119 protein-coding genes and 2 tRNA genes (2 of these 121 cut by a window edge) are annotated in these 109576 nt (G+C 61.7%); 56 read left to right on the top strand and 65 right to left on the bottom strand.

The genetic code is table 11. From position 1 onward, the window contains the following. From VW35_RS10715 to VW35_RS10695, 5 genes are all read right to left on the bottom strand, one after another. Nucleotides 1-226 carry the beginning of a F0F1 ATP synthase subunit gamma gene (locus tag VW35_RS10715; protein WP_046143005.1) on the bottom strand. Its footprint begins 659 nt before the window's first position, so only the first 226 of its 885 coding nucleotides appear in the window; it begins with the start codon at nucleotides 224-226; its stop codon lies beyond the left edge, outside the window. A gap of 22 nt (nucleotides 227-248) precedes the next feature. Beyond that, a complete protein-coding gene (gene atpA / locus VW35_RS10710; RefSeq protein WP_046143004.1) occupies nucleotides 249-1784 on the bottom strand; it encodes a F0F1 ATP synthase subunit alpha in 1536 nt (511 codons plus the stop codon). Further along, complete coding sequence (locus tag VW35_RS10705; RefSeq protein WP_046143086.1) at nucleotides 1785-2345, bottom strand: F0F1 ATP synthase subunit delta; 561 nt, start codon at nucleotides 2343-2345, stop codon at nucleotides 1785-1787. It lies immediately after the preceding gene. Nucleotides 2346-2660: 315 nt separating this feature from the next. Further along, on the bottom strand, nucleotides 2661-2978 hold the full coding sequence (locus VW35_RS10700) for a hypothetical protein (RefSeq protein WP_152662559.1): 318 nt from the start codon (nucleotides 2976-2978) through the stop codon (nucleotides 2661-2663). Nucleotides 2979-3121: 143 nt separating this feature from the next. After that, the gene (locus tag VW35_RS10695; RefSeq protein WP_046143085.1) at nucleotides 3122-5290 is read right to left on the bottom strand and encodes a primosomal protein N'; all 2169 of its coding nucleotides are present in this window, start codon (nucleotides 5288-5290) and stop codon (nucleotides 3122-3124) included. 236 nt (nucleotides 5291-5526) lie between these two features. Between VW35_RS10695 and VW35_RS10690 the strand changes: the two genes are divergently transcribed. The 3 genes from VW35_RS10690 to VW35_RS20605 all read left to right on the top strand — a co-directional run bounded on the left by VW35_RS10690 (nucleotide 5527) and on the right by VW35_RS20605 (nucleotide 9216). Further along, complete coding sequence (locus VW35_RS10690; RefSeq protein ID WP_046143002.1) at nucleotides 5527-6456, top strand: tyrosine recombinase XerC; 930 nt, start codon at nucleotides 5527-5529, stop codon at nucleotides 6454-6456. 222 nt (nucleotides 6457-6678) lie between these two features. Next, nucleotides 6679-7623 (top strand): DMT family transporter, encoded by a 945-nt coding sequence (locus tag VW35_RS10685; protein ID WP_046143001.1) that lies wholly within the window; start codon nucleotides 6679-6681, stop codon nucleotides 7621-7623. A gap of 84 nt (nucleotides 7624-7707) precedes the next feature. Continuing rightward, nucleotides 7708-9216 carry a hypothetical protein gene (locus VW35_RS20605; protein ID WP_052951649.1) on the top strand — a complete coding sequence of 503 codons (1509 nt, stop codon included), beginning with the start codon at nucleotides 7708-7710 and terminating at the stop codon, nucleotides 9214-9216. 168 nt (nucleotides 9217-9384) lie between these two features. Here VW35_RS20605 and VW35_RS10675 read toward each other — a convergent pair whose 3' ends face one another. The 8 genes from VW35_RS10675 to VW35_RS10650 all read right to left on the bottom strand — a co-directional run bounded on the left by VW35_RS10675 (nucleotide 9385) and on the right by VW35_RS10650 (nucleotide 14206). After that, on the bottom strand, nucleotides 9385-10167 hold the full coding sequence (locus tag VW35_RS10675; RefSeq protein ID WP_046143000.1) for a succinate dehydrogenase iron-sulfur subunit: 783 nt from the start codon (nucleotides 10165-10167) through the stop codon (nucleotides 9385-9387). Nucleotides 10168-10296: 129 nt separating this feature from the next. Further along, nucleotides 10297-10587: a hypothetical protein gene (locus VW35_RS10670; protein ID WP_152662558.1), complete on the bottom strand. Its 291-nt coding sequence runs from the start codon at nucleotides 10585-10587 to the stop codon at nucleotides 10297-10299. Beyond that, nucleotides 10580-10744 (bottom strand): hypothetical protein, encoded by a 165-nt coding sequence (locus VW35_RS21570; RefSeq protein WP_161796894.1) that lies wholly within the window; start codon nucleotides 10742-10744, stop codon nucleotides 10580-10582. Before VW35_RS21570 ends, VW35_RS10670 begins: the two co-directional genes overlap by 8 nt. A 10-nt stretch (nucleotides 10745-10754) precedes the next feature. After that, nucleotides 10755-12566, bottom strand: a complete 1812-nt coding sequence (gene sdhA, locus VW35_RS10665; RefSeq protein WP_046143083.1) for a succinate dehydrogenase flavoprotein subunit — start codon at nucleotides 12564-12566, stop codon at nucleotides 10755-10757. Between the two features lie 5 nt (nucleotides 12567-12571). After that, nucleotides 12572-12964 carry a succinate dehydrogenase, hydrophobic membrane anchor protein gene (gene sdhD / locus VW35_RS10660; RefSeq protein ID WP_046142998.1) on the bottom strand — a complete coding sequence of 131 codons (393 nt, stop codon included), beginning with the start codon at nucleotides 12962-12964 and terminating at the stop codon, nucleotides 12572-12574. A gap of 1 nt (nucleotide 12965) precedes the next feature. Then, nucleotides 12966-13352 carry a succinate dehydrogenase, cytochrome b556 subunit gene (gene sdhC, locus VW35_RS10655; RefSeq protein WP_046142997.1) on the bottom strand — a complete coding sequence of 129 codons (387 nt, stop codon included), beginning with the start codon at nucleotides 13350-13352 and terminating at the stop codon, nucleotides 12966-12968. Nucleotides 13353-13552: 200 nt separating this feature from the next. Continuing rightward, nucleotides 13553-13699: a hypothetical protein gene (locus VW35_RS21565; RefSeq protein WP_161796893.1), complete on the bottom strand. Its 147-nt coding sequence runs from the start codon at nucleotides 13697-13699 to the stop codon at nucleotides 13553-13555. Nucleotides 13700-13984: 285 nt separating this feature from the next. Further along, a complete protein-coding gene (locus VW35_RS10650) occupies nucleotides 13985-14206 on the bottom strand; it encodes a hypothetical protein (protein WP_046142996.1) in 222 nt (73 codons plus the stop codon). A gap of 60 nt (nucleotides 14207-14266) precedes the next feature. On the opposite strand from VW35_RS10650, the gene VW35_RS10645 reads away from it, so the two are divergent. Beyond that, the gene (locus tag VW35_RS10645) at nucleotides 14267-14851 is read left to right on the top strand and encodes an NUDIX domain-containing protein (protein WP_046142995.1); all 585 of its coding nucleotides are present in this window, start codon (nucleotides 14267-14269) and stop codon (nucleotides 14849-14851) included. Here the strand turns inward: VW35_RS10645 and VW35_RS10640 are convergent. Continuing rightward, nucleotides 14845-15051 carry a DUF1737 domain-containing protein gene (locus tag VW35_RS10640; protein WP_046142994.1) on the bottom strand — a complete coding sequence of 69 codons (207 nt, stop codon included), beginning with the start codon at nucleotides 15049-15051 and terminating at the stop codon, nucleotides 14845-14847. The genes VW35_RS10645 and VW35_RS10640 overlap by 7 nt on opposite strands. Before the next feature lie 71 nt (nucleotides 15052-15122). On the opposite strand from VW35_RS10640, the gene VW35_RS10635 reads away from it, so the two are divergent. The 3 genes from VW35_RS10635 to VW35_RS20600 all read left to right on the top strand — a co-directional run bounded on the left by VW35_RS10635 (nucleotide 15123) and on the right by VW35_RS20600 (nucleotide 16804). After that, nucleotides 15123-15761, top strand: coding sequence for a carbonic anhydrase (locus tag VW35_RS10635; protein ID WP_046142993.1), 639 nt, complete (start codon nucleotides 15123-15125; stop codon nucleotides 15759-15761). 362 nt (nucleotides 15762-16123) lie between these two features. Further along, the gene (locus VW35_RS10630; protein ID WP_046142992.1) at nucleotides 16124-16369 is read left to right on the top strand and encodes an EF-hand domain-containing protein; all 246 of its coding nucleotides are present in this window, start codon (nucleotides 16124-16126) and stop codon (nucleotides 16367-16369) included. 84 nt (nucleotides 16370-16453) lie between these two features. Continuing rightward, a complete protein-coding gene (locus tag VW35_RS20600) occupies nucleotides 16454-16804 on the top strand; it encodes an EF-hand domain-containing protein (RefSeq protein WP_052951648.1) in 351 nt (116 codons plus the stop codon). 40 nt (nucleotides 16805-16844) lie between these two features. Here VW35_RS20600 and VW35_RS10620 read toward each other — a convergent pair whose 3' ends face one another. The 3 genes from VW35_RS10620 to VW35_RS10610 form a co-directional block, all read right to left on the bottom strand. Beyond that, the gene (locus tag VW35_RS10620; protein ID WP_046142991.1) at nucleotides 16845-17726 is read right to left on the bottom strand and encodes an EamA family transporter; all 882 of its coding nucleotides are present in this window, start codon (nucleotides 17724-17726) and stop codon (nucleotides 16845-16847) included. Continuing rightward, entirely contained in the window at nucleotides 17726-18607 is an 882-nt protein-coding gene (locus VW35_RS10615; protein ID WP_046143081.1) for an EamA family transporter, read from the bottom strand. Before VW35_RS10615 ends, VW35_RS10620 begins: the two co-directional genes overlap by 1 nt. A gap of 159 nt (nucleotides 18608-18766) precedes the next feature. Continuing rightward, nucleotides 18767-19810 (bottom strand): aspartate-semialdehyde dehydrogenase, encoded by a 1044-nt coding sequence (locus VW35_RS10610; RefSeq protein WP_046142990.1) that lies wholly within the window; start codon nucleotides 19808-19810, stop codon nucleotides 18767-18769. Nucleotides 19811-20268: 458 nt separating this feature from the next. On the opposite strand from VW35_RS10610, the gene VW35_RS10605 reads away from it, so the two are divergent. Next, a complete protein-coding gene (locus VW35_RS10605; protein WP_046142989.1) occupies nucleotides 20269-21459 on the top strand; it encodes a BaiN/RdsA family NAD(P)/FAD-dependent oxidoreductase in 1191 nt (396 codons plus the stop codon). Here VW35_RS10605 and VW35_RS10600 read toward each other — a convergent pair. Together VW35_RS10600 and VW35_RS20595 are read right to left on the bottom strand one after the other, a co-directional pair. After that, on the bottom strand, nucleotides 21456-22022 hold the full coding sequence (locus tag VW35_RS10600) for an acyloxyacyl hydrolase (RefSeq protein ID WP_052951647.1): 567 nt from the start codon (nucleotides 22020-22022) through the stop codon (nucleotides 21456-21458). The two genes, VW35_RS10605 and VW35_RS10600, sit on opposite strands and share 4 nt — an antisense overlap. Before the next feature lie 86 nt (nucleotides 22023-22108). Further along, a complete protein-coding gene (locus VW35_RS20595; RefSeq protein WP_052951646.1) occupies nucleotides 22109-22663 on the bottom strand; it encodes an acyloxyacyl hydrolase in 555 nt (184 codons plus the stop codon). A gap of 189 nt (nucleotides 22664-22852) precedes the next feature. Between VW35_RS20595 and VW35_RS10590 the strand changes: the two genes are divergently transcribed. Then, complete coding sequence (locus tag VW35_RS10590; protein WP_046142988.1) at nucleotides 22853-23863, top strand: LLM class flavin-dependent oxidoreductase; 1011 nt, start codon at nucleotides 22853-22855, stop codon at nucleotides 23861-23863. A 71-nt stretch (nucleotides 23864-23934) separates the two neighbouring features. Beyond that, on the top strand, nucleotides 23935-25125 hold the full coding sequence (locus VW35_RS10585; protein ID WP_046142987.1) for a GGDEF domain-containing protein: 1191 nt from the start codon (nucleotides 23935-23937) through the stop codon (nucleotides 25123-25125). Here the strand turns inward: VW35_RS10585 and VW35_RS10580 are convergent. From VW35_RS10580 to VW35_RS10570, 3 genes are all read right to left on the bottom strand, one after another. After that, entirely contained in the window at nucleotides 25122-25400 is a 279-nt protein-coding gene (locus tag VW35_RS10580; RefSeq protein ID WP_046142986.1) for a hypothetical protein, read from the bottom strand. The genes VW35_RS10585 and VW35_RS10580 overlap by 4 nt on opposite strands. Before the next feature lie 83 nt (nucleotides 25401-25483). Next, the gene (locus tag VW35_RS10575; protein ID WP_152662557.1) at nucleotides 25484-26293 is read right to left on the bottom strand and encodes a COG3904 family protein; all 810 of its coding nucleotides are present in this window, start codon (nucleotides 26291-26293) and stop codon (nucleotides 25484-25486) included. After that, complete coding sequence (locus VW35_RS10570; protein ID WP_046142985.1) at nucleotides 26290-27639, bottom strand: hypothetical protein; 1350 nt, start codon at nucleotides 27637-27639, stop codon at nucleotides 26290-26292. Before VW35_RS10570 ends, VW35_RS10575 begins: the two co-directional genes overlap by 4 nt. A 173-nt stretch (nucleotides 27640-27812) precedes the next feature. Between VW35_RS10570 and VW35_RS10565 the strand changes: the two genes are divergently transcribed. The 4 genes from VW35_RS10565 (at nucleotide 27813) to VW35_RS10550 (ending at nucleotide 30354) form a co-directional block, all read left to right on the top strand. Further along, complete coding sequence (locus VW35_RS10565) at nucleotides 27813-28814, top strand: Gfo/Idh/MocA family protein (protein ID WP_200896886.1); 1002 nt, start codon at nucleotides 27813-27815, stop codon at nucleotides 28812-28814. A 50-nt stretch (nucleotides 28815-28864) separates the two neighbouring features. Then, nucleotides 28865-29878 (top strand): SDR family oxidoreductase, encoded by a 1014-nt coding sequence (locus tag VW35_RS10560; RefSeq protein ID WP_046142984.1) that lies wholly within the window; start codon nucleotides 28865-28867, stop codon nucleotides 29876-29878. A 72-nt stretch (nucleotides 29879-29950) separates the two neighbouring features. Then, nucleotides 29951-30026 (top strand) — tRNA-Ala (locus VW35_RS10555). Between the two features lie 118 nt (nucleotides 30027-30144). Beyond that, on the top strand, nucleotides 30145-30354 hold the full coding sequence (locus VW35_RS10550) for a PilZ domain-containing protein (RefSeq protein ID WP_152662556.1): 210 nt from the start codon (nucleotides 30145-30147) through the stop codon (nucleotides 30352-30354). Here the strand turns inward: VW35_RS10550 and VW35_RS10545 are convergent. From VW35_RS10545 to VW35_RS10535, 3 genes are read right to left on the bottom strand one after another with little or no spacing between them, the layout of a single operon-like run. After that, nucleotides 30351-30638 (bottom strand): GNAT family N-acetyltransferase, encoded by a 288-nt coding sequence (locus VW35_RS10545; protein ID WP_046142982.1) that lies wholly within the window; start codon nucleotides 30636-30638, stop codon nucleotides 30351-30353. The two genes, VW35_RS10550 and VW35_RS10545, sit on opposite strands and share 4 nt — an antisense overlap. Nucleotides 30639-30653: 15 nt before the next feature. Beyond that, nucleotides 30654-31607, bottom strand: a complete 954-nt coding sequence (argC, locus tag VW35_RS10540; protein ID WP_046143076.1) for an N-acetyl-gamma-glutamyl-phosphate reductase — start codon at nucleotides 31605-31607, stop codon at nucleotides 30654-30656. A gap of 59 nt (nucleotides 31608-31666) precedes the next feature. Continuing rightward, nucleotides 31667-32146, bottom strand: coding sequence for an SRPBCC family protein (locus VW35_RS10535; RefSeq protein ID WP_046142981.1), 480 nt, complete (start codon nucleotides 32144-32146; stop codon nucleotides 31667-31669). Nucleotides 32147-32268: 122 nt separating this feature from the next. On the opposite strand from VW35_RS10535, the gene deoD reads away from it, so the two are divergent. The 3 genes from deoD to VW35_RS10520 are packed head-to-tail and all read left to right on the top strand — an operon-like array spanning nucleotide 32269 to nucleotide 33987. Beyond that, nucleotides 32269-32979, top strand: coding sequence for a purine-nucleoside phosphorylase (gene deoD, locus VW35_RS10530; protein ID WP_046142980.1), 711 nt, complete (start codon nucleotides 32269-32271; stop codon nucleotides 32977-32979). After that, a complete protein-coding gene (locus VW35_RS10525) occupies nucleotides 32979-33614 on the top strand; it encodes a hypothetical protein (RefSeq protein WP_152662555.1) in 636 nt (211 codons plus the stop codon). The genes deoD and VW35_RS10525 overlap by 1 nt, the downstream gene beginning before the upstream one ends. Nucleotides 33615-33630: 16 nt before the next feature. Then, nucleotides 33631-33987, top strand: a complete 357-nt coding sequence (locus VW35_RS10520) for a DUF1304 domain-containing protein (RefSeq protein ID WP_046143075.1) — start codon at nucleotides 33631-33633, stop codon at nucleotides 33985-33987. A gap of 37 nt (nucleotides 33988-34024) precedes the next feature. On the opposite strand, the gene VW35_RS10515 is transcribed toward VW35_RS10520, so the two are convergent. Then, the gene (locus VW35_RS10515) at nucleotides 34025-34237 is read right to left on the bottom strand and encodes a DUF1674 domain-containing protein (RefSeq protein WP_046142978.1); all 213 of its coding nucleotides are present in this window, start codon (nucleotides 34235-34237) and stop codon (nucleotides 34025-34027) included. Between the two features lie 90 nt (nucleotides 34238-34327). Here VW35_RS10515 and htpX point away from each other — a divergent pair, with 90 nt between their 5' ends. The 8 genes from htpX to VW35_RS10475 all read left to right on the top strand — a co-directional run bounded on the left by htpX (nucleotide 34328) and on the right by VW35_RS10475 (nucleotide 44382). Further along, complete coding sequence (gene htpX / locus VW35_RS10510) at nucleotides 34328-35311, top strand: zinc metalloprotease HtpX (RefSeq protein WP_052951645.1); 984 nt, start codon at nucleotides 34328-34330, stop codon at nucleotides 35309-35311. Between the two features lie 81 nt (nucleotides 35312-35392). After that, nucleotides 35393-36694 carry an RsmB/NOP family class I SAM-dependent RNA methyltransferase gene (locus VW35_RS10505; RefSeq protein WP_046142977.1) on the top strand — a complete coding sequence of 434 codons (1302 nt, stop codon included), beginning with the start codon at nucleotides 35393-35395 and terminating at the stop codon, nucleotides 36692-36694. A gap of 181 nt (nucleotides 36695-36875) precedes the next feature. Continuing rightward, the gene (locus VW35_RS10500; protein ID WP_046142976.1) at nucleotides 36876-38501 is read left to right on the top strand and encodes a heparinase II/III family protein; all 1626 of its coding nucleotides are present in this window, start codon (nucleotides 36876-36878) and stop codon (nucleotides 38499-38501) included. Nucleotides 38502-38570: 69 nt separating this feature from the next. Then, on the top strand, nucleotides 38571-40154 hold the full coding sequence (purH, locus tag VW35_RS10495) for a bifunctional phosphoribosylaminoimidazolecarboxamide formyltransferase/IMP cyclohydrolase (protein WP_046142975.1): 1584 nt from the start codon (nucleotides 38571-38573) through the stop codon (nucleotides 40152-40154). Nucleotides 40155-40400: 246 nt separating this feature from the next. Continuing rightward, complete coding sequence (locus VW35_RS10490; RefSeq protein WP_046142974.1) at nucleotides 40401-41756, top strand: oligosaccharide flippase family protein; 1356 nt, start codon at nucleotides 40401-40403, stop codon at nucleotides 41754-41756. Between the two features lie 101 nt (nucleotides 41757-41857). Continuing rightward, entirely contained in the window at nucleotides 41858-43267 is a 1410-nt protein-coding gene (leuC, locus tag VW35_RS10485; RefSeq protein WP_046142973.1) for a 3-isopropylmalate dehydratase large subunit, read from the top strand. A 133-nt stretch (nucleotides 43268-43400) separates the two neighbouring features. After that, complete coding sequence (locus VW35_RS10480; protein ID WP_152662554.1) at nucleotides 43401-43826, top strand: metallopeptidase family protein; 426 nt, start codon at nucleotides 43401-43403, stop codon at nucleotides 43824-43826. 133 nt (nucleotides 43827-43959) lie between these two features. Next, nucleotides 43960-44382, top strand: a complete 423-nt coding sequence (locus tag VW35_RS10475) for a DUF1761 domain-containing protein (protein WP_046142971.1) — start codon at nucleotides 43960-43962, stop codon at nucleotides 44380-44382. 153 nt (nucleotides 44383-44535) lie between these two features. Here the strand turns inward: VW35_RS10475 and VW35_RS10470 are convergent, their stop codons facing one another. The 5 genes from VW35_RS10470 to VW35_RS20590 form a co-directional block, all read right to left on the bottom strand. Further along, complete coding sequence (locus VW35_RS10470) at nucleotides 44536-45165, bottom strand: septation protein A (protein WP_046142970.1); 630 nt, start codon at nucleotides 45163-45165, stop codon at nucleotides 44536-44538. An 83-nt stretch (nucleotides 45166-45248) separates the two neighbouring features. Beyond that, nucleotides 45249-46454 carry a signal recognition particle-docking protein FtsY gene (gene ftsY / locus VW35_RS10465; RefSeq protein WP_046142969.1) on the bottom strand — a complete coding sequence of 402 codons (1206 nt, stop codon included), beginning with the start codon at nucleotides 46452-46454 and terminating at the stop codon, nucleotides 45249-45251. A 21-nt stretch (nucleotides 46455-46475) separates the two neighbouring features. Next, nucleotides 46476-47738, bottom strand: a complete 1263-nt coding sequence (gene mtaB / locus VW35_RS10460) for a tRNA (N(6)-L-threonylcarbamoyladenosine(37)-C(2))-methylthiotransferase MtaB (protein ID WP_046142968.1) — start codon at nucleotides 47736-47738, stop codon at nucleotides 46476-46478. Beyond that, nucleotides 47738-48586, bottom strand: coding sequence for a diaminopimelate epimerase (gene dapF / locus VW35_RS10455; RefSeq protein ID WP_046142967.1), 849 nt, complete (start codon nucleotides 48584-48586; stop codon nucleotides 47738-47740). The genes mtaB and dapF overlap by 1 nt, the downstream gene beginning before the upstream one ends. A 96-nt stretch (nucleotides 48587-48682) precedes the next feature. Continuing rightward, nucleotides 48683-49270, bottom strand: a complete 588-nt coding sequence (locus VW35_RS20590; RefSeq protein WP_152662553.1) for a uridine kinase family protein — start codon at nucleotides 49268-49270, stop codon at nucleotides 48683-48685. Between the two features lie 188 nt (nucleotides 49271-49458). Between VW35_RS20590 and ffh the strand changes: the two genes are divergently transcribed. Both ffh and rpsP read left to right on the top strand, forming a co-directional pair. Next, nucleotides 49459-51042, top strand: a complete 1584-nt coding sequence (gene ffh / locus VW35_RS10445; RefSeq protein WP_046142966.1) for a signal recognition particle protein — start codon at nucleotides 49459-49461, stop codon at nucleotides 51040-51042. 36 nt (nucleotides 51043-51078) lie between these two features. Beyond that, nucleotides 51079-51441 (top strand): 30S ribosomal protein S16, encoded by a 363-nt coding sequence (rpsP, locus tag VW35_RS10440; RefSeq protein ID WP_046142965.1) that lies wholly within the window; start codon nucleotides 51079-51081, stop codon nucleotides 51439-51441. A 174-nt stretch (nucleotides 51442-51615) separates the two neighbouring features. Here the strand turns inward: rpsP and leuB are convergent, their stop codons facing one another. From leuB to leuD, 4 genes are all read right to left on the bottom strand, one after another. Beyond that, nucleotides 51616-52716 (bottom strand): 3-isopropylmalate dehydrogenase, encoded by a 1101-nt coding sequence (leuB, locus tag VW35_RS10435; RefSeq protein ID WP_046142964.1) that lies wholly within the window; start codon nucleotides 52714-52716, stop codon nucleotides 51616-51618. Nucleotides 52717-52864: 148 nt separating this feature from the next. Further along, complete coding sequence (locus tag VW35_RS10430; RefSeq protein WP_046142963.1) at nucleotides 52865-53260, bottom strand: RidA family protein; 396 nt, start codon at nucleotides 53258-53260, stop codon at nucleotides 52865-52867. Nucleotides 53261-53263: 3 nt separating this feature from the next. Further along, entirely contained in the window at nucleotides 53264-53692 is a 429-nt protein-coding gene (locus tag VW35_RS10425; protein ID WP_046142962.1) for a GNAT family N-acetyltransferase, read from the bottom strand. Between the two features lie 5 nt (nucleotides 53693-53697). Then, nucleotides 53698-54303 carry a 3-isopropylmalate dehydratase small subunit gene (gene leuD / locus VW35_RS10420; protein WP_046142961.1) on the bottom strand — a complete coding sequence of 202 codons (606 nt, stop codon included), beginning with the start codon at nucleotides 54301-54303 and terminating at the stop codon, nucleotides 53698-53700. Between the two features lie 184 nt (nucleotides 54304-54487). Here leuD and VW35_RS10415 point away from each other — a divergent pair, with 184 nt between their 5' ends. Next, on the top strand, nucleotides 54488-55525 hold the full coding sequence (locus VW35_RS10415) for a PAS domain-containing protein (protein WP_046142960.1): 1038 nt from the start codon (nucleotides 54488-54490) through the stop codon (nucleotides 55523-55525). An 11-nt stretch (nucleotides 55526-55536) separates the two neighbouring features. On the opposite strand, the gene VW35_RS10410 is transcribed toward VW35_RS10415, so the two are convergent. Next, complete coding sequence (locus VW35_RS10410) at nucleotides 55537-56301, bottom strand: FadR/GntR family transcriptional regulator (RefSeq protein ID WP_046142959.1); 765 nt, start codon at nucleotides 56299-56301, stop codon at nucleotides 55537-55539. A gap of 144 nt (nucleotides 56302-56445) precedes the next feature. Between VW35_RS10410 and VW35_RS10405 the strand changes: the two genes are divergently transcribed. Further along, entirely contained in the window at nucleotides 56446-57837 is a 1392-nt protein-coding gene (locus VW35_RS10405; protein WP_046142958.1) for a M20/M25/M40 family metallo-hydrolase, read from the top strand. Between the two features lie 45 nt (nucleotides 57838-57882). Here the strand turns inward: VW35_RS10405 and VW35_RS10400 are convergent, their stop codons facing one another. The 5 genes from VW35_RS10400 to ccmA are packed head-to-tail and all read right to left on the bottom strand — an operon-like array spanning nucleotide 57883 to nucleotide 60652. Next, entirely contained in the window at nucleotides 57883-58416 is a 534-nt protein-coding gene (locus VW35_RS10400) for a DsbE family thiol:disulfide interchange protein (RefSeq protein WP_046142957.1), read from the bottom strand. Then, nucleotides 58413-58574 (bottom strand): heme exporter protein CcmD, encoded by a 162-nt coding sequence (locus tag VW35_RS21325; protein ID WP_152662551.1) that lies wholly within the window; start codon nucleotides 58572-58574, stop codon nucleotides 58413-58415. Before VW35_RS21325 ends, VW35_RS10400 begins: the two co-directional genes overlap by 4 nt. Then, the gene (locus tag VW35_RS10395; protein ID WP_046142956.1) at nucleotides 58571-59332 is read right to left on the bottom strand and encodes a heme ABC transporter permease; all 762 of its coding nucleotides are present in this window, start codon (nucleotides 59330-59332) and stop codon (nucleotides 58571-58573) included. Before VW35_RS10395 ends, VW35_RS21325 begins: the two co-directional genes overlap by 4 nt. A 31-nt stretch (nucleotides 59333-59363) precedes the next feature. Further along, a complete protein-coding gene (gene ccmB, locus VW35_RS10390; protein ID WP_046142955.1) occupies nucleotides 59364-60029 on the bottom strand; it encodes a heme exporter protein CcmB in 666 nt (221 codons plus the stop codon). Continuing rightward, a complete protein-coding gene (gene ccmA / locus VW35_RS10385) occupies nucleotides 60026-60652 on the bottom strand; it encodes a heme ABC exporter ATP-binding protein CcmA (RefSeq protein ID WP_046142954.1) in 627 nt (208 codons plus the stop codon). The genes ccmB and ccmA overlap by 4 nt, the downstream gene beginning before the upstream one ends. Before the next feature lie 156 nt (nucleotides 60653-60808). Between ccmA and acnA the strand changes: the two genes are divergently transcribed. The 4 genes from acnA (at nucleotide 60809) to VW35_RS10365 (ending at nucleotide 65484) form a co-directional block, all read left to right on the top strand. Next, nucleotides 60809-63493 (top strand): aconitate hydratase AcnA, encoded by a 2685-nt coding sequence (gene acnA / locus VW35_RS10380; protein ID WP_046142953.1) that lies wholly within the window; start codon nucleotides 60809-60811, stop codon nucleotides 63491-63493. A gap of 128 nt (nucleotides 63494-63621) precedes the next feature. Next, nucleotides 63622-64359: a DUF1223 domain-containing protein gene (locus tag VW35_RS10375; protein WP_046142952.1), complete on the top strand. Its 738-nt coding sequence runs from the start codon at nucleotides 63622-63624 to the stop codon at nucleotides 64357-64359. Between the two features lie 264 nt (nucleotides 64360-64623). Then, a complete protein-coding gene (locus VW35_RS10370; protein WP_083982643.1) occupies nucleotides 64624-65010 on the top strand; it encodes a DUF2794 domain-containing protein in 387 nt (128 codons plus the stop codon). A gap of 114 nt (nucleotides 65011-65124) precedes the next feature. Beyond that, the gene (locus VW35_RS10365; RefSeq protein WP_083982641.1) at nucleotides 65125-65484 is read left to right on the top strand and encodes a GNAT family N-acetyltransferase; all 360 of its coding nucleotides are present in this window, start codon (nucleotides 65125-65127) and stop codon (nucleotides 65482-65484) included. A gap of 165 nt (nucleotides 65485-65649) precedes the next feature. Here VW35_RS10365 and VW35_RS10360 read toward each other — a convergent pair whose 3' ends face one another. Further along, nucleotides 65650-66147, bottom strand: a complete 498-nt coding sequence (locus tag VW35_RS10360; RefSeq protein WP_046142951.1) for a GNAT family N-acetyltransferase — start codon at nucleotides 66145-66147, stop codon at nucleotides 65650-65652. Nucleotides 66148-66244: 97 nt separating this feature from the next. After that, nucleotides 66245-67015 carry a Bax inhibitor-1/YccA family protein gene (locus VW35_RS10355; protein ID WP_046142950.1) on the bottom strand — a complete coding sequence of 257 codons (771 nt, stop codon included), beginning with the start codon at nucleotides 67013-67015 and terminating at the stop codon, nucleotides 66245-66247. A gap of 202 nt (nucleotides 67016-67217) precedes the next feature. Here VW35_RS10355 and thpR point away from each other — a divergent pair, with 202 nt between their 5' ends. The 5 genes from thpR (at nucleotide 67218) to VW35_RS10330 (ending at nucleotide 70797) form a co-directional block, all read left to right on the top strand. Further along, nucleotides 67218-67757 (top strand): RNA 2',3'-cyclic phosphodiesterase, encoded by a 540-nt coding sequence (gene thpR / locus VW35_RS10350; protein WP_046142949.1) that lies wholly within the window; start codon nucleotides 67218-67220, stop codon nucleotides 67755-67757. Between the two features lie 212 nt (nucleotides 67758-67969). Further along, a complete protein-coding gene (locus tag VW35_RS20585) occupies nucleotides 67970-68491 on the top strand; it encodes an invasion associated locus B family protein (RefSeq protein ID WP_052951641.1) in 522 nt (173 codons plus the stop codon). A gap of 85 nt (nucleotides 68492-68576) precedes the next feature. Continuing rightward, a complete protein-coding gene (locus VW35_RS10340) occupies nucleotides 68577-69077 on the top strand; it encodes an invasion associated locus B family protein (protein WP_046142948.1) in 501 nt (166 codons plus the stop codon). A 134-nt stretch (nucleotides 69078-69211) separates the two neighbouring features. Further along, the gene (rlmN, locus tag VW35_RS10335; protein WP_152662550.1) at nucleotides 69212-70420 is read left to right on the top strand and encodes a dual-specificity RNA methyltransferase RlmN; all 1209 of its coding nucleotides are present in this window, start codon (nucleotides 69212-69214) and stop codon (nucleotides 70418-70420) included. Beyond that, nucleotides 70420-70797 (top strand): HNH endonuclease family protein, encoded by a 378-nt coding sequence (locus tag VW35_RS10330; RefSeq protein ID WP_152662549.1) that lies wholly within the window; start codon nucleotides 70420-70422, stop codon nucleotides 70795-70797. Before rlmN ends, VW35_RS10330 begins: the two co-directional genes overlap by 1 nt. A gap of 1 nt (nucleotide 70798) precedes the next feature. Here the strand turns inward: VW35_RS10330 and VW35_RS21000 are convergent, their stop codons facing one another. The 4 genes from VW35_RS21000 to VW35_RS10310 form a co-directional block, all read right to left on the bottom strand. After that, nucleotides 70799-70957, bottom strand: a complete 159-nt coding sequence (locus VW35_RS21000) for a YqaE/Pmp3 family membrane protein (protein WP_046142947.1) — start codon at nucleotides 70955-70957, stop codon at nucleotides 70799-70801. A gap of 70 nt (nucleotides 70958-71027) precedes the next feature. After that, nucleotides 71028-71876: a 23S rRNA (adenine(2030)-N(6))-methyltransferase RlmJ gene (locus VW35_RS10320; protein ID WP_046142946.1), complete on the bottom strand. Its 849-nt coding sequence runs from the start codon at nucleotides 71874-71876 to the stop codon at nucleotides 71028-71030. Next, nucleotides 71873-72523: a LysE family translocator gene (locus VW35_RS10315; RefSeq protein WP_046142945.1), complete on the bottom strand. Its 651-nt coding sequence runs from the start codon at nucleotides 72521-72523 to the stop codon at nucleotides 71873-71875. The genes VW35_RS10320 and VW35_RS10315 overlap by 4 nt, the downstream gene beginning before the upstream one ends. A gap of 57 nt (nucleotides 72524-72580) precedes the next feature. Then, a complete protein-coding gene (locus tag VW35_RS10310) occupies nucleotides 72581-73045 on the bottom strand; it encodes an Lrp/AsnC family transcriptional regulator (RefSeq protein WP_046142944.1) in 465 nt (154 codons plus the stop codon). A gap of 125 nt (nucleotides 73046-73170) precedes the next feature. Between VW35_RS10310 and VW35_RS10305 the strand changes: the two genes are divergently transcribed. The 3 genes from VW35_RS10305 (at nucleotide 73171) to VW35_RS10295 (ending at nucleotide 77222) form a co-directional block, all read left to right on the top strand. After that, a complete protein-coding gene (locus VW35_RS10305) occupies nucleotides 73171-74394 on the top strand; it encodes an argininosuccinate synthase (protein WP_046142943.1) in 1224 nt (407 codons plus the stop codon). After that, entirely contained in the window at nucleotides 74394-75035 is a 642-nt protein-coding gene (locus tag VW35_RS10300; protein WP_046142942.1) for a phosphotransferase-like protein, read from the top strand. The genes VW35_RS10305 and VW35_RS10300 overlap by 1 nt, the downstream gene beginning before the upstream one ends. A gap of 72 nt (nucleotides 75036-75107) precedes the next feature. Next, entirely contained in the window at nucleotides 75108-77222 is a 2115-nt protein-coding gene (locus tag VW35_RS10295) for an EAL domain-containing protein (protein ID WP_052951640.1), read from the top strand. Between the two features lie 683 nt (nucleotides 77223-77905). Here VW35_RS10295 and VW35_RS10290 read toward each other — a convergent pair. The 6 genes from VW35_RS10290 to VW35_RS10265 all read right to left on the bottom strand — a co-directional run bounded on the left by VW35_RS10290 (nucleotide 77906) and on the right by VW35_RS10265 (nucleotide 84572). Further along, complete coding sequence (locus VW35_RS10290) at nucleotides 77906-80047, bottom strand: sodium-translocating pyrophosphatase (RefSeq protein ID WP_046142941.1); 2142 nt, start codon at nucleotides 80045-80047, stop codon at nucleotides 77906-77908. Nucleotides 80048-80168: 121 nt separating this feature from the next. Beyond that, nucleotides 80169-80669: a GNAT family N-acetyltransferase gene (locus tag VW35_RS10285; protein ID WP_046142940.1), complete on the bottom strand. Its 501-nt coding sequence runs from the start codon at nucleotides 80667-80669 to the stop codon at nucleotides 80169-80171. 6 nt (nucleotides 80670-80675) lie between these two features. Then, on the bottom strand, nucleotides 80676-80978 hold the full coding sequence (locus VW35_RS10280) for a YggT family protein (protein ID WP_046142939.1): 303 nt from the start codon (nucleotides 80976-80978) through the stop codon (nucleotides 80676-80678). A 287-nt stretch (nucleotides 80979-81265) separates the two neighbouring features. Continuing rightward, nucleotides 81266-81874 carry a DedA family protein gene (locus VW35_RS10275; RefSeq protein WP_046142938.1) on the bottom strand — a complete coding sequence of 203 codons (609 nt, stop codon included), beginning with the start codon at nucleotides 81872-81874 and terminating at the stop codon, nucleotides 81266-81268. Between the two features lie 109 nt (nucleotides 81875-81983). After that, nucleotides 81984-83798 (bottom strand): translational GTPase TypA, encoded by a 1815-nt coding sequence (typA, locus tag VW35_RS10270; protein ID WP_046143067.1) that lies wholly within the window; start codon nucleotides 83796-83798, stop codon nucleotides 81984-81986. A 288-nt stretch (nucleotides 83799-84086) separates the two neighbouring features. Then, complete coding sequence (locus VW35_RS10265; RefSeq protein ID WP_046142937.1) at nucleotides 84087-84572, bottom strand: MarR family winged helix-turn-helix transcriptional regulator; 486 nt, start codon at nucleotides 84570-84572, stop codon at nucleotides 84087-84089. Between the two features lie 61 nt (nucleotides 84573-84633). Here VW35_RS10265 and VW35_RS10260 point away from each other — a divergent pair, with 61 nt between their 5' ends. After that, nucleotides 84634-85035 carry a nuclear transport factor 2 family protein gene (locus VW35_RS10260; protein WP_161796892.1) on the top strand — a complete coding sequence of 134 codons (402 nt, stop codon included), beginning with the start codon at nucleotides 84634-84636 and terminating at the stop codon, nucleotides 85033-85035. Between the two features lie 74 nt (nucleotides 85036-85109). Here the strand turns inward: VW35_RS10260 and VW35_RS10255 are convergent, their stop codons facing one another. Further along, nucleotides 85110-85547, bottom strand: a complete 438-nt coding sequence (locus tag VW35_RS10255; protein ID WP_046142935.1) for a MarR family winged helix-turn-helix transcriptional regulator — start codon at nucleotides 85545-85547, stop codon at nucleotides 85110-85112. Between the two features lie 224 nt (nucleotides 85548-85771). Next, on the bottom strand, nucleotides 85772-86305 hold the full coding sequence (gene ppa, locus VW35_RS10250) for an inorganic diphosphatase (RefSeq protein WP_046142934.1): 534 nt from the start codon (nucleotides 86303-86305) through the stop codon (nucleotides 85772-85774). Between the two features lie 205 nt (nucleotides 86306-86510). Between ppa and VW35_RS10245 the strand changes: the two genes are divergently transcribed. Continuing rightward, nucleotides 86511-87059, top strand: a complete 549-nt coding sequence (locus VW35_RS10245) for a hypothetical protein (RefSeq protein WP_046142933.1) — start codon at nucleotides 86511-86513, stop codon at nucleotides 87057-87059. Here VW35_RS10245 and VW35_RS10240 read toward each other — a convergent pair. Then, on the bottom strand, nucleotides 87053-87508 hold the full coding sequence (locus VW35_RS10240) for a tellurite resistance TerB family protein (RefSeq protein WP_046142932.1): 456 nt from the start codon (nucleotides 87506-87508) through the stop codon (nucleotides 87053-87055). The genes VW35_RS10245 and VW35_RS10240 overlap by 7 nt on opposite strands. Before the next feature lie 236 nt (nucleotides 87509-87744). Between VW35_RS10240 and VW35_RS21560 the strand changes: the two genes are divergently transcribed. Genes VW35_RS21560 through VW35_RS10225 form a run of 3 tightly spaced genes read left to right on the top strand, consistent with a single transcriptional unit; the run spans nucleotide 87745 to nucleotide 93567 of the window. Continuing rightward, a complete protein-coding gene (locus VW35_RS21560; protein WP_052951639.1) occupies nucleotides 87745-88587 on the top strand; it encodes an ImuA family protein in 843 nt (280 codons plus the stop codon). After that, complete coding sequence (locus VW35_RS10230; RefSeq protein ID WP_046142931.1) at nucleotides 88487-90115, top strand: Y-family DNA polymerase; 1629 nt, start codon at nucleotides 88487-88489, stop codon at nucleotides 90113-90115. The genes VW35_RS21560 and VW35_RS10230 overlap by 101 nt, the downstream gene beginning before the upstream one ends. Next, nucleotides 90112-93567, top strand: coding sequence for an error-prone DNA polymerase (locus VW35_RS10225; protein WP_083982634.1), 3456 nt, complete (start codon nucleotides 90112-90114; stop codon nucleotides 93565-93567). The genes VW35_RS10230 and VW35_RS10225 overlap by 4 nt, the downstream gene beginning before the upstream one ends. Nucleotides 93568-93573: 6 nt before the next feature. On the opposite strand, the gene VW35_RS10220 is transcribed toward VW35_RS10225, so the two are convergent. Beyond that, nucleotides 93574-93861, bottom strand: coding sequence for a 4a-hydroxytetrahydrobiopterin dehydratase (locus VW35_RS10220; RefSeq protein WP_052951638.1), 288 nt, complete (start codon nucleotides 93859-93861; stop codon nucleotides 93574-93576). A gap of 256 nt (nucleotides 93862-94117) precedes the next feature. Between VW35_RS10220 and VW35_RS10215 the strand changes: the two genes are divergently transcribed. After that, entirely contained in the window at nucleotides 94118-96427 is a 2310-nt protein-coding gene (locus VW35_RS10215) for a putative bifunctional diguanylate cyclase/phosphodiesterase (RefSeq protein WP_046142930.1), read from the top strand. Nucleotides 96428-96527: 100 nt separating this feature from the next. After that, nucleotides 96528-97322, top strand: a complete 795-nt coding sequence (locus VW35_RS10210; RefSeq protein ID WP_046142929.1) for an N-acyl amino acid synthase FeeM domain-containing protein — start codon at nucleotides 96528-96530, stop codon at nucleotides 97320-97322. A gap of 19 nt (nucleotides 97323-97341) precedes the next feature. Here VW35_RS10210 and VW35_RS10205 read toward each other — a convergent pair. The 5 genes from VW35_RS10205 to hemC form a co-directional block, all read right to left on the bottom strand. Beyond that, nucleotides 97342-97417: transfer RNA gene (locus VW35_RS10205), tRNA-Thr, on the bottom strand. A gap of 37 nt (nucleotides 97418-97454) precedes the next feature. Beyond that, nucleotides 97455-98840 (bottom strand): heme biosynthesis protein HemY, encoded by a 1386-nt coding sequence (locus VW35_RS10200; protein WP_052951637.1) that lies wholly within the window; start codon nucleotides 98838-98840, stop codon nucleotides 97455-97457. Beyond that, the gene (locus VW35_RS10195; RefSeq protein WP_046142928.1) at nucleotides 98837-100156 is read right to left on the bottom strand and encodes a COG4223 family protein; all 1320 of its coding nucleotides are present in this window, start codon (nucleotides 100154-100156) and stop codon (nucleotides 98837-98839) included. The genes VW35_RS10200 and VW35_RS10195 overlap by 4 nt, the downstream gene beginning before the upstream one ends. 24 nt (nucleotides 100157-100180) lie before the next feature. Continuing rightward, the gene (locus VW35_RS10190; protein ID WP_046142927.1) at nucleotides 100181-100912 is read right to left on the bottom strand and encodes a uroporphyrinogen-III synthase; all 732 of its coding nucleotides are present in this window, start codon (nucleotides 100910-100912) and stop codon (nucleotides 100181-100183) included. A 4-nt stretch (nucleotides 100913-100916) separates the two neighbouring features. Next, a complete protein-coding gene (hemC, locus tag VW35_RS10185) occupies nucleotides 100917-101855 on the bottom strand; it encodes a hydroxymethylbilane synthase (RefSeq protein ID WP_046142926.1) in 939 nt (312 codons plus the stop codon). Nucleotides 101856-101932: 77 nt separating this feature from the next. Between hemC and tsaD the strand changes: the two genes are divergently transcribed. Genes tsaD through VW35_RS10165 form a run of 4 tightly spaced genes read left to right on the top strand, consistent with a single transcriptional unit; the run spans nucleotide 101933 to nucleotide 104743 of the window. Further along, nucleotides 101933-103033 carry a tRNA (adenosine(37)-N6)-threonylcarbamoyltransferase complex transferase subunit TsaD gene (gene tsaD, locus VW35_RS10180; RefSeq protein ID WP_046142925.1) on the top strand — a complete coding sequence of 367 codons (1101 nt, stop codon included), beginning with the start codon at nucleotides 101933-101935 and terminating at the stop codon, nucleotides 103031-103033. Then, nucleotides 103023-104009 (top strand): NAD(P)H-dependent glycerol-3-phosphate dehydrogenase, encoded by a 987-nt coding sequence (locus tag VW35_RS10175; RefSeq protein WP_046142924.1) that lies wholly within the window; start codon nucleotides 103023-103025, stop codon nucleotides 104007-104009. The genes tsaD and VW35_RS10175 overlap by 11 nt, the downstream gene beginning before the upstream one ends. 1 nt (nucleotide 104010) lies before the next feature. Next, the gene (locus tag VW35_RS10170; protein ID WP_046142923.1) at nucleotides 104011-104304 is read left to right on the top strand and encodes a YciI family protein; all 294 of its coding nucleotides are present in this window, start codon (nucleotides 104011-104013) and stop codon (nucleotides 104302-104304) included. Between the two features lie 4 nt (nucleotides 104305-104308). After that, complete coding sequence (locus VW35_RS10165) at nucleotides 104309-104743, top strand: EVE domain-containing protein (RefSeq protein WP_046142922.1); 435 nt, start codon at nucleotides 104309-104311, stop codon at nucleotides 104741-104743. A gap of 103 nt (nucleotides 104744-104846) precedes the next feature. Here VW35_RS10165 and VW35_RS10160 read toward each other — a convergent pair whose 3' ends face one another. Beyond that, nucleotides 104847-105146 (bottom strand): hypothetical protein, encoded by a 300-nt coding sequence (locus VW35_RS10160; RefSeq protein ID WP_046143062.1) that lies wholly within the window; start codon nucleotides 105144-105146, stop codon nucleotides 104847-104849. A gap of 132 nt (nucleotides 105147-105278) precedes the next feature. Between VW35_RS10160 and rimM the strand changes: the two genes are divergently transcribed. From rimM to VW35_RS10140, 4 genes are all read left to right on the top strand, one after another. Next, a complete protein-coding gene (gene rimM, locus VW35_RS10155; RefSeq protein WP_046142921.1) occupies nucleotides 105279-105815 on the top strand; it encodes a ribosome maturation factor RimM in 537 nt (178 codons plus the stop codon). A 7-nt stretch (nucleotides 105816-105822) separates the two neighbouring features. Further along, a complete protein-coding gene (gene trmD, locus VW35_RS10150) occupies nucleotides 105823-106503 on the top strand; it encodes a tRNA (guanosine(37)-N1)-methyltransferase TrmD (RefSeq protein ID WP_046143061.1) in 681 nt (226 codons plus the stop codon). Between the two features lie 303 nt (nucleotides 106504-106806). Continuing rightward, complete coding sequence (rplS, locus tag VW35_RS10145; RefSeq protein ID WP_046142920.1) at nucleotides 106807-107358, top strand: 50S ribosomal protein L19; 552 nt, start codon at nucleotides 106807-106809, stop codon at nucleotides 107356-107358. Between the two features lie 228 nt (nucleotides 107359-107586). After that, nucleotides 107587-108399: an exodeoxyribonuclease III gene (locus tag VW35_RS10140; protein ID WP_046142919.1), complete on the top strand. Its 813-nt coding sequence runs from the start codon at nucleotides 107587-107589 to the stop codon at nucleotides 108397-108399. A gap of 12 nt (nucleotides 108400-108411) precedes the next feature. Here the strand turns inward: VW35_RS10140 and VW35_RS10135 are convergent, their stop codons facing one another. Together VW35_RS10135 and VW35_RS10130 are read right to left on the bottom strand one after the other, a co-directional pair. Further along, on the bottom strand, nucleotides 108412-108870 hold the full coding sequence (locus tag VW35_RS10135) for a Crp/Fnr family transcriptional regulator (protein WP_083982632.1): 459 nt from the start codon (nucleotides 108868-108870) through the stop codon (nucleotides 108412-108414). A 107-nt stretch (nucleotides 108871-108977) separates the two neighbouring features. Continuing rightward, nucleotides 108978-109576, bottom strand: the 3' portion of a protein-coding gene (locus tag VW35_RS10130) for a response regulator transcription factor (protein WP_046142917.1). Its footprint extends 85 nt past the window's final position; 599 of the gene's 684 nt are visible here — the last part of the coding sequence; the start codon falls outside the window, past its right edge — the gene reads right to left on this strand; its stop codon occupies nucleotides 108978-108980.

The raw sequence follows: 109576 nt of genomic DNA, 5'->3' as shown, positions 1-109576 counted from the left end.
CCTTACCATTGCCACCGAGCAGCACGGGTGCGTTGGCCTGGCCGTCATACACGGCGGCAAGGCTCGAAAGCACCTGTTCCATGCGTTCGGCATAGGGGCGGGCAGCAACGGCTGCTTCCTGGGCGCGACGGAGTTTTGCCGCCGCGACCATCTGCATAGCCTTGGTGATCTTCTGGGTCGATTTGACCGAGTCGATCCGGTTCTTAAGATCCTTTAGCGACGGCATTGCCTGTCGTCTCCTTCAGGGCTCAGGCCGCGTAGGTCTTCTTGATGTCGTCGAGTGCCGACTTGAGCTTGGCGCGCGTATCGTCGCTCAGCTGCTTTTCGGCGGCGATAGTCTTGAGGAGGTCAGCGTGCTTGGAACGCAGGCCCGAAAGGACGTGCTTTTCAAAGTCCTGGACCTTGGCGACCGGAACGCTATCGAGATAGCCCTGGCCGCCGGCAAAGATCACCGCAACCTGTTCTTCGGTCTTAAGCGGAGAGAACTGCGGCTGCTTAAGCAGCTCAGTCAAACGCGCGCCACGGTTCAAGAGGCGCTGGGTCGCAGCGTCGAGGTCCGAACCGAACTGGGCAAAGGCCGCCATTTCGCGATACTGCGAGAGTTCGCCCTTGAGCGAGCCGGCAACCTGCTTCATCGCCTTGATCTGGGCCGAACCGCCAACGCGCGACACCGAGAGACCAACGTTCACGGCCGGACGGATGCCCTGGAAGAAGAGGTTGGTTTCAAGGAAGATCTGGCCGTCGGTGATCGAGATCACGTTGGTCGGGATATAGGCCGACACGTCGTTCGCCTGAGTTTCGATAACCGGCAGAGCGGTCAGCGAGCCAAGGCCATGGTCTTCGTTCATCTTGGCCGCGCGCTCGAGCAGGCGGCTGTGGAGATAGAACACGTCGCCCGGGTAAGCTTCGCGGCCCGGCGGACGGCGCAGCAGCAGCGACATCTGACGGTAGGCAACGGCCTGCTTGGTCAAATCGTCATAAGCGATCACGGCATGCTTGCCATTGTCGCGGAACCACTCGCCGATCGCGCAGCCGGTGAAGGGCGCGATGTACTGAAGCGGTGCCGGATCGGAAGCGGTTGCAGCGATCACGATCGAGTACTGGAGAGCACCCGATTCTTCGAGCTGACGCACGAACTGTGCGACGGTCGAACGCTTCTGGCCAACGGCGACATAGATGCAGAACAGCTTGTCGGTGTCCGAAGCGTTGGCGTCATGCGCCGGCTTCTGGTTGAGGAAGGTGTCGAGAATGATGGCAGTCTTGCCGGTCTGGCGGTCGCCGATAACGAGTTCGCGCTGGCCGCGGCCGATCGGGATCAGCGCGTCGATGGCCTTGAGGCCGGTCGACATGGGCTCATGCACCGACTTGCGCGGCAGGATGCCGGGAGCCTTGACGTCGACGCGGCGGCGTTCGGTGTGATCGATCGGGCCCTTGCCGTCGATCGGGTTGCCGAGGCCGTCGACCACGCGGCCGAGGAGGCCCGGACCGACCGGGGTGTCCACGATGGCGCCAGTACGCTTGACGACGTCGCCTTCCTTGATGGAGCGGTCATTGCCGAAGATCACGACGCCGACATTGTCGTTTTCAAGGTTGAGGGCCATGCCCTTCACGCCGCCCGGGAACTCGACGAGCTCACCGGCCTGCACCTTGTCGAGGCCATAGACGCGCGCAATGCCGTCACCGACGGAGAGCACCTGACCGACTTCGGAAACCTGGGCTTCCTGGCCGAAATTCTTGATCTGGTCCTTGAGGATCGCAGAAATTTCCGCGGCTTTGATGTCCATTTATCCGACCTCTTTCATGGCGACTTTCATCGCAGCGAGCTTTGTCTTGATTGAAGAATCGATCATCTGGCTGCCGACCTTCACCTGAAGGCCACCGATCAGCGAGGGATCGACGAATTGATTGAGCGTCACGGTCTTGCCCAGCTTCCCCTTGAGCGTTTCGCTCAGCGCCGAAGCCTGTTCGGCCGTCAGCGGGGCAGCTGAAGTGACCTCGGCGGTCATTTCGCCACGGGCGGCGGCGGCCAGCTCGCGGAAACCGACAATGATCGCGTCGAGCGCGAAGAGGCGACCGTTCTTTGCCACGAGGCGCAGGAAATTGGCCACCAGCGGATTGACCTGGGCGCGCTCGAGGATCGCGTTTAGTGCGGACGCTTTCGTATCACCCGAGATCACCGGGGAGCGCAGGTAGCGCGAAAAATCGTCGCTTTCGCCGATCAGGCGGGAAATATCGGAAAGGCCGGTTTCCACCGATGCCAGCTGATTCTCGCTCTGGGCGAGATCAAACAGCGCCGACGCATATGGCCGCGCGATCTGGGTAAGCACTGAATTCTGCGCTGCCAATGTCGCTTCACCCTCTTGTGTTGCCGCTCCCCGGGGAAACCGGGAGGGCTTATTCAACGCTTGGGACGTGTCCGGAAATGGGGCCCAAGTCGGACTACCCCTAGCCAGACCCCTTCAAGTCGGGCTCGCTCTAACACAAGCCAAGCGGCCCATGCAAGGCTGGGTCGCGTGATTCAATTGCGGTGAAAATGTCGCAGTCCCGTCAAGGCGCTTCAGGCCAGAAACGGGCAGCGCATCCATGGACCGGGAGAGCAGGAGAAGGCGGGGAAAAAAGACGGCCCGCCTCTTCTTGTCGAGGCGGGCGCCGGAAATAGATCAGGACGCTTTTTCTAGCCCTGCGGCCACACCGGCCAGCTGCTCGGAAACCTTTTCGTTTTCGACACGGCCGCTGACATTCTTGGTCTTTTCGGCGAGCGAGGCGAGCAGCTTCTTGACCGCATCGCCATCGATGTCGTCGGCGGTCAGCTTGCTCTTGAGCGAGTGGAGATCGCTCTGGATGCCCTTGACGCCGCTGACCTCGACATCCTTGAGCTGGTCTTCCCAATATTCGATCTGGCTGACGGCGGTCTTTGCGGCCATGGATTTAAGGCCCTTTTCGATCGCGTTGTTGAGCGTCGTAAAACGTGCCGGCATGGGGTGCTCCTCAGCGCTGGCGTCCAGCTCCACCATGGAGCCGGCACGTGAGCGCCACCTGCAATGGTGCGAGCCTCGATTCGGCTGCACATACGCTGTTCACATCTGTCGGATGGTCTATCGAGCAGCCGCGCCTGACGCGGTCACATGAAGCTCATCGGATCGATATCGATCTGAATCTTGATGTCGCCCTTCGGTTTTTCCGCGCTCGATAGCCAGAAGCGGACATAGCCGGACAAGTCGAAATCCTTGTTCGATTGGGCCAGCAGCCTGACCCGATGCCGCCCCCGGATCATCGCCACTGGCGCATCGGCGGGTCCAAAAAGCCGCACACCCTCGGCCATTGGGGCGGCCGAGAGCAGGCTTTTGGCAAAGTTCATCGCCGGGTCGTGCTCATTGGCCGAAATGATCAGCGCCGCGAGCCGCCCGAACGGCGGCATGCCGCCCGCTTCCCGCGCCAAAAGCTCCTGCGCGTAAAAGGCCTCGCGATCGCCCGAAACCATGGCTTTCATCACCGGATGATCGGGATGATAAGTTTGGAGAAACGCCTTGCCATGCCGCGACGCGCGACCGGCGCGCCCTGCCACCTGCGTTAAGATCTGGAACGTTCGTTCAGCCGCCCGCGGATCGCCATGAGCAAGCCCGAGATCGGCGTCGAGCACGCCAACCACCGAAAGCTTTTCGAAGTGGTGACCCTTCGAGACGAGCTGCGTGCCGATGATGAGATCATATTCGCCGCGCTCGACTTCGGCAAAACGCTGGCGAAGCTGGGCATGGCTGCCCATGTCGGTCGAGAGCAGCACGCGGCGGGCATCGGGAAAGCGCGTTGCCGCCTCTTCGGCGACCCGCTCGATGCCCGGCCCAACCGGCACGAGGCTATCGACCTGGCCGCATTCGCTGCAATGTTTGGGCGTGCGCACCTCGTGCCCGCAATGATGGCACATCAGGACGCCGCGAAAACGGTGTTCGACCATCCAGGCCGAACAATCGGGGCACTTATATTGATGTCCGCAGGCATTGCAGAGCGTCAGCGGCGCATAACCGCGCCGGTTGAGAAACAGCAGCGCCTGTTCCCCGCGATCGAGCGCTGCAAAAACTTCGCGCGCTAAGGATGGTGCAATCCAGCTGCCCTTTTCCGGCCCATCCATGCGCATGTCGATAGCGGTGATGTCGGGCATCGCCGCTTCGGCAAAGCGGCTTTCGAGCCGCACATGCGCATAGCGTCCGGAATTGGCATTGTTGCGCGATTCAACCGAGGGCGTTGCCGACGAAAGCACCACCCGTGCCCGCGAAAACTGCGCACGGACAATCGCCATGTCACGCGCGTGGTAGGTAAAGCCCTCCGACTGCTTATAGGCGCCGTCATGCTCCTCATCGAGCACCAGCAGCCCCAGTTCCCGGAACGGCAAGAACAAGGCCGAACGCGCACCCACCACGGCACGCACCGTCCCCTCGAGCACGCCGCGCCAGACCTTGGCCCGCTGCGTCGGCGTCATGTCCGAGTGCCATTCAGCAGGCCTCGTGCCGAAGCGGCGCGTAAAGCGATCGATAAACGTATTGGTCAGCGCGATTTCGGGCAAAAGGATCAGCGCCTGCCGCCCAGCCCGTAGCGTGTCGGCCACGGCTTCGAAAAAAACCTCGGTCTTGCCGCCGCCGGTCACGCCATCGAGAAGGGCGACACCAAACTGGTGCGGATCGAGCGACAGGATATCGGCAAGCGCCGCCTCCTGCTCGGGGTTGAGTTTGGAGGGGCTCGCATCCGGGTCGGGCGGCAGCACCACGGGCGGCGCCGCGATCTCGAGTTTTTCGACCGCTCCCGCCCGTTCGAGCCCATCGATCACCGATGTCGATACCCCCGTCGCCCCGACCAGCGCCGGCTTGGGCCAGGCCATGTCGTCCATCAGCGCATCGAGGACGCGCAGTCGCGCCGGTGTCAGCTTTTCCGGCTCGAGCCCGGTGCGGCGATAGGCGATAACGGGCTTTGGCGCGTCGAGCGCTTCTGGTGATCGCAATACCCCGCGCAACACCTGGCCTGGCGCGGCAAGCGTATAGCGCGCGACCCATTCGACGAGTCTCAGAAGCTCTTCGGAAAGCGCGGGCACGTCATAGACATGGGCGACATCGCGAAGGCGATTATGCGCGATGTTATCCTTGGGCGCGCCCCAGACGACGCCGAGGACCAGCCGGGGCCCAAGGGGTACTGCCACAATCGAGCCGCGCTCGACCGTCATGGTTTCTGGCACGCGATAGCTATAGGGGCCCTCAACGGCTACCCCCACCATCACTGCAACGATGTCCATTCGCACTTGCATCTGCGCCGTTCCGTTCGCACCGGCCATATCCGAATGCAAGCGATTCCGCCAAAGCGGCCATCCTGACATGGTCCGCTATATCGTTCACTTAATGTTCTTGTGAGCAAAAATCGAGCCGGATGATGAGCACGTCTCCGGCAGCGATCGGCTTGCTGCTCATTCGGGCTTATCCATATCGATTTGGCCGGCGCGATATTTCTAGAGATCGGTAACCCTCGCGCGCTAGACTGCCCGGCATGACCGACAGCGCCTTTGCCACCGATGCCTTTATCCAGTCCAAGATTACGCTCTGGATGCGCGAACTGGGATCGGTCAAGCGTCTCGCGCCCAAGACGCTCGAGGCCTATGGGCGCGATCTCTCGCAGTTCATGAGCTTTCTCGCAGGCCATCTGGGCGGCCCCGTCTCGCTCGAATCGCTCCGCGATCTCCGTGGCGCCGATATCCGCGCCTTCATGGCGAGGCGGCGCGAAGAGAGCCTCGGCTCCCGCTCCCTCGCGCGGGTCCTCTCGGCGCTCAAGAGTTTCTTTGCGTTTCTCGAGCGCGAAGGCGTTTTGACGACCGAAGCCCTCAACGCCATCCGTACTCCGAAAATCCCGCGCTCGCTGCCCAAGGCGCTGACCGTCATCGAGGCCAGGCAAACCATCGAGGCAACCGACGAGCTTGAAGACCGACCCTGGGTCGCCGCCCGCGACATGGCGGTCATTTCCCTCTGCTATGGTGCCGGCCTGCGTATTTCCGAAGCGCTGGCGCTGACCAAGGGCGATCTTGAAAGCGATGTGCTGCGCGTCACCGGCAAGGGCGGCAAGGTGCGCATGGTGCCCCTGATTGCCCCGGTGCGCCAGGCGATCGACACCTACCTCTCCCTCAGCCCCTTCAAGCTCTGGGCGGAAGACCCGTTGTTCCGCGGCGTGCGCGGCGGCGTCTTGTCGCCTCGGCTTATCCAGTTGCGCATGCAGCAATTGCGCAGCGCCCTCGGCCTGCCACCGTCAGCGACCCCCCACGCCCTGCGCCATTCCTTTGCAACACATCTTCTCGGCAAGGGCGGCGACCTCCGTGCCATCCAGGAATTACTGGGTCACGCGAGCCTTTCCACCACCCAGATCTATACTGCCGTCGATACCGAGCATCTTCTCGAAAGCTACGCCAGGGCCCATCCGCGCGGCTGATCTTTTCGCGCTGGACGGATTTTGCGAAACCGGACTTTCGGGGGCGTACCCGCGGGTACTATAACAAGATCATGTCTTCACGCCCGCAGCTTTCGATGTCGATTCTTCTGGCTCTCCGTCCCATCCGGGCCCGGACCGAAGGCTGACATCCAGCATTTGGCAACCCGGCCCGCCTTGCGGTGTCCGGCAGGAACCTCGGGGCGGCCAGAAAGAGCAGTGCCCATGAGTTCGACGACCCAAACCACATCCGCCAATGTCGATATGGCCGGCTACGCGCTTGCCTTTTCCGGCGCTGCGCTTTTTTCGACCAAGGGCATCTTCATCAAGCTCGCCTTTGCCGAAGGCGTCTCGATCGAAGCCGCGCTCGCCTTGCGCATGCTCATGGCCCTGCCGGTCTATCTCGTCATTCTCGCAAGCCTTCTCCTCCGTGCGCCGAACCTGCGCGCCCTTCTCTCCCCTGGCCGCCTCCTCGGCGCCATGGGCGTCGGCGTATTGGGCTATTATCTTTCGAGCTATCTCGATTTTGCCGGCCTCGCCTTCGTTTCCGCGCAATACGAACGGCTGGTGCTCTTCACCTATCCCTTCTTCGTGCTGCTGTTCGGCGTCTGGTTTTTCGGCGACCGGATGAACTGGCGTCTCCTGCCGGCAATGCTCTTGAGCTATGGCGGGCTCTTGGTGATCTTTGCCTGGAACCTCACCGTCGAGCCCGACGGCCTTATCGTCGGAACCCTGCTGGTCTTGGGCTCGGCCCTGACCTTTGCCTTCTATCAGCACCTTGCCAAGCGCCAGATGCTGGTCCTCGGCACGGTGCTCTTCACCTGCATCGGCATGTCGACTGCCGCCGTGCTCGCCATCGGCCAAAGCCTCCTCGTCGACGGGCCCGGGACCTATGCAGGTTTTTCCACCCGGGTCTGGATCCTGGGCCTGATGCTCGGCATCTTCGGCACGGTACTGCCATCGTTTCTCCTCAATGGCGGTATCGCGCGCATCGGGGCTCGCGCCACGTCCTCGACCGCCTCCTTCGGCCCGATCGTCACCATCGTTCTCGCCGTTTTCGTTCTGGGTGAGCACTTTACCATCGTCCATGCCCTTGGTACCGCCCTGGTGCTGCTCGGATCCTGGCTCTTCGCCCGCATCGACCGGCGAAGCCGGACGATTGCCAAATAATCGGCGGCATTAACACTTTTGGCTGCCGCAAAGCCGCTGTAATCTCCCCTCACAAGGCAGGCGCACAACCGGGAGGGACAACCGATGCGCACGATCAGTCATCTCATGGCAGGCTCTCTGCTTGGACTGGTGCTGATGACTGGCGTTACCGCGCCAGCCATGGCACAGAAAACTTCCACCACAGCTCCGGCCGCAACGATCGACTTCGGCGACGATTCGTCCGAATGGTCCAAGGACGGCGAATGCGACGATCCCCGCTTCGAAGGCACCGGTGTTGCCGATGAAGTGGTGGATGCTGACCGCATGAAGGACGCCACCGACTGTAAGGCCGCAGTCGAAGCCGGCACGGCGACGCTGAAATCCGAAACCACCACGGCATCGACCACGCCGCCGGCAACGCCTCCCGCGACTACTGCTGCAACCGATATCGACTTCGGTGACGACTCGTCCGAATGGGCCAAGGATGGCGAGTGCGACGACCCGCGCTTTACCGGCAAGGGCTCGGCCGCGGAGTTGGTCGATGCCGACCTGATGAAGGATGCCACCGATTGTCGCGCCGCCTTCGAGGCCGGAACGGTCACCCTCAAGGATTCCGGTTCGAGCACCGCAAACGCGGCCGCTGCCGATATCGACTTTGGCGATGATTCATCCGAATGGGCCAAGGACGGCGAATGCGACGATCCGCGTTTCACCGGCACGGGCTCGGCCGCAGAATTGGTCGACGCCGACCTGATGAAGGACGCTACCGATTGCCGCGCCGCCTTCGAGGCCGGAACGGTCACCCTCAAGGACTCCGGTTCGAGCGCGGCAACCGCTACCATTGCCGATATCGACTTTGGCGACGATTCTTCCGAGTGGGCCAAGGATGGCGAATGCGACGATCCCCGGTTTATCGGCACCGGCTCGGCTGAAGAATTGGTCGAGGCCGACCGCATGAAGGACGCCACCGATTGCCGCGCTGCCTTCGAAGCGGGCACGGTCACCCTCAAGGATGGCGGCTCCACCACGCCGGTTGCCGATATCGACTATGGCGACGATTCTTCCGAATGGGCCAAGGACGGCGAATGCGACGACCCGCGCTTTACCGGCACGGGCGTGGCGAGCACGACGCTCTCGGAAGACATCAAGAAGGACGCGACCGATTGCCGGGCTGCCGTCGAAGCCGGCACCGCGACTTTCAAGGGCGAACAATCGGCAAACGCTTTCGACTTCGGCTCGGATTTTTCCAAATGGGCCAATGATGGCGAATGCGACGACCTCCGTTTCGAAGGACTCGGCACCGACAAAAAGCTCCTCAGCGAAGACATGATGGGCGATGCGACGGACTGCCGGACCCTGCTCGACGAGGGCAAGGTTTCGATCCGCCAGGTCTATACGCCCGAATACGCTGCCGGCGCGCCCTATGACAGCTCGGGCATCGATTTCGGCGACAATTCCTCGTCCTACGCCAATGACGACGAATGCGACGACCCTCGTTTCCAGGGCCCGGGCAGCGCCACGACGCTCCTCGACAGCGACCGCATGGCCGATGCCGACGATTGCAAGGCGGCCTATGAGGCCGGCACCATCGTACTGGTCGACGGGGAAAGCTGAAGTTGCCTATTCACGCTGAAGATCATCGAACGGCGGAGCAGCAGCTCCGCCGTTTTGTTTATGGCCTCGGCCGCCGCTCACTTGGCGATGTCCTGCCCAAAATCCCCCGCCGCACAAACAAAAAGGCCCGCGGCAAAACCGCGGGCCCAAAATCCAAAATCCAAAAAATCAGGCCGCCTTGCGCTCGACCATCATCTTCTTGATCTGGGCGATGGCCTTGGCCGGGTTGAGACCCTTGGGGCAGACCTTGGCGCAGTTCATGATCGTGTGGCAACGATAAAGCTTGAACGGGTCCTCAAGGTTATCGAGGCGCTCGGCAGTGGTTTCGTCGCGCGAGTCGATCAGCCAGCGATATGCCTGGAGGAGTGCGGCGGGGCCAAGATACTTTTCGCCATTCCACCAATAGCTCGGGCACGAGGTCGAGCAACAGGCGCAAAGAATGCACTCGTAAAGCCCGTCAAGCTTGGCGCGATTTTCGACCGACTGGGTCCATTCCTTTTCCGGCGTCGGCGACGTGGTCTTGAGCCAGGGCTCGATGGCGCGGTGCTGGGCATAAAAGGTCGTCAGGTCCGGAACCAGATCCTTGACCACCGGCATATGCGGCAGCGGATAGATTTTGATGGTGCCGGTCGAATCGTCCATGCCCTTGGTGCAGGCCAGGGTATTGAGCCCGTTGATATTCATCGAGCACGAACCGCAAATGCCTTCGCGGCAGGAGCGGCGCAGCGTCAAGGTCGGATCGACCTTGTTCTTGATGTAGAGCAGGCCATCGAGGATCATCGGGCCGCAATCGTCGAGATCGACGAAATAGGTATCGATGCGCGGATTTTCGGCCTTATCCGGATCATAGCGGTAGATATGGAATTCGCGGAGGCGCGTTGCGCCCTGCGGCTTGGGCCAGGTCTTGCCCTTTTGTGGCTGGTCGGCCTTGCGCAAAGTCAGTTCGGCCATGCTTCTGTTCCTTCAGAGGCGGACGCGTGGGACGTCCGAAAGGCTTTCGTTTCCGCATCATCCCGGCCCCCGGGCCGAGAAGTGACATGCGATCTCGGGATGCCCAGGCCTTCGCCGGGGTCCGCAAGATCAATAGTTCGGCTTACAAACCTGGTTCGATTTGGCGACATAGGTGTTGTAGGCATCGTAGTCGGCAGCGGCCGGCGAGCCGCCTTTCATCGACGCGATGACGACGGCCATGAAGCGTTCGTCGATCAGCGTCATGGCGGCATCCGCCTTGCAGCCGCACAGCGTCGCATCCTGAGCGATACCCATGCAGACTTTATAGAATTCGTCTTTCTGCGCTTGCGTCGGCGCGGCAGCGACAGCCGAACCCGCCGAAGCCATCAGAATGGGCAGAACCAGAAACCGTTTACGCACTTGGCTTTTCCTTGCGCGGCGGAGCGGCCGGCGCGCGCGTGTAGATAAGCGCGTGCGCCGTCGATGCCGGCTTTATCGCGGCCTTTTGCTGGCGGGCGAGAAAAGACGCCGCCAGGGCATCTTCTTCTTCGTCAAAGGGTTGGCACTGTTCGCACATTGATCGCCCCTTAGTAGACGCGCGCCTTTGGCGCGATCTTTTTGAGATCGATCCCGCCCTGGTCATAAGGGGTCAGCGGATCAACGATCACTGGCCGGTAAGACAGAGCGACCGCGCCGTTGTCGACATCGACCTGGGCCAGCGTGTGCTTGCGCCAGTTTTCGTCGTCGCGGTTCGGGAAATCCTCATGCGCATGGGCGCCCCGCGATTCGTGGCGGGCTTCTGCCGAAACGACCGTTGCAATGGCGCAGGTCATGAGGTTTTCGAGTTCCAGCGTCTCGACGAGATCGGAGTTCCAGATCAGCGAGCGGTCGGTGACCTTGACATCGGGCAGGCGCGAATAGATTTCGCTCATCCGCGCCACGCCCTGCTTTAGCGATTCCGAGGTGCGGAACACGGCGGCATCGGCCTGCATGGTGCGCTGCATCTCGTCGCGTAGCTTTGCCGTCGGTTGGGAGCCATTGGCATGGCGCAGTCGATCGAAGCGCGCGAGGATTTTGTCGTCCTCGGCTTTGTTGATCCCCGGAACCGGCGCCGATTTGTCGAGCACCTTGCCGGCACGAAGCGCCGCGGCACGCCCGAAAACCACGAGGTCGGTCAGCGAGTTCGAACCGAGCCGGTTCGCGCCATGCACCGATGCGCAAGCCGCTTCGCCCACGGCCATCAGGCCCGGCACGATGCGGTTGGGATCGTCCGGCGTGGGGTTCAGCACCTCGCCATGATAGTTCGCGGGGATGCCACCCATATTGTAGTGCACTGTTGGCAGCACCGGGATTGGCTCGCGTGTGAGGTCGACGCCGGCAAAAATCTTTGCGCTCTCGGTGATGCCTGGCAGGCGCTCATGCAGCACCTTGGGGTCGAGATGGTCGAGGTGCAAGTAGATATGGTCCTTGTTTGGACCGACGCCGCGGCCTTCGCGGATTTCGAGCGTCATGCAGCGCGAGACGACATCGCGTGAAGCGAGATCCTTGGCGTTGGGCGCATAGCGCTCCATGAAGCGCTCACCCTCCGAATTGGTAAGATAGCCGCCCTCGCCGCGCGCGCCTTCGGTAATGAGCACGCCGGCGCCGTAGATGCCGGTGGGGTGGAACTGCACGAATTCCATGTCCTGGAGCGGCAGCCCGGCGCGGGCGACCATGCCATTGCCGTCGCCGGTACAGGTGTGGGCCGAGGTGGCGGAGAAGTAGGAGCGGCCATAGCCGCCAGTCGCCAGCACCACCATTTTGGCGCGGAAACGATGCAGGGTGCCATCGTCGAGCTTCCAGGCGATGACGCCCTGGCACTCCCCGTTTTCGCCCATAATCAGATCGAGCGCAAAATACTCGATGAAGAACTGCGCGTCATTCTTGACCGACTGGCCATAGAGCGTGTGCAAAATGGCGTGGCCGGTACGGTCGGCCGCGGCGCAGGTGCGCTGCACCGGCGGACCGTCGCCGAATTCGGTCATATGGCCGCCGAACGGACGCTGGTAGATTTTTCCCTCTTGGGTACGAGAGAACGGCACGCCGTAGTGCTCGAGTTCGTAGATCGCCGCCGGAGCCTCGCGCGCCAGATATTCCATGGCGTCATTGTCGCCGAGCCAGTCCGAACCCTTGACGGTATCGTACATGTGCCACTGCCAGCTGTCGGGGCCCATGTTTTGAAGCGAAGCCGCGATGCCGCCCTGGGCTGCCACGGTATGAGAACGCGTGGGAAAAACCTTGGTGATGCAGGCGGTATTGAAACCCTGCTCGGCCATGCCAAGGGTCGCGCGCAGGCCCGCGCCACCGGCGCCGACCACCACCACGTCGAATTCGTGGTCGATCAATTCGTAATTGGCCATGGCGATCAACCCCAGAAGACGATCTTGAGAACCGAGCCGATCGCGACGAAGCCGACGATCAGGCAAAAGAGCGTGTTGAGCAGCATGACCAGGCGGTACATGCGGCCCGAAAAGTAATCTTCGAGCGTATCGCGCATGCCGTTGCGCATATGGACGGCAACCACGGCGATCAGCACCGAAAAGATGATGCCGACGATGGGATTGCCGATGACCGCGACCATGTCTGCGCGATCCTGCCCGGCAAGGCGGACGACGATGAAGAGAAGAAAACCCAGGAAGACGACGTTGACGAGGCCTGTGACACGTTGGGTCACGAAGTGGCGCGTCGATGCCTTGGCGTCGCCGTAATGGGTTTTGGGATTGGCGACCATGTCGCGGGTGATGATGGTTTCACGCATGTCAGGCAACCCACACAAAGACGGTCCAGATCAGCAAGGTGATCACGACGGAAGCGATGATCGTTGCCCAGGCCATGGCTTCGCGCTGGCCCGGCTCCATCATCGCGGCAAAATCCCAGACCCAGTGGCGGAGGCCCCCGCACATATGGTGGACGAGGCTCCAGCTGAAGCCGAACAGCACGACCTGGCCGAACCAGCTGCCATAGATTCCGTTGACCGCATTGAGCGGCTCCTGCCCCCAGGCGGCGGCGAATAGCCAGGCGGCCAGCAGCGCCATGCCGGCGTAATTGGCAATGCCGGTGGCGCGATGCAGGATCGACATGGCCATGGTAATGGTCCACCGGTAGATCTGCAGATGCGGGGATGTGGGGCGGGCTCTGACGGACATGGGGCGTTTCCGGGGCCTAAGAATGGATCGAGCGATCCAGTTTGGAATAGTTCGAGATTACTAGCCGCCAATGGTTACCAAATCAAAGCCCTTCTGCGGCTTTGCGGGCCAATCATGGCGAATACCGCACTTTGTTCGCACAGCGAACGTCATGTTCGCGTGACGCTCTGTCATTAGAGTTTCCGGCGGGAGGCAGGGACTTAGCCGATCATCTTGAGCAAATGCCCGCCCAGTTGCCGCGCGCTGCCCACCACGAGCTCACCCTCGAAAGCAAGGCTGAGCGCGAGCAACCATAGACCCAATGTGAGGAGGAGGGCAAATGCCCATCCCTTGGCGCGATTCGTCATGCGACCAGTCTATCACTCAAGCTGACGCCAGGGTTGCACGCACGCCGATGTGAGGATGTCTGACCGGCACTAACGATTTCGCGCGGTAACCAATCCGCGCGAAGAACGATGCAAGCCTTGGGCGCATTGAGTAGAGTAGGTAAAAATCCGTAAGCGAAAATGCTTAGTAAACTCAAAACGTTTTGTTTGATGGTGCTGATGGGCGCGCTGCTTCTGGTCTGGAGCGTTATGCTCCCGGCCACTGGCTTACTCTATCTTCTTGGCGTTCTTCGCTAAGCCAAAGGCTCAGCCCAAAACCACCATGGCCAGCGCCTGCACGCCCGCGACGGTTATCGCCACCAATAGCCAGGCCTCGATGGCCAGCCCGGTAATCACGGTCAATTTGCCCATCTTCGTCTCCTCCCGGCAGTATTCTGCCTTGTGGGAAATAACGAGCCTGCGCCGCAATAGTTTCTGAAATGTTAACGTCGTCCCGCGCGCGCCTTGCCGCCCGAAATCGATCGGCAAGACGCTTTCCAAATGCACCAAACACCGTCAGTTTGCCGCCGCAACCAAGGGGGCGGTGCCATGGAAGAAAAGATCACACTCATTAAGACCGAGGTGCTCTCGGCCTCATGGGGCAAGCTGACACGCGCGACCCTTGACTATCGGCGCGAGGACGGCAGCGTGCAGCGGCTCGTGCGTGAAAACTACGATCACGGCAACGCCGCCGCCCTCCTTCTCTTCAACGGGGACACGCGCCATGTCCTCCTCGTCCGCCAATACCGTTATCCGGTCCAGGCCAATGGCGACCCGGCCTTCTTGCTCGAGGTTTGCGCCGGCCTCCTCGATGGAGATGATCCGCTCGCCTGCGCGCGTCGCGAAGCCCTTGAAGAAACCGGCCATGCGCCCGAGGACGTCGCATTTGTCTGCGACGCCTATATGTCGCCCGGCTCGGTGCAGGAAAAGGTCAGCCTCTTCCTGGGCCGTTATGGCGCAGACACCTACCGCACCGCCGGTGGGGGGCTCGCCGAAGAAGGCGAAGAGCTCGAAGTCGTCGAACTGCCGCTCGAAGAGGCGCTCGCCATGGTCCACCGCGGTGAAATCACCGATGGCAAGACCATCATCCTCCTGCAGCACCTTGCCCTCAAGCTTGCAGGCCTTGCTCAATAATCGACGAGTTTCTTGTCCGGATCATAGGGCTGGTCCTTGGCCTCGCGGGTAACCGCCTGGCCGCAGCGCATCTTGCGGCTTTCGGCATCGAAGGCATAGGTGGGGTTGCCATGCAGCGCCCAGCCCTCGCTCAGCGCCTTGGTGACCTTGTGGCAAAAAGCGGAATCGTCTTCGCCGGTGAGGAAACGATAGATCAGCATGCATACCTCTTTTGCGGGCCCGATTGAGCGCCGCGATTGATCTTGATGGCTCTTAGCGCTAATCGAGAACCATGCACAGCTTTCCAAAAGAACTGCTCAGCGGCCATGCTAATTTTCTGGCCGGACGTTACTTGCGCGAGAAGGAACGCCTCCGCGATCTCGCCTCGGCGGGACAAAGTCCCACCACCATGATCATCGCATGCTGCGACAGCCGCGCGGCGCCCGAAATGATCTTCGATGCCGGGCCGGGCGAACTTTTCGTTCTGCGCAACGTCGCCAATCTCGTGCCGACTTATCAGCCCGATGGCGGCCAGCACGGCACCTCGGCCGCCATCGAATTTGCGGTCAAGGCGCTCAACATCGGCAATATCGTCGTCATGGGCCATGGCCGCTGCGGCGGCATCAAGGCTGCGCTCGATCCCCACTTCAAGTCGCTCGATGATGGCGATTTCATCGGCAAGTGGATGAGCATGCTGGGCGAATTGCCGAGCCAATTGGGGCAGAACAGCCTTCTCACCTCGACCGAACGGCAGACTGCGATGGAGCGGATTTCCATCCGCAATTCGATCCGCAATCTGCGCACCTTTCCCTATGTGGCCGAACTCGAAGCCGAGGGGACACTGCAGGTTCACGGCGCCTGGTTCGATATTTCGACGGCCGAACTCTGGATCATGGATCACGACGGCGACTTTATCCGTCCCGAGCTGTGACCAATATCGACTTTGACCAATCCTGGGGCGCCGCAAGGCGCCCTCTGCATTTTTAACGGCACAATTGTCCAGCTCTCGCCATCAAGCCGCACTTGGCCTGTCCCAATCGTGATCAGTCCTCTAGGCGCTGTGGCGCGGATACTCTTCGGTTTTGCTTTGCTAGGAAGATCCTGAAACCGTCAACGACTTACCGGCACAGCGCTTTCAGCCTGCCCGGAAATGGTCCCGACTTGGGTCCGATCACGCCTTCGTGTGGTCTGCGACGGGACACATTGCCTCTTCATCGTTTGCGAACGGGCCGCCGGAGAGCGACCCGTCGATGAGGCCCCTCATCGCCTTTCCCAAGACATGGAGCTCAAGCCATGAAGAAGATCGTCCTTTCGTCCCTCCTCCTGCTCGGCATGACCGGCGCGGCCTTTGCGCAGGGCACGACTGATTTCGCGACCCTTGACGCCGATATGAGCGGCGGGGTTTCGCTGGCAGAGGCACAGGTCGGCTGGCCTGATCTGACCGCCGAAGCCTTCGCCGCGGCCGACACCGATGCCAATGGCGAATTGAGCCCGGAAGAATATGGCCTTCTGACCGACGCCGCAGCGACCGCCAACTAAGCCATCTTTCGTGTTCGCCGCTCCGCCCCTCCCTCGGGGCGGCGGATCCGATCGCTTTGGCTTCTCCAACAACAGGATTCTCCCATGCGTAAACTCGCACTCGCCCTTCTCGCCGCCGGCTTTATCGCCACCCCTGCTCTCGCCCAGACTGCACTCACCTTTGCCGATGTTGATAGCGATGGCGACGGCCGCCTCAGCTACGAGGAACTGCAAGTGGTCTGGCCCGATCTGACCGCCGAAGAATTCGCCAATGCCGATATCGAAGGCGCTGGCAGCGTGACGCCCGAACAATTGAGCGTCCTGCAACCGGCGGCCGCTCCGGCGGCCCCTCAAGCCACGCCTGTTCCAGCCCCCATGGACGCCGTACCATCGCTTCCCGGCGAAAGCGCTGTGCCCCCAACCGGCGACAGCGTCCCCGAATCCCTCGTCGAATAATTGCAACTGGCGGCCGCTCTGCGTGGGCGGCCGCTATCGCTCAATCAAGGCGAATGGCCGGTTCGATGGCCCTCGCCTTCCGCAGCGTCACGATCAGCCCGATGATGACCAGCACGCCGCCGGCGATCTCGATACCGGTTATGGTTTCGCCCAGAACGAGATAGCCCGAAAGAATGCCGGTGATTGGCACAAGTAGCGTAAACGGCGCGACGACCGACGCCGGATGCCGCCCGAGGAGCCAGCTCCAGATGCCACCGCCGAGAAGCGTCGCGGGATAAGCAAGAAACGCGATCAACGCCGCATCGGACCATGAAAAACCGCTCAGCGCCGCCCAGATGGTCGGTCCGCCCTCAACGACATAGGAGAGGGCCAGAAGCGGCAGCGGGGCGGCGAGCGATCCCCAGACGGTAAAGGCAATTGCATTGACCTTGCCCGCCTTCTTGGTCAGCACATTGGCAAGCCCCCACGCCATGGCGGCGAGCAGCACCATGACCAGCGGCACGAGCCCCGCGCCCTCGATACGCTCGGCGCCGATAACGGCGATGCCCAAAAACGCAATGCCTGCCCCGATGATCTGGAAGCGGCTCGGCCGTTCCCCAAGCAGCACGAAGGCCATGGCCATGGTGAAGAAAGCCTGGGTCTGCAGAACCAGCGAGGACAGGCCCGCCGGCATGCCCCAGGCGATCGATAGGTTGAGAAACGCATAAAGCGCAAAGCCGAAGCTGAGACCGAAGGCGACGACGATCCACCACGGCGCCTTGGGCGGCCGCACGAAGAGCAGGGCCGGAAACGCCGCTGCGCAAAAGCGCAAGGCCGCGGCGAGAATGGGCGGCAGCGCCTCGACGCTGAGTTTGATGACGACGAAGTTGAAGCCCCAGATGGCGACCACCAGCAGGGCGAGCAGGACATGACGGATAGGCATCAGACGGCTACCCTGCGGCGCTGCAAGCGCGGACCGAAGACATTGATGACGAGACCGGCGAAAACCAGCGCGCTGCCGACGATTTCAAGTTCGGTGATGATCTCCCCGGTCAGCAGCATCGCAAAGCCGATGCCGAAGACGGGCACCAAAAGCGAAAATGGCGCGATCACGCCTGCCGGATAGTGCTTGAGCAGATAGCTCCAAAGGCCAAAGCCGAGAAGGGTCGCCGCATAGCCGTTGAACACCACGACGCCAACGGTTCGAAGGCTCAAATGTCCAAGCGCTGCGCCGATGGCATCGGATCCTTCAAAGACGAGCGATAGGCCGAGAAGCGGCAAAATCGGCACGAGACTGCCCCAGACGACGAAGGAAAGCATGTCGATCTGCCCCGCCCGTTTGGAGGCGATATTGCCAAGGCCCCAGAAGAAGGCTGCGGCAATAACCATGAGGAGCGGCACGAGACTTGTAAGCTCGAAGCGTTCAATGGCGATGACGCCGATGCCGATGATGGCAACGCTCGCCCCGATGACCTGCCAGCGCCCCAGCCGCTCCCCGAGAAACAGCATGGCAAGGCCAAAGGTAAAGAAAGCCTGCGTCTGAATGATCAGCGAAGCAAGGCCGGCCGGCAGTCCGAGCTTGATTGCCGAAAACAGGAGGCCGAACTGGGCAAAGCCGATGGCAAGGCCATAGGTCACCAGCGTCCCAAGCCTGACCTGCGGCCGCTTGACGAAAAACACCATCGGCAGTGCCGCGCAAAGATAGCGCATGGCCGTCAATAGCAGCGGCGGCACCTCTTCGACGCCCCACTTGATCATGACGAAGTTCAGCCCCCAGGTCAGAACCACGAGAAGGGCGAGACAAAGATCGCGGAGCGAAAGCATGAAAAAGTCCAGTGGCGGGAAGGCGCAGACCGCAGCCATTCCACCAGACGTGGATCGGGCCGCGATCGGGGCTTACACCTTCACGCGACCCGCAGAAAGTCACTTCGGAAAATGACTGCCCTGCGCCGGGGCGGAACCGGACGGCGCAGGGGACAAAGATCAGGCGGCCAGGGCGCGGGCCTTGAACCCCTTTTCGATCAGGGTTTCGGCGATCTGGATGGCATTGAGCGCGGCGCCCTTGCGCAGGTTGTCCGAGACCACCCACATGGCGAGGCCATTTTCGACGGTCACATCTTCGCGGATGCGGCTGACATAGGTGTCATAATCGCCCACGGTTTCGACCGGGGTCGCATAGCCGCCGGCTTCGCGCTTGTCGAGGACGGCAATGCCCGGGGCTTCGCGCAGAAGATCGCGCGCTTCGTCAGCCGAGATGGGCTTGTCGAATTCAAGATTGACCGCTTCCGAATGCCCAACGAAGACCGGCACGCGCACGGCTGTGCAGGTGACCTTGATCTTGGGATCGAGGATCTTCTTGGTCTCGGCCAGAACCTTCCACTCTTCCTTGGTGTAGCCGTCTTCCATGAACACATCGATGTGGGGGATGACGTTGAAGGCGATCTGCTTGGAGAACTTCTGCGGGGTCGGGCTGTCGTTGACGAAAATGCCCTTGGTCTGGTTCCAGAGCTCGTCAACGCCTTCCTTGCCGGCGCCGGAGACCGACTGATAGGTCGCAACGACCACGCGCTTGATGGTTGCCGCATCGTGGAGCGGCTTCAGCGCCACGACGAGCTGTGCGGTCGAGCAGTTCGGGTTGGCGATGATGTTGTTGCGCTTTTCGTCCTTGAGCCAGCGGTCGAGCACATGCCCGTTCACTTCCGGCACAATCAGCGGCACGTCCGAATGGTAACGCCAGTAGGAAGAGTTATCGATGACGACGGCACCGGCAGCCGCGATCCTGGGCGCCCATTCCTTGGAAATGGAACCGCCGGCCGACATGATGGCAAAGTCGACGGTGGAGAAATCGAAATGCTGCAGGTCCTTGGCCTTGAGGACCTTATCGCCATAGGAAATTTCCTTGCCGATCGACTTGGACGAGGCGAGCGCAAAGACCTCGTCGGCCGGGAACTTGCGCTCGGCGAGGATATTGAGAACTTCGCGGCCCACATTGCCCGTGGCCCCGACGACAGCGACGCGATAACCCATTTTTGGAACTCCGGTCCCTAACCTTTTCCGCCCCCGCGCGACGCATCTTGCATCGCGGTCAATGCTTTGAGCCTCTCCCCGGCGGGAGGGAACCCGGGGAAAAGCGTCAGGCGGTTTTGGTGGTTTTCATCATGGCAGCCGCGCCCCCGGCAGTGAGCCGGGCGGACGTCAAGACGGCGATTTGGCCGAAGCTGCGCATGAAATCATTGCTCTCATAGGAAAAGCAGGACTTCTCATACTCCCATATAGGAAAGAGTCAATCTTCTTTGACTTGCTGGGCATGCGGCAAGATCGAGGGCGTTTCTCCATCCCCTTCCGTCTCCCCCATCGAGAGGGAGGTGTGTCATCGCGTCTCTGATACTATCCCGCCAAAACCGCTGTCGCTGCACCTCCCCCCTTGTGGGGGAGGCTGGGAGGGGGGTACGGAGGACGCGACAAGCGCCGAAGGATAAACAGCCATGCCCGATTTCGACATCATCATCCTCGGTGCCGGTGCGGCGGGCCTTATGGCTGGGATCGAAGCGGGTCGTCGCGGGCGTCGTGTGCTCGTCGTCGATCACGCCAAAAATCCAGGCGAAAAGATCCGCATTTCTGGGGGCGGACGCTGCAATTTCACCAATGTCAACGCCACCCACATTTTGGGGCGCGAGCGGTTCTTGAGCCAGAACCCGCGCTTCGCCCTTTCCGCACTCTCCCGCTATACGCCCGACATGTTCATCGAGCGCGTCAAAAAGCGCGGCATCGCCTTTCACGAAAAGACGCTGGGGCAGCTTTTCTGCGATGGGCCGGCCACCCAGATCGTAGCCATGCTGATCGACGACCTGCGCCAGGCGGGCGCCGCGATCTGGACCGGGCGCTCGGTGGGCTCGGTCGAAAAGACCGGCGAAGGCTTTCGGGTCCTTGTCGGCGATGGCTATGTCACCTGCGAAAGCCTGATCGTCGCAACGGGGGGCAAATCCATCCCCAAGATGGGCGCGACCGGTTTCGCCTATAGCCTGGCGCGGCAATTCGGCCTCAACGTCACCGACACCCGTCCCGCCCTCGTGCCGCTGACCTTCGAAGAAGGGGCGCTCGAGGCGATGAAACCGCTTGCGGGCGTGTCGACAGAAGCCGTCGTCAGCGTTGGCAAGACCAGGTTCCGGGAAGCATTGCTCTTCACCCATCGCGGCCTTTCGGGCCCCTCGATTCTCCAGATTTCCTCCTATTGGCGCGAAGGCGACAGCATTGCCGTCGACCTCCTGCCTGAACAGGATGCCATGGCCATGTTGCAGGTAGCGCGCAAGGAGCAGCCGCGCAATCACGTCCAGACCGTGCTGGCCGGACATCTGCCAAAGCGCCTTGCCCAGCTTCTGGGAGAGATGATCAACCAGCCGGGCATGATCGGGGATTTTTCCGACAAGAAACTGCAGCCTGTCGCCGACCAGGTTTCGCGCTGGACGCTGAAGCCGGTAGGCTCGGAAGGTTATCGCACGGCCGAAGTCACGCTCGGCGGCGTCGACACCACCGGCCTTGACGCCAAAACCATGATGGCCCGGACCGTGCCGGGCCTATACTTCGTGGGCGAAGCAGTCGACGTCACCGGCTGGCTTGGCGGCTATAATTTCCAGTGGGCCTGGGCGTCGGGTTTTGCTGCGGGGCAAGCGGCCTAGAATTTCCAGCCGAGGCGGATACCCATATTTGTCAGGCCACGATTGCCATTGCAGAGATTGGCATTGGAGGCATGTTCGATCGTGGCCATGATCGAGGCATTCTCGGTCATCTGCACCCCGATGCTGGCCGATTCACGAAACAGCACCGAACAGCCAAGATCGCGCGCCGGCGCGATCGCCGTGCCATTGGTATTGCCGTTATGCACTGCGCCGCCAAACGTGCCTTCGACGAAGACGGGCGTATCGAACACCGGCACCGTCCAGCTCACGCCGGCATAAACCATGCTTTCGAGCCCGCCGGCATTGAGCGTTGCCCCCACATGCGGGCGCAGCTCGCCCAGCGTCACCCAATCGGTGAGGCCCGGAGTATCGAAGAGGAGTTCGACGTTTACGTCCTGCAAGCGCTCGGTGTTGAAGACGCCGAAGAAATTGCCCGGCTCGTCAGCGCTATGGGCAAAAATGCCACCGCGGACTTCGGAAGCCCTAAAATCCTGCGCTGTGGCAGCCTGTCCAGCCAGCAGCATGGCCCCGATGGCGAATGCGATTTTGACGAAATGCGACATGGTGGCCCCCAAACGAGAACAGCATCTAGAACGGTGAACGTGGGCCCCGGTCAAGCCCGATTGCATGCAGGCCGGCAACACTCGGCCTAAAAGCGCACGCCAAGACGAAGCCCGGCCGTCGTCAGGCCATCTGCCGCCTTGCCGCAAAGGCCGAAGTCGGTGGCGTGCTGGAGAGTGGCCATGAGCGAGGTTCCCGGCAAGATCTCGACACCGACGCTTGCCTGCGCCTCCGCCAGCACGGCGCAGCCAAATCGCGATGGCGTTGCTTGAAAGCTCCCGCTATGGAGCGCGCCGCCTAGCCCGGCTTCGATGAACACCGGCACCACGGGCGCACGAAACGTCCAGCTCAACCCGCCATAGGCCAGACTTTCCCTGCCTTCGAGATTGACCGTTGCCCCAAGATGCGGCCGCAGCTCACCGATGGGGTTCCAGGCATTGAGGTCGGGAATGGCGAACAACAACTCGACATTGAGATCGCGGATCTGCGCCGGATCGAACAGCTGGGCATTGGCGCGGCCGATATCGCGCATCGCGACGCCCCCGCGCACCTCGGGCAATATATTGACCTGCGCAGCCGCCGGCACGGCCAAAAGCGCCAGCATCAGCAGCGGCATCAGTCGCGACGGCGTGCGAGCGATCATTTGAACTCCGGCGTCCTGTGATTCCCCATTGGGCCGGAGGCAGACGCATCGAGCAAGAATTCGATAAAATTGTCCCTAATTGGCCGTTAAGGCAGGCCGGGGAACACGGCTTTTTCACCACCCAACCCTTGACGTTGGCGCTTATCATCGTGATTTACCGATGAAGTTGATTTTCGGAAAGCTCGTTTCATGTCCGCTCCCTTCGCCCTCTCGCTTCAGGACCTTGCACCAATCGCCCAAGGGACGTCGACCTCGGACGCGATGCGCGAAACGGTCAGGCTGGCAGAAGCGGCGGACAAGCTCGGCTACGAGCGCCTCTGGTATGCCGAACACCATGGCATGCCCTCCATCGCGTCCTCCGTACCCGAAATCCTGATCGGCAGCGCCGCCGCCGCAACCAAGCATCTACGCGTTGGCTCGGGCGGCGTCATGCTGCTCAATCATGCGCCGCTCCGTATCGCGGAGGCCTATCGTACGCTCGAAGCGCTGCATCCCGGCCGCATCGACCTCGGCCTTGGCCGCGCGCCCGGCGGCGATGGCTATGCCATGCGCGCGTTGCGCTCGGGCGGCGGTGAAGAGTTTTCTCAGTATCTGGCCGAACTCATGGCCTTCGACGAAGGCAATTTCCCGCCCGATCATCCCTTTTCACGCGTGCCGGTTTCGCCGGGCGGCATTCGCCTGCCGCCGAAATGGCTCCTTGGTTCGTCGGGCGCCAGCGCCGAGGCGGCCGGCCAGATCGGCTTTGGCTATGCCTTTGCCGCCCACTTCTCCCACACCCCGGCCGCTCCCGCCTTTGCCGCTTATCGCGCAGCCTTTGAGCCGTCCGAACAGTTTGCCGAGCCGCGCACGATCCTGTGCCTTTCCGTCATCACCGCGCCGACCGAGCAAGAAGCCAGATATTTGTCGAGTTCGCAGGCGGTCAATTGGGCCCGCTTCCTTTCGGGCGAGCAGCGGCAGCTGACCCCGCCCGAGGAGGCTCTGGCGCATAAGCTCACCCCACAGCAGGAGCAGATCATCGCCCATCAATCGAGTCTATGGCTCGTCGGCAGCGCCGAGCAGATGGCCGAAGCCATCACCAATAAGGCACGCGAGGCCCAGGCCGACGAAGTAATGATCACGACAACTATCCACTCTTATGAGCTCCGCCGCCGCTCCTATGCGCTCCTTGCCCACGCTCTTGGTGTTTCGCCGCGCCATTGATGAGATCGACTTAACGGAGTTTTTCCGGACCTTCGGCTAGTCTGGAAGGGTCTCTCAAGCCGGAAGCACACATGAGCGCCGCAGGCTTCGTGCTGGCGATCAACCTCTTTGTTGCCGGGTTGTTCGCCAGTGCCTTTGCCATTGTTGCCACCTATTATCGCGAGGCCATTGGCGCGCGATGGCTAGCACTTGCCTATGCCATCGGGCTCTTCAACGGCATCTTTGAATTCATCCTGCCCTTCCAGACCGATGCCCGGCCGGTCAGCGTCGCGATCTTCGCCGCTTTCCTCTTCGCCCTTGCCCTCTCCAATATCGGCCTTGCTCGCCACTATGGCATCAAGCCGCCCAGCCGCGCGCTTGTTGCGATCGTCCTCGCCTCGCTCGCGCTCAACCTCGCCATTCTCGACATGCCGCGCGACAGCTTTCTCCGCGCCTTGCTCTATCAGGCACCCTATGCCGTGCTGCAGCTTTATGGCGCCGCCATCATCGCGTCGCGAAAATCCAAGCGCGCCCTCGATCTTGCTTTGATCGGGCTCATGGTCCTCATGGCGCTCAATTTCCTCTCAAAGCCCTTTATTGCGATGCTCATCGGCTCCGGCGGGTCGCCCCAAGGTTATCTCGGCAGCAGTTATGCGGCGATTTCCCAGTCCGTCGCTGCCGTCTTGCTGATCTCCAACGGGCTCCTCATCCTCCTGATCATCGTGCGCGACATGATGGCAGACCTCCAAAGGCGCTCGGAAACCGATCCGCTGTCCGGTCTTCTCAATCGTCGCGGGTTTGAGGATCAGGCGGACAAGGCAAGACTTCTTGCCCTCCGCGCCGGCGTTCCCGCGGTGCTCGTGATCGCTGACCTCGATCACTTCAAGCTCATCAACGATTCCTACGGCCATGCCGCCGGCGATCAGGTGATCACCAGCTTCGGCAGGGTCTTGAAGAAAAGCTTTGATCTTCGTGCCATCGTGGGCCGGCTCGGCGGCGAAGAATTCGCCGTGCTTCTGCCAGGCGGCAATTTGACCCTGGCGCGCGGGGCGATCGAAACCGCCCGCCGCATGATGCTCGATTTGCCCGCCACCGAGCGCGGGATCGACCGGCCGGTCACCAGTTCCTTCGGTGTCGCTCTCATCGAAAAGGATGAAAGTCTTGCAGACGCGCTGAGGCGGGCTGATCGGGCGCTTTATGACGCCAAAGCGCGGGGCCGCGACCGCACTTGCGTTGCTGACCCCGCCAATAAGCTCTTAAAGTCGATCGGAACCAGAGGCTAGTTCACCGCCTCGCGCGAAACCAGTTCGCAGTCGCCCGCCGGGGTAACCTTGAGCGCCAACTGCTGCCGGTCGAGTTCGGCAAACCACGCCGTCCACGAACAAGGGCTCATGCCATCATCAACCGTGCCGCCCTGGCTGCGCACGAAGCGCAGCAGCAGCTTGGCTTTTTCCTCGCCGAATCGGTTGCGAATCCGCGCAACCGCTGGAATGCCCTGGCGATCGGTCACCCAATTCTGGATATCGCTGTGCCGCGTCAAAGTATGCGCTTCAGACATTTCTGCTTCCTCCCCTCAAAGATGGGCGCTTTCACCCTTATCCCGCGTAACGAACCGGTCCTCCGCCGGTTCCCGCGAAATTCCTAGTTTTCGAGAAACTGGGTCACAAGTTTGAGACCGCGCAGTTCCTCCTCGGAAAAATAGTAAAGCCGGTCCGGCGGCGTATCGAGTGCATGCAGCCACATCTCCGGATCGATCCCGCTTTTGATCAGGTGCCGCGTGATTTTTGCCGTCGTCGATTGGGCATCGGCCATGGCAACGCCCGCCACCGCTACGGCATCGGCGGCGCCTTCGCCAAGGCTCGCGGCATAAATCTGATGCACCCCGATGGCAGCATCGGGGCTGGCGATCCGCTCGGCGCCTGAGGCGAAAATGATGGGGCAGGACGAAGCGCAGAGATTGCCGGCGACAACCTTGGTCGCGAGGGCCTTTTCCTGGATGAGGGCGCCGATCTCCAGCGCGTCCATCACCGAACCTCCGGGCGAATCGAGAACCACAGTCTTCACGTATTCGCCGCGCGCCGCAATCTCATCGGCGAACCTCTGGGCCGCCCCCGGATCGATCGTGCCGGTCAGGAAAAGCTCGCCGCCAGGCGCCAGCGTGATAGCAAGCGGCGATTCGAGAACATCGGGCGCCGTGGTGATCGACGGCATAGGCTGTCCCGTTTCGCCGCCATCGGGGTTGGCCGGCGGCAGGATGGGCTCGAGGGTCGGCAGCACATCGGGTGGCGTCGTGAGGGCCATTTCTCGAAAGTCGACATAGAGCACGCTCGCCGTGCCGATCAGCAGCGCGAAGAAGGCGACACGGATGATCGCGCCATCTTCTATGGCGGCGAGCCGGGCGATAATGCCTGGGCTCGACGAGCGTAAGCGGGCATTGGCCTCCGTTTTCATGCGGGGCGCGGCCCATCGGTGCGCTTACGCTGCGCGGTATCGATCGGGGTCACGGTGGCATCTTCCACTGGCGTCTCAGCAACGGCAGGCCTCGGTTCGGCGGGAGCGGGCTCAACCTCGGGCTCGCGCTTTGGTTGACCCGTCGTCACATCGATCCCGGCTGCTTCCATCCGCCGATAGAGCGCCATAGCCCGGAGCATTTCCGCAGCAGTGATGTTTTCGGCTTCTTCGAGCGAAGAAGATTCACGGCGCATGGCATCGTTGACGATCATCAGGACGAGCACCAGCACCACGGGCAGAAGATCGATGGATATGGCGCCGGCCCAGGACGGGATAAAATCCTGCCAATAACGCAGCACGGCTTCCGCACTCGAAAGCGGAGTGTAACGGCGCTGTTCGACGGGTGGCGTTGCAAGGATTTCGTCGGCAGCGGCGCTGAGCGCTGCGGATTGGGCCGCGACCGAAGCGCGGACCGTCTCCATCACCTGGCCCTGGCGGTTCATCAGATCAGCCGATTGTCCGTCGGCGACCGGAGCGATGAAGCCGGCAGAAAGATCATCGGACGCGCGGCGCACGGATGCTGCAACGCCGGTCTGTTGGAGGGACGCGATGATGGCTGAAAGCTGCACCGCTTCGCTCTGAAAGCTATCGGTGCGCGGCTCGATGGCCCCGGGCGTGGAGACGAGTTCACGCATCGTGGCGAGACGGGCCGAACCCTGCTCGAAGAGCGTCGCCACTTCATCGCGGCTGCCGGTGATGGTGGCCGCAAGCTGGTTCATCTGCGTGCCCATCTGGGTGAGCAATTGCACGACGCTGCCCGAGCCGGTGGTCCCCGTCAAAGCGCCGGATTCGCGTTCATCGGCCGCAAGGCCCGAAAACCGCTCTGCGGCGCGCTGCACGTCGGGCAGCAGGCTTTGCGCCGCGAGTGCATTGGCATGGGCGAGATCGAGATCTTCGGCATAGCCCTGGAGCGTCACGGCCATATGCTGTTCGGTGGCGGCAGAACCGGCGAGCGCCGCAGCATTGAGCCAGGAGCTCATGGCCATGATCATCAGGCAGCCAATGCCCATAGTGAGAAAGAGCCCGACGCGCTGCACGCCCGAGGTCACGAGCGGAATGAACCGCATCATGAAGGTCCAGAAGGCATAAATGGCGACCGAGACGGCGGCCGAATAGATGATGGCGGCAAAAAAGACGAAGGTGGCCGAGCCATCGAGAAGTCCGCGCACGCCGAGATAGGTATAGACACCGGACGCCAGCGCCAGCACGGCGAGGGAAAAGCGCGTCATTGTTTCGACGCCGCGCACTGTCTCGCTGAGCCGGAAGGCATTGGGCTTGAGCTGCATGAATGTCCCCGCTGCTCGGGCCCCACGGGCCCTCTTACCGCAACGTTAACATGAGCATCCCGGCAAGATGGAGGCACAAAAGCGTGTGCTGGCAACCCCGGCGTATAGAATGTGGCCCTTGCCCTCGGACCCACCACAAGGCTAGGCCTTAGGCCAAAGCGAGGAGATGCGACGTGACCAAAAAAGTGCGCTGGGGGATTTTATCGACCGCCAATATCGGCATGGCCAAGGTAACGCCTGCTATTCAAAAGGCGGACAATTGCGAGGTCGCCGCCATCGCCTCGCGCGATCTGGGCAAGGCCCGGGAAGCCGCCGATAAACTCGGCATCGCCAAGGCCTATGGCTCCTATGAGGAACTGTTTGCCGATCCCGACATCGACGCGATCTACAACCCTCTCCCCAATCATCTCCATGTGCCGATGACCCTCGCCGCAACACGCGCTGGCAAACATGTTCTGTGCGAAAAGCCGATCGCCATCACCGCAAGGGAAGCTGAAGAGCTGCGCCAGGTGCCGGAAGGGCGGCTCGTCATGGAAGCCTTCATGATCCGCTTTCATCCGCAGTGGCAGCGCGCCCGCGAGATCATCCGCTCCGGCGAACTGGGCGATGTTCGCGCGATCACCGCGACTTTTTCCTATTTCAACAACGATGCCGGCAATGTGCGCAACCAGGCCGATATCGGCGGCGGCGGCATTCTCGATATCGGCTGCTACCCGGTTACGACCGGCCGTTTCCTGTTCGAATCCGAACCGCAGCGCGTCGTTTCCCTTGTCGAACACGACCCCGTTTTCGGCACGGACCGGCTGGCCAGTGCCATCATGGATTTCGACCAGGGCAGGCGATTGACCTTTACCTGCTCGACCCAACTCGTGCCGCATCAGCGCGTCCTCGTCCAGGGCACGAGGGGCAAGCTCGAAATCCTCATTCCCTACAATGCCCCCGCCGACGAGCGCACTGCCATCACCATCGATACCGGCGCGCCTATCGACGGTTCGTTGGCGCGCCGCGAAATCCTGCCGGCCTGCGACCAATATACCGAACAGGCCCGCGCCTTCGCCGCCGCCGTCCTCGGTGAAACGCCCCTTCCTTACGGCGTCGAGGATGCCATCGCCTCGATGAAGGTTCTGGACGCAATCTTCCGCAGCGAAAAATCCGAACGCTGGGAAGCGGTCTAAATCGGCATCTCGCCCGTTAACCCGGCGAGCCCCCGTCAAGGAATCGTACCATGGCCGACCTAGTCCTTCTCACCGGCATATCCGGCTTTCTCGGCGGCCATGTCGCCATGGCCCTCCTCAATGCTGGCTACAGGGTGCGTGGCAGCGTCCGGACGCTCGACAAAGCCGGAAAAGTCCGGACAACGCTTCAACGGGCCGGCGGCGATGTTGGCCGGCTCGAATTCGTCGCGCTCGATCTCCTGGGGGACGCCGGTTGGGACGCGGCCATGGATGGCGTGCGTTTTCTCCAGCATACCGCGTCCCCATTCGTCCTCGACATCCCCAAGGACCCCAACGAACTGATCCGGCCCGCCGTCGACGGCACTCGTCGCGCCATCGAGGCCGCGCTGCGCGCCAAAGTCGAGCGCATCGTCCTGACCTCGTCCATCGCCGCGATCCAGTATGGCCACAAGGATTATTCGCGCCTCCTGACCGAAAGCGACTGGACCAATGTCGACAGCCCCAAAACCGGCGCCTACGCCAAATCCAAGACCCTGGCCGAAAAAGCCGCCTGGGACCTGATGGACAAAGCCGGTCGGCACGATGATCTGGCGGTCATCAATCCCGCCGCCATCCTCGGGCCGCTGCTCGATGACGATCCTGGCACTTCCGCGGCCCTCGTCGCCCGCCTTCTCGATGGCAAGCTTCCCGCCGTGCCCAAATTGGGCTTTTCAGTCGTCGACGTCCGAGACGTCGCCGCGCTCCACCTCGATGCCATGACCAACGAAAGCGCCGGCGGCCAGCGCTGCATCGCGTCCGAAGGCATCTATCGGATGACCGATATCGCTAGTGCCATGAAAGAGGCATTCCCGGACCGGCGCATCCCGACCGCCGAATTGCCCGATGTCCTCGTCCGCCTCGCCGGCCTCTTTGACCGGACCATCGCCGGCAATGTCCACGAACTCGGCACCCTCAAGCGCCTCGATGGCCACCGCGGCAGCAATCGCCTCGGCCGCCCGCTGATCAGCGGCACCGTTTCCGCCATCACGACCGGAAAAAGCCTCATCGCCAAGGGTCTTGTCTGACCAGCACCCGCCAGCACCAGACAAATCCCTCTTGATCCCATGGCCGAATTTGGCGATACCAATGCCCGGTGCGGGGCTGTAGCTCAGTTGGGAGAGCGCGTCGTTCGCAATGACGAGGTCAGCGGTTCGATCCCGCTCAGCTCCACCAACCCTCCCCTCCCAAAACTCCATGGCCTTTGAATAAAACCCAAGGGGATCGCCGCGGGGGTCTGCGCTATTGTAGGCGTATGGACCGGAAAGAGCGGCGGCTGCGGCCGCGGGATAAAGTGCGCCTGGATGCGACGATCGTGCTGGGCGACGGCCTCCTGCGCGTGCCTGCGCTCTTGCGCAATGCATCCGCTTTCGGCGCCAAGGTCGAACTTCTGGAGCCCTGGCCGACGCCCGATCGCTTCTATGTGCTTTTCGGGCATCGGCTCGAATTGTGCCGGCTCGTCTGGCGCGAGGAAAACCTTCTCGGCCTTGCCTACGAAGATTAGGCGCGCAGGTCCGCCCAATCCGGATGGCGGTCGAACTGCACCACCACATAGGGGCAGACCGGGGTGATCTTGAACCCTTGGCTGCGCGCGTCGGCGATGGAGGCCTTGACCAGCTGCAGTGCAATGCCGCGGCCTTCGAATTCGCGCGGCACGCCGGTATGGTCGACGATGATCCGCCCGTCTTCCTTGCGATAGGTCATTTCCGCCTCGGCGCCTGGCGCAAGGTCGATGACGTAGCGCCCGCGGGTCGGGCCTTCCTCACGCCGGATCGTGTACTCGGTCATCGCAAAAACCCTTTCTCAGGCCGCAAGGCTTTCGGCGGCCGCGACGCCCAGCATCAGGTTGAGGTTCTGGACCGCCGCGCCGGATGCGCCCTTGCCCAGATTATCGTAAACCGCGACCACCGCCGCCTGGGCGCGAGCGTCATTGGCAAAGACATGCAGCGTCAGCGTATTGGTGCCGTTATGCACTTGCGGATCGAGCGCCGGGGTCTTGCCGAGCGACGGATCATAGGGAGCGACCTTCACAAAGCTGTCCGGAATAGCGGCGAAATGATCGGCGATGGCCGCGTGAATCTCCGCCCCGGCCGGCACCTTGGCGAGCCCGCCGAGCTGCAACGGCAGGGATGTCGTCATGCCTTGAGCAAAATTGCCGACGACCGGCTCGAACAACGGCGCGCGCTTGAGGCCGGTAAAGAGCGTCATCTCCGGCACGTGCTTGTGCTGGAAGGTGAGCCCATAGGGCATGTATTGGCTGGATTTGTCGCCCTCGGCCACATAATCCTCGATCATCTGTCGGCCGCCGCCGGTATAGCCGGAAATGCCGTGATAGATGACGGGGTAATCGGCCGGAACGAGACCGGCGGCGATCAGCGGGCGAAGGCCCGCGATCAGCCCCTGCGGCCAGCAGCCGGGATTGGCGACGAACCGCGCATTGGCGATCTTTTCGCCCTGGCTCTTGTCCATTTCGGCAAAGCCATAAGCCCAATCGGGATCGACGCGAAACGCGGTCGAGGCGTCGATGACGCGGGTCGTGCTGTTCTCAATGAGCCGCACGCTTTCCTTCGCCGCCTCGTCGGGCAGGCAGAGAATAGCGACATCGGCGGCGTTGAGGAGGCGCTTCCGCTCGTCCTGGTCCTTGCGCTTTTCCGGCGCGATGGAGAGCACTTCAAGATCGCGGCGGCCGGCAAGGCGCTCGCGGATCTGCAGACCCGTGGTTCCGGCTTCCCCATCGATAAAGATCTTGGCGACCATCGTCATGCTCCAAAAGTTCCGCGCCCTAGATGGGCCGCATGGCCATTGACGTCAAGCGCCTAGCGCATCGAGGCGATATCGCGCCGCTCGATGACATCTTCGATGCCCCCAAGCATGGCCATCCAGCCGCGTTCGGTCTGCGCCAGCCAGTCCTCGAACTGTGCATCGAGCGTATTATAGAGCGTGACGACGCTGCCCGGACCATTTGGCTCGGGCTCGATGATCATCTCGACCACTGCCGGATCGTCGGCCTCGCTCTCGTCGACCATCCAGGAAAAGGCGATCTTGCTAGGCCGCTCGAGCGCCAGGAATTCCCCGAAATGCCGTGCCCTCGTGCCGCTCACGACATCGGCGAGCATCAGCCGCCCGCCAACGCGCGGCTCGATATGCATATCGGTCAGATTCCCGCTTTCCCCGCTGCGCCGCAGCCAGGCCGCCTGCCAGCGCCGGGCCAGGTCTGGATCGACGAAGGCATCGTAAACCCGCTCCGGGCTCGCGCGAAAACGATGCGTCACCTTGGCTTCGATCTTATCCGACATAAGAGCCTCCTTCAGTCCTCGGAAAACTCAATGCCGGGAAGGTGGGCGTTGTTCCCAGGTGGATTGTCAACTCTTGGCGCCGGTGGCATTGCTCGGTATCGGCACCAGACAAGGAGCAGACCTTGACCCCGCACAATCACGCAAAGCCGGGCGATTATGCCCAAGCCGTGCTGCTGCCCGGCGACCCCTTGCGCGCCAAGTGGATCGCCGAGACGTTTTTCGAGGCGCCGAAACTCGTCAATTCGGTGCGCAATTGCCTTGGTTATACGGGCTTCTGGAAGGGCAAGCCCGTTTCAGTTCAGGCCTCGGGCATGGGCCAGCCATCTCTCGCGATCTATGTGCATGAGCTGATCAACGTCTATGGCGTCAAATCGCTGATCCGCGTCGGCACCTGCGGCGGGCTCAATGCCAAGGTCAAGGTGCGCGATATCATCCTCGCGCAGGCCGCCTCGACCGACAGCGCGATCGTCAAAGGAAGGTTCGGTGCCTTCAACTTCGCTCCCATGGCCGATTTCGGCCTCCTGCGCCAGGCAGCCGAAAAGGCCGAGGCGAGGGGCCTTCGTTATCATGCGGGCAATATGCTTTCGTCCGACATCTTCTATCATGCCGATGGCATGGCCGGTTACGACAAGCTGCCCCAGCATGGCGTCATCGGGGTCGAAATGGAGGCAGCCGCGCTCTATACGCTTGCCGCCAGGTTCGACGTGCGCGCACTTACCATCTGCACCATGACCGATTGCCTCATCACGCATGAGGAAATCGACGCCGAGGCGCGCCAGACTTCGCTTCGCGACATGGTCGAACTCGCCCTCGATGTCGCTGTGGAGGCATGATGGCCGAAGCCGTTTCCGTCGCCGATCGTCTCGCCGGCGCCCTCGACCGGCGTGACGAAGCACCCAATATCGCCCTCGCCGAAGAGATCGCTGCATCCGCCGATCGCACCGCCATTGCCGAACTCGTCGCGCTTGTCCGCGAGGGCACGCCGCGCCAGCGCAACGACGCGATGAAGGCGCTCTATGAAATCGGTGCGCGCAGCCCCGATCTCGTGGCTGGCTATTGCCCTGCCTTCATTGAGGCCCTGGGCAGCAGCACCAATCGCCAGGTCTGGGGCGCCATGACGGCGCTCGATGCCGTCGCCGAACTGCGCGCTGACGAGATCGCAGCCGAATTGCCAAAGATCATCGCGGCGGCCGACCGCGGTTCGGTCATCGCCAAGGATCGGTGCACCTCGCTTCTCGTCAAGTTGGCGCGCTCGGGCTATGCCGAAAAGGCCGTGCCGATCCTCGTCGAACGGCTCAAGAACGCCGCCCCAAATCAGTTTCCGACCTATGCCGAGGAAACTGCGAGCGTCCTGACGCCCGAGCAAAAGCCCGGCTTCCTCGCCATCGTCCGGCAACGTCTGACGGGCATGGTGGAAAAGGCCAAGCGGGACCGGATGGAAAAGCTATTGGCCAAGCTGAACGGCTAGGGAGAGAGAAATGGCACTGATCGCCAACATTCTGATCGGGCTCGTCGCCCTCATTCACATCTATATCGTATTCCTTGAAATGGTCTGGTGGACCACCCCGCGCGGCCAGAAGGCCTTCGACCTCACCCCGGAATTTGCGCAAGAGACCAAGGTCCTCGCTGGCAATCAGGGTCTTTACAACGGCTTCCTCGCCGCCGGGCTCATCTGGGGCCTCGTTCATCCCCACCCGGCCTTTGCCTGGCAGATAAAGCTCTTCTTCCTCGCCTGTGTCGCCATCGCCGGCCTTTATGGTGCTGCCACCGCCAGCCGGAAAATTCTGTTCATCCAGACGGTGCCCGCAGTGCTCGCCATCCTGGCTTTGGTCCTTGCCTAAAGGGCAAGACCGGGCTCCTATGGCGCCATAGGAGCCTTCAGAAGTCGCTGGTGAGACCCTTGATCTCCCAGTCGCCATAGCGGCCCGGCTCGAGCCCGCCGCGGCCGCCCTTTTCTTTCGGCGCCATCGCCGTTGCCGCATCGATTGCGGTGCGTCTGGCTTCGGCTTCCGCGAGCGCTCGCTGCGCGGCCGGCGTCAGGGTCTTGGGCGCTGGGGGCGCAGGGTCTTCGGACGCGATTTCGTCGCTCATTCCGGAATCCTTACAAATTGGTCATGCGCTTGCAGGGAACGCTTTAACGCACAACATAATTCTTCGCAGATACCAACCCAAGGGGTTTCGATGTTCAACGCCTTCCGCACCTTTGTTCTCGTCGCGGCCATGACCGCCTTGTTCATGGTCGTAGGCTATTTCATCGGCGGCACGTCCGGCATGATGATCGCCTTTGCGTTTGCGGCGGCCACCAACATCTTTGCCTATTGGAATTCGGATAAGCTCGTGCTGCGCATGCAGAATGCGGTGCCCGTCGCCCAGAGCCAGGCGCCCGAGCTTTACGATATGGTCGATACGCTTTCCAAACGCGCCGGCATCCCGACCCCGGCCGTCTATCTCATTCAGTCCGACCAGCCCAACGCCTTCGCCACCGGCCGCGACCCCAACAATGCCGCTGTCGCCGTGTCCGCCGGCCTTCTCCGTCAGCTCGAGACGCGTGAAGTCGCCGGCGTCGTTGCCCACGAATTGGCCCACATCCGCTCGCGCGACACGCTGACCATGACGATTACGGCGACCCTCGCCGGTGCCATTTCGGCGCTCGCCCAGTTCGGCCTCTTTTTCGGCGGCGGCAACAATCGCGAAAACCCACTTGGCGGCATCGGAGCATTGCTGATGGTTTTTCTCGCGCCCGTCGCTGCCATGATGGTGCAGATGGCCGTCAGCCGCACGCGCGAATATGAAGCCGACCGGGATGGCGCCGAGATTTCCGGCGATCCCATGGCTCTGGCTTCCGCCCTCAACAAGATCGCGACCCTGGCCGGCCGTCAGGTCAATGTCGCGGCAGAGCGCAATCCCGCCATGGCGCATATGTATATCATCAACCCCCTCTCGGGCCAGCGCATGGACAATCTGTTCTCGACCCACCCCGATACCGGCAATCGCATTGCGGCGCTGCAAAAGCTTGCAGGCGAGATGCGCGTGGACGATAAGGGCCGCAGGCCCGCCCCCCGTCCGCAGCCCGCTTCGAGTGGCCGCGACAGCGGTGGCGGCTGGCGTGTCCCCACCGCGGGCCGCAGCGAAGACGATAGCGGCGTGCGCGGTCCCTGGGGTTGAGCCCAGTCCGCGGCGCAGAACCGCGACGCGGGGAAAATTGGGTGCCGGTTTTCCGTTCGGCGACGCGCATAGAGGTGCCGATTGAGCAAGAAGCCTGACCCTGCCGGTCTCAAACTCCGTCTCATTGCCGCCCAGAGGCTGCACGCCGTTCTGGGCGGTGAGCATTTTGTGCCCCTTTCGGCGGCGGACCTGCCCGATGGACGAGACCGCTCGCTGGCCAACCGCTTGATCACCACGGCCCTTCGCCGCCATGGCCAGCTCGATGCCATCATCGCCGAGCTGCTGGAAAAAGGCATGCCTGCCAAGTCCGGGACCTTTGAAGCGATCCTGCGTCTCTCCCTCGCCCAGCTCGTGTTTCTGCCCGATCTCGGCGCCCACAGCGCCCTGTTCCTCGCGGTCGAAGCGGTCAAGCGCGACAACAAGGCCCGCCATCTCGCCGGCCTGATGAATGCAGTCTTGCGCAGCGCACAGGCCAATTCGGCCCGCTATGGTCTTCTTGAAGACGAATATCTCCTGCCGCCTGCGCTCGAAGCCAAATGGCAGGATGCCTATGGCAAGGATGCCGTCGCCGCTTTCGCCTCCGCCCTGATCGATGGCGCGCCGCTCGATCTGACGCTCAAGGACAACGACCCGGCTCTGCTTGAAGCGCTCGGTGCCGAGAAGCTGATCGGGGATTCCGTGCGCGTCGAAACGCGCGATCGGCCCGTCGATGCCCTGCCCTTCTATGCCGAAGGCCGCTGGTGGGTGCAGGATGTCTCCTCGGCCCTGCCCGCCCGGCTTCTCCGCGCCAAGCCCGGTGGCCGCGTGCTCGATCTGTGCGCCGCACCGGGCGGCAAGACTGCTCAACTCGTCAAGGCCGGTTACGACGTCACCGCACTCGACAGCGATGCCGCTCGCCTCGAGCGCCTCAGGCAGAACATGACCCGCCTCGGCTATGCCCCGGCCGTCCTCGAAGCCGACGCCACCGCATTTCAAGCGCAGATCGCATTCGATGGCGTCCTGATCGACGCGCCCTGTTCGGCGACGGGCACCTTCCGGCGTCACCCGGAAGTCCTCTGGCACAGGAGCGCCGCCGATATCGCCGGCCGCGTCCGCCTCCAGCGCCAGATCGTCACCCAGGCTTTGAGGCAACTCGCCCCCGGCGGCAGTCTCATCTATTGCGTCTGTTCGCTCGAGCCCGAAGAGGGCGAGGACATGGCCGCCTGGATCGCCGGCACCTTTGCCGATCTCGCGCCCGCTCCGGTCATCCCCGGCGAATTGACGGGCCTTGAAACCGCCGTCACCGAGCAGGGTCACGTGCGTGCCCTGCCCTCGATGATGCCCGGCGGCGTTGCCCGCGGCATGGATGGTTTCTTTGTAGCGCGTTTCCAACGCAACGGCTAAATCTGGATACCCTTGTGGTTTTCCCAAGCGATTTGTGTGGCGCGCTGGGCAAATCAGGGCAAGTTCTCTAGACGCTTGGTCATCGTTGCGGTTGGTGCCGCGTCTTTTAGGATCATTTTCCGGTGTGTTTTGAGGGCAGTGGTAGAACTGCCTCTGTTGAATTCCGGCGCGGAGGCAAGAGGTGAGCGGGCAGATCGGATCGACTGCCCGGCGCCTCGGATCGCGCCTCGCCGATGCCATCGTCACCATGCCCGTCAGCCGCTGGACTTGGCAGGGTCTAGCCGAGCAGGGCTATAAGGGCGAACTTCCCGATTTCCGCCCCGCCGATCGCGATGCCGTACGCGACATGATGTCGGGCCGCTACCTGCTCGCCTCAAAGCTCATCGAAACCGGCGGCACCTCGCCTTTTTCGGTTGATGTCGATTTCCCCGATTGGTGGAACAATCTCCAGAGCTTTTCCTGGCTCCGGCATTTTCGCGAGGTCCGCGATCCAGGCGAAAAGCTCTTTGCCCGCACTCTTGTTCTCGATTGGATAGGACGCGAAGGAAAATTCGATCCGGAAAGCTGGTCTCTGCCCCTTACCGGTCAGCGCGTCCTCAATTGGCTCCGACACCTGCCGCTCCTGCTCAATGGCGCAACGGCCGACCAGGCCAAGACCATTCAGCGCAGCCTCGGCACGCAGGTTCAAAGCCTCAAGGTCCGCGGGCGCCTCGCTACCGATCCCGTGGATAGGCTCTTTGCCGCTATGGGCGTTCTGGGCGCCGAACTGTGCGAGCCGCAGGAAACCGCCAATATCGAGCAGCGCCTCGTTCAGCTCGATGCCATCCTTGCCGAACAGCTCGATGACGAAGGCCTCCACAAGAGCCGCAACCCGCGCATCCAGCTCAATTTGCTCGTCGAACTCGCGAGCCTCCGCCAGGCCGCCAATCGCTACGGCAGCCCCACTTTCGTCGCCCTGTCCCATCGCATCGACCGCATGCACGAAGCGCTCGACGCCGTTACCCTTTCGAGCGGCGAGCCGGCCTATTTCAACGGCTGCGGACAGGTACCCCACGACATCCTCGTCGCTGTCCAGGCCAATGGGCCGACGCCCCAGCGCCGCTCGCGGATTCTAGGCGGATACGGCATCCTGCGCAGCGGCCGCGCCGTCGTCATCGCCGACTCCGGCCTGCGCCCCCCGCCCGGCTACGATGCCGAGGTCCATGCCGGGGCGCTGGCCTTCGAATTTTCCTTCGGTAGCGAACTGATCCTCGGCTCCTGCGGCCCAGCGCCCTCCGACATGCCGGAAACGCGCGACCTCTTCCGCCAGGCCATTGCCCATTCTTCGCCCACCATCGACGACGAAGACGCTTCCGCTCCAGTTAAGGGCCGCAAGGCCAAACAGATCTCCGTTCCCGATATGGAACTCGTGCCCTCCGAACATACGCTTACCGTCGGCTCCATCGGTTACGCCGATCGTTTCGGCGCCGAAATCGAGCGGCGTCTGACGCTCCTCGGCGACGGCACTACCCTTGTGGGGCAGGACCGCCTGGTCGCGACTGGCACCCCCAACGGCCACCTTTCCATCCGCTTTCATCTCGCCCCGGGCATTTCGGTCCAAGCTCCGGTCGGCGAAGGCATGCGCCGGCTAACACTGCCCAATGGCGAGGTCTGGAGTTTTCTCTGGGAGGGCGCGACGCTCCGCCAGGACGACAGCGTCCGCCAATCCGCCTATCTCGGCTTTCACCGTACCATCCAGCTCGTGCTCGAGGCCGACCTCGCGCTCGGCCTCGAAGTGGGCTGGATCCTGACCCGCGAACACGGTTGAGCTTGGACTCCGCGCCCCGTTCGTGCTAGCGGAGCCGCGAAATCTCTCCTCCAATGCGGACATCATCTCATGGGCAAGACGGTCACGGTCGGGCGGGCACTGCTTTCGGTATTCGATAAATCGGGCATGGCGGATTTCGCTCGCGGGCTTTCCGAGGCGGGCGTCGAACTGGTGTCGACGGGCGGCACCCACAAGCTCATCAGCGAAACCGGCCTCCGGGTGCGCGAAATCTCCGACCTCACCGGCTTTCCCGAGATGATGGATGGCCGCGTCAAGACGCTCCATCCCAAGGTGCACGGCGGCCTCCTCTCGGTGCGTGACAATCCCGAGCACAAGTCCTCGATGGACGAGCACGAGATCGGCCCCATCGACCTCGTCGCCGTGAATTTGTACCCCTTCGAAAAGACCGTTGCCTCCGGCGCCTCCTACGACGAGATCATCGAAAACATCGATATCGGCGGCCCCGCCATGGTCCGCTCCGCAGCCAAAAACCATGCCTATGTGACGGTCGTCGTCGACCCCGCCGACTATCCCGCCATCTTGGATGCCATCCGCAATGGCGGCATTCCCTACGAACTGCGCCAGAAGCTTGCGGCAAAAGCCTATGCCCGCACCGCCGCCTATGACAGCGCCATCTCCGCCTGGTTCGCCAAGGAGATCGACTTTGCCGACGTGAACTATCGCAGCTTTGCTGGCACGCTGCGCGAAGTCATGCGCTATGGCGAAAACCCGCACCAATGGGCGGCCTTCTATTCGACCGGCGAAAACCGCCCCGGCGTTGCCACCGCTTCGCAGGTCCAGGGCAAGACGCTTTCCTACAACAATATCAACGACACCGACGCCGCGTTCGAACTCGTCTCCGAATTCGACCCCGCCGAAACCGCCGCTGTCGCCATCATCAAGCACGCCAATCCCTGCGGCGTCGCCACCGGCAGCACCCTCGTCGAAGCCTACAAAAAGGCCCTCCGCACCGATCCGGTCTCGGCCTTTGGTGGCATTGTCGCGACAAACCGCGAGATCGACGCTGAAACGGCGACCGAAATCGTCAAGGTTTTCACCGAAGTCATCGTCGCCCCCTCCGCCACACAGGAAGCCCAGGCCATCATCGCCGCCAAAAAGAACCTGCGGCTCCTTCTCACCGGCGGCCTCGCCGATGCCAAAGCCGCAGGCCTGCAGGTTAAGTCGGTCGCCGGTGGCCTCCTCGTCCAGAGCCGCGACAATCAGAATGTCGATGATTGCGACCTGAAGGTCGTTACCAAGCGCGCCCCGACCGATGCTGAACTGGCCGACCTCAAGCTCGCTGCGAAAGTGGCAAAGCACGTCAAGTCCAATGCCATCGTCTATGTGAAGGACGGCGCCACCGCCGGCATCGGCGCCGGCCAGATGAGCCGCGTCGATTCCGCCCGCGTCGCCCATCGCAAGTCGATCGACGCCGCCGAAGCTGCCGGCCTTGAAGGCGCTTTGACCCAAGGCTCGGTCGTCGCCTCCGACGCCTTCTTCCCCTTCGCCGATGGCCTCGAAGCCCTCGTCGCCGCCGGCGCCACCGCTGTCATCCAGCCCGGCGGCTCCATGCGCGACGACGAAGTGATCGCCGCCGCCGATGCGGCCGGAATTGCCATGGTGATGACCGGGATGCGGCACTTTAGGCACTGATCCTTGTCGCCTCGCGGCAAGGTGCTTTGCCTCTACGCCCCCAATACCTCAGTTACCATCATTGCCCGGCTTGTCCGGGCAATCCATCTCGAGGCGGCATGGACCACCGGGACAAGCCCGGTGGTGACGCCTATCTCTAAACCGGCAGCTCGCCTTAAAAATCTCGACCCCATCGGTAACCCCTTCTTGACGGCCCTCTGGCACACTCCTGCCCGCCGGTGATCGACCCGGCGCGAGGAAACTTTCGTGCGGCTGGCCATCCCATCCGATCTTTCTGCCTTATTGTCCTCCGGGCTGTTGCGCTCGGTGGGCTCGCTCGGCATCAAGGTCGCGACTGCCGGGCTCACCTACATCACCTATGTCGTCCTCTCGCGCACCCAGACCGCGAGTGAATATGGCCATTTCGCGTTTGGCCTCGCGCTCGCGACGCTTCTGGCCATTCTCGCCGGCATGGGCCAGTCGACCGCCGTCCTCCGCCTCTGGCCGCAATTGCAGGCGCAGGGCGAAAAATCCGACGCCGAAGCCGTCGTTGCAGCCGGCTCCGCCATCACCATTGGCGCCAGTCTCGTCCTCGCCGCGCTGCTGAGCATCATCGCCTTTGCCAGCATTCCCTTCCTGCCGCCGCGCGAAACCATCAACCATTTCATCGGCGCCGCTTTCCTCATCCTTCCCATGGCGCTGGCCGAATACAATTCCTCGGTTCTGCGGGCCCAGGGCTCGCTCTGGACCGCGCTCCTCCCGCGCGACATCGTCTGGCGCCTCGCGCTGCCGCTTGCCGTCATGGCGCTCTTTGCGGTCGGCGTCGTCCTCAGTGGCCCCGATGCCCTGACCCTTTCGGCCGCGCTGCTCATCGGCGCGCTTATCATGCAGACGAGCGTCGCCCAACGCCGGCACTATGCCATCCTGCCCCGCCTAGCGCCCATGCGGGGCCATTGGCGGCGCTGGGGCAAGCTCAGCCGTTGGCTCCTGCTCGGCGCGCTCATCGAAACTTTTACGCTCAACGCCGACGTCATCCTTGTCGGCCTCATGCTCGATCTCGAAAGCTCCGGCCTCTACTTCAATGCCTTCCGCACCGCGGGCCTGATGACGCTCTTCACCTTCGCCATCGAGCTCGTCATCGCCCCGATGGTCGCCGAGCACTATCATTCCGGCGCCATGCGAAAAGCCCAGGCGATCACCGCCCTCTGCGCCTGGGCCGGTTTCTTGTTTTCGCTCGTTATTTTTGCGCTGTTCCTGTTCTTCGGCGAGCCCATCCTGTCGCTCTTCGGCCCCGCCTATGCCGAAGGCGTGCTGGTGCTGCTGCTTCTCGCCTTTGGCCTTCTCTTTGACGCCGTCACTGGCCCCTCGAAAATCGTCATGATGATGACCGGCCACGAGCGCGCCTATGTTGCCGTCTTCGGCACCATCATGGGACTCGGTTTCTTCGTTCAGATCCTTGTGATCCCGATCTGGGGCATTGTCGGCGCAGCCGCGGTCAATATGGGCGCGCGCATCCTCGCCCAGGTCGCCATTGCCCTCTGGTGCCGCTACCGCATTGGGCTCGATACCAGTCTTCTCGGTGCCCTAGCCGTCGGCCGCTTGCGCGACGCGCCGGCAAACTGATTTCGGCTAAGGCGTACCCAAGAGTACGGTAGTTCTTGACCCAAAAGCCGGTTCAGGCTTAGAACCAATCCAAACTTTCTTTGCCCCTCGGAACACGACAAATGACCAAGGCCCGCACGCTTTACGACAAGATCTGGGACGACCATCTGGTCCAGAACAATCCCGACGGCACGAGCCTTCTCTACATTGACCGCCACCTCGTCCACGAAGTGACGAGCCCACAGGCTTTCGAGGGCCTGCGCATGAATGGCCGCAAGGTCCGTCACCCCGAGCGCACCTTGGCCGTCGTCGACCACAACGTGCCGACCACGGACCGCTCGCTGCCAAACCCGGATCCGGAAAGCGCGACGCAGATCGCCGCTTTGGCTGAAAACACCCGCGAATTCGGCATCGAATATTATGACGCTTTCGACAAGCGTCAGGGCATCGTCCACATCGTCGGCCCGGAACAGGGCTTCACCCTGCCGGGCATGACCATCGTTTGCGGCGACTCCCACACCTCGACCCATGGCGCTTTCGGCGCCTTGGCCCACGGCATCGGCACCTCGGAAGTCGAGCACGTGCTCGCCACGCAAACGCTCTTGCAGCAAAAGGCCAAGAACATGCTGGTGCGTGTCGATGGCCAGCTGCCGCCAGGCGTCACCGCCAAGGACATCATCCTCGCCATCATCGGCGAAATCGGCACGGCCGGTGGCAATGGCCACGTCATCGAATTCGCCGGCGAAGCCATCCGCTCGCTCTCGATGGAAGGCCGCATGACGGTCTGCAACATGACCATTGAAGGCGGCGCCCGCGCCGGCCTTATCGCCCCTGACGAAAAGACCTTTGCCTATGTCAAGGATCGTCCGCGTGCCCCCAAGGGTGCCGCCTGGGACATGGCCCTCGACTATTGGAAGACGCTCTACACCGACGAGGGCGCCCACTACGATAAGATCGTCATTCTCGACGCCGCCAAGCTGCCTCCGATCGTCTCCTGGGGCTCTTCGCCCGAGGATGTCATCTCGGTGCAGGGCGTGGTTCCCAACCCTGATGACATTCAGGATGAAACCAAGCGTGCCTCGAAGTGGCGTGCGCTCGACTATATGGGTCTCAAGCCCGGCACCAAGATCACCGACATCAAGCTCGATAAGGTCTTCATCGGTTCGTGCACCAATGGCCGCATCGAGGATCTGCGCGCTGCCGCCGCCGCCATCGGCAATGGCAAGGTCGCTTCGCACGTTTCGGCCATGGTCGTGCCAGGTTCGGGCCTCGTCAAGGAACAGGCCGAAGCCGAAGGCCTCGACGTCGTCTTCAAGAATGCCGGCTTTGAATGGCGCGAGCCAGGCTGCTCCATGTGCCTCGCCATGAACCCGGACAAATTGAAGCCCGAAGAACGTTGCGCCTCGACCTCGAACCGCAATTTCGAGGGCCGCCAGGGTTTCAAGGGCCGCACCCACCTCGTCTCCCCCGCCATGGCCGCCGCCGCCGCCATTGCCGGCCACTTTGTCGACATCCGCGAGTGGAAGCACTGACTCCCACACCACCGTCATTGCCCGGCTTGACCGGGCAATCCATATCTCGGTTGGCGCTGAAGCATGGATCACCCGGTCCCCGGATCAAGTCCGAGGATGACCGGGTGATGACGATGGGATGGAGGCACTTCCGATGAGCACATCGCCACTCGACTGGTCCGACCGCTACGCCCCGACCCTCGATGACTTCGAGGCTTTGGCGAGCAAGGCCCTGGCCGAACTGCCCGAGCCGTTCAAGTCGCTCGCGGCAGACGTCACCTGTTCCGTCGCCGAATTCGCCGAAGATGACATCCTTGCCCATTTCGGCATGGAAAGCCCCTTCGAGCTCATGGGTCTCTTTACCGGCATCGGCCTTACTGAAGATGGCGCGGTGCCCCAGACCGGGCAGATGCCCAACACGGTCTTCCTCTATCGGCGCGCCATTCTCGACTATTGGGCCGAAAACGACGACAACACGCTCGGCGAAGTTGTCACCCATGTGCTCATCCACGAGCTCGGCCACCACTTCGGCTTTTCCGACGAAGACATGGAAGAAATCGAAGCGCGGGCCGACGACTAGCCACCCTGTCATCCCCGCGAAAGCGGGGACCTCTGTTTGATAGAGATTCCGCTTCCGCGGGAATGACATTGTGGGCAACGCCCCAGAAGCACTAATCTACCCCCGCGCATGGTGCGCAGTCTGGGGGATTTTCATGTCGTTTTCTGCCGTTAACTGGCTGGCGATCCTGCTCGCCACAATCGCCGCCTTCGCCTTTGGCGCCATCTGGTACATGGGCCTGTCGCGCCAATGGCTCACCGCCCTGGGCAAGACGCGCGAAGAGCTCAATGTTGGCTTCACGCCCTTCATCTGGTCCTTCGCCGTCGAGCTGGTGATGGCCTTTTTTCTCGCCGTCTTCACGCCCGCCCTCATGGGCACGGTCAGCCTCGGCACCGGCGCGCTCACCGGCCTCCTCTGCTGGCTCGGCTTTGTCATCACAACGCTGATCATGAACCATCGCTACGAAGGCATGAAATGGTCGCTGACCGCGATCGACGGCGGGCACCTTCTCGGCGTGCTGGTCATCCAAGGCGCGGTGATCGGACTTTTCGGGCCGGTCGCTGCAGCGGTCGCCTAGCCCGCTCTGCATTCCCGTCTGCCGTCATTGCCGGGCTTGTCCCGGCAATCCATCTTTCCAAGGCATGGACCACCGGGACAAGCCCGGTGGTGACGATGGGAGGGAAATGTACGGCATAAACAAAAACCCCCGCTAGCGCGGGGGCTCATCAGTCTAGCTCTCAACAACCACATTAGGCGGGGAGGGTGGTTCGTTCTCCGGCGCATATTTGCTGAGAAGCGGCACCTGGCTCATCGAGAACAGCACCGTCAGCGGCATCACGCCCCAGACCTTGAATGAGATCCACACCTCGGTCGAAAAATTGCGCCACAGGATCTCGTTGATCACGGCGAGCACGAAAAAGAAGATGCCCCAGTTGAGCGTCAACCGCCACCAGCCTTCGGGCTTGAGACGATAGACCTCGCCGAACACATATTTCAGCAGCGATTGGCCGAACAGCAAGCCGCCAAGCAGCACCGAGCCGAACAGCACGTTGGTGATCGTGGGTTTGATCTTGATGAACGTGTCGTCCTGCAGCCACAGCGTCAGCCCGCCGAACACCAGCACCACGGCGCCGGTCACGAGCGGCATGACGGCGACCTTCTTGAGGATCAACCAGGACAACAGCAGCGACACGGCCATCGCGCCCATGAACCAGGCCGTGGCGGCAAAAATATCGGCGCGGGCATTGACGATGAAGAAGACCACGAGCGGCCCGAGTTCGAGCGCCAGCTTGATGATCTGGGGGCGCAGCTCGTCCCAATTGACGTCTGCTTCGGCTTTTTCGGTCATTGGTTGTTCCATGGCGTCCTCCGCCAATGTGATGGCACGGGCCCAGCGATGCAAGCGCAATAGGCTCTAAGCATGGTCAGATTTTGTCCGAAATCTCAGTCCTGTCCGGCAATGGCCCTGGCAAAATCGCGCGCCGCAAACGGCTCGAGATCGTCCACCCCTTCGCCGACGCCGATAAAATGCACCGGCAGACCGAACTTGCGGGCAATGGCGACGAGAATGCCACCCCGCGCCGTCCCGTCGAGTTTGGTCATCACCAGCCCCGTCACCCCGGCCCGCTGCCCAAAGATCTCGACCTGCTTCATGGCGTTCTGGCCCGTCGTCGCATCGAGCGTGAGCAAGGTCGCGTGCGGCGCTTCCGGCTCGACCTTCTTGATGACGCGAATGACCTTTTCGAGCTCGTTCATCAGCTCGTCGCGGTTCTGCAGGCGCCCTGCGGTATCAATAATGAGCACATCGCGCCCCTCGGCTTTGGCCTGGGTCACGGCGTCGAACGCCAACCCCGACGCATCGGCGCCGGCGGGCCGCGCGACAACCGGCGCGCCGGTCCGCTGACCCCAGACCTGCAATTGCTCGATCGCCGCCGCGCGGAACGTATCGCCCGCCGCCAGCATCACCGATTTTCCTTCGCCTGCGAACTTTTGCGCCAGCTTTCCGATAGTCGTCGTCTTGCCCGAGCCATTGACCCCGATCATCAGGATCACAAAGGGCTTTTTCGCCATATCGATCGTCAGCGGCCGCGCCACGGGCCCCAGCACCTTTTCGACTTCACCGGCCAGCACATTGCGCACATCGCTGCCCGAGACCTCGCGGTCGAACCGGTCACGCCGCAGCGTATCGGTAATCGCCATGGCCGTCTCGAGCCCGAGATCGGCCTGGATCAGCACGTCTTCCAGCTCGTCGAGCGTCGCCGCATCGAGTTTTCGCTTAGTAAAGACCGAGGTGATGGAATTGGTCAGGTTGTCCGAAGAGCGTTTTAGGCCCGTCGTCAGCCGCGAAAACCAGCTCTCGCGGGGTGCAGCCGTTTCCGGCGCGGGTATGATCGGTACGCTGTCCTGGATCTCAGCTGCCCGCTCCTCGATCTCCTCCACATAGTCGAGCGTGGTCTCGGGAGGACCCGGCAGCGGCACATGCGGCGCTTCCACGGCCTCCGGCTCCGGCTCCGGCGCGGGCAGCACGGTTTCCGGCACGGGCGGAATCGGCTCCACCGGCGCCTCCGGGCGGGTTTCGGGCGGCGCGGGCGCGGGAACCGGCTCGGTGCCGAACAAGCGCTTGAAGAAACCGGAGACTTTATCGCTCATGCTCGTGTGTTTTCCTTCGCCTCAGGCCGCAGCCCGCAGCTTTTCGCCGATCAAGCCATATGGGCCAAGCCCGGTGATCCTGACGGCCGAGAGTTCGCCGGGCTGCATAGACGCAACGCTGACCGGCACGAATTGTTCGGTGCGCCCAAGCCCATTGCGCTCCATGAGCACATTTTCGGTACTGCCCAGCCGCGTAGCGCAAAGCGCCGCAAATTGCCGTTCGCCCTCGGCGCGCAACAGTCCCGCGCGCGCCTTGGCCGTGGCCTTGCTCACCTGTGGCATGCGCGCCGCCGGCGTGCCGGGTCGCGGCGAATAGGGAAAGGCGTGAATATAAGTCAGCCCCGCCTCGCCGATAAAGCGCAGCGAATTTACGAACATCGCCTCGGTCTCGGTCGGAAAGCCGGCAATGATATCGGCCCCAAACACCATATCCGGCCGGATCGTCCGCAGTTTCTCGACGACCGCCAGCGCGTCGTCCCGCAGATGCCGCCGCTTCATGCGCTTCAAAATCAGATCATCGCCAGATTGCAGCGACAGATGCAGATGCGGCATCAGCCGCGGATCGGCCACGGCCTCATAAAGCGCCGCGTCCGCCTCGATGGAATCGATCGAGGAAATCCTCAGCCGCGGCAGGTCCGGCACATGCCGCAAAATCGCCTGCACCAGTGTGCCCAGCGTCGGCGCCCCCGGCAGGTCGGGACCATAAGAGGTAATGTCCACCCCCGTCAGAACGACTTCCCGCACCCCGTTGCCGACCAATGTCTTGATCTGCTCGACCACCAGCCCCATCGGCACCGAGCGCGAAGGTCCGCGGCCAAAGGGAATGATGCAAAATGTGCAGCGATGGTCGCAGCCATTCTGCACCTGGACGAATGCCCGCGTCCGCCGATCCATTCCGGCAATCAGATGCCCCGCGGTTTCCCGCACGTTTCCGATGTCGTTGACCTGAACCTTGTCGTTCAGCGCCAGCCCAAAAACCATGGGCTCATAGCTCTCGGCTTTGAGCTTATCCTCATTGCCGATGACGAGATCGACCTCGTCCATGTCGCCAAAGGTGCGCGCCTCGGTCTGCGCCGCGCAACCGGTGACGATGATCCGGGCGGCCGGGTTGTCGCGCCGCGCCTTGCGCACGGCCTGCTTAGCCTGTTTGACGGCCTCTTCGGTCACCGCGCAGGTATTGATGATGATGGCATTGTCGAGCCCGGCCTTTTCGGCCTCGGCCTTCATCACCTCGCCTTCATAGGCGTTCAATCGACACCCGAATGTCAGTGTCTCAACTGCCATCAGGCCGCCTCGGCGCGTGTCCAGGCGCCCGTGGCCGGGTCGAACGCACCGCGCCATTCCAGTTCTGCTGGTCCCGTCAGGGTCACATGGTCGTCCGCCTGCCACTCGACGACGAGATCGCCGCCCGGCAGCGTCACCGTCGCCTTGCGGTCCGTCCGGCGGGTCCGCGCGCCATTGACCACAGCCGCGCAGGCCGCCGTGCCACAGGCCTCGGTCAAGCCCGCGCCACGCTCCCACACGCGCAAGACGATCTTGTCCGGCTCGATCACCTGGGCAATGCCGATATTGGCGCGTTCGGGAAAGATCGGGTGGTTTTCGAGCATGGGCCCAAACCGGTCGAGCGCATAGGACCACACATCGTCCTTGACCCAAAAGGTCGCATGCGGATTGCCGATCGACATCACCGATGGCGAATGCAGCACCGGCGCATCGATTGGCCCAATCTGCAGTTCGATCTGCCGCGTGTCGGCAAATTCCTCGGCCAGTGGAATATCGAACCAGGCAAATTTGGGCGTCCCCATATCGACGGTAATCAGCCCGCTTTCGGCTTCTTCGCCAAAAAGAATCCCCGCGACCGTCTCAAAGGTAAACCGCTGCCGCCCTTGTTCGGCACTGAGGAATTGCACCACACAACGCATGCCATTGCCGCAGGCCTGCGCCCGCGAGCCATCCGAATTGATGATCTCAACATAGTTGGCCGTGCCGGGCGTCCTTGAATCATGGATGGCCATGATCTGGTCGAACTTGGTCTCGGCCCGCGCATTGATGGCAATCGCCGCGTCTGGCGTCACCCGATCCGACCGGCCGCGCATGTCGGCGACAATGATCTGGTTGCCCAGCCCGTTCATCTTGAGAAAGGGTGCGTTGCTCACGAGCGGTGCCTGTCTTTTTGTCTCGGGCTCTATATGGCGGAAGTGGTGCGGAATTGCCAGTACCGCCCCCGGTTAAGCCCCGCGTCCGGCAACGATGGTATCGGCGCGATCTGCGGGTTTGGTCTGGATGTAGCGCTCGACGCTTGGGATGAAGAGCTCGCGCCATTGTTGCTCCCAGTCTCCCACTCCGCGCTCCAGCGACGCCTGCAGTGTTGTCGCTGCGTCGCTGTCGACCCAGATCTTCAAGTCATAAAACGGCGCCAAACGCTCAGCCAATGCCGACACACCCTCGACGACGATCGGCCTCTCGCCGAGCGGAACCTCTTTCCATGGACCGAGCGCGCCTTTGCCCCAATCATAAAGCTGGTATTGACAAGCGCCGGATCGGGCCAAGGTTTCGACCGCTTCGAAAAACGCTTCATGCCGCATATAGGGAAATGGAAATCCCGGCCCGATTGGATCTGGCCACTGCTCCTGCGGCAGGACGAAATCATCGAAATAGATCAATTCGGCTCCGAAGCTCTCTATGAGCCTATCGGCCAGGGTCGACTTTCCGGATACCGGCAGACCGTCTATGCCAATCAGCCTGGTGTTGATCCGCGCTTGCAGGCTCTCCATCAGCGCGTCGCCCGTGATTACGGGCCTCGTTTCTTGACTCACGCGAAAAACTCCCCTAAACGCGACCCGTTCATCAGGCTTTTGCTCCTGACCCGCCGACCGGGACCCCGAACGGGTGCCACGATCCCGGAGGCCAACATCCGCCAGCGCGTTGCGCCCGCGGGTGGGTTTTGCGTTTGCCTGTTCGACCCCATATCTCGTCGGATGCCCCGAAGAGACAAGGACCAAATATGTTTGAGAGCTTAAGCGACCGGCTTGGCAAGATTTTCGATGGGCTTCGTGGACGCGGCGCGCTCAACGCAGCGGACGTCGATGCGGCCATGCGCGAAATCCGCCGGGCGCTGATCGAGGCCGACGTTTCGCTCGAAGTCGTCCGCGCCTTTGTCGAACAGGTGCGCGAACGTGCCGTCGGCGCCGAAGTCACCCGCTCGGTGACCCCCGGCCAGCAAGTTGTAAAAATCGTCAATGACGAGCTGGTCCAGGTCCTGGGCTCCGATGCAGTAACCATCGATCTCAATGCCCCGGCCCCCGTCACCCTCCTCATGGTTGGTCTCCAGGGTTCGGGCAAGACGACCACTACCGCCAAGATTGCCAAGCGCCTCAAGGACCGCCAGAAGAAAAAAGTTCTTCTCGCTTCCCTCGATACCCGCCGCCCGGCCGCCATGGAGCAGCTGCGCGTGCTCGGGGAACAGGTCGGCGTCGATACGCTGCCGATCGTTACCACCGAAACGCCTGTCGAGATCGCCCGCCGCGCCGAGCGCGAGGGCCGTCTCGGTGGCTATGACGTTCTCATTCTCGATACCGCCGGCCGCACCCATATCGATGAAGAGCTGATGGTCGAAACGGTCTCCATCAAGGAGATCGCCAGGCCGCATGAAATCCTGCTCGTCGTCGACGCCTTGACCGGCCAGGACGCGATCAACGTCGCGCGTTCCTTCGATACGCGCCTCGATATCACCGGCATCGTCATGACCCGCGTCGATGGCGATGGCCGCGGTGGTGCAGCGCTCTCGATGCGCGCCGCCACGGGCAAGCCGATCAAGCTGATCGGCGTCGGCGAAAAGATGGATGCGCTGGAAGATTTCCATCCCGCGCGCATCGCCGACCGGATTCTGGGCATGGGCGACATCGTTTCGCTCGTCGAAAAGGCCGCCGAGCATGTCACGGCCGAAGACGCCCAGAAGATGGCGGCCAAGCTCAAGAAGGGCTCGTTCGACCTCGACGATCTGCGCGCCCAGCTTTTGCAGATGAAGAAGATGGGCGGCATGGGCGGCCTCATGGGCATGCTCCCCGGCGCGGGCCAGCTGAAAAAGGCCATGGCCGGCGCCAATGTCGACGAAAAGGTCTTCGATCGTCAGATCGCCATCATCAATTCCATGACCAAGAAGGAGCGGGCCAACCCTGACCTGCTCAATGCCTCGCGCCGCAAGCGTATCGCTGCGGGCGCCGGCGTCGAAGTCTCGGAAATCAACAAGCTCGCCAAGCAGCACCGCCAGATGGCGGATATGATGAAGAAGGTGAGTAAGGGTGGCATGGGATCGCTTGCCGGCATGTTCGGCGGAAAGATGGGCGGCATGCTCGGCGGCATGCCGGATCTCTCCAAGATGGACCCCAAGCAGCTCGAACAGTTGGCGCGCCAGGCCGGCATCAATCCCGAGCAATTGAAAGGCCTGCCCTCGGCTGATCTGCCGATGACCGACAAGCTGCTCACAGACGTCAATAAGCTTCTCAAATCCGCCGGCGGTCCGGGCCTTCCCGGTCTCGGCGGCGCTCCCCGTTTCCCTGGCCTGCCGGGCCTGGGCAAGAAGAAATAACCCAAACTTTCAACTGACAGCCTTAGGAATTAAGCAATGTCCCTGAAGATCCGTCTGGCTCGCGCCGGCACCAAGAAGCGCCCGTTCTACCACATCGTCATCGCCGACGCCCGTAGCCCGCGCGATGGCCGTTTCATCGAAAAGATCGGCACCTTCAACCCGCTGCTCGCCAAGGACGCTGAAAACCGCGTCGTGCTCAACACCGAACGCGCCCAGCACTGGGTTGGCGTTGGCGCCCAGCCGACCGACCGCGTCCTGCGCTTCCTCGACGCTGCCGGCCTTGCCAAGCGCGATGCCCGCAACAACCCGAACAAGGGCGAACCCGGCGCCAAGGCCAAGGAACGCGCCGAAGAAAAGGCCGCCAAGGCCGCCGCTGCCGCCGAAGGTTCGGCCGAATAATTTTTTGGGCTTTTGGCCCACTGAATGCGAAAGCCCCGGTCGAAAGGCCGGGGCTTTTTATTTGAGCTGCAATCTCTAGCCATCGTCATTGCCGGGCTTGTCCCGGCAATCCATGCGGAGGAGAGATGGACCACCGGGACGAGCCGGGTGGTGACGATGACGGAGGAGCGAGGGCTACGCCTTCAACTTAGCCAAGATCGCCGCGCCCATTTCTTCCGTGCCAACCGTCTTGCGGTTGTCCTGGGCAATGTCCGCGCAGCGCAGGCCGTCCGCCAAAACGCTGGCGATGGCGCCTTCGACCTTGTCGGCCAATTCGATCATGCCGAACGAGTAGCGCAGCGCCATGGCGTGCGAGGCGATCATGGCGATCGGGTTGGCAATGCCCTTGCCGGCAATGTCGGGCGCCGAGCCATGAACGGGCTCATACATGGCCTTGCGCTTGCCGGTGACGGCATCTGGCGCACCCAGCGCTGCGGACGGCAGCATGCCGAGCGAACCGGTCAGCATGGCGGCGACGTCCGAAAGAATATCGCCAAACAGGTTATCGGTGACGATGACGTCGAACTGCTTTGGATTGCGCACCAGCTGCATGGCGCAGTTGTCAGCCAGGATATGGTTGAACGCGACGTCTGAATAATCCTTGGCGACGGTGCGGACCACTTCGTCCCAAAGCACGCCCGACTTCATGACGTTCTTCTTATCGGCCGAGTGGATCTTGTTGCCGCGGGTGCGGGCGAGATCGAAGGCGACGCGGGCGATGCGGTCGATTTCGTAGGTTTCATAAACCTGCGTATCGACGCCGCGCTTCTGGCCATTGCCGAGATCGGTGATTTCCTTGGGCTCGCCGAAATAGACGCCACCGGTCAGTTCGCGCACGATCAGGATATCTAGGCCTTCGACCAGTTCGCGCTTGAGCGCGGAGGCATCGGCAAGTGCGGGATAGCAGATGGCGGGACGGAGGTTGGCGAAAAGTCCAAGATCCTTGCGCAGACGCAAGAGTGCGGCTTCCGGGCGCTTGTCATAGGGAACATTGTCCCACTTAGGGCCACCCACGGCACCGAAGATCACGGCATCGGCCTTGAGCGCCTTGGCCATGTCGTCTTCGGAAATGGCTTCGCCATGCGCGTCATATGCGCAGCCACCAGCAAGGCCGGTATCGATGGCGAAGTCCGTCAGGCCTTCGGCATTGGACCAGGCGATGATCTTTTCGACCTCGACCATGATCTCGGTGCCGATGCCGTCGCCCGGCAGAAGAAACAGGGAATGGGTGGCCATTTTTTGGAAAACTCCTCGCCGTACTGGTGGGTACACCTTGGCCGGCACATAGCTTTATTTTGGCTTTTTGCGCAAGGGCACAAAGCAAAACAGCGCTTTCGGGCGAAAGCGCTGCTCAATGGTAACGGAATGCTACCGAAGCGATACCTTAAGCGTGGCTGGTTGCCGCACCGATACGAGCCGTCACTTCGATCTCGATCTTCATGCCTTCTTCGATCATCTGGACGATGAGCATCGAGGCGGCGGGGCGGATATCTTTGAACACTGGACCGACGGCCGCAACGACTTCGTCGACATAAGACCGATCGCCGAGATAGTAGACGACCCGCACCGTATCCTCGATCGAAGAGCCGGCTTCCTTGAGCGCCTTGTCGATCGTCGCCAGCGCATTTTTCGCTTGTTCGCCAACGGTTTCGGGCATCTTCATGACCGAATAATCATAGCCCGTCGTGCCCGAAACATAAACCGTATCCTCGTGCCGCACGGCGCGAGAATACCCGAAAGTGGCTTCAAAAGGAGAGCCGGTAGAAACGCGCTGGACCATGGTTCAACTCAGAGGTTTGTGAAAGAAATGCCGGGAAAAGCCGGGCGGATAGTCGGAAATGGCGCCAAACTCTTGGTAGCCGATTTTCTTGTAAAACCCCGGCGCCTGAAACGAAAACGTATCGAGCCAAATACCGATACAACCAAGATCTTTTGCGACTTTCTCGGCTTCTGCCATCAGCTTTTCGCCAAGGCCCTTGCCTCGCAGATGCTCGGGAATGAAGAGCAGCTCGACGAACATCCGGCTATAGCTGACGCGCGCCGTGAGCCCACCCACGCTAGCCCCGGTTTCCGGGTCTTTCAGCGCCAGCGCAATGGTTCTTGGAGCACCGAAGCGGCCCTCGGTCTTTGCAGCATTATAGGCGAGAAGGCCATCGAGAATGGCCGCCCGCGTATCGGGATGCGGCTCAGCCTCGAAGACGATCTCCGCCATGGCGCTTAGAGCCAGGGACGCTCAGCGGCCATCTTGCCCTCGAACGAGGAAATGGCGGGATCAGACTTCAGCGTGCCGGCAATATCGTCCAGCCCTTCAAGCAAAATATGCTTGCGTGCCGGGTCGATATCGAAATGCAGCGTGCCGCCATCCGGGCCTTGGATGGTCTGGGCTTCGAGGTCGATGGTCAGGGTCGCATTCGAGCCGCGCTCTGCATCGTCAAGCAGGAGCTTGAGCTGCTCGGGCGAGACAATGAGCGGCAGGATGCCGTTCTTGAAGCAGTTGTTGTAAAAAATATCGGCAAAGCTGGTCGAAATCACGCAGCGGATGCCGAAATCGGCCAATGCCCAGGGAGCGTGCTCGCGCGAAGAACCGCAACCAAAATTGTCGCCGGCAATGACGATCTTGGCATGGCGATAAGCTGGTTTGTTGAGAACGAAATCGGGATTTTCCGAGCCGTCCTCGTTATAGCGCATCTCGGAAAACAGCGCGACGCCGAGCCCGGTGCGCTTGATCGTCTTGAGGTACTGCTTGGGGATGATCATATCGGTGTCGATATTGATGATCGGCAGGGGCGCTGCGACACCCGTCAATGTGGTGAATTTTTCCATCACGAAACCTCGCTTTGCCTTGGGTCTTTGGGCCAAAGCAGGTTCCGGGTCAAGTCGGTCGGGGGCAAAAGCGTTCGGCGCTTGACCGGCCATGGACCTATTGTCTACTGCTAGCCACAAGTTTTACGCGCGCGTCATCTTGCTTACCGGGGGGTCAGCAATGCCGGGACAAGTGCCTAGGGCAATGCCGCTCAGCGAGGGCGGCACGCCTCTTCCCAATTATGCTCAGCTGCTCCGCGCCCTCGAGACCATGGCGGGCGTCGGCTTTTGCACGCTGTCCTTTGCCGATGGCCGGGTGCATGCCTCCGATGGCATGCATGTGCTGGCTGGAACGCTCGACCAGGTCGGGCAATCGATCGGCATCGAGTTCATCGAGCAGCGAACCCATCCGGAAGACCGGGCGAGCCTTGTCGAGAGCTTCCATATGCTCATGCGCGACACCCTGCCCAGGCGGCGCGACCTCAGGCTACTCCGTAAGGATGGAACCATACGTCGCCTTGAAATGCGGTTCGAGCGTTTTTTCGGCGACGATCGTCGTCCGGTCGGCTGGATCATCTGCGTAATCGATCGCACCGAGGAGGAAAGCCTCCACAAGAGCCTGACGCTCATGCGCCAGCGGCTTCGCGCCGTCTTCGATCAGCTCGATGTCGACCTTGCCTGGTTCAGTTCGCTTGATGGCCGGATCGTCGAGCGTGCCAAGCAGTCGGACAATATCAACCTGCCGCCCACCCCGCTATTCACCTTCGAAAGCTGGTTTGCCGCCGTTCATCCCGACGATCAGGCGGCTGTCTTGGCAAATCTTGAACGCGGCGGCGCCAGGATCAGCGAAGTGCGGATCGAAACTACGCCAGGTCACTATGTGCCGATGCGCTCGGTGCGGCAGCCGGTGCTCAACGATGCGGGCGACCCCATTGAATGGCTGGGCCTGTCGACCCTCATCCAACCCGGTCACGGCGGGCTCGAGCCGGAGGCGGCCGCCAGTGAGGAACTGCTCAATGGCCCGCTCCTGCGCGCCGCCCGCAACCTCCTCGGGTGGACCATCCCCGTCCTCGCTGAGCAATCCGGCGTTTCGGCTTCGACCATCATGCGGATCGAGGAAGCGTCGGCGCCGGTTATCGAAGTAGCGCGCCGGCGCACGGCAGAGCGCCTGACCCAGGCCCTGACCGACGGCGGGATGATCTTTCACCGCACGCTTACCGGAAAGCTCGCAATTTCGCTCTAGCGGAAGAGGACCTAAGCCTTTTCCATCCGCCCCGCCGCGCGGGCAAAACCCTCGGCGATGGCAACGCGCATTGCCTCCCGCGCACCGTCCGAGCTCTTCTCGACGATCGCCTGGGCGATATTGCGATGCACGGCAACCGTCTGGCTGAGAGCTTCGGGCTCATTGACCGGCGACGAAATGGTAAAGGCTGCCGTCAGAGCCATTTCCACAAGGGCGCTGATTGAGGCCATGAATGGATTGCCCGAGGCATCGGCGACGACCTTGTGAAATTCGAGGTCATGCCGGGCAAACTCCTCTGGAGTCCGTGCAGCCTCCATGCGATCGACCGCTGCGAGCAGCAGCTCCGCCTGCGCCTCGGTGCGCCGCTGGGCCGCAAGCGCTGCCCCCTCGATCTCGATGCCGATCCGCACCTCGGCAAGGCTCTGGAGAAAGCTTACTTCCGGCCCGAGCTCGAAATGCCAGGCAAGCACATCGGCGTCGAACAGATTCCACCGGTTGCGCGGCAAGACGCGCGTGCCGATCCGCGCCCGGGCTTCGATCAGCCCTTTTGCCGCCAAAGTCTTGAGCGCCTCCCGCAACACCGTGCGCGACACGCGAAAGCGATCGAGTAGTTCGGTATCCGGCGGCAGGATGGCGTTTTCTGCGTACTGGCCCGAGACAATGGCAAAGCCCATTTCCCAGAGCACGTCCGAATGGAGGTTTCGCGCCAGATTGCGACCCGACAGGGCAGCAATAAGGTCGCCGGAATGGCGCGCCTTGCCGCCGGATCGGTCCATGATATGTGGCTCCCTGCCTATTCGGTGCGACCTAAGCACGTTCGAATAAGTATGACAATATTGGCGATCGCCCGAGGCTGGACAGAGCGGCAGGCTCTCGCCATGGTGCGCGCTCTCCGTTTCCGAATTCGCTGCAGGACCACCATGACCGATCAAGCCCAACTCGAAGCCGTACTCGCCCAGGTCGATGCCGGGCTCGACCAAAGCCTCGAGCGGCTTTTCTCGCTGCTGCGCATCAAGTCGATCTCGACCGATCCGGCCTATGCTGCCGAATGCCAGAAGGCAGCCGATTGGATCGCCGGCGAACTTAATGGCCTCGGCTTTGATGCAAGTGCGCGTCCGACCCCCGGTCATCCGGTCGTTGTCGCCCACGGCCCGGCGCAGGCCGGCCCTCATGTGCTCTTTTATGCTCACTACGACGTGCAGCCTGTCGATCCGCTCAACCTCTGGCATTCCGATCCGTTCGATCCGCAGATCAAAGAAGACGCTGCCGGCCGCAAGATCATCGTTGCCCGCGGCGCGTCGGACGATAAGGGCCAGATGCTGACCTTCATCGAAGCCTGCCGCGCCTGGAAGTCAGCGACCGGAAGCCTGCCGCTGCGTGTTTCGCTGATGCTTGAAGGCGAGGAAGAATCCGGAGGAAAGAACCTTCCGCCTTTCATGCGCGAGAATGTCGAGGAGCTGAAGGCCGACATCGCCCTTGTTTGCGATACCGACATGTGGGACCGCCAGACGCCATCGATTACCACAATGCTGCGCGGCCTCGTCGCCGACGAGATCGTCATCACCGCCGCAAATAAGGACCTCCATTCGGGCATGTTCGGCAATGCCGCGCGCAACCCCAACCAGGTCTTGGCCGAAATCATCGCCAGCCTGCGCGCGCCCGACGGATCGGTGACACTAAAAGGCTTTTACGATGACGTCGCCGAAATCTCACCCGAACTGAAGGCTCAGTGGCAGAGCCTTGGCTTTGACGAGAAAGCTTTCCTTGGTGAAGCTGGTCTCTCCTTGCCGGCAGGCGAACAGAGCCGCTCCGTCCTCGAAATGCTCTGGTCCCGCCCGACCTGCGAAATCAACGGCATGGTCGGCGGCTATACCGGCGACGGTTTTAAAACTGTCATTCCGTCCAAGGCGTCGGCCAAGATTTCCTTCCGTCTGGTCTCTGGCATGGATCCCAAAAAGATCCGTGCCGCTTTCCGTGCCCATGTCGAAGAAATGATTCCCGCTGATTGCCAGGTCGAGTTCATCCCCCATGGCGGTTCGCCCGCCATCACTGTCCCCTCTGATGGCGAATTCCTCCGCAAGGCGCTCGATGGTCTTTCAGCCGAATGGGGCAAGCAGGCCGTCATCACCGGCTCGGGCGGTTCGATCCCGGTCGCGGGCGACTTCAAGTCGATCCTCGGGCTCGATACGCTTCTGATCGGCTTTGCCCATGTGGACGACCAAATCCACAGCCCCAACGAGAAATACGATCTCGAAAGCTTCCATCGCGGTATCCGCTCGTGGGTGCACGTGCTCGCCGCCCTGGCGAAATAGCATTGGCCGGGCTTTCTATGATCTCATAGGAAGCCCAGCTCCGTTCTATAGCCGCGCCTTTTCAAGCGCCGGGAGCACTTCGTCTCTGATTGCCTCGGCGGTGAGCGGCCCGACATGCTTGAAGACGATGGTGCCGCGCGCATCGACGATGAAGGTCTCGGGCACGCCGTAAACGCCCCAATCGATGGAGACGCGCCTGTCGCGATCGGCTCCTATGGCATCATAGGGATTGCCGAGTTCGGCGAGAAAAGCCCGCGCATTTTCCGGCGCATCGGAGTGATTGATGCCGAAAAGCCTGACCCCCGTCTCGGCCTTGAGGGCTTCGAGAAGCGGATGTTCGTCGCGGCAGGGGATGCACCAGGAAGCAAAGACATTGACCACGGTCGGCGCACCCTTGAGCGCGGCCGTATCGAACCCCGGCAGGTCGAGCCCCTCGACGGGGGCCATCGAGAACTGCGGCGCCGGTTTGTCGATCAAGACCGAACGCACAAGGCTCGGGTCGCGGTTGATGGTCAGCGCAAAGATCGAGACGAGCCCCACCAAAAGCAAAAGCGGCACGGCAAAGAGCAGCTTTTTCATTGGTCGGCCGCATCCGAGCGCGTGTCGCCGAGTTCTTTGAGCCTTTGTTGGCTGCGCCGCGCTGCATAGATGGTCCAGCCGATCAGAACCACAAGGCCGGAAAAGACCCCTACATAGGCTGCGATTATGAATTCGGCATGTTCGCCCAGCCCGATCATTTCGCGCCTTCCCGCGCCGCGCGGCGCTCGAGCGTGGTGATGCGTCGGCGGCGCACTTCGGTATGCATGGCAATCAGTTGCAGCGTGATGAAAAGCAGCGTGAATGCAAAGAACATCACGAAGAGCGGCGTCAGGATCGAACCCGGCATGGTCGGACCATCGGGTCGGAAGACGCTCGCCGGCTGATGCAGCGTCGACCACCAATCGACCGAGAATTTGATGATCGGGATGTTGATGGCGCCGACAAGGGTGAAGACCGCAACCACGCGCGCAGCGCGCAACTGATCGTCAAAAGCCCGCCAGAGCGCGACAATGCCGAGATAGATGAAGAGGAGGACCAGCGTCGAGGTCATGCGCCCGTCCCATTCCCAGAACGTGCCCCAGGTCGGGCGGCCCCAGAGCGATCCGGTAAAGAGCGCCATGGCGGTAAAAACAGCGCCAAGCGGGGCCGCGGCTTTCATCGAAACGTCGGCCATCGGATGGCGCCAGATGAGCGTGCCGAGTGCCGAAACGGCCATCGTGGCGTAGACGAACTGGCTGAGCCACGCTGTCGGCACATGCACGTACATGATGCGCACGGTATCGCCCATCTGATAGTCGGCCGGCGAGTTGAAGAAGGCGAACCAGAGCCCGGCAACAAAGAGGACAGCTGTGGCAAGCGCCAGCGGCAGGACGAGAGGGCGCGTCCATTGGACGAACTGACCCGGATGGGCCAGCCGGTTCCACCAGCTCATTTTTGGGGCAGTTTCGATGCTCATGCTCGGACGGGGTTTGGGAGACGGCACGGTTCTAGTCCTCGCCCCAGTCTATCGCAAGGGCAGCGGCAAAAGGAGAAAGGGCGAGGACGGTGAGGCTTAGCGCTGCCAGAAAGAGTAGTGCCGCCTGTGCCTGTTCCGGTCCGCCCACCGGGGCAATGGCGCCGACGCCGAAGATCAGGACGGGTACGCAAAGCGGCGCGATCAGGATGGGTGCGAGCAACCCGCCGCGGCGTGTCGCCACGGTCAAGGCCGCGCCGATCGCTCCAAAGCCTGCCAGAGCCGGCGTTCCGAGGAGAAGCGAGAACAGCGTTCGCCAGAAGGCTGCGAGATCCATCGCTAGGAGCAGCGCAAGGATGGGCGAAGCAAGGATCAACGGCAGCGCGGCCGTCAGCCAATGCGCGATCACTTTTGCGGCAACGACGGCAGAGAGGGGCAGATCGGCGAGACGATAGAGCGCCAACGTGCCGTCGGCACGATCGGGGCCGAAGAGCTTTTCGAGCCCGAGCAGCATGGCAAGAAAGGCGGCAATCCAGACGACGCCAGGGGCGATGCGTTGGAGCAGGTCTTTGTCCGGACCGACGGCGAAAGGCACGATGGCCCCGACGATGATGAAAAACAGTACCAGCGTCAGCATTTCTCCGCCGCCACGGAGACTGAGGCGGATTTCGCGACCAAGCACAGCGCCGAACCCGCTCATGTCACGGCACCGAGGGTAAGGACATCGAGCCCATCGACGGCAATTGCGTCGTGGCTGGCAATCACCGCGATGCCGCCTTCGTTAAGATGAGTGGAAATGAGCGCCGCCAGCAGTCCCTGCCCCTCGCTGTCGAGCGCGGAGCTCGGTTCATCGAGGAGCCAGACGGGGCGAGCCGAGACAAGAAGCCGCGCCAGCGCCAACCGACGCTGTTGCCCGGCCGAAAGATAGGCGGCGTCAAGACTGGCCTGCCGGCTCAATCCTACCCGGTCGAGTGCTTCGGCCAACGGAATGGCGGGTGACCCGTTAAGATCACACCAGAACGCCAGGGTCTCGCTGACCGTCAGCCGCGGCCGCACAGCGTTGCGATGGCCGCAATAGTGAAAGGCGGGAGCATCGTCCGCGTCATGGCCTTCCAGCGACACAGTACCGGCCAGGGGTTCGAGGAGCCCAGCAAGGGTCAGCAGCAGCGTCGATTTTCCCGAGCCATTAGCTCCTCGCAGGATGAGGCCTGACCCAGCCGCCACCGAAAGCGCGATGCCGCTGGCGAGAACGGCATCGCCGCGACCCACGCTCAGCGCGAAAGTCTTAAGGCAGAGTGAGGTTTGGACTTGCCGTTGCGTCATGGCCCCATCTCGTATTGAAGCAAAGGCAAGACTGGCAAGCGGTTTTCTGATTGACTATAAGCCGACGAGATTAGAGTCATTCCAGCAAAGAGCGGCGAGAACCGGCGGCCCCCATTGCAGCCGGACGGCACGTTCCAGCAGCAAAGGGCGGAGCAAGTGGCCTCACTAGACAGCTTCAAATCCAAGTCGACCCTGACGGTCGGTGGTAAGACCTACACTTATTATTCCATCGCTGAAGCAGAAAAGAACGGTCTCAAGGGCGTTTCCAAGCTTCCGGGCTCGATGAAGGTGGTCCTCGAAAACCTGCTCCGCTTTGAAGACAACCGGACGGTGAAGAAGGAAGATATCCTCGCCATCGCCGAATGGCTCGTCAGCCGCACGTCCGAATACGAAATCCAGTATCGCCCGGCCCGCGTCCTAATGCAGGACTTTACAGGCGTTCCCGCCGTCGTCGATCTCGCCGCCATGCGCGACGCGACCGCCAAGCTCGGCGCCAATCCGCAGAAGATCAATCCGCTCGTGCCAGTCGATCTCGTCATCGACCACTCCGTCATGGTCGACAATTTTGGCACTCCGCTCGCCTTCGAGCAGAATGTCGAGCTCGAATATGAGCGAAATGGCGAGCGCTATGAGTTCCTGCGCTGGGGCCAGTCGGCCTTCGACAATTTCCGCGTGGTCCCGCCCGGTACAGGTATCTGCCACCAGGTGAACCTCGAATATCTGGCCCAGACCGTCTGGACCAAGGACGAAGACGGCGAAACCGTCGCTTATCCCGACACGCTCGTCGGCACCGACTCGCACACGACCATGGTCAACGGCATGGCCGTTCTCGGTTGGGGCGTCGGCGGTATCGAAGCTGAAGCCGCCATGCTCGGCCAGCCGATCACCATGCTGATCCCCGAAGTCGTCGGCTTCAAGCTGACCGGCAAGATCAATGAAGGCATCACCGCGACCGACCTCGTGCTGACGGTCACCGAAATGCTGCGCAAGAAGGGCGTCGTCGGCAAGTTCGTCGAGTTCTATGGTCCTGGCCTTGATTATCTCAGCCTCGAAGACCAGGCGACCATCGCCAATATGGCGCCCGAATATGGCGCGACCTGCGGCTATTTCCCGGTCGATGCCGATACGCTGAAATTCCTCTCGACCACCGGTCGCGATGCCGATCGTGTCGCGCTCGTCGAAGCCTATTCCAAGGCCCAGGGCATGTTCCGCACGACGGACACGCCGGACCCGGTCTTCACCTCGACCCTCGAACTCGACCTCTCGACGGTCGTTCCCTCCCTTTCCGGCCCGAAGCGTCCACAGGATCGCGTCGCGCTCAAGGATGTCACCCCGTCTTTCGCCAAGGCGCTGCCGGATCTCGCTGCCGGCCGTGGCGATGTCGCTCCGGGCGCAAAATTCCCGGTCAAGGGCGAAGATTTCGAAGTCGGCGACGGCTCGGTCGTCATCGCCGCCATCACCTCGTGCACCAACACGTCGAACCCCTCGGTTCTCGTCGCTGCCGGTCTCGTTGCTCGCAAGGCGCGCGCCCTCGGCCTCAATTCCAAGCCATGGGTCAAGACTTCGCTGGCGCCCGGCTCGCAGGTCGTCACCGATTACCTGACCGCTGCCGGCCTCCAGGCCGATCTCGACGCCATCGGCTTCAACCTCGTCGGTTATGGCTGCACCACCTGCATCGGTAATTCCGGTCCCCTGCCGCAGCCGATTTCCGACACGATCAACGAGAACAAGCTCGTTGCCGCGTCGGTCCTCTCGGGCAACCGCAACTTTGAGGGCCGCGTGAACCCCGACGTGCGCGCCAACTACCTCGCGTCCCCGCCGCTGGTCGTTGCCTATGCGCTCCTCGGCACGCTCAATGTCGATATTACGACCGAACCGCTCGGCACCGGCTCGAACGGCCAGCCGGTCTATCTCAAGGATATCTGGCCCTCGAACCACGAGATCGCCGAGATCGTCCGCCAGCACGTTAATGCCGACATGTTCCGCAAGCGCTATTCGGACGTCTTCAAGGGCGACGAGCATTGGCAGGGCATCGCTGTCGAAGGCAGCGAAACCTATGGCTGGAACGGCTCCTCGACCTATGTGCAGAACCCGCCATACTTCGAAGACCTGACCATGGAACCGAAGCCCGTCACCGACGTGGTCTCGGCCCGCGTGCTGGCGCTCTTCCTTGACTCGATCACCACCGACCACATTTCCCCGGCCGGTTCGTTCAAGTCGGGCACTCCGGCAGGAAAGTACCTCATGGAGCGCCAGGTTGCGCCCAAGGATTTCAACTCCTACGGTGCCCGTCGCGGCAACCACGAAGTCATGATGCGCGGCACCTTTGCCAATATCCGCATCAAGAACATGATGCTCGATGGCGTGGAAGGTGGTTACACCCTCGGGCCGGATGGCTCGCAGATGCCGATCTACGACGCAGCCATGGCCTATCAGGCGCAGAACACGCCGCTGGTGATCTTCGCGGGCAAGGAATACGGCACCGGCTCCTCGCGTGACTGGGCTGCCAAGGGTACCAACCTTCTTGGCGTCAAGGCGGTCATCGCCCAGAGCTTTGAACGTATCCACCGCTCGAACCTTGTCGGCATGGGCGTCATCCCGCTGCAGTTCAAGGACGGCGAAAGCTGGCAGACCCTCGGCCTTGATGGCACCGAAACCATCGATATCGCCGGCGTCGAAACCATCGAGCCGCGCGCCATGGTCATGGTCAAGATCACCCGCGCCGATGGCTCGGTGCTTAATGTCGAGACGCGCTGCCGGATCGATACGGCCAACGAACTCGACTACTTCAAGAATGGCGGCATCCTGCACTATGTGCTGCGCAGCCTGGTCGCAGCGTAAAATCCTACCGCGACACAGCTTTCAGATGGTGGCCTCCGGGCCGCCATTTTCGTTTGAAGCGAGAATCTCGTCGGTCTCACCCGGTTTTGACTAGGCAGGCCGCTTAGCCTCAGCCTACAACCTTGCCCATGATCGCTCGACCACTCTCAGGCCTTCTCCTGGCCCTAGCAGCCCATGTCGTCTTTTCCGGCTCCGCTATGGCGGAGACGCTGCACATTGCCCCCAAGGCCGTGGTTGAACTCTTTACAAGCCAGGGCTGCTCGTCATGCCCCCCCGCTGACGCTCTCCTCACCAGCCTTGCCGAACAAAACGACGTCGTCGCGCTCGCCTACCATGTTGATTATTGGGACTATGTCGGCTGGAAAGACACGTTTGCACAGGAAGCCTATTCCGACCGGCAGCGCGCCTATGCCAAGAGCTGGGGATCTTCGCGCATCTATACGCCGCAAATGGTCGTCAATGGCGCCAAGGCCGTGGTCGGGTCGCGCCGCAACGAAGTGCAGGCCGCACTCGATCGCGCCGCCCTGCCGCTGACCATGGATATCAGCCTTCACAACGACATGCTCAAGATTTCCGTCCCGGCCAATCCCGATCTGTCGGACGCCGTGATTTCGCTCGTCACCTATGTCAACCGGGCCGACGTGCAGATCGAAAGCGGGGAAAATGCCGGCAAGTCGATGGTCTATACCCAGGTCGTCACGGGCCGGCAGATCCTGGGCATGTGGGAAAGCGCCAACGGCGCCGAGGTCAAGCTGCCGATCACTGAAATGCTTGGTGACGGCAATACCGGCTTTGCCGTGCTTGTCCAGCAGGAGCGTAATGGCCTGCCGGGCGCTATCCTTGCCGCTGCCGCCTACGAACCCTGATCAAAAAAAAGGCGCCCGCTCCGAGGGCTTGGAGCAGGCGCGACTGACTTGGAGGTCAGATAGGAGACTGGCAACCGGACGTCGTGGTTTGGGGGCTCGGTCAGTCCGGTTGCCAATCGCTGGAGGCAATGGTGAAAAGATGCCGGGCCAATGGGGCACCTTGAGGGAAGAAACGTGGCCGAAATGGGATTTTTTGAACCCCTTGCCATGGCTGCGGATTGTGCCAACATGACTGTGAGATGACACAACTCCCCCGGAGGTCCCGTGCAGGGTCGTCAGCCTGATCAATCCGCGGCAAATCTCGCCCTCGTCCACGTGGGTGAACCAGCAAGCCAGCCATCCCGCCCCGTCCAGCCGATCGTTGCCTTCGACCGGCGCGAGCTGATGCAGATCCTTTCGGTCTATGGCCGCAAGGTCGGCGCCGGCGAATGGCGCGATTACGCCATGGATTTCCTTAAAGACCGGGCTCTGTTTTCCATCTATGCGCGTGTTTCCGAGCGCCCACTCTTTGTGGTCGAGAAAAACCCGAAGCTGCGCGCCAAGCAGGGTCAGTACATGGTAACTAACCAGCAGGGCCGCATCCTGAAGCGCGGCCACGACCTGGCGCAGGTTTTGCGCGTGCTCGATCCCGATCTCGCCGTGGTGGGGTGAACCTCCGCATTCGCCTCGCTATTCAGGCTGATGTGCCAATGATGAGTCGCGTCCTTATCGCTTCGATCACCGAACTCTGCGGGGTCGATCACCGGAACGAGCAAGGGGGTATAGGTGCCTGGACAGCCAACAAATCCAAGGCAGGCGTCGCCAAGCTTCTGGCAAATCCAGACCTATGTGTTTTCGTCGCAACTTGACGATGAGATCGCCGCCGTCGGCGCCATCGACACCAGCGGTAAGATCGGTCTCAATTACGTCGCCCCCCAAGCGCGCTTCCGCGGCGTCAGCAAGGCGCTGGTTCATCGGCTTGAGCCGGAACTTCTGCTCCTTGGACTTGAAGAAGACTATCTCGAAGCCACCGAAACCGCGAGACACTTCTATCGGAGCGCAGGCTGGCTTGAGAATGGCCCCCAAGCTACCGGCCGCACCGTCAGCGGCTATCCGATGCGGAAACTGCTGACCAAGTCAGGCTAGCCGCCTTGAGCGGCACTGAGACAAGCACCCTTTAATTCTGAATCCGCCGTCATCGCCCGGCTTGTCCGGGCAATCCATCTTGTCGCCATGTGGACCACCCGGACGAGCCGGGTGGTGAGGGGCTGCCGCGGGACTTGGTCCAATTCAAAAGGGCTTTGCATCTCCCTAAAGCGCCTTCTGCAGATGCACGATGTCGTGCCAGCGGTCGAATTTGAGACCGACGGACCTATAATAGCCCACGCGTTCGAAGCCGAATTTTTCGTGGATGGCAATGGAATTGGCGGTGTCGGCGGTGATCACCGCCAGCATCTGCTTGAATCCATGCGCTTTAGACTGAGCGAGAAGCTCGGTAAGCAGGGCTTTTCCCAGCCCCTTTCCGGTCTCTGCGGGATCGAGATAGATCGAATCCTCGCAGGTGAACCGATAGGCCGCCCGCGGTCGATAAAAGCTCGCATAGGCATAGCCCAGAACCTGTCCCGCCCGCTCGGCGATGATCACCGGATGACCGAGCTTCAAAAGACCCGCATATTTTTCGGCGATCGCCTCTTCGCCCGGGGCCTCGGTGTCAAAGGTGATTGCGGTATGATCGACATAGTGCCGGTAGATCGTGGTGATGGCCGGAACGTCGGACCAGCGGAAAGGGCGCAGAGAAAAATCGGACATGGTGGCACGCAAAGAAAAGGACCGCAGCCTTTGTAAGCTGCGGTCCGATTTTTCGTCCAACCATTTTCCTTGATCGCCCGATCAAGGAACCTGCTGATTACTCGCGGTTGCCGAAGAGGCGGAGGAGCATCATGAACAGGTTGATGAAGTCGAGGTAGAGCGAGAGGGCACCCATGACGGCGTTCTTGGTCAGAACGTCGGCACCATAGGATTCCGAATAGCTTTCCTTGATCTTCTGGGTGTCATAGGCCGTCAGACCGGTAAAGATCAGCACGCCGACGATCGAGATGATGAATTCGAGCATCCCGTTGTAGAAGAAGATGTTCACGATCGAGGCGATGACGAGGCCGATCAGACCCATCATCAGGAAGTTGCCCATGCCGGTCAGGTCGCGCTTGGTGGTGTAACCGTAAAGGCTCATCGCGCCGAAAGTCGCGGCGGTGATGAAGAACACCTTCGCGATCGAAGCGTCGGTATAGACCATGAAGATCGACGACAGCGACAGGCCCATCACGGCCGCGAAGGCCCAGAAGACGCCCTGAGCGGCTGCGGTCGAAAGCTTGTTGATCCCGAAGCTCAGAACGAGCACAAAAGCAAGAGGAGCAAGCATGATAACCCAGGCAAGCGGGCTACCATAAAGCAGCGCACCCCACTGGGTGACATAGGCGCCGTTTTCGAGCTGCCCGACGGCATTGGCCGGATCATTGGTAACAGCAGCAGCCGCGGCGAACCAGGCTACTAGGCCAGTGATCACAAGGCCGAGGCCCATGTAATTGTAAACGCGCAGCATGTAGCTGCGAAGGCCCTCGTCGATGGCCAAGGCCGAGCCGGCCCGCGCACCGAGGGTCTGACGGTCATATTCAGCCATTCTCATTTCCCTTTCCCTTGGAAAAATGCGGTCCTTAACACCGCCGGGGGCAATTGGCTTTTGCCACTTGCCGGTAAATATGGAGTCGGCCCCCATGATTTACAAGGCAAAAGGCCCGGCTGCGACATCTGGACTAGCCGATCCGCTTCGATGTGCTAGGCTTGGCGTCAAGTTTCCGCCGCTCCTGCCTGGGAGGACTGCCATGCCCCGGCTCTTTACCGGCCTCGAAATCCCGTCGGACATTGGTTTTTTGCTGTCCATGAAACGTGGCGGCCTCAATGGAGCGCGCTGGATCGAGCCGGAAAACTACCACATCACCCTGCGCTTCATCGGCGATGTCGATAATGCCACGGCAAATGATGTTGCGGATAATCTCGATTATTTGAGCGAGAGCCTGCGCTTTCCGATCCGGTTGACGCACCTCGGCACTTTCGGTGGCGACAAGCCTCGCGCCCTTTATGCCGGGGTCGAGCCGAGCGAAGCGCTCAGTCGCCTGCAGTCGGCCCATGAACGGATGCTGCAGCGCGCCGGCCTTCCGGCCGAGGGCCGAAAATTCGTGCCGCACGTGACACTTGCAAGGCTTAGAGGCACGACGGCGATGGACGTGGCCCGCTTCATTGCCGAAGCCGGACGTTTCGAGCCAATGAGCTTTTCGGTTTCGCGATTCGTGCTCTTTTCAAGCCGGGATTTGGTCGGCGGCGGGCCCTATGTCGTCGAACAAAGCTATCCCCTTGCCGCTTGAGCACGTCACATAAGTGTTAGCGCAGTTTTAACCCTCTCGCGTCAAAGCGAAGACCAGTGCCGCAGCAATGCCAAATTGCCGCCGCCTTTGCCGAGCATTTGACGCAAAGGCTGCGCAAGACGAACCCGTTTTGACAGCTTGGTAACCATGTTTGCGGCATGCTGGGCGGATGCATCCCCCGCGGACTGGCAGCTAAAAGAGGAAGATTGGCAATGACGACAAAGACCGGTGGCCTCCTGTTTGGGCTCGCGGTATCAGCTCTCGTGACTTTTGCGACGGCCGCCCAGGCGCAGCAAGCCACGGAACTGGGTACGTTCAATTCCTGGACCGCCTGGCAAGCAACCGATGCCAGCGGGCAGATTTGCTATATTTCGGCGACGCCGACCAAATCCGAACCGGCTGGCGCCAATCGCGATCCGATCCACTTCATGATTATCCATCGCAAAGGCCTGGGCACCAAGAACGAGGTGCAAACGCTGATCGGCTATCCGTTCAATCCGACCAATGCCAATGCCAGCGCTGCGGTCGACGGAAAATCCTATCCGATGGTCACCGAAGGTTCGGCCGCATGGCTCGCCTCGACCGGCGATGAATCCGGTTTCGTCGCTGCCTTCAAGGCGGGAAGCCAGATGGTTGTGCGCGGTACGTCGCAGCGCGGAACCAACACCGTGGATACCTATTCGCTTTCTGGCGCCACGGCCGCGATGAACGCGATCGACACCGCCTGTAAGTGATTTGGGCTTTGCCCGATCTTCATGTTTGGACCATAAAGGGCGCGGGCTCCTGCCCCGTGCCCGATCAACGTTGCGAGCCTTCCCCATGACCCTTGGCAACACTTCCGCTATCGCCGTCGCCCTCGTGCTAGCCACGGCAATTCCGGCATCTGCCCAGTCCGCGCGGGTGCTGGGCGATTTCCGGGATTGGTCGAGCTATGCTGCCGATGATGGTTCGGGCACGATCTGTTTTGCCATGACCAAGCCCAAGACCAGCGAGCCGGCGACGGGCGGCGAGGCCTACCTCTATATTTCCAACCGGCCGGGGGAAAATGTCGCCAACGAATTCAACGTCGTTGCCGGCTACACCTTCCAGACCGGTTCGGTGGCGACCGTCACCGTCGGCGGCCAGAATTTTCCGCTCTTTACCCAGGGTGATGCCGCCTGGCTCGACGACGCCGGTCAATCCGCTGCGCTGGCAGCCGCCATCCGCGCGGGCTCGGCTCTCACTGTCATTGGCACCAATGCCTCGGGCGCGCAGGTCATCCAGAACTATTCGCTGTCCGGTGCGACGGCCGCCCAGCAGGCCATCGGCGCCGAGTGCTGAGCCTTCGGTTCTAGCTGATCAGCTTTACCCGCATTCACCGCAACTCCGCCTCCCGCGGCCGTGACTTTGTGTTTTGCGTCCCCATATGCTATTGGCCGCGGTGTTTTCCCGCATCCCTGAGCTTTCGAGCCGCCATGAGCATCGCGCTGAACCTTGACCATTCGACTGCCATCCGCCCCCAGGCGGCGGCGCGGCCGTCGCTTATCGGCCTTTCGAAGGCTCAGCTTGCTGACGCGCTGATCGGCAACGAAGTCGTGGGAGAAAAGGAAGGCCGCATGCGCGCCAGCCAGCTCTGGAACTGGCTTTATGTCAACGGCGTCACCGACTTCGACCGCATGACAAATGTGGCCAAGCCCGTCCGCCAGAAGCTGGCCGACACTTTCATTCTCGACCGTCCGGAAATCGTTTCCGAGCAAGTCTCGATCGATGGCACGCGAAAGTGGCTATTCCGGTTCCGCGACCCGCAGAACCCCAATTTTCCGGCCGTCGAGGTCGAGACCGTCTATATCCCCGAATCCGACCGCGGGACACTTTGCGTTTCGTCCCAAGTGGGTTGTACGCTGACCTGTTCCTTCTGCCACACCGGCACGCAAAAGCTCGTCCGCAACCTGACCGCAGGCGAAATCCTGGGGCAGATCCTTATGGCGCGCGAACGACTTGGCGATTTTCCCGGCGGTTCGCGCCCCGATGACGGCGGCCTCGTGCCGGGTGGGGAATCGCGCGCCATCACCAATATCGTGATGATGGGCATGGGAGAGCCTCTCTATAATTTCGACAACGTCAAGCAGGCCCTGCTCATCGCTTCGGCCGGCGACGGCATGTCGATCAGCAAGCGCCGCATCACGCTCTCGACCTCGGGCGTCGTGCCCTATATCGAGCGCACCGGCAGCGAAATCGACGTCATGCTCGCCATCTCGCTCCACGCCGTCCGCGACGATCTGCGCGACGTTCTGGTACCGATAAACAAGAAGTGGCCGCTCAAGGAATTGCTCGAGGCCTGCCGCAATTACCCCGGCCTCTCCAATGCCCGCCGAATCACTTTCGAATATGTGATGCTCGACGGCATTAACGATTCCGACGCCGAAGCGCGCGAGCTGGTGCGCCTGCTCGCAGGCATTCCGGCCAAGATCAACCTGATCCCATTCAACCCCTGGCCGGGCTCGAACTATGGTACCTCGCCTTCGAGCCGGATCGAAAAATTCGCCGATATCGTCAACCGCGCCGGCTATGCCTCGCCCGTTCGCACGCCGCGCGGCCGGGATATCTTTGCTGCCTGCGGCCAGTTGAAAAGCGAAAGCGAACGTCTTTCCAAGAAGGATCGTGACGCTCTAGCAGGGGTCTGATGAAGCCATCGGCGCGGCGCATCGAGGAAGCGATAGCGGCAGTCGAAGCCGCGGCCGCCAGGCGCGCCCCACCTGTTTGTCCGCTCTGCGATCGACCCATACCGCCCGATGCCAAATCGAGCCGCCACCACCTAACGCCGCGCCTCAAGGGTGGCACTCATAAGGGAACGGTGCGACTCCACCAGATCTGCCACAGCGCCATTCACGCGCGCTTTTCCGAAACCGAACTAGCCAAGCGCCTAGCCGATGTTGAAAGCCTCAAGGCCGATCCGGAGATAGCTGCCTTTGTCGATTGGGTGCGCACCAAGCGCCCTGGCTTTCACGCGCCGACCCGCATGACCAAGGAGCGCCGCGCCAGCCGCAAGCCGCGCGACTGAGCTACTTGCGCAGGATCACCCAGACAGCATGGATCAACCCGGGAAAATATCCGAGCAAAGTAAGCAGGATATTGAGCCAGAACTGTAGGCCGAGGCCAACCTGCAGGAACACACCGACGGGCGGGATGATGACCGACAGGATGATGCGGATGACGTCCATTGGTGCGGCTCCAATCGAAGATGGCGATAAACGCCGCGTCTCAGCCATCGTTCCTGCGGCAGTTTGACCGCTATTCACCGGCGACCCAATCGATCGACCATTGGCTTCTAGTGCCATCGCTCAGCACTTCGGCCAATATGGGCAGCAGCGTGCGCATTTCTTCTTCGAGCACGAAGGGCGGATTGACGACGATCATGCCCGTGCCATGCAGCCGCGGCGGAAGCGAAGGCGCACGGATTTTCAGCTCGAGCCGCAGGATCTTGCGTATGCCGGTTTCTTCAAGCATGTCGATGAAGTCGGCCACGTCTTCTGGATCCTTGATGGGATACCAAAGCGCATAGAGCCCACCCGGCCAGCGTTTGTGCGCTTTGATAAGGCTTTGTACCATGCGCTCGAATTCGTTGCGCTCTTCAAAGGGCGGATCGATGAGCACCAGCCCGCGCTTTTCCTTGGGGGGCAAATGCGTTCCCAATGCTTGCCAGCCATCGATGTGCGTGACGCGCACCTGGAAATCGCCGGCAAAATTTTCTCGCAACGCTTCGACGTCGGTCGGGTGGAGCTCGAGCGCCATCAACCGATCCTGAGAGCGCAGCATATTCCGCGTAATGAGCGGCGAGCCGGGATAAAGCCGCAGCCCGCCGTCAGGGTTCTGCGCTTGCACCGCATCGAGATAGGGCGCGAGGAGGTCTCTTGCTGCTGCGGAAAGATTCCGATCGAAGAGGCGTCCGATGCCGTCGACCCACTCCCCCGTTTTTCCTGCGGCCTCGCCCTTCAAATCATAAAGGCCGACGCCGGCATGGGTATCGATGACGCGGAACGGGGCATCCTTGCGCATCAAATAGGTGAGGATGCGCACGAGGATTGTGTGCTTGACCACATCGGCAAAATTACCGGCGTGAAAGACGTGACGGTAGTTCATCCGTGACGCGCCTGAGCTGTGAGGATCGTCGCTGCGAAGGCTGTAAAGATCGCCGCAAAACTCCAGTTCAAAGCCCGCTCCACCCATTTGCTGCGCTTGAATGCTGCCGCCAGCCAATCGGCCGCCAATACCGTTACAAGGCCGAGGGGAATGGACAGCAGCACGAACTCGAAGCCGAGGAAAAACAGTTTCTGCGTCGCGTTGGGATCATGCGCTTCGACGAACTGCGGCAGAAAGGTTACGAAGAACAGCACGACCTTTGGATTGAGAAGGTTGATGCCGATACCGGTCGCAAAGCTCTGCCGCACGGTCGGCGGCTTCTTCGCCGCCTCGGCAATCCGCAAACCGCCGCCATGAACGATGGCGCCATAGGCAAGCCAGAGCAGATAAAGCGCGCCGATGATCTTGAGAGCCAGAAACAGCGGTGGCGCGGCAATAATCAGAACAGAAACACCGAACGCGACAAGCGTTGTGTGCACCAGAATGCCGGCCATCGCGCCAAACATGGCTGCAACCCCATGAACACGACCATAATTGATGGCGCGGCTCAGCTGGAGCGCCATGTCCGGCCCCGGCGTAATCGCCAGGATGATGGTTGCCAACGCGAAAGCGAGAATGACGGCAGGATCGGGGATGAAGGCGGGCATGGCGTATCTCGAAAGCTCTGCCGACACTTGCACTAAACCAATCGGGCCAACAACCCACTAAACCGGCAGCTCGAAACTGCGCTTGATCGTTTCCATCGGCACGTCCGTCTTGACGCTTTGCACGCTTGGGATGCGCATCAGATGGTCCGACTGAAAGCGCCAGTAGGCATGAAGGTCGGTGGTCACGATACGCATGATGGCGTCGCACTCCCCAGTCGTCAGATAGCATTCGGCAACTTCGGGATATTTCCGGACCGTTTCGGCGAACTGGTTGGTTGTTTCCGCGTCCTGGGTCTTGAACCAGATGCGAGCAAAGACCGTGAGGCCAAGCCCGAGTTTCGAGCCATCGAGCACGGCGACATATTGATCGATGACGCCCGTGTCCTCGAGGAGCTTCACCCGTCGCAAGCAGGGCGAAGGCGAAAGGCCGACCTCGTTCGCCAATTCGACATTGGACATGCGCCCATTGCGCTGCAATGCTTTCAATATGCGACGGTCGACGGCATCCAGCGCTTCTGGCATTTTGTATGTTTTCTGGCCTCTAAATTGGCATGATATGCCAAACACTGCCAAAATCACGCGATGATCGCAAGACTATTGCGCGATAGCTGGACTATCCTGTCACCATCAAATCTTGGGACGACACCATGGCGAACGAAATCAAGAAAGTCGTGCTGGCCTATTCGGGCGGCCTCGACACCTCCATCATCCTCAAATGGCTGCAGGAAACCTATAACTGCGAAGTGGTGACCTTCACCGCCGATCTGGGCCAAGGCGAAGAGCTCGAGCCGGCGCGGAAGAAGGCCGAGATGTTCGGTATCAAGGATATTCGCATCGAAGACCTGCGCGAAGAATTCGTGCGCGATTTCGTCTTCCCCATGTTCCGCGCCAATACCGTCTATGAAGGCCAGTATCTGCTCGGGACATCGATTGCCCGTCCGCTGATCGCCAAGCGACTGGTGGAAATCGCGCAGGAAACCGGCGCCGATGCCATCTCCCACGGCGCCACCGGCAAGGGCAATGACCAGGTGCGGTTCGAACTGACCGCCAATGCCCTCGACCCATCGATCAAGGTCATCGCGCCATGGCGTGAATGGGACCTACGCAGCCGCACGGCGCTTCTTGAATATGCCGAGCGCAACCAGATCCCTATCGCCAAGGACAAGCGCGGTGAGGCGCCGTTCTCGGTCGACGCGAACCTTCTGCACACCTCCTCCGAGGGCATGGTGCTCGAGGATCCCGCCGTGCCCGCCCCCGACTACGTCGCCCAGCGCACGGTCGACCCGGAAAAGGCGCCAAACGAAGCCGAGATCATCACCATCGGCTACGAAAAGGGCGACCCGGTTTCGATCAATGGCGAAAAGCTTTCTCCGGCGGCGCTCCTGACCAAGCTCAACGAGCTCGGCGGCAAGCATGGCGTCGGCCGTCTCGATCTCGTCGAGAACCGCTTCGTCGGCATGAAATCGCGCGGGCTCTATGAAACCCCCGGCGGTACGATCCTCCTCGTTGCCCACCGCGGGATCGAGTCGATCACGCTCGATCGCGGCGAGGCTCACCTCAAGGATGAGCTGATGCCCAAATATGCCGAGCTGATCTATAACGGCTTCTGGTTCTCGCCCGAACGCGAAATGCTGCAGGCGCTGATCGACAAGAGCCAGGAATATGTGTCCGGCGAAGTGACCGTGAAGCTCTACAAGGGCTCCGCTTCGGTGATCGCGCGCGCCTCGGCCAATTCGCTCTATTCGATGGACCTCGTAACCTTCGAAGAAGGCGCCGTGGCCTATGATCATAAGGACGCGGCCGGCTTCATCCGCCTCAATGGCCTCCGCCTCAAGACCTGGGCTGCCCGCAACAAGAAGGCCCGCAGCTGATGCCGACCAATGACGCGCCGCGCCTGGGGCGCGTCATCATCCTTAACGGCGCGCCGCGCTCGGGCAAATCCTCGCTCGTCCGCGCTATCCAGGACACCGTGCCCGGCACCTGGCTCAACCTCGGCGTCGACGGGCAGATGGCCAGCTTGCCGCCCCAGCTGATGCCGGGCATCGGCCTGCGCCCGGGCGGGGAACGGCCCGATCTCGAAGCCGATGTGTTGCGGCTCTATCAGCTCCTTTTCCGAACCATTCGCCTGACCGCCACGGCCGGTTTCGACATTGTAGCCGACCTGGGCATGCACGAGGATTACGCGACCCCGCTCAATATCCTCGACCAGTGCGCCAGGGCCTTGGCTCCGCTCGGCACCTTGCTGATTGGTATCGATTGCACAATCGAAGAAATCATGCGCCGGCGGAATGCCGATACCAAGGGCGGATATTACGCTGCCGGCGATGTTCCCCCGCCGCCGGTGCTGCGCTGGCAGTCAGCCGTGCATGCGGAAAAAAGCTATGATATTCAACTGGATATGAGCAAATTGACGCCTCGGGAAGGAGCTGGGCGCATTGCTTTGCTTCTTGCCTCGCCACCGCAAAAAACCGTTCTACAACAGCACTTAAGCGCTCTCGATCCGGCTTTCTGATTTAAGTTGACGTTAAGGAGCATCCACTTAGCTTCACAGAAGCGTCATTTTGGTTTGGGCTAGAGGGGACCAATGCGGGAGACCGACGCAGGCACGCCGAATGACGTCGCCGATGCGCTGCTGCTCGACGCTGCGCTGGAGAACATCCCCTATGGCTTTTGCGTATGGTCGCCGCAATTCCGGCTGGTCATGTGGAACAAGCATTATCGCGAATTCTACGGCTTTGCCGAAAGCGACATCCGCAAGGGTATGACGCTCGAAGAGATCGTCCATCTCTCCCACCGCCTCGGCAATCACCCGGCGCACACGCCCGAAGAATTCTATGAAGCCTATTCGAGCGAGCTCCTCAACAATCGCAGCGGCGCCCGCATCAAGAGCCAGGAGCGCATCAAGGGCGGCCGCATCGTCGAGACCGCCCGGGTTTATTCGGAAAAGATCGGCTGGGTCGTCACCCATGAAGACGTCACCGACGAAATCCAGCTGGCCGAAACAGTCCAGAAACGCAAACTCGAACTCGAGCGACAGAATATCCGGCTCGACGCGGCCGTGAATAACATTTCCATCGGCCTTTGCATGATGGACGCCAGGGGGCGCCTCGTCATCTGCAACGAGCCCTATGCCCGCATCTACAACCTGCCCACCGAACTTCTCCGCCCCGGCACCCAGCTCGAGGATATCCTGGGGCATCTCTTCGACGTTGGCATGAGCGCCGGCGGCACACGGAACGACTATATCGCCTGGCGGCGCGAGGTGATCGCCAAGAGCGAATACGGCAAGAATATCCACGAGCTCAATGGTCGCATCATCATGATGCAGCATCACCCCATGGAAGATGGCGGCTGGGTATCGACCCACGAGGACATTACCGAGCAGCGCCAGAACGAGGCGCGCATCCATCATCTGGCGCGGCACGACGCGCTGACCGACCTGCCCAACCGCATCGAATTTCTGGAGCAGATGGCCCGCACCGAGGCCGGCATGCAGCGCGGCGAGATGGCAGCGGTACTCTATATCGACCTCGACCATTTTAAGGCCGTCAACGATACGCTCGGCCATGCCGTGGGCGACGAAGTGATCAAGCAGGCCGCCGTGCGCCTGTGGGGCACGACGCGCGAAAGCGATCTGCTGGCGCGGCTTGGCGGCGACGAATTCGCGCTGCTGCTGCAGCCCATCGACAGCGCCGATGCGGCCGCGCGCGTCGCCGATCGCATCATCAAGGCCATGTGCGCGCCCATGAACATCAAGGGCCAGCAGATCGAGATCGGCGCCAGTGTCGGCATCGCCGTCGGTCCCGGCGATGGCATGACCACCGATACGCTCGTCAAGAACGCCGACCTCGCGCTCTACAGGGCCAAAAACGAAGGCCGCTCGACCTACCATTTCTTCGAGACCGGCATGGATGCCGAGCTCCAGCATCGCCGCTCGATCGAGGCCGGGCTGCGGCTTGCGCTCAGCCGCAACGAATTCCGGCTGATGTACCAGCCCCTGCTGGGCCTCAAGGAAAATCGCATCACCTGTGTGGAAGCCCTGCTGCGCTGGGACTTTGAAGGCGCAACGATTTCGCCGGCCGAATTCGTGCCCATCGCCGAGGAAACCGGGCTTATTTCGGCGATCGGCCAATGGGTGCTCAACGAAGCCTGCCTTGCCGCTGCTGGCTGGCCCAATGGCGTCCGCATTGCCGTCAATCTCTCGCCCGTCCAGTTCCGTCAGCGCGATCTCGTGACCCAGGTGCGCCGGGCGCTGACCAATGCGCGGCTCGACCCGACCCGGCTCGAACTTGAAATCACCGAAAGCCTGCTGCTTGCCGATAGCGAAGCAACGCTCCAGGCGCTCCACGACCTGCGCGCCATGGGCGTCAGGATTTCGATGGACGATTTCGGCACCGGCTATTCGTCGCTCTCGTATCTTCGCTCCTTCCCCTTCGATAAGATCAAGATCGACCGCTCCTTCATTCGCGACCTCACAACCCGCGAAGACAGCCAGGCGATCATTCGCGCCGTTATCGGGCTCGGGCACTCGCTGGGCATGTCGACCACCGTCGAGGGCGTCGAAACCGAAGAACAGCTGACGCTGGTGCGCGCCCAGGGCGTTTCCGAAGTCCAGGGCTATCTCTTCTCGCCGCCCATTTCCGCTACCGCACTGTCGAACATGCTTCTTGCCGATTCCCCCATCGCCAAAGCCTCCTAACTTTTCCAGCCGCCGTTTCTGCCCGCTCTTGCAGCACCCCTGCCCTGCCCGCGTCGCCGCGGCAGGGTTTGTCTATTGGAACGGGCCCCGAGGCGCTTTCGCCTCTGAGTATTTAGAATGTGAGACGAAACCGCCTCGGGGCGCTGAGTTTTTGGACAGGACTCACAGCGCCACTTTGATCGCTCGTCGCGTGGCGGCCAATCCCAGAACCCACGCGAGAACGGCCCCGCGCGATCAGCCTCCCCGCAGCCGTCCGTCTCGACTCCGTCCCGTGCGGGGAGTTTTTTGAGTTTAGGATGGAGTGGAGGGGGCGGGGATAAGTTTTGCAAATACCCACAAAGTCAAGCAGCTGCGCAAATAGGACCATTCAGCGCCATAGCGGAACGCTAGAAGTTGTCCCCGCCTAATGTCGCCGCTCTTATCTTCTCAAAAAGAGGACGTATAATTTGAAAGGCCGCGAAAGTGTCCGGGCCTTTTCATGGTCAAATGTCTATTGGCGTATTGCCACCGTCGCTTGTCACTCTGGACTTGATCCGGGTCCGCTCTCGTATCTCAAGATAGGTCCCGGCTTTCGCCGGGATGACAGCCGATGAGTAGGGGAGTGATATTAATTTAGTCGGCCATTGCGAAAGGCCCGGGATTGCTCCCGGGCCTTTAAAAAATTCAGTCCAGACTATGTCTGGTCAGCCCATGTGCGCCAGCACCGCCAAAAGCAACAAGGCAACGATATTGGTGATCTTGATCATTGGATTGACGGCCGGGCCGGCCGTGTCCTTGTAGGGGTCGCCGACGGTGTCGCCGGTAACCGAGGCCTTGTGGGCGTCTGAGCCTTTAAAATGTTTAACGCCGTGGCTGTCGGTAAAACCGTCCTCAAAGCTCTTCTTGGCATTGTCCCAGGCGCCGCCGCCGGCGGTCATGGAGATGGCGACGAAGAGGCCTGTCACGATGACACCCATCAGCATGGCGCCGAGGGCGGAGAAGCCGGCGGCGGGGCCGGCGATCCAGTTGATGAGAACGAAGACGAGGATGGGCGAGAGCACCGGCAGGAGCGAGGGGACGATCATTTCCCTTATCGCGGCCTTGGTGAGCATATCGACGGCCCGGCCATAATCGGGCTTGTCGGTGCCGGCCATGATGCCCGGCTTTTCCCGGAACTGGCGGCGCACTTCCACGACGACCGATTGGGCGGCGCGACCCACTGCCGTCATCGACATGCCGCCGAAAAGGAAGGGCAAGAGACCTCCGAAAAGGAGGCCGACGACGACATAGGGGTCGGCGAGCGAGAAGGTGAGAGTACCGACACCGGCAAAGATGGCCGGCGCATCGGGCAGGGACGAGAAGTAAATGAGGTCCTGCGTATAGGCGGCAAAGAGCACGAGAGCGCCGAGGCCAGCCGAGCCGATGGCATAGCCCTTGGTGACGGCCTTGGTGGTGTTGCCGACCGCATCGAGCGCGTCGGTATTGTGGCGCACTTCCTTGTCGAGACCAGCCATTTCGGCAATGCCGCCGGCATTGTCCGTGACGGGACCGAAGGCATCGAGCGCGACGATGATGCCGGCCAGGGCCAGCATGGTGGCGACGGCCACTGCAATGCCGAAGAGACCGGCCAGCGAGAAGGTGACGATGATGCCGGCGATGATGACGAGGGCTGGCAGGGCCGTCGATTCCAGCGACACGGCAAGGCCCTGGATGACATTGGTGCCATGGCCGGTGACCGAAGCTTCGGCAATGGAATTGACCGGGCGGCGATTGGTGCCGGTATAATATTCGGTGATGACGATGATGAGCCCGGTGATGACGAGACCGGTCACGCCGCACCAGAAAAGGCTCCAGGGGGTAAAGGTTTTGGCCGCGGTTTCGATTGTCAGGTTCATGTCGCCAAAGAGCAGCCAAAGCACCGGCAGGAGCACGACAAGCGACAGGACGCCTGTGGCGATAACGCCCTTATAGAGCGCGCCCATGATGTTGTTGTCGGCACCGAGTTTGACGAAATAAGTGCCGATGATCGAGGTGATGACGCAGGCGCCGGCGATGGCGAGCGGCAGCACCATGCCGGTGAGTTTGAGCGCCTCGGGCAGGATGATTGCCGCCAGAACCATGGTCGCGACGATGGTCACCACATAGGTTTCAAAAAGGTCGGCGGCCATGCCGGCGCAATCGCCGACATTGTCGCCCACATTGTCGGCGATTGTTGCGGGGTTGCGCGGATCGTCTTCCGGAATGCCGGCTTCGACCTTGCCCACCATGTCGCCGCCGACGTCTGCGCCCTTGGTGAAGATGCCGCCGCCGAGACGGGCGAAGATCGAAATCAGCGAGGCGCCGAAGGAAAGCGCAACGAGGGAATCGATGACGACGCGGCTCGTCGGCGCATTGCCCATGCCGGTCAGGATCATGAAATAGAGTGTCACCCCAAGGAGGCCGAGGCCAGCGACGAGAAGGCCTGTGACCGCGCCGGACTTGAAGGCGAGGTCGAGCCCCCGGCCGAGCGAGGAAATGGCGGCCTGGGCGACGCGCACATTGGCGCGGACCGAGACGTTCATGCCGATAAAGCCGGCCGCGCCCGAAAGCACGGCGCCGATGAGAAAGCCGATGGCGGCGTGGACGCCAAGCAGCAGCCAGGCGGCAATCAGGATAACCACGCCGACAATGGCGATGGTGGTATATTGGCGTTTGAGATAGGCCGAAGCGCCTTCGCGCACGGCGGCGGAGATTTCCTGCATGCGGGCCGAGCCGGCGTCAGCCTTCATCAGGCTTTGCGTCGTGACCACGCCATAAACGACAGACAAACCGCCGCAGGCGACGATCAGCCAAAGTGCCAGATCCATGAAACACGTTCCTCGAATGATAAGATTCGAGGCCCGCCGCGGCTTGGCCAGCTCTTTTGGGGATTTGCCTGCCCCGTTCGTCCGGTCCGCAACCGCCCTCCGGCGGACCTCCTCCCAAAAATCAGCTTAGCGGGATTGGGCCGTTAAGCAATTGGAAAGTGTGACGGTTTGTCGCGGGGCGATAAGGGGCGGGATAGAGGTTCGACCGGACGATGGCCATGAGCCGCTCAGGATTGGGCGGGGTGCCGAAGCCATATTGGCTGTAAAGACTGTGCGCATCGGCCGTGACCAGCATGAAGCGGCGCAGGCCCTGCAGGTCCGGATGGGCAAAGATCGTCTGCAAAAAGCCCTTGCCGAGACCCTTTCCCTGCATGCCGGGATCGACGAAGACATCGGCAAGCCAGGCGAAGGTCGCCTTGTCGGTGATGACGCGGGCAAAACCGACCTGAGCGCCGGTTTCGGCATAAAGGCCGAAGGCGATGCTGTTCTCAATCGATCGAACGACGACATCGCGCGGGATACCCTGAGCCCAGTAGCTCAGGGTGCTGAGATAGTGGTGCACGTAGTCGATGTCGATCTTTTGAGGATCGGTCGACACCGCAAAGCCAGAAGGCAGCGTCATCGGTCGTCAGACCCCGGCACGGACCACGGCGGGATAGATATAGTAGCCGATAATCGACTGGATGAAGAAGATCAGGAGGAAGGCAACGAGCGGGGACAGGTCGAGGCCCGAGAAATTGGGCAGCAAGCGGCGGATGGGCCGCAGCACCGGCTCAGTCAGCTGATTGAGCACGCGCCAGACCGCTTCGACGAACTGGTTGCGGGTGTTGATGACGTTGAAGGAGATCAGCCAGCTCATGATGATCATGATGAGCAGGACCCACCAATAGAGCTGGAGCAGAATCAGGATGATATCGAGAACGGCGCGCATGGGCGTCTCCGCGAGAAAAGGTCCGATTTATCTAGTGGGTTAGCCCCCAACTCACAAGGGCGCACCGAAAAGTCGGAGCCCCGCACCGGGCAAGCGATGCAGGGCCCAAATGACTGACTATCCGGTAAGCATTACGAGGTTCCGGATGCCCTCTTCATTGCACGAAGCGTGCCAAACTCACGGGCCCGTGAAACCGGGGGCAAAGATTACGAAGGGGTTTAGATCGGGCCTTTTGCCCCGCCGCGCCTCGCAAAATGCGAAGCGCTCTTGCAGAATGCGAGGCAGGATCAGCCGATGTCCTTGATCGGCTTCCAGGTGACGAAGCGCCAGATGTAGATGACGACGGCGAGGATGACGACGCCAGTCGAGACCGGATCGACCCAGGCTTCGACGGCGTGGTAGCCCTCGTGGAGGAGGAGGCCGGCAACTGTCAAAATGCCGGTCCAGAGGAGACTGCCGAGCGCGGAAATCAGCAGAAAGCGGCCGAACGGCATTTTCGCTAAGCCCGCCGGCACGGAAATCAGCGTGCGGATGGCCGGGATCAGGCGGCCGGCGAAGACGGCCAGCGGGCCATGCTTTTCAAACCAGTGATGCGCCTTGTCGATATCGTCTTCGCTCAGCGTCGCGAAACGCCCGAACTTGTTGCACAGCCAGGTGAAGCGTTCGATGCCCATGAGGCGGGCAACGCCATACCAGGCCGTGGTGCCGATGACCGAGCCGAGCGTGCCGGCGACCAGCACGCCAAAAATGGAAAGATCGCCATTGGCCGCGACATAGCCGGCAAAGGGCATGATCAATTCGGAGGGGATGGGCGGAAAGATGTTTTCCGCCACCATGAGGAGGAAGATGCCCAGATAGCCCCAATCGGTGATAAAGCCGATGATGAAGTCACTCATGGAATTTTCCCTCGCTCAGTCGTCACCACCGGGCCTGTCCCGGTGGTCCATGCCATCCCAAGATGGATTGCCCGGACAAGCCGGGCAATGACGGTGGTTGTTTGACGGATCAGGCCGACTTGGCGGCGCGGCTCATGCGCTTGCGATCGTTAGGATCGAGCCAGATCTTCCGAAGGCGGATCGATTTGGGCGTCACTTCGACATATTCGTCTTCGGCGATATAGCCGAGACTCTGTTCAAGGGTCAGCTTCTTCGGGGTCGTCAGGCGGACCGCTTCGTCCTTGGAGGTCGTGCGGATATTGGTGAGCTGCTTGCCCTTGAGCGCGTTGACCTCGAGGTCGTTCTCGCGGGAATGCTCGCCGATGATCATGCCTTCATAGATGTCGACGCCGGCGTCGATCATGATGGCGCCACGGTCCTCAAGGTTCCAGAGCGCGAAGGCGACGGACTGGCCGGTGCCATTCGAGATCAGGACGCCCGTGCGGCGGCCCGGCAGTTCGCCCTTGAACGGCACGAAGGAGTGGAAGAGGCGGTTGAAGATCGCCGTGCCGCGCGTGTCCGAGAGCAGTTCGGGCTGATAGCCGATCAGCGAGCGGGTTGGAACCAGGAGCTGAATGCGGGTACGGCCGACGCCGGACGGACGCATATCGGTCAATTCGCCCTTGCGCTCAGTCAGCTTCTGGACGACGGCGCCAGTAAATTCGTCATCGACGTCGATGATGACTTCTTCGACCGGCTCCATGCGCTGGCCGTTTTCTTCCTTGAACAGAACTTTTGGACGACCGATGGTCAGCTCAAAGCCTTCGCGGCGCATGTTTTCGATTAAGACGGCGAGCTGAAGTTCGCCACGGCCGGCAACGTCGTAGCTATCGTTGTCTTCGCCCGGGGTGACGCGGATCGCCACATTGCCTTCGGCTTCGCGCATCAGGCGTTCGCGGATGACGCGGGACTGAACCTTGTCGCCTTCGCGGCCGGCGAGCGGACCGTCATTGATGCGGAAGGTGACCGAAAGGGTCGGGGGATCGATCGGCTTGGCTGCGATCGGCTGGGTGACCGAAGTGGCGCAGAGCGTATCGGCCACGGTGGAGGTGACGAGACCGGCAATGGCGACGATATCGCCGGCTTCACCGATATCGACCGGGGTGCGTTCGAGGCCGCGGAAAGCGAGAACTTTCGAGACGCGGCCCTTTTCGACTTCCTTGCCTTCACGGTTGAGCGTGTGGATGGGGTCGTTGGCCTTGACGGTACCCGAGGTGATGCGGCCGGTCAGGATGCGGCCGAGGAACGGGTTGCGCTCGATGGTCGTGACCAGCATGCGGAACGCGCCTTCTTCGACGGCAGGCTCGGGCACATGTTCGATGACCTTATCGAGGAGGGGCCCAAGATTTTCCTTGGGGCCTTCCGGCTCTGCAGCCATCCAGCCCTGCTTGGCCGAACCATAAAGAACCGGGAAATCGAGCTGTTCTGGCGAAGCATCGAGCGCGATGAAGAGGTCAAAAATCTCTTCGAGCACTTCGAGGTGGCGCTCGTCGGACTTGTCGATCTTGTTGATGGCAACGATGGGCCTGAGGCCCTGGGCCAGCGCCTTGCCGAGCACGAACTTGGTCTGGGGCATCGGGCCTTCGGCCGCGTCGACGAGGATGACCACGCCATCGACCATGGAGAGGATGCGCTCGACTTCACCGCCAAAATCGGCGTGACCGGGCGTGTCGACGATATTGATGCGGGTGTCCTTCCAGAGGAGCGAGGTCACCTTGGCCAGAATGGTGATACCGCGTTCACGCTCGATATCGTTGCTGTCCATGGCGCGCTCTTCGACGCGTTCGTTTTCGCGGAATGAGCCGGACTGCTTGAGAAGAACGTCGATCAGGGTGGTTTTACCGTGGTCAACGTGGGCGATGATGGCAATATTGCGCAGGGACATGGGCACCGGGGCGTTGGGCATGGTCCAGCGGCAGCGAGGCGAACGGCCAAATCATGCGGGAAACAGGAAGCGCCAGTTGCATAAAGGGCAAACTGGCGCATTTCGCAGCGGTGCATATAGAAATTTTCCCCTTTTCACAAGCGCTGCTGGCGCAGGGCGGGGATGCGTGAGGGCGAGTGGGCAGCAGATTGGGCTTAAAGGAGATATTGGGGTGGCTTGCGGACTTTCTGCTTTTCAGCAGATTAGTCTTCTAAGCGGACCTTTGAGAAACACACAAAGCAAATGTGCTCACTCCATATCCGGAGCGCGGACGCGGCGCTGACGGGTAGCTTCCACTCCACCAGTGGCGTCGAGCAGAGCAGCGAGCGCCCGCTTGGCGTGAGCCATCGTCTCGGCATTTAGAGTGACGAGCAATCGCGTGTCGAGTTCGGCGCGAGCCGACCTTGCGGCCTCTATGGCTTCTTCGCCGCGCCTAGACAGAGCGATATGTCGAATCCGGCGATCAGTCGGAGAAGGTTGCACTGTAAGATATCCAAGTGCCGTGAGCTCGGCCACGACCTTGGAGGCGCCCTGCTGGGTCATCCCCAGTTGCTGCGCAAGGGCGCTGATACTTGTCGGCCCGCCAATAAGCATCTGAAACACATAGCCGTGGCTAATGCGCAGGTGCGGATGACCAGCCCTGCGAATGGCGGCCAGCAAGTGTTCATTCGCTGCGCTACCCGCCAGCCAGCTCAATGTAGCTAAGTCCAGTTCACCAGGATCAACGTCGGCCATGGGCAGCTCTTGACAACACATAATACACAACTAAGGTTGTGCATATCACATGGAGGTAAACATGACATCCTCAAATCCTATCACTATTGCCAGAGCGCTTCATGCTGCATTGGAGACCGGTGCCAGCGGTGAGGTGCTGCGCGCGCTGTTCACCCCTCATGCCACAACCTTGGAGCATCCCAATGCAATCAAGCCACAGGGTGGATCGGCAACGCTCGACCAAATGCTCTCAGCCTCCATTGCGGGCGCAAAATTGCTGGCTAGGCAACATTACGAGCTGGTCGATGCTATTGCCCACGAGAATCTAGCTATCCTGCGGGTTATATGGACAGCAACCATCGCTGCAGATGCAGGCCCCTTCGCCGCCGGTCAGGAACTTCGTGCTCATATTGCCCAGTTCATCACCACTGAGGGCGAGCGAATATCCCGAATCGAAACCTTCGATTGTTACGACCCATTTTGAGGTCGTTCAGGGCGGCTTGTGGGCACCTTTCAGCAGGACGCAAATGACCGCAATGTCGATAGCGGTCTTCCTACTCAGCCCGCCCTACCCGTCTGCACTTCCAGCACCTTCACTACCCGTCCCAACAATTCCCAAAACTGCCCGCGCTCGGCCGTCGAAAACTGCTCTAGCAGCAATTCGTTGAGCGCGCCGAGGGCCCGGTCCATGTCGGCGATGCGTTCGTAGCCTAAGGGCGTGAGAGCGATGAGGGCGCTGCGGCCGTCGTCGGGATTGGGTTTGCGGGTGACGAAACCGTCGCGCTCCATGCGCTGGATTGTGGCGGTCATGGTGGGCTGTTCGACTTCGGCGGCCTGGGCCAGCGCCTTTGGCGTATGCGCGCCGCCGGAGGAGAGCGCTAAAAACACCGGGACATAGGCAGGATTGAGCCCGATGGGCGTCAGCATGATTTCGCGCTCGCGGGCGAGAAGGCGGGCGGCCCAGCTGAGCTGATCGACGGCACTGCGTTGCGACATACTGAGCCTACTCAGGACTTTTTGCCATTTAGGCGCGAGCGGCTGATTTGGGCAAGGGGATTGCAGGGGGGCGCCACCAGCGGTCAGCACGGCGTTGAGCCGGGATCCATCTTCAGATCTCAGGATGGCCCCGGCTCAGGGCCGGGGTGACATCCGGGTGTGTGGTGGTGTTGGTGACCAAAAGAAAGGGCGGTATCCAAAAATACCGCCCTAATCTCAAACGATTACTTGGACTTGTTGGCCATTTCGATGGACTCGAGGATCACGCGCTTGGCGTCGGCGAGGTTGCCGATCCGGTCGATCTTGGCCCACTTGCCGGGCTCGAGATCCTTATAGTGCGTGAAAAAGTGTTTGACGCGCTCGAGCTGGATTTCCGGGAAATCCTCGATGTCCTTGATGTTGTCGTACATGCGCGTGAGTTTTGAGACCGGCACGGCGATGATCTTTTCGTCCTGGCCGCCATCGTCTTCCATGAAGAGGACGCCGACGGGCCGCGAGCGCACCACGGCGCCGGGCACCAGCGGGCGCGAATTCATCACGATCACGTCGAGCGGATCGCCATCGCCGCAGAGCGTATGCGGCACGAAGCCGTAATTGCCGGGATAGCGCATCGGCGTATAGAGGAAGCGATCGACGAACAGCGCGCCGCTATCCTTGTCGATTTCATACTTGATCGGCTCGCCGCCCAAGGGGACTTCGATGATGACATTGAGATCGTCAGGCGGGTTCTTGCCGGTCGGAATGGCGTCGATGTTCATTTGGCTGAATGTCCGGTTCGTCGGGGAAGGCTGAACGATTGGGGTTCTGCCCGACAAAGGCGGGCAAAGGCAAGCCGGAAAACGGCCGAGGCGGAGGCTTGTGCGGCATGGGTAAACGCAAACCCCGTCAGCTCCGGTTCATCTTGTTTTGCGCACATTGGTTGGGTCAATCTATCGGCCACGGCCAAACGAGGACGCTTGATCGATGCGGTATCCCCTTTTTCTCGCCCTGACGCTTTGCGCCAGCCCCGCTTTTGCCCAATCGGGCATGACCAGCGCCTATACCGATCTCGACATCGACAAATGCCTCGTGCTCGAGGCCGACGATTTCGGCGCCAGCTGGGCCTGTCCGGGCTACAAGGGATTTCCCGTAAAAGTGCAGGAAGGGGACCTGCGCTTTTCGATCGGCTATGGGTTCAACCCCGATGAAAGCTCGGCCGGCGCGCAGACGCTGCCACCCTTCAACACGCTCGGCGGCAAGATTGAATGGCGCCTTTCCAATGCGAAGGGCTACTTTTTCCCCATCGCCACCATCGTGCGTTATCACACTGCCGACCCGGTGACGGGCGAGGACAAGGGCCAGGTCCTGGCCGTGACCCAGATTGCCGAGGGCAATTCCTGCCACATCGCCTATGTCGATGCGCTGGCCAATCCCAATGCCAATGACCTCGCGCGGGAAGCAGCCGACAAGGCCGGCGATTTCAATTGCGAAACCGACGAAGCCGAGGTGATCGGGAAATTCACAGCCTACTGATCTTCGGCTTCGGCGCTCTTCTTGCCGCGCACCTGATTGCGGAGCACGGTGCGATCGCGGCTCGACACGCCGATCAATTCGGCAATGCGCCAGACCATGTTGTCTTCAAGCTCGTGATTTTCCTTATCGGCAAAAACCACGGTCCACATCATGCGGATGATCTCGATGCGGTCTTCCATCGGCAATTGGGTGATGCCAGAGGTGAAATGGTAGAAATCGACCGCCTCGGCATCGCGTAAAGCGGCCTGCTTGATGAGACGCTCGACGCTCTGCTCATCAAGATCATAGTGGTCCATCAGCGCGCCGCGGATCACCCGGCGCTCTTCGTCCTTCATCGAGCCATCGACCGCCGCCAGATGCACGAGCAGCGCGGCAACGGAAAGTTTTGGGTCATTGCGATCGGCCGTGTTTTCGGTCTTGCCGAACAAACGGGTCAGGGCCTCGAACATGGCGGCACGCCTCTTGCGGGGAAAAAAGAATCAGACGATGTGGCTGGAGCCAGCCGGGAAAGACTGGGGCAGAAGGCGTTTCCACTCAATGGCCGAGATGGCTCCAGCGTGGTCTTGAGCCGGGCTGATGCACCTTGGCCACACCGATCCATGCACAAGGGAACCGAAAAGGGACTCGACTCTTGTTCCGCCTTGAGTCACCATGTTCCTGTTTTGTTCATGTAAGCGGTCAATCCATGCCAGCCCCCGACCACCAACAGCGCCTTGCCGCGCTGCGGGACACCATTGCCGATATCGAGCGCAAGCCGGCCCTGGCGGAGACGCCCGACCGGTCGCTCGAAACCAGCGATGGCAGCTTCCCGCGCCTTTCGGGAGGGCTCTTGCAGGAGGTGTTTACCGATGCCTTGCGCAATGGCGGCGCGAGCCTCGGCTTTGCGCTCGGACAGGCGAAAACGCTTTTGAGCCCCAAGCGGATGGCCGTCATCTACCTGCAGCTCGAAAAGGACGGACAGACCTTTGGCCTACCTTATGGGCCGGGCCTCAAATCCTTCGGGTTCGATCCTGAGCAACTGATCATCGTGCGGGTCAACGACATGCGGGACCTCTTGTGGGTCGCCGAAGAATCCATTGCCTGCAGCGCCATGGCCGCCATCGTGGCCGATATCGGAGCCGATCCCGAACCGCTCGATTTCACCGCCAGCCGGCGCCTGGGTCTGCGGACCGCCGAAAGCGGCACGTCCTTGTTTCTCCTTCGCTATGGCACGGCGCGGCAAGCAAGCGCTGCGCATCTGCGATGGCGGCTCAGCCCGCATCGATCGGGCCGCAGACCGTTCGACGAACGGGCACCGGGGGCGGCCCGATGGCGGCTCGAACTGGAAAAGGGCATCGGCGCCCGGCGTAATTTGGATTGGGTCCTCGAGTGGACGGAAAATGGCTTCAAGGCTCTCCCCAATTGGAAAGACGGCATATCCCGGCCTGTTGCACGACCGCCGGTTCCTCGTCCTCACCCTGCCTTTTTGGCCAACCGAATTCCTCAAGCGCCGCGATCCCGCTCTCAAGCCACCGCTGGCGCTTTATGAAAAAATCCGCGGCGGCCTTCGCCTGGCTTGGCTCGACCCCCAGGGTCTGCGCGAAGGGTTGCGCCTCGGCCAGAGCCTTGCCGATGCGAGGGCGCTGCTGCCGCACCTGACGGTTCTGCCCTTCGAAGCGGACTTTTTCACTTCGGCCTTCGCCGATTTCGCCGATTGGCATTCCAATGCCAGCCCGCTCGTCGGCGTGTTGAAGGATCGCGCGCCCTTTGGCGATCTCGTCCTCGACATCACCGGGGTGGATCATCTTTTCGGTGGCGAGCGCAAGATGCTGCACCTGCTCGTCGCCCGGCTGCGGGCGCTCGGCTATACCGTCAACGGCGCGATTGCATCGACCATCGGGGGCGCCTGGGCCGTCAGCCATTTTGCGCCTAACAGGGTCATCGCGCCGCACGAGCTCACCCAGAGCCTTGATGCCCTGCCGATCGCCGCGCTCCGGCTCGAGGAACACCAGCTTTCGCTCCTGGCCCAGATGGGCCTCAAGACCATTGGCGAATTGCGATCACGGCCGCGAAAACCCATGCTGGCGCGGTTCGGGGCTTCGCTCATCCTTCGCCTCGACCAGGCCTATGGCTTTATCGAAGAGCGCATGGTGCCGCGGCTGCCGGTGAGCGAGCATTTTGCCGAAAGGAAATTTCCCGAGCCGATTTCCCGTCTCGAAGACGTGCTACTGACGGCGCGGGACCTTGCCCAGGAACTGGCCCAGCATCTTGAGAAGGAAGGGCTGGGGGCTCAGGCCTTCCACCTTTTTCTTTATCGGGTCGATCACAAGGTCATGACCCTTTCGCTCAATGCCGGTCGCGTGACGCGGGACCCGAGGCACATCGCCAATATGTTCCGGCATCGGGCCGACAGGCTGGCCGAAGAAAACTACGACCCCGGCTTCGGCATAGACCTGGTGCGTCTTGCCGCCGGATCGCTCGACCGGCTCGATGCCGCCCAGCTCGGCGCGTTTTCGGTTCAGTCCGGTGCCGATATGCTCGATCAACTGACCGATCGCCTGGCAAGCCGGCTTGGCGCCGTCTCGGTGCTCAAGACCGAACTGATCCAGAGCCATATCCCCGAACGCGCTGCCAGGCTGGTCCCCGTTCTCGGCCAATCGGGGATGGCGGAGAGCGCTCTTCCAGATCTCGAGCGACCGCTGCGTCTCTTGCCCGTCCCCGAGCTTGTCGCCATCAATGCCGAAGTACCCGATGGCCTGCCCGCTTCGATGATCTGGCGCCGCCATCCCTATCGTTTGGTCAAGGCAGCCGGCCCCGAACGGCTGAGCGCGGAATGGTGGCGCCGTCGCGAACGGCTCAAGCTCGCACCCGATCCCGAACCGCGAAAGCCTGAACCGGGAGAAATTCCCAAACCACCGCCCTATGTCCCGGACCTGCCGCTTTTCGATCCGGTGACCGGCATGCGCGATTATTATGTGGTCGAAGACCGCGATGGCCACCGTTTCTGGGTGTTTCGCCTTGGCCTTTATGGGGGGCCTGAGCACCCAACATGGTACCTGCATGGATTTTTCGCATGAGTGAAATCGTTGCCTTAAAGCGGAAAAAGCCGGCAAAAAGCCCGCCGCGCCAAGTGGAGGCGCCGGCCTTTGCCGAACTCGTGACCACCAGCAATTTTTCTTTCCTGCGCTCCGGCTCTCACCCCGAGGAGCTCGTTTCAGCGGCCATGCATCTGGGTTTTACCGCGCTTGGCCTTTGCGATCGCAACAGTTTTGCCGGTGTCGTCCGCGGTTATGTGACGGCGCGCGACCACAAGACGGTGAACCCCGCCTTTCGCTATCTCGTGGGCGTCAGGCTGAGTTTTTCCGACGGCACGCCCGACATCATTGCATACCCCACCGACAGGGTGGCTTATGGCCGGCTTTGCAAACTTCTGACAGTTGGCAATAAACGCGGCGAAAAGGGCAAGCCTGACCTGCGGTTTGGAGATCTCTTCGGCTATAGCGACCCCGCTTCAGCCAATGAACAGGGTCCCCTCGAAAACTATGCCCAGGGCCAGCTGTTCATTCTCATGCCTGACGAGCATGACTGGAGCCTGACCGAGAAGACCCTCGAACGTCTAAGCGCGGAGGCACCGGACCGGGTCTGGGTGGCTGGAACGGCGCGCTTGGACGGCAAGGACAGGGCGCGGCTCAATCGGATCGATTTTCTTGCAAGGCGCCATGGCGCCCTCATGCTCGCCAGCAATGATGCCGCCTACCATGAGCCCGACAGGCACATGGTGCTCGACGTCGTCACCTGCATCCGCGAGCATTTAACGCTTGAAGAGGCAGGCTTGCTGCTCTCCTCCAATGCCGAACGTCATTTGAAGCCGGCCGATGAAATGGCGCGGCTCTTTGCCGAACATCCTCAAGCGATCACCGAAACCCAGCGGTTTATCGCCCGCATTCATTTTTCGCTCGACCAGCTCAAATACAACTATCCGGAAGAAACCACCGGCAACGGCGAAACGGCGCAGCAGACGCTCGAGCGCCTGACCTGGGAAGGTGCTGCCAAGCGCTTTCCAGGCGGTGTACCCGACAGCATCAAGCGCTCGATCTGGTCCGAACTCTGCCTCATCGGCTACAAGAATTATGCAGCCTATTTTCTGACCGTACACGACATCGTCCGTTATGCCCGGGACGAACGCAAAATCCTTTGCCAGGGTCGCGGCTCGGCTGCCAATTCCAGCGTCTGCTTCTGCCTTCACATCACCGAGGTCAATCCCGAGACCGGCAACCTGGTCTTCGGCCGCTTCATCTCGACCGAGCGGGACGAGCCACCCGATATCGACGTCGATTTCGAGCACGAGCGGCGCGAAGAGGTGATGCAATATGTCTATCAAAAATATGGTGGCCGGCGCACGGGGCTGACCGCCAATGTCATCACCTACCGCTCCAAGAGCGCCATTCGCGAGACCGCCAAGGTTTTCGGTATTTCAGAGGATACGATCAACGCCTTCAACCAGCTCCATTGGGGCTGGGGCTCGGGCGTCGATCTCAAGAGCGTTGGCAATATCGGGCTCACTCCAGACGATCCCGTGCTGGCGCAGATGTTCGAGGTGGTCAAGATATTGCGCGGTTTCCCCCGGCATCTCAGCCAGCATGTGGGCGGGTTCGTCATCACCCGGGACAGTCTTGAAAGCCTCGTGCCCATCGGCAAGACGGCGATGGATAGCCGCGTCATCATCGAGTGGAACAAGGACGATATCGACGCTCTGGCCATTCTCAAGGTCGATATTCTGGCGCTCGGCATGCTATCCTGCCTGCGGCGCGCCTTTGAGCTCATGCATGTCCATTATAAGAAGGATCTGCAGCTGGTGGACCTTCTGGCCGAAGAAACGGGCCAGGGGCCGATGGATAAGGCCCGCGTCTATGCCATGATCCAACGCGCCGATACGCTCGGTGTCTTCCAGATCGAGAGCCGGGCACAGATGTCGATGCTGCCGCGCCTCAAGCCGGATAAGTTCTATGACCTCGTCATCGAGGTTGCCATCGTTCGCCCCGGCCCGATCCAGGGCGACATGGTACATCCCTATCTGCGGCGCCGGCAAAAACTCGAAGAACCGGTTTATTACAATGACAAGCTCAAGGGTGTGCTCGAACGCACCCTCGGCATTCCGCTGTTCCAGGAACAGGCGATGCAGATTGCCATAGTCGGTGCCGGCTTTTCACCCGGCAAGGCCGACCAGTTGCGCCGCGCCATGGCTGCCTGGCGGCGCACCGGCAAGATCGCCCAGTTTGGCGAAGAGTTTCTGGCAGGCATGGAGGCGAACGGCTATCCGGCCGAATTTGCCAAGAACTGCTTTGCCCAGATCCAGGGCTTTGCCGAATATGGCTTTCCTGAAAGCCATGCAGCAAGCTTTGCGCTGCTGGTCTATGCCTCGTGCTGGCTCAAATGCCACTATCCGGACGTCTTTGCCTGCGCGCTGCTCAATTCCCAACCCATGGGTTTCTATTCCCCCAGCCAGATCGTGCGCGATGCCCGCGAGCACGGCGTCGAAATTCTCGAGGTCGACGTCAATCTCTCGCACCTTGAATGCACTCTCGAAGCGGGCACCCGAATGACGCGAGACGGCGTCTGGATGCGCCACGAGGAAATGGGGGAGGATATTCTTTCAGAAAAGGCCATTCGCCTTGGCCTGAATTTTATCGAAGGCCTGGCCGAAAACGACATCAACCGCATCGTGGCGCGCCGCGGTACTGGCTATGGCTCCGTCAGGGATCTCTGGCTGAAGACCGGGGTGGCTATCGGGAGCCTTGAAAAGCTGGCGCGCGCCGATGCCTTTGCCTCGATGGGGCTCAACCGGCGGGAAGCGCTCTGGGCGGTCAAGGGACTGATTGGCACGCATGGCGCCGATACGCTTCCACTTTTTCAGGCGTCAGGACCGGTCGAGACCAAGAAGGAAGAACCCGCCGGCCTGCCTCTTATGGCGCCGGGCGAAGAGGTCGTCCACGATTACGCAACGCTATCGCTGTCGCTCAAAGGCCATCCGGTGCAATTCATGCGGCCGATGTTGCAGGAGCGCGGGGTGACGCGGGCGCAGAATTTGATGGGCGTGACGCCCGGCCATCGTGTCGAAGTGGCGGGGCTGGTGCTGGTGCGGCAGCGGCCGGGAACGGCGAGCGGGGTGATTTTCGTCACGCTCGAGGACGAGACCGGGGTCGCCAATATCGTTGTCTGGCCAAAGATGTTCGAGAACGACCGGATGCGCAAAATTCTGCTCTCGAGCCGGATGCTGGCCGTAAAAGGCCAAGTGCAGCGCGAGGGGATCGTCATTCACATCATCGCCGAAGACATGCAGGACATGACCCCGCAATTGCTCGACCTTTCCCATGGCAAGGATTTTGGCGACAAGATCGTGGCTCGTGCCGATGAGGGAAAATCCGGCCCGCCGGGCAGCCAGAGCCGCGACCGCAATGCCATTCGCGAAATCGAGCTGGCCCGCCGCCGCGCCTATGCCGCCATGCCCAAGGGCCGGAATTTTCACTAGGAAAAATCAGACGAGCGCGCTGATCTTTTGCGCGAGATCGACATCCTTCTGTGTCAACCCGCCAGCATCGTGGGTCGATAGCGTGATCTCGACCTTATTGTAGCTGTTGGACCAATCGGGATGATGGCCGGCCTTTTCGGCGAGGAGCGCCACCTGGGCCATGAACCCGAAGGCTTGCGTAAAGCTTTCGAATTTGAACGAGCGGGTCAATTTGCTGGCGCCCGTCTCTATCGTCCAGCCGGCCAGGGCCGGGCGCGCTGTCTCGATTTGTGCCGGTTCGAGTCTGTCTTCCATCCCATTCTCCTCAAGTTTGCCTGTCAGGTTAAGAGCCGGTTCACCCTGCCAACGAGAAAGTGCCTTGCCGGTTCACCTTGCCGATCACATTCAAGACCATCTTAACCCCATTGGCGTTGAAGTTGGTTCAAGAACGCGGTCCTGCCAGAACGGAAGGGCCAAGCCATGGCGACATGGCCAAAAATAAACCTGCCGCCGACCGGAGTTGGCGTGTCGGGCACGCCCCTAGCCTCAAACCAGCCCCAGGCGGACCGGCATGTTTCAAGCCGCCCATAAATTGCTGCCCCCGGTCGACTATGTGTCGATGATCCGGTCGCTTTATGCGGATCGGTTGTCGATGCTGCTCGGCGCCTATGGCTCGGCCTTGGCTGCCGCCGTGGCCGCGCTTGAAGCCCATTCCTGGCAATTGGGCGTTATCGCCGTCCTCTTCATCCTCGTCGGCGCGATCCGCAACCTCGACATGAAGGCGTTTAACGCCGTCGAGCTCAAGCAAGACGATGTCGCAACCGCCATCTATTGGGAAGGCCGCGCCACCATCGGTGCCGCTGTCATCGCGAGCCTATACGGCATCTGGTGTCTCCTGAGCTTCTGGATCGTCGATGATCCCTTCGCCGAACTAACCGCCGCGAGCGTTTCCGTTTCGGTTCTGGTGGGCGTATCGCAGCGCAATTTCGCCATCGACCGGCTGATGACCATCCAGGTGCTGCTCATTGCCGTGCCCATGTCCCTGGGCCTGCTGCTCACCGGAAATCTTTATTATGCGCTGCTGACGCTTTTGTTGCTGCCCTTCTTCGTCAGCCTGCGCAAGATTGCGGGCAACGCGCGCGACGTGCTGCTGCGAGCCGTCCATGGCCGCATGAAGGCTTCGGCGCTGGCCGAGCAGCTCGATGCAGCGCTCGATACGCTCGAACATGGCCTGCTCATGCTCGACCAGAACCGGATCGTCGAAGTGGCCAACGATACCGCGCTCGAGGCTTTTGGCATCGGGACGCCGGGCGACTGGATCGGACGCCCGCTGCGCGAACTTTTCGATTTCGCGCTCGAAACCGGCGCCGTCCCGGCAACCGCTGCCAAGCGCATCGAAATGCTGCTCGATACCCATTCGAGCGGCAAAGTGCTCATCTGCAACCGGCTCGGGCAATATTACGAGGCTTCGGTGTCTTCGCGCGACACCAAGTCGGTGCTGCTCTTTGAAGACATTTCCGATCGCGTCAGCGCCGAAGAACGCATCAGCTATATGGCGCGCTATGACGCGCTGACGGCCCTGCCCAACCGCGCCTATTTTGCCGAACTGGTCGAGGCAGCCCTCGAGGAACGGCTCGATACGCTCGACCCAGGCACCGTGGCGCTGATGATCCTCGATATCGACGATTTCAAGCATATCAACGACACGCTCGGACACCTTGCCGGCGATCAGCTGCTCCACGAGATCGGACGGCGCCTGCCGACTGCCCTGCCCGATGACGCGATTGTCGGGCGGCTCGGTGGCGACGAATTCATCGCCTTCTATGTTTCATCGGGTGGAGCCGCGGACGTCGAGGCCGATGCCGGACGGCTCCTCGGCAGGATGCACCAGACCTACCAGTTGCCGAACCGCCAGCTCAGCATCAATGTGAGCGTCGGCGCTGTCGCTTCGTCCGAACGCGGCGACGATTTCGAGCAGCTGATGATCAAGGCGGACCTGGCGCTCAATGCCGCCAAGCTGGGCGGCAAGAACCGCGTCGTGCAGTTTCACGCGCTCATGGACACCGAATATCAGCTCAAGCAGCAGCTCAAGATCGACCTCAAGCAAGCGATCGCGGACAAAAAGCTGCACCTCGCCTATCAGCCGATCGTCGATCCAAGGCAGAACCGGATCGTCGGCTGCGAGGCGCTCGCCCGTTGGAACCACCCGAGCTACGGCATGATTTCGCCGGCAACCTTCATTCCCATTGCCGAAGAAACCGGGCTCATCACCGATCTGACGCGCTTCGTGCTCGACAAGGCGACGCGCGACTGCCGCGCCTGGCCTGGGGATACGCGCGTCGCCGTCAATATTTCGGCTCGCGACTTCCGCTCCTGCGATGTTGCCGAACTCGTCGGCGAGGCGCTTGAGGATAGCCGCTTGCCGCCGGGCCAGCTCGAGATCGAGGTTACCGAAACCACCGTTATCGAAGAGCGCGATTCGGCGGGCGCGGCCCTGCTCAAGCTTTACGATCGGGGCGTCGGCATAGCGCTCGACGACTTCGGCACGGGCTATTCGTCGCTGAGCTATCTCAGTGCCCTGCCTTTTACCAAGCTCAAGATCGACCGGTCCTTCCTGACCGGCATCGAAACCGACGAAAAGGCGCTCAAGCTCGTTGCCAATGTCGTGCAGCTGGGTAAGGACCTCAACCTGATGACGACAATCGAGGGCGTCGAAACCGAGGTGCAGCTCAATCTTGTGACGAAGCACACCGGCGTCGACCTGATCCAGGGCTTCCTTTATGGCCCACCGCTAACCCTCGACGCGTTTACCCGGCTTATCGAACAGCAGTATTCCCGTCAAACGCCGGTTTCCCTGCGTCTTGTCTCCGCGACGAAGTGAGCAAAACTGCCACATTAACCATGGCGGCATTGTCAACTTTTGCAAGGGTTAATGAATTGTTAACGTCGCGCTACGGGTAATTCCAGAGCGGCGGACATCCATGCTTATTGATCGCGACAGCGCAGCAGCAGCGCAAGCCGGCGAGCCTTCGCGCTTTTCGGGAACGCTGATCGATCTCCTCGACGACGTCAGCTATGCGCGCGTCGATGCCGGGGTGATCGACGATCCAATCTACAAGCTGCGCTATCGCGCCTATCGGCGCGAAGGCTTCATGGATCACAACGCCGAAGAGATCTGCATCGACGATCTCGACGAAACCGCCAATGCCATGAGCTTCGGCATCTATATCAAGGGCGAACTGGTCAGCTCGATCCGCCTTCATCACCTGACCGCCGAACACCGCCGGTCGCCCAGCATGAAGGTTTGTCCCGATATCCTGACCCCGCTTATCGACGCAGGGAAAACTTTTATCGATCCGAGCCGCTTTACCGCGGATCATGAAGCCTCGCTTGCCTATCCGGCCCTGCCCTTCCTGACGCTGCGCGTTGCGGCAATGGCCTCGGTGCATTTCGACGCGGATCAGTGTCTGGCCATCGTCCGGCCCGAACATGGGCCGTTCTACAAGCGCGTCTTCGGGTCCGAACCGATGAGCGACGTGCGCACTTATCCGGGCCTGCATTTCCCGGTTACGCTGTTCGGGGCCGCCGTCGATTCCATTCGCAGTCGCGTTGCCCAGCGCTTTCCGTTCTTTCTGTCGACGGCAGCGGAGCGTGAGGCGCTGTTTTCGCAAACGGTAATGCAAGGCGCCAGCCTGCGCATTCCGGCTTCGGCGCGCCATGCCTATGAAAGCGCGCGGGCCGCAGCGGAGAGCGCCCAGGCCATCCAGACGTCTTGATCGGATTTGGGGGAAGAAGTGGTGCCGCAGAAGGGACTCGAACCCCCGACCCCATCATTACGAATGACGTGCTCTACCAACTGAGCTACTGCGGCGCCGAACGGGCCTTGGCCCGAACGGATCGGCGGTCTTTTACTGTTGGTTGCCCGCTGGCGCAAGAGGCAAGACTGGCGTCGCCGGGGGTAAATCCTCAACCGGTTGCGGCACGGCCGGCGGCAGCGGCATCGCGCGCGAATTGCTGGTGACCGGAACCTTCCATTCGAACGCATCGAGCTTGCCGGTAACTGGGGAGATCGGCTCCCACTCGTCGCTCACAAGACCATCTGCCGTCCAGGCGGGGTCGCGCGCCGCGCGGAGGCCTCGAGCGAGCCACTCGCGGGCCTTGCCCTGGTCACCCTTTTCACCTTCTTCGATTTCGGCCATGAGGCTCGCAACGCCTTGGGTAAGGTCAGGACCGGCATAAGGCATGAGCACATCGCGCGCCAATGGCCAATCATAGGCATCGATCGCGCCGCGGGCCAGCGCCATGGCCGCAGCCCGGTGCTCGGGCGGCATATCGATGATTTCCTTGAGGCGCTTGAGCCGATCGACGGCAGAGGCGCCAGGATTGGCATGAGCATAAAGGGCAGCCACGTCGGGATGGCCGGTCGAACGCCAGATGCGACGGAGAAGGCTCATGGCCTTGCGGCTTTCACCCTGGTTGATGTGGATGCGCGCAGCGATCAGCGCTGCCGGCACGAAATCGGGCAGCAGCTTCAAAGCAGTCAGCGCATGTTCGAGCGCGGCCAGCGGCTGGCTGGTTTCCGCCTCGCGGGCACGGGCGGTTTCTATGACGGCTTGCCGGCGGCGTTTTTGGGCGCGGCCTTCGCGATTGGCTGGCACTTCGGCGTTGACCATCGCCACAGCTTCGGCCCATTGCCCGCGCCGGACAAGATCATCGAACACGGCTTCGGCGGCCCATCCGCTTTCGGGCGAGAGACTCAAGGCCTTGCGCGCAAAGGTCAGCGCTGCGTCTTCCCGGCGCTGGGCGCGGGCCTGATCATATAGACCGGTCAGCGCCGCCAGCGCCGTCTTGTCGCTGGCGATAAGCGCCCGATAATGCTCGCGTGCGGCCGGCATGTCGCCCATCGCCAGATCGGCACGCGCTTCGAGCAATTTGGCTGCATTGTTTTCCGGCAGACGCGCCTGGGCTTCGCGGGCGAGAAGACGTGCGCGCGCGGGATCGCCCGATTGCAACGCGATGACCGCGTCCGAAAGCGCTTCGACACCCTGCTCCTTGCGCCGGGCTGCGCGCCGGCGCGCCATGGCGCGTGGCGCTCCGACGAGGCGGCGCACGACGGCCCAAATCAAGATGACCAAGGCTGCAGCAAGAAGAAGGAGCACCACCGCAGTCCCGAGACGGGGCTGCATGCGATAGCCGGCAAGTTCGAGCGTCAGCGTGCCCGGCAGGGCCATGAGCCAGGCGGCAAGCGCCGCAACGACCAGGCTGCCGATGATCCAGAGAGCGAGACGGATCATGCGCCACTCCCCTGGGCAAGTGCGGCCTGGCGAAGCTGCGTGAGGAATTCCTGCGCCGCTGCCTGATTGGCGATGTCGTTTGCCACGGTTCCAACGGCGGTGCGCATGGCCTGCGGCAGGGCATCGAGCTCGGTTTTGGCGGCAGCAAAATCGCCGCGGTCGATTGCCCCTTCTAGCCGGGCAACTACCGCTTCGGGCCCGTCGCCCTCCACAGCTTCCGTCGGACGCAGCGCGAGAATGCCGCGGAACCAGTCCGATGTCGTCTCCTGCCAGCTTGCATCTGGACTCACCGGCCGTCCGGCAAGGATGTCGGGCAGGACGGCATTGAAATCGCGGGCGATGAGATCGGGGCGTTTGAGGCCGGTCATGGCTTGCGCCGCAACAGACTGCGGAACCGCGAAATCCGGCAAAGCCTGCTTCAGCGCCGTGACTTCCGTGTCATAGGGAGCGCCAGTCGAAAAAGCAGTTTCAAACCCTGAAACGATCAGGGGGAGCCGGGCCTGGCCTTCTTCGACCGCACTGCCTTGGGACACATCGGTCTGGAGGGTGGCGACCTGTCCTGAAACCGTGCTGAGTTCGGCTTGCGTCGCGGCCGCAGACTGGCGCAGGGCCGCAAGTTCAGCTTCAAGTTTTGCCATTGCAGCCGCATTGGCAGCCGAAGCATCGCGCGCTTCCTGTGGCGCGCCGGCGAGTTCATCGATTCGGGCGCTGAGCGCTGCCACATCGCCGGCCAACTGGTCATTGGCCGCGGGCGTCGATGGAGCGGCTGCGGCAGCCGTGGCATTGCCCGATTCGATGCTGGCGACGCGCGAGGTCAAGGTCGCCAGTTCATCCTGAAGCGTCCCGGTGACTGTCTGCAGTTCCGGCACGCTCGCAGCGACGCTGGCAATACGCGGATCCTCCGGCGGAGTTGTCGGAGGTTGGCTCGGCCAATAGCCGAGAAGGGCCAGACCATAGGCAGCACCAAGGCCAACGACGCCGCCGACCAGGCCGGCGAGCCAGGCAGCACCGGCATGCGATTCGCTTTTCTGTCGCGCAACCGGGGGCGGAGTTACCGTGGAAGCAGGTTTAGAAAATTCAGGCTTGGATGCAGCCGGTCTTGGCGCGTCCGATTTCGCTTTCGCGTCGGGATTTGGCGGCTCCGCCTTGACCGAATCGGTATTGGCGTCCGCGGCCGGTTTGGGATCCGGCAGAGGCTTGGGCGGATCGGCGGGCCGCGCCGTGCCTTCGAGCACCGGCGGCTTTACCGCGGCAGACTTGGTCCCGGGCTTGTTCGGCTCCGGTGCGGCGCTCGCTTTGTCTTTGGGATCAGCCATGTGCCTTCCTTCTCGCTGGGTCGATCATGGCCCAGATTGTTCGCGCGCAAAAGCCAGAGCCAAGGCCATCATTGCCTCTTCATCCGGCCGGTCCGCCAGATGAACGCGATTGAACCGCCATTCGATCAAGGGCTGTGCGACATTTTCCGCAAGGCAGAGCGCGGCAAGCGCGCGGCGTTTGGTCTCAGGTAGGCTCGGCGCCGTCAAATGCGCAAAAATTTCCGCCGATCGCCGTGAATAAAGGAGGACTGCGCCGAAGCCATCGTCCTGCAATTGGGCAAGGATGGACGGCGGCAGGGCGGGCTCGGCGACCATGTCATAGGTCGTGACCGTCACCACCATCACCCCGTGCGGCGCCAGGGCCCGGGCAAGATCGCCGCTCAAATGTCTTCCAGCCGGATAAAGGATCGGCCCCGCAATCCGCGCCAGAGCGAGGGTGGTTGCAAGGCCATCCAGCGTTCCGCCGGTGCTGACAACATCGGTGAACCCAAGCAGCCGCGCCTCATGCGCCGTTCGGTCGCCTACCGCATAAACCGGCAGATGCAGAAGCGGGTCGAGCGGCTGCCTCTCAGCCAGGGCTCTCAGCGCATTGGTGCTGGTGACGGCGAGGGCTGCGAAGCCTTCGAGAGCCGGCAGGTGAAAATCGAGCGTCACCCGGCTCATCAGCGGGGCGGCGACACCTTCGATGCCGATCGCGCGCAGCCGATCGATGGTTGACTGAGCATCGGGCTCCGGACGCGTGACGAGAATGCGCATGGTATTACTCCGTCCACTGTTTGAGCCAATCTGGTCCGGCTTTGGCAAGCAGCTCCTCGCCGACGGCGGTTCCGAGCTTTTGAGGATCGGTGCCGCTGGCTTCGGCGCGGAAGCTGGTTTGTCCGTCAAGGCTGAGGATCTCGCCGGAAAGCGTCAAGGTTTCGCCTGACCAAGCGGTCAGCGCGCCAACCGGCGTGCGACAGGACCCATCGAGCACGGCGAGCATGGTGCGCTCGGCCACGATGGCGCGGTGCGTCGGCCTGTGGTCAAGAGCCGCAACAGCATCGAGAAAACGCTTGTCGCCGCTGCGGACAGCAAGTCCGATTGCCCCTTGCGCCGGCGCCGGCATGAAATGGTGCGGATCGAGGACGGAGGTCGCCCGATGGGTTTCCCCCAGCCGATTGAGCCCCGCCATTGCAAGAAGGGTAGCATCGGCAACGCCTTCGGCCAGCTTATTGAGGCGCGTATGGACGTTGCCGCGAAAAGGAACGATTTGGAGATCGGGCCGCAGGCGCAGCGCCTGGGCCGAGCGGCGGATGGACGATGTACCGAACCGGGCGCCCTCTGGCAGGGCTTCGATCGTCGAGGCGCCAAGAGACAGGAACGCATCGCGCACATCCTCGCGCTCGAGAAAGGCGGCGAGTTCCATGCCGTCCGGCAGGCCCGTTGCCACGTCCTTGCTTGAATGGACGCCGATATCGACTCGGCCGGACAAAAGCGCTTCGTCGATTTCCTTGGTGAAGACGCCCTTGCCCCCGATGGTCGAGAGTTCGACATTGGCTGCCTGGCTACGGTCGCCGCCGGTTGAAAAGACGACGATCTCGATCTTCTCCTCGCCCACGGCATGCGCGGTGGCGAGCAGGCTGCGCACCAGTCTCGCCTGGGCCAGCGCCAGCGGGCTGCCGCGCGTTCCGATCCGGGCGAAGGGGGCTGGCGATTGCATTATGGCTCCGTCCTAGTATAGGCCAATGGACAGTTTTCTGGCGGGTGAACCCGCATGGCGGTTCGTTCCGCCTTCCCATGGGAGTAGACCAGTTCGTCGTGACCGGGCAAGCGCAAGCCATCATTCTGGGGATCGAGACGAGCTGCGACGAGACTGCGGCCTCCATTGTCGTGCGGGATCAAACCGGCCGCGGCACCATTCGTTCCAACGTGGTGCGCAGCCAGCTCGATGAGCATGCAGCCTTTGGCGGCGTCGTGCCCGAGCTTGCCGCACGTGCCCATGTCGAGTGGCTCGATCACATCATCGCCCAAGCCATCGACGAAGCCGGTATCGGCCTTAACGAGGTCGATGCGGTGGCCGCCACCGCCGGCCCCGGCCTGATCGGCGGGGTGCTCGTTGGTCTGACGACGGCTAAGGCCTTGGCGGCATCGCTTGGAAAACCTCTCATCGCCGTTAACCATTTGGAAGGCCACGCGCTGACGGCGCGGCTGACTGATGGAGTGAAATTTCCCTACCTCATGCTCCTGGTCTCGGGCGGCCATAGCCAGTTCGTTCTCGTGCGCGGCGTGGGCGATTATGAGCGCTGGGGAGGCACCATTGACGATGCGCTGGGCGAAGCGTTCGATAAAGTGGCCAAGCTCCTCTCGCTCGGTCATCCCGGTGGTCCGGCCGTCGAGAAGATCGCCCAGCGCGGCGATCCTAAGCGGTTCAGATTTCCAAAGCCATTGCTGCGCGAGGAGCGGCTCGATTTTTCGTTCTCCGGGCTCAAGACAGCAGTGCGCCTCCAGACCGAAGCCTTGGCGCCGCTGACCGATCAGGATGTTGCGGACATCGCTGCCAGTTTCCAGGAGACCGTAGCGCAGATCGTGGGATATCGTGCGCACCAGGCGCTCGAAAGATTTGCCGCGCAGTTCCCTGGAGAGCCTATCCGCCTCGTTGTCGCGGGGGGCGTTGCAGCCAACAAGCGGATTGCCGAGGCGCTCCGCGTCCCGAGCGAAGAATTTGGCGCCGAACTCATCGTGCCGCCGATCGCGCTTTGCACTGATAACGGGGCGATGATCGCTTGGGCCGGCGCTGAGCGCCTGGCGCTCGGCGATATGGATAACCTCAGCGTTGCGGCGCGGCCCCGCTGGCCGCTCCAGGACGAGGATATGCGGGTCAAAAGCCATGGCACTTGAAACGGTTAGCGTGCTCGGCGGTGGCGCATGGGGTACGGCATTGGCACAAGCTGCGGCAATGGCTGGCCGAAGCGTATCGCTGATGCTGCGCAATGCCGGGCAAGCGGCGGAAATCAACGAGCGTCACGTCAATTCGACCGCCCTGCCCGGTCAGGAGCTTTTGCCTTCGATCCTGGCGACCACCGAAGCCGAAGCTGCCGACATCTTCATTCTCGCCGTGCCTGCTCAGGCGACGCGAACCTTGCTGACCTCGCTCGATCCCGAACTCCTCAAGGGTAAGCCGGTGATTCTGTCGGCCAAGGGGCTCGAAACTGGCACCCTCGCGCGGCAAAGCGAAATTCTTGCCGATATGGCGCCTGCTTCATTTGGCTATGTTCTCTCGGGTCCGAGCTTTGCCGGCGATGTCGCCGCTGGCCGGCCGACCGCAGTCACGCTTGCCGGCGATGACGCCAATGCCACATCCGATCTTGCCGCTGCGCTCGCCGGACCGAGCTTCCGGCCCTATGCCGCCGATGACCGGATCGGCGTCGAGATCGCCGGGGCGCTGAAAAACGTCTATGCGCTCGCTTGCGGCGCCGTCGACGGTGCGCAACTCGGCGCTTCCGCCCGCTCGGCGCTGATTGCCCGCGGCTATGCCGAAATGGCGCGCATGGTGTCGGCCCTCGGCGGATCGGCGCATACGCTGACGGGTCTTGCGGGCTTGGGCGATCTGACGCTCACCTGCACATCGGTCCAATCGCGCAATTACCAGTTCGGCATGGCGCTTGGCGCCGGACGGCGCACCGCGGATATTTTGGCGAGCGGCGCCAGATTGGCCGAAGGCGTTGCCACCGCGCCGGTCGCCGCGGCGCTGGCAAAAAGCCTCGATGTCGACGCACCGCTCATCGATGCGGTTGACGCCGTCGTTGCCGGTCGCGCCGATATCGCCACCGTTGTCGCGGGGCTGATGTCCCGCCCGCTCAAGAGGGAACACTGATATGCTCTATGCCATGATCGCCAAGGACGCCCCCGGCGCGCTGCAAAAACGCCTCGACACCCGCCCGGTGCATCTCGATCACCTCAAGTCCCTGGGCAAGAAGCTGGTTTTCGCCGGCGCCCTGCTCAATGCCGACGAGCAGCCCGAAGGCTCGATCGTGGTCTTCGAAGCCGAAACTCTCGCGGAGGCCGAAGCCCTGGCTGCAGCCGATCCCTTCGTGCCGGCCGGCGTTTTCGCAAGCTACGAGGTCAAGCGCTGGCGCATCGCCATCAACACGACCGGCGTGGAGTTTTGAGCGCATGGCCTATTGGCTGATGAAATCGGAGCCCGACGTCTTTTCCTTTGACGATCTCGTCGCCAAGACCGGCCGCGGCGAGGTCGAAGAGTGGCATGGCGTGCGTAATTATGCGGCGCGCAACAACATGAAATCCATGGCTGTCGGCGACGAGGCGTTCTTCTACCACTCCAATATCGGCAAGGAGATCGTCGGCATCATGAAAATAGTGGCGCCCGCGCACCCCGATTCGACGGCCGAGCTCAATGCCAAGGGCGAGGTGGTCTGGGAATGCGTCGATGTCCAGTCGGTCAAGCCATTCAAGCGGCCGGTAACTCTGGCCGAGATCAAGGCCACCGAAGCACTGGCCGAGATCGAACTGATCAAGCTTTCGCGCCTTTCAGTGTCCAAGGTCAGCGACAAAGAGTGGAAATTGCTCTGCCAAATGGGTGGTCTCTAGCTGCCCTATCGGCCAGTCGCTCGGCCGGAGCGACTGCAGGCTGGTCCGCCCCGAGAGCCGTGCGCGCGGGGCGGGTGATCAGCGATTCACGTGAAACGTTCGTTCAATCGCGTGGGACGAAGGTGAATTCGGCTTCGTTGCCGCCGGCCGGGTCATCGCTGACCTGGATGGCAAGGCCATTTTCTTCAAGCGCGGCAAACCAATCGTCCCAGCTGACGAGCTGGAAACCGGTAATGCGATCCGGTCCTTCATTGCCCTCGGCGTTGAGCGCATCCTGCCCAAAGGTGAGTTGAAGGATGGTGCGATCACCGGTGCCGTCGGGAACGTCCATGAGGATCGGGTTGCCGCCACGGGCCTCGGCCCATTCGCGGATGGCTTGGCGGTCGGTCAGGGTCTGTGACATCGGCGCTTCTCCTTTGATTTCTTTCTCCAGAAAGCCTTCATCCATGCCCAAGGTTCCCCGAGGCAACGCGAAGCGTTTGCTTCACGGCGCAACCCTGCTAAGCGTGCTGCGGGTCCAGACAATGAGGCACATATGGCCGCCCCCGATAATCGCATTCTGATGGGCAAGATCGGCGCCGCCCATGGCATCAAGGGCGAGGTGCGTATCACCACATTTACCGCCGAGCCCGAAGCCATCGCGAGCTATGGACCGCTCGAAACCGATCGCCCGGGCCTGACCGTAAACATCGAGGCGGCGCGTCTCAACAAGACCGTGCTGGTGGCCAAGCTCAAGGGTATCCGCGACCGCAACGCGGCTGAACTTCTCAATGGCGTTTCGCTCTACCTCGATCGCGATCGCTTGCCCGATCCCGACGACGAGGACGATTTCTATCATGCTGACCTCATCGGTCTCGACGCCCGGCTCGATACCGGTATCAGCATCGGCGAAGTGTCGGCGCTGCTCAACTTTGGCGCGGGCGATCTCATCGAGGTCCGCGATCCGCGCTCGGGCGATACCTTCCTTTATCCCTTTACCAAAGCCGTGGTGCCCACCGTTCGGGTGGCCGAGGGATATCTCGTGATTTCTCCGCCGCTCGATGCCGATCCGGGCGAAGAAGACCCGGACTGAGAACGCGATGTTTTCGGCCGACATAATCACGCTCTTCCCAGACCTTTTTCCGGGGCCGCTTGGCGCTTCTGTCCTCGGTCGCGGCATGGCCGACGGCCTCTGGCAATTGCGCGCGACACAGCTGCGCGATTTTGCGACCGACAGGCATCGGACCGTCGACGATACCCCCTCGGGCGGCGGCGCCGGCATGGTCCTCAAGCCCGACATTCTGGCCAAGGCGATCGACGCAGTGGCGCCGGTTGACGATCCGCGCCCCCGTATTCTGATGTCGCCGCGCGGCAAGCCACTGACCCAGGCCCGTGCCCATGAGCTGGCTGTCGGCCCCGGCGTGGTGGTCGTCTGCGGGCGGTTTGAGGGCGTCGACCAGCGCGTCATCGACGCGCGAAACCTCGAAGAAATTTCCATAGGCGACTATGTACTTGCCGGAGGCGAAGTCGCGGCGATGGTGTTGCTCGAAGCGGTCGTGCGCCTCATTCCAGGCGTGCTCGGTGCCCTCGACAGCCGCGACGAGGAGAGTTTTGAAAACGGTCTTCTCGAATACCCCCATTACACGCGGCCGCAGACCTTTGAGGGTGTCGACATTCCTCCTGTCTTGACATCCGGCGACCACGGAAAGATTGCGAAATGGCGGCAGGAGCAATCCCTGCTGCTGACGCGTGCTCGGCGGCCGGATTTGCTGAAGCACTAAACCCCTCCTCCGCCGTCATTGCCGGGCTTGTCTAGACAATTCATCTCGCCTCCGCATGGACCGCTGGAACAAGCCAGGTGGTGACGATAGATTTGAGATATTGCGTTACTCACGATGAGGGCCGCCGAGAAGCGCTGCTTGGGGACAAAAGACCTAGACTCCGCGCCGCTTTTCCCCTATGAGCCGCCCATTCGCGCGCCAGGGATCGGACCCGCCGTGCGACAAGATCAAAAAGACTGCCCTCCGTTACAACCAAGACCGGGTGACTCAGTCGCCCCTCGATAAGATCAGAACGGATCGAAAATGAGCAAGATTATCGAACAGCTCGAGGCCGAGCAGGTTGCCCTGCAGGCTGCCAAGCGCGAACTCCCCGAATTCACCCATGGCGATACCGTCAAGGTGTGGGTCAAGATTCGCGAAGGCGACAAGGAACGTCTCCAGGCCTATGAAGGCGTGGTGATCGCCCGTTCCGGCGGCGGCATCATGGAAAGCTTCACCGTGCGCAAGATCTCGTACGGCGAAGGCGTGGAACGTGTGTTCCCGCTTTACTCGCCCAACATCGCTTCGGTCGAAGTGGTCAAGCGCGGTAAGGTGCGTCGCGCCAAGCTTTACTACCTCCGCGACCGTCGCGGTAAGTCGGCTCGTATTTTCGAATCGACCAACGCGCGTACCCGCAAGATCGAAGCTGGCGAACGCGAAGCTGCTGTCGCTGCTCGTGAAGCCCGTGAAGCCGAAAAGATCGCTGCTGCCGAAGCCTTTGCCGCCGAACAGGCCGCCAAGGACGCGGAAGCCGCAGCGGCTGCAAAGGCGGCCGAACAGGCTGCTGCTGCGGAAGGCGAAGCCAAGAGCGAATAAGATACCAGCGGCCAACCCGCTTGTGTCTTTGCAAACGATGAGCCCGGCCCGCAAGGCGCCGGGCTTTTTTGTCAACCCGGTTTCGGTGTTATGGAATCATAAGATCCTTGGCCCACTGACATATTCCGTCAGGAGCCGAACCGGCGGGGCATTTCCGGCTTTACCCCCGCCGAAGCCTTGGCCATAAGACGAGACGGCCACAAGCGCCCCCAAGCATCCGGATTTCCCATGACCCTTTCTGTCGTCACCTGGAACATCAACTCCGTACGGCTGCGCCTTGATATGGTGCTCGATTTCCTGCGCCAGTATCAGCCCGATGTGCTGATGCTGCAGGAAATCAAGTGCACCAATGACCAGTTTCCGCGGAACGCCTTTATCGAAAACGGCTATCCGCATATGGCCGTCCATGGGCAGAAGGGCTACCACGGCGTCGCCATCGTTTCGAAGTTTCCGCTGACCGACATTTCAAGCCGTGTCTTTTGTGAAATCCCGGAATCGCGCCATGTTTCGGCGCTGGTCGATCTTGGCCACGGCCCGTTTACACTGCACAATTTCTACATTCCCGCAGGCGGCGACGAACCCGATCCCGAGATCAACCCCAAATTCAAGCACAAGCTCGGGTTTCTCGCGGAACTCAAGACCTGGTTCGGCGAGCCCATGTTCCAGCGCGGGCAGCTGATTGCGGGCGACTTCAACATTGCCCCGCATGAAAACGACGTCTGGAGCCACAAGCAGCTTCTCAAGATCGTCAGCCATACGCCGGTCGAAACCGAAGCGCTTAATGCGCTCCTGACCGGTGGCCATGGCTGGGTGGATGTGGTGCGCAAGCACATCCCCTATGACCAGAAGCTTTACAGCTGGTGGAGCTATCGTAGCGCCGACTGGAACGCGGCCGACAAGGGCCGCCGGCTCGATCATATCTGGACGACGAGCGATGTTGCCGAGCAATCGATCGGCGCCGAAATCATCCGCCCAGCCCGGGGCTGGACCGACAAGCCATCCGATCACGTGCCAGTCATTGCACGCTTTGCGCGACCCTGAACGGGCTTGAAGCTACTTCGATCTCATCTTGCGTTTGAGTGGATCGAGGGCATTGAGATAGCCGCTCAGTTCGCGCTCGATGCGCTCGGCCGCCTTTTGCGCCAGGTCCGGATATTGACGGATCAGCTTGAGGAATGCCGAACGCGGCACGAAGAGCAGCTCGCAATCCGTCACAGCGGTGATGGTCACGGGCCTTGGCTTGTCGAGAATAAGCGCCATCGGCGAAACGATACTGCCGGGCTCTGAGAGCGCGTATGGCTTTCCAGCCTCGACGCCTTCATTGCGCGCCTTGATCGTGCCTTCTACCAGAACATAAGCGCCTTCCGGCGTATCGCCGGCCCGATAAATGACGTCATCGGCATCGACGTGCCGGCGATCGCTGGCAAAGCCGAGCATGCGCCGCTGTTCGTCGTTGCACATGTTGAAGAAATCGGCCCGCGCAAGAATGGCGGCCGCATCGTCCATTCTCATCAGCTACTGACCCGGATGCGCCCCGCCCGCCGGATATGTCCCGGCGGGTCAACAGCTTTTCTATAGGGTAGTTTGCCTAAGGAATGAACACCGCTTTTGCGGGTGCCTCACGGAACGAGGCGATATCCCCCATCCTCGGTCACCAGAAGCCGGGCATTGGAGGGGTCACGCTCGATTTTTTGGCGCAAGCGGTAGATATGCGTTTCGAGCGTATGCGTCGTCACGCGGTTATTATACCCCCACACTTCCTTGAGCAGCACGTCGCGCGTGATGGTCTTGGGGCCCTGCCGATAGAGGTATTTGAGGATCGAGGTTTCCTTATCTGTCAGGCGAACCTTGGTCCCCTCGTTGGTTTCGAGCGTCTTGGCGGCCGGCTGGAAGCTATATTGACCGATGGTGAACACGGCATCTTCGCTCTGGTCATGCTGGCGCAGCGCCGCATTGATGCGGGCGAGCAATACCGGGAAGCGAAAAGGCTTGGTCAGGTAGTCGTTTGCGCCCGAATCAAGGCCCTTGATCTCGTCGGCTTCCGTGTCGTGGCCGGTGAGCATCAAGACAGGGCTCTTGTGGCCTTCCTGGCGCATGACCTTGACCGCGTCACGTCCATCCATGTCCGGCAGGCCGACATCGAGAATGGTCAGCTCGACGTTGTTGGTGCGCAAGGCCTTGAGCGCATCGTTGGCTGTACCGGCTTCGATGATATCGA

It is taken from the genome of Devosia soli (genome assembly GCF_000970455.1).
Taxonomy (GTDB): Bacteria; Pseudomonadota; Alphaproteobacteria; order Rhizobiales; family Devosiaceae; genus Devosia; species Devosia soli.
Note: the sequence above shows the minus strand (reverse complement) of the source record. Positions and strands in the feature narration are given on the sequence as shown.

What these genes read in the sequence shown, in the direction of transcription:
- VW35_RS10640 (WP_046142994.1), bottom strand. Translation starts at nt 15,051, where the DNA reads ATGCTGATCTATCGTTTCCTCACCGGCGAAGACGATTCCGCTTTTTGC.
- VW35_RS10560 (WP_046142984.1), top strand. Translation starts at nt 28,865, where the DNA reads ATGGCCGACCTAGTCCTTCTCACCGGCATATCCGGCTTTCTCGGCGGC.
- VW35_RS10360 (WP_046142951.1), bottom strand. Translation starts at nt 66,147, where the DNA reads ATGTCCGATTTTTCTCTGCGCCCTTTCCGCTGGTCCGACGTTCCGGCC.
- VW35_RS10160 (WP_046143062.1), bottom strand. Translation starts at nt 105,146, where the DNA reads ATGTCACAGACCCTGACCGACCGCCAAGCCATCCGCGAATGGGCCGAG.
- VW35_RS10395 (WP_046142956.1), bottom strand. Translation starts at nt 59,332, where the DNA reads ATGAGCATCGAAACTGCCCCAAAAATGAGCTGGTGGAACCGGCTGGCC.
- VW35_RS10330 (WP_152662549.1), top strand. Translation starts at nt 70,420, where the DNA reads ATGAAGCCATCGGCGCGGCGCATCGAGGAAGCGATAGCGGCAGTCGAA.
- VW35_RS10605 (WP_046142989.1), top strand. Translation starts at nt 20,269, where the DNA reads ATGCCCGATTTCGACATCATCATCCTCGGTGCCGGTGCGGCGGGCCTT.
- VW35_RS10695 (WP_046143085.1), bottom strand. Translation starts at nt 5,290, where the DNA reads ATGCAAGTGCGAATGGACATCGTTGCAGTGATGGTGGGGGTAGCCGTT.
- VW35_RS10195 (WP_046142928.1), bottom strand. Translation starts at nt 100,156, where the DNA reads ATGGCTGATCCCAAAGACAAAGCGAGCGCCGCACCGGAGCCGAACAAG.
- htpX (WP_052951645.1), top strand. Translation starts at nt 34,328, where the DNA reads ATGTTCAACGCCTTCCGCACCTTTGTTCTCGTCGCGGCCATGACCGCC.
- VW35_RS21325 (WP_152662551.1), bottom strand. Translation starts at nt 58,574, where the DNA reads ATGATCGGGCTGGGCGAACATGCCGAATTCATAATCGCAGCCTATGTA.
- VW35_RS10575 (WP_152662557.1), bottom strand. Translation starts at nt 26,293, where the DNA reads ATGAAAACGGAGGCCAATGCCCGCTTACGCTCGTCGAGCCCAGGCATT.
- VW35_RS21000 (WP_046142947.1), bottom strand. Translation starts at nt 70,957, where the DNA reads ATGGACGTCATCCGCATCATCCTGTCGGTCATCATCCCGCCCGTCGGT.
- VW35_RS10470 (WP_046142970.1), bottom strand. Translation starts at nt 45,165, where the DNA reads ATGGAACAACCAATGACCGAAAAAGCCGAAGCAGACGTCAATTGGGAC.
- rlmN (WP_152662550.1), top strand. Translation starts at nt 69,212, where the DNA reads ATGAGCATCGCGCTGAACCTTGACCATTCGACTGCCATCCGCCCCCAG.
- VW35_RS10200 (WP_052951637.1), bottom strand. Translation starts at nt 98,840, where the DNA reads ATGATCCGTCTCGCTCTCTGGATCATCGGCAGCCTGGTCGTTGCGGCG.
- rpsP (WP_046142965.1), top strand. Translation starts at nt 51,079, where the DNA reads ATGTCCCTGAAGATCCGTCTGGCTCGCGCCGGCACCAAGAAGCGCCCG.
- VW35_RS10675 (WP_046143000.1), bottom strand. Translation starts at nt 10,167, where the DNA reads ATGGCCGAACTGACTTTGCGCAAGGCCGACCAGCCACAAAAGGGCAAG.
- typA (WP_046143067.1), bottom strand. Translation starts at nt 83,798, where the DNA reads ATGTCCCTGCGCAATATTGCCATCATCGCCCACGTTGACCACGGTAAA.
- VW35_RS21570 (WP_161796894.1), bottom strand. Translation starts at nt 10,744, where the DNA reads ATGTGCGAACAGTGCCAACCCTTTGACGAAGAAGAAGATGCCCTGGCG.
- VW35_RS10165 (WP_046142922.1), top strand. Translation starts at nt 104,309, where the DNA reads ATGGCCTATTGGCTGATGAAATCGGAGCCCGACGTCTTTTCCTTTGAC.
- VW35_RS10375 (WP_046142952.1), top strand. Translation starts at nt 63,622, where the DNA reads ATGATCGCTCGACCACTCTCAGGCCTTCTCCTGGCCCTAGCAGCCCAT.
- argC (WP_046143076.1), bottom strand. Translation starts at nt 31,607, where the DNA reads ATGGTCGCCAAGATCTTTATCGATGGGGAAGCCGGAACCACGGGTCTG.
- VW35_RS10415 (WP_046142960.1), top strand. Translation starts at nt 54,488, where the DNA reads ATGCCGCTCAGCGAGGGCGGCACGCCTCTTCCCAATTATGCTCAGCTG.
- VW35_RS10140 (WP_046142919.1), top strand. Translation starts at nt 107,587, where the DNA reads ATGACCCTTTCTGTCGTCACCTGGAACATCAACTCCGTACGGCTGCGC.
- VW35_RS10645 (WP_046142995.1), top strand. Translation starts at nt 14,267, where the DNA reads ATGGAAGAAAAGATCACACTCATTAAGACCGAGGTGCTCTCGGCCTCA.
- VW35_RS20605 (WP_052951649.1), top strand. Translation starts at nt 7,708, where the DNA reads ATGCGCACGATCAGTCATCTCATGGCAGGCTCTCTGCTTGGACTGGTG.
- VW35_RS10170 (WP_046142923.1), top strand. Translation starts at nt 104,011, where the DNA reads ATGCTCTATGCCATGATCGCCAAGGACGCCCCCGGCGCGCTGCAAAAA.
- thpR (WP_046142949.1), top strand. Translation starts at nt 67,218, where the DNA reads ATGCCCCGGCTCTTTACCGGCCTCGAAATCCCGTCGGACATTGGTTTT.
- VW35_RS20600 (WP_052951648.1), top strand. Translation starts at nt 16,454, where the DNA reads ATGCGTAAACTCGCACTCGCCCTTCTCGCCGCCGGCTTTATCGCCACC.
- ftsY (WP_046142969.1), bottom strand. Translation starts at nt 46,454, where the DNA reads ATGAGCGATAAAGTCTCCGGTTTCTTCAAGCGCTTGTTCGGCACCGAG.
- VW35_RS10285 (WP_046142940.1), bottom strand. Translation starts at nt 80,669, where the DNA reads ATGACGCTGCCTTCTGGCTTTGCGGTGTCGACCGATCCTCAAAAGATC.
- VW35_RS10545 (WP_046142982.1), bottom strand. Translation starts at nt 30,638, where the DNA reads ATGACCGAGTACACGATCCGGCGTGAGGAAGGCCCGACCCGCGGGCGC.
- ppa (WP_046142934.1), bottom strand. Translation starts at nt 86,305, where the DNA reads ATGAACATCGACGCCATTCCGACCGGCAAGAACCCGCCTGACGATCTC.
- VW35_RS10295 (WP_052951640.1), top strand. Translation starts at nt 75,108, where the DNA reads ATGCGGGAGACCGACGCAGGCACGCCGAATGACGTCGCCGATGCGCTG.
- rimM (WP_046142921.1), top strand. Translation starts at nt 105,279, where the DNA reads ATGGCCGCCCCCGATAATCGCATTCTGATGGGCAAGATCGGCGCCGCC.
- leuB (WP_046142964.1), bottom strand. Translation starts at nt 52,716, where the DNA reads ATGGCCACCCATTCCCTGTTTCTTCTGCCGGGCGACGGCATCGGCACC.
- VW35_RS10615 (WP_046143081.1), bottom strand. Translation starts at nt 18,607, where the DNA reads ATGCTTTCGCTCCGCGATCTTTGTCTCGCCCTTCTCGTGGTTCTGACC.
- VW35_RS10405 (WP_046142958.1), top strand. Translation starts at nt 56,446, where the DNA reads ATGACCGATCAAGCCCAACTCGAAGCCGTACTCGCCCAGGTCGATGCC.
- VW35_RS10310 (WP_046142944.1), bottom strand. Translation starts at nt 73,045, where the DNA reads ATGCCAGAAGCGCTGGATGCCGTCGACCGTCGCATATTGAAAGCATTG.
- VW35_RS10515 (WP_046142978.1), bottom strand. Translation starts at nt 34,237, where the DNA reads ATGAGCGACGAAATCGCGTCCGAAGACCCTGCGCCCCCAGCGCCCAAG.
- VW35_RS10320 (WP_046142946.1), bottom strand. Translation starts at nt 71,876, where the DNA reads ATGAACTACCGTCACGTCTTTCACGCCGGTAATTTTGCCGATGTGGTC.
- VW35_RS10635 (WP_046142993.1), top strand. Translation starts at nt 15,123, where the DNA reads ATGCACAGCTTTCCAAAAGAACTGCTCAGCGGCCATGCTAATTTTCTG.
- purH (WP_046142975.1), top strand. Translation starts at nt 38,571, where the DNA reads ATGGGCAAGACGGTCACGGTCGGGCGGGCACTGCTTTCGGTATTCGAT.
- VW35_RS10340 (WP_046142948.1), top strand. Translation starts at nt 68,577, where the DNA reads ATGACCCTTGGCAACACTTCCGCTATCGCCGTCGCCCTCGTGCTAGCC.
- VW35_RS10225 (WP_083982634.1), top strand. Translation starts at nt 90,112, where the DNA reads ATGAGTGAAATCGTTGCCTTAAAGCGGAAAAAGCCGGCAAAAAGCCCG.
- VW35_RS10425 (WP_046142962.1), bottom strand. Translation starts at nt 53,692, where the DNA reads ATGGCGGAGATCGTCTTCGAGGCTGAGCCGCATCCCGATACGCGGGCG.
- ccmA (WP_046142954.1), bottom strand. Translation starts at nt 60,652, where the DNA reads ATGACGCAACGGCAAGTCCAAACCTCACTCTGCCTTAAGACTTTCGCG.
- VW35_RS10590 (WP_046142988.1), top strand. Translation starts at nt 22,853, where the DNA reads ATGTCCGCTCCCTTCGCCCTCTCGCTTCAGGACCTTGCACCAATCGCC.
- VW35_RS10265 (WP_046142937.1), bottom strand. Translation starts at nt 84,572, where the DNA reads ATGGCCGACGTTGATCCTGGTGAACTGGACTTAGCTACATTGAGCTGG.
- VW35_RS10475 (WP_046142971.1), top strand. Translation starts at nt 43,960, where the DNA reads ATGTCGTTTTCTGCCGTTAACTGGCTGGCGATCCTGCTCGCCACAATC.
- VW35_RS10570 (WP_046142985.1), bottom strand. Translation starts at nt 27,639, where the DNA reads ATGCAGCTCAAGCCCAATGCCTTCCGGCTCAGCGAGACAGTGCGCGGC.
- hemC (WP_046142926.1), bottom strand. Translation starts at nt 101,855, where the DNA reads ATGCAATCGCCAGCCCCCTTCGCCCGGATCGGAACGCGCGGCAGCCCG.
- VW35_RS10135 (WP_083982632.1), bottom strand. Translation starts at nt 108,870, where the DNA reads ATGAGAATGGACGATGCGGCCGCCATTCTTGCGCGGGCCGATTTCTTC.
- VW35_RS10580 (WP_046142986.1), bottom strand. Translation starts at nt 25,400, where the DNA reads ATGTCTGAAGCGCATACTTTGACGCGGCACAGCGATATCCAGAATTGG.
- VW35_RS10610 (WP_046142990.1), bottom strand. Translation starts at nt 19,810, where the DNA reads ATGGGTTATCGCGTCGCTGTCGTCGGGGCCACGGGCAATGTGGGCCGC.
- rplS (WP_046142920.1), top strand. Translation starts at nt 106,807, where the DNA reads ATGAGCAAGATTATCGAACAGCTCGAGGCCGAGCAGGTTGCCCTGCAG.
- VW35_RS10305 (WP_046142943.1), top strand. Translation starts at nt 73,171, where the DNA reads ATGGCGAACGAAATCAAGAAAGTCGTGCTGGCCTATTCGGGCGGCCTC.
- VW35_RS21565 (WP_161796893.1), bottom strand. Translation starts at nt 13,699, where the DNA reads ATGACGAATCGCGCCAAGGGATGGGCATTTGCCCTCCTCCTCACATTG.
- VW35_RS10525 (WP_152662555.1), top strand. Translation starts at nt 32,979, where the DNA reads ATGGCCGAAGCCGTTTCCGTCGCCGATCGTCTCGCCGGCGCCCTCGAC.
- mtaB (WP_046142968.1), bottom strand. Translation starts at nt 47,738, where the DNA reads ATGGCAGTTGAGACACTGACATTCGGGTGTCGATTGAACGCCTATGAA.
- VW35_RS20595 (WP_052951646.1), bottom strand. Translation starts at nt 22,663, where the DNA reads ATGATCGCTCGCACGCCGTCGCGACTGATGCCGCTGCTGATGCTGGCG.
- VW35_RS20585 (WP_052951641.1), top strand. Translation starts at nt 67,970, where the DNA reads ATGACGACAAAGACCGGTGGCCTCCTGTTTGGGCTCGCGGTATCAGCT.
- VW35_RS10600 (WP_052951647.1), bottom strand. Translation starts at nt 22,022, where the DNA reads ATGTCGCATTTCGTCAAAATCGCATTCGCCATCGGGGCCATGCTGCTG.
- VW35_RS10245 (WP_046142933.1), top strand. Translation starts at nt 86,511, where the DNA reads ATGCGGTATCCCCTTTTTCTCGCCCTGACGCTTTGCGCCAGCCCCGCT.
- VW35_RS10690 (WP_046143002.1), top strand. Translation starts at nt 5,527, where the DNA reads ATGACCGACAGCGCCTTTGCCACCGATGCCTTTATCCAGTCCAAGATT.
- VW35_RS10275 (WP_046142938.1), bottom strand. Translation starts at nt 81,874, where the DNA reads ATGAGTGACTTCATCATCGGCTTTATCACCGATTGGGGCTATCTGGGC.
- VW35_RS10290 (WP_046142941.1), bottom strand. Translation starts at nt 80,047, where the DNA reads ATGGATCTGGCACTTTGGCTGATCGTCGCCTGCGGCGGTTTGTCTGTC.
- sdhC (WP_046142997.1), bottom strand. Translation starts at nt 13,352, where the DNA reads ATGTCCGTCAGAGCCCGCCCCACATCCCCGCATCTGCAGATCTACCGG.
- VW35_RS10215 (WP_046142930.1), top strand. Translation starts at nt 94,118, where the DNA reads ATGTTTCAAGCCGCCCATAAATTGCTGCCCCCGGTCGACTATGTGTCG.
- VW35_RS10630 (WP_046142992.1), top strand. Translation starts at nt 16,124, where the DNA reads ATGAAGAAGATCGTCCTTTCGTCCCTCCTCCTGCTCGGCATGACCGGC.
- dapF (WP_046142967.1), bottom strand. Translation starts at nt 48,586, where the DNA reads ATGAACGGGCTGGGCAACCAGATCATTGTCGCCGACATGCGCGGCCGG.
- VW35_RS10620 (WP_046142991.1), bottom strand. Translation starts at nt 17,726, where the DNA reads ATGCCTATCCGTCATGTCCTGCTCGCCCTGCTGGTGGTCGCCATCTGG.
- VW35_RS10430 (WP_046142963.1), bottom strand. Translation starts at nt 53,260, where the DNA reads ATGGTCCAGCGCGTTTCTACCGGCTCTCCTTTTGAAGCCACTTTCGGG.
- VW35_RS10280 (WP_046142939.1), bottom strand. Translation starts at nt 80,978, where the DNA reads ATGCGCGCCGTTCTCGATATCATCCTGATTCTGCTCCAGCTCTATTGG.
- VW35_RS10410 (WP_046142959.1), bottom strand. Translation starts at nt 56,301, where the DNA reads ATGGACCGATCCGGCGGCAAGGCGCGCCATTCCGGCGACCTTATTGCT.
- VW35_RS10315 (WP_046142945.1), bottom strand. Translation starts at nt 72,523, where the DNA reads ATGCCCGCCTTCATCCCCGATCCTGCCGTCATTCTCGCTTTCGCGTTG.
- VW35_RS10585 (WP_046142987.1), top strand. Translation starts at nt 23,935, where the DNA reads ATGAGCGCCGCAGGCTTCGTGCTGGCGATCAACCTCTTTGTTGCCGGG.
- VW35_RS10220 (WP_052951638.1), bottom strand. Translation starts at nt 93,861, where the DNA reads ATGGAAGACAGACTCGAACCGGCACAAATCGAGACAGCGCGCCCGGCC.
- trmD (WP_046143061.1), top strand. Translation starts at nt 105,823, where the DNA reads ATGTTTTCGGCCGACATAATCACGCTCTTCCCAGACCTTTTTCCGGGG.
- VW35_RS10400 (WP_046142957.1), bottom strand. Translation starts at nt 58,416, where the DNA reads ATGAAAAAGCTGCTCTTTGCCGTGCCGCTTTTGCTTTTGGTGGGGCTC.
- VW35_RS10480 (WP_152662554.1), top strand. Translation starts at nt 43,401, where the DNA reads ATGAGCACATCGCCACTCGACTGGTCCGACCGCTACGCCCCGACCCTC.
- VW35_RS10255 (WP_046142935.1), bottom strand. Translation starts at nt 85,547, where the DNA reads ATGTCGCAACGCAGTGCCGTCGATCAGCTCAGCTGGGCCGCCCGCCTT.
- sdhD (WP_046142998.1), bottom strand. Translation starts at nt 12,964, where the DNA reads ATGCGTGAAACCATCATCACCCGCGACATGGTCGCCAATCCCAAAACC.
- VW35_RS21560 (WP_052951639.1), top strand. Translation starts at nt 87,745, where the DNA reads ATGCCAGCCCCCGACCACCAACAGCGCCTTGCCGCGCTGCGGGACACC.
- VW35_RS10535 (WP_046142981.1), bottom strand. Translation starts at nt 32,146, where the DNA reads ATGTCGGATAAGATCGAAGCCAAGGTGACGCATCGTTTTCGCGCGAGC.
- VW35_RS10210 (WP_046142929.1), top strand. Translation starts at nt 96,528, where the DNA reads ATGCTTATTGATCGCGACAGCGCAGCAGCAGCGCAAGCCGGCGAGCCT.
- ccmB (WP_046142955.1), bottom strand. Translation starts at nt 60,029, where the DNA reads ATGAGCGGGTTCGGCGCTGTGCTTGGTCGCGAAATCCGCCTCAGTCTC.
- atpA (WP_046143004.1), bottom strand. Translation starts at nt 1,784, where the DNA reads ATGGACATCAAAGCCGCGGAAATTTCTGCGATCCTCAAGGACCAGATC.
- VW35_RS10240 (WP_046142932.1), bottom strand. Translation starts at nt 87,508, where the DNA reads ATGTTCGAGGCCCTGACCCGTTTGTTCGGCAAGACCGAAAACACGGCC.
- VW35_RS10700 (WP_152662559.1), bottom strand. Translation starts at nt 2,978, where the DNA reads ATGCCGGCACGTTTTACGACGCTCAACAACGCGATCGAAAAGGGCCTT.
- VW35_RS10300 (WP_046142942.1), top strand. Translation starts at nt 74,394, where the DNA reads ATGCCGACCAATGACGCGCCGCGCCTGGGGCGCGTCATCATCCTTAAC.
- ffh (WP_046142966.1), top strand. Translation starts at nt 49,459, where the DNA reads ATGTTTGAGAGCTTAAGCGACCGGCTTGGCAAGATTTTCGATGGGCTT.
- VW35_RS10685 (WP_046143001.1), top strand. Translation starts at nt 6,679, where the DNA reads ATGAGTTCGACGACCCAAACCACATCCGCCAATGTCGATATGGCCGGC.
- VW35_RS10260 (WP_161796892.1), top strand. Translation starts at nt 84,634, where the DNA reads ATGACATCCTCAAATCCTATCACTATTGCCAGAGCGCTTCATGCTGCA.
- tsaD (WP_046142925.1), top strand. Translation starts at nt 101,933, where the DNA reads ATGGGAGTAGACCAGTTCGTCGTGACCGGGCAAGCGCAAGCCATCATT.
- VW35_RS10175 (WP_046142924.1), top strand. Translation starts at nt 103,023, where the DNA reads ATGGCACTTGAAACGGTTAGCGTGCTCGGCGGTGGCGCATGGGGTACG.
- leuC (WP_046142973.1), top strand. Translation starts at nt 41,858, where the DNA reads ATGACCAAGGCCCGCACGCTTTACGACAAGATCTGGGACGACCATCTG.
- VW35_RS10190 (WP_046142927.1), bottom strand. Translation starts at nt 100,912, where the DNA reads ATGCGCATTCTCGTCACGCGTCCGGAGCCCGATGCTCAGTCAACCATC.
- sdhA (WP_046143083.1), bottom strand. Translation starts at nt 12,566, where the DNA reads ATGGCCAATTACGAATTGATCGACCACGAATTCGACGTGGTGGTGGTC.
- VW35_RS10355 (WP_046142950.1), bottom strand. Translation starts at nt 67,015, where the DNA reads ATGGCTGAATATGACCGTCAGACCCTCGGTGCGCGGGCCGGCTCGGCC.
- leuD (WP_046142961.1), bottom strand. Translation starts at nt 54,303, where the DNA reads ATGGAAAAATTCACCACATTGACGGGTGTCGCAGCGCCCCTGCCGATC.